Raw genomic sequence first — 113,504 nt, forward strand, 5'->3', positions numbered from 1 at the left:
ACAGGGGCGGATGGACGGGTAGTTTCAGGCGCCACTGGCAGCTTGTGTTCGCCAATGTGGATTCACGGTGGATCCAGATGTGCGATCACGGTAGCCGGCCCCACCACCAGAACGGCCCTCGGGCGTAGCGCACCTCTTCGTCAGCAGGAGGAACCATGTCCCGTCCCCGAACCCAAGCCGAGTACCTGGCCAGACTCGTCCCGCCCTCCCTCGCCGGCGTCAACCGCCGGACCCTGCTCGCCGGCGCGGCCTCCGCCGGCGCCCTGCTCGGCACGGGGCTGCTCACCGGCTGCGGCGACTCCGACTCCGGCGGCTCCGGAGCCAAGACGGTGTCGCTGGGCTCCAACCAGTCCGACCCGAAGCCGAAGGACGTCCTCGCCAAGGTGATCGACGGCTTCACGACCTCCTCCGGCGTCACGGTCGCGATCAACACCGTCGACCACAACACGTTCCAGGAGAACATCAACAACTACCTGCAGGGCAAGCCGGACGACGTGTTCACCTGGTTCGCCGGCTACCGGATGCGCTTCTTCGCCGCCCGCGGGCTGGCCGGCGACCTCAGCGACGTCTGGGGCAAGCTCTCCGGCTACTCGGAGGCGTTCAAGAAGGCGTCGACCGGCGACGACGGCAAGCAGTACTTCGTACCGGCCTCGTACTACCCGTGGGCCATGTTCTACCGCAAGTCGGTCTGGCAGCAGCACGGCTACCAGGTGCCGACCACCCTCGACCAGCTCAACCAGCTGACCGCGCAGATGAAGCGGGACGGCCTCATCCCGATCGCCTTCGCCGACAAGGACGGCTGGCCGGCGATGGGCACCTTCGACATCCTCAACCTGCGGATCAACGGCTACCAGTTCCACATCGACCTGATGGCCGGCAAGGAGGCCTGGACCTCCGACAAGGTCAAGAAGGTCTTCGACACCTGGGCCGGTCTGCTGCCGGCGCACCAACCGGACAGCCTTGGCCGGACCTGGCAGGAGGCCGCGCAGTCGCTGCAGCAGAAGAAGAGCGGGATGTACCTGCTCGGTCTCTTCGTGGGGCAGCAGTTCAACAACGACGAGCAGGACGACCTGGACTTCTTCACCTTCCCGGAGATCGACCCGGCGATCGGCGCCAAGGCCCTGGACGCCCCGATCGACGGCTACATGATGGCCCGCAAGCCGAAGGCCGAGGACAACTCCCGCAAACTCCTGGAGTATCTCGGCTCGAAGACCGCCGGCGACATCACGGTCAAGAACGACCCGAACACCCTCGTCGCCAACACCCAGGCCGACGTCAGCGGCTACACGGCCCTGCAGAAGAAGGCCGCCGAACTGGTCGGCTCGGCCACCGAGATCGCCCAGTTCCTCGACCGGGACACCCGCCCCGACTTCGCCTCGACCGTGATCATCCCGGCGCTGCAGCAGTTCATCAAGGACCCGAAGGACATCGACGGGCTCACGAACAGCATCGAGAACCAGAAGAAGTCGATCTTCACCAGCTGACGGCGAGAGGGGGAGGACACCGTGTCCGACCTGCCCCTGATCCAAGCGGATCGCGCCGTACCGCCACCGGCCGCGACCACCACCCCGGGTGGTCGCGGCCGTCGGCTACGGCACCTGTCCCGCACCGACCGCGTGGTGATCACGCTGATGGTGCTCGTACCGCTGCTACTCGTGACCGCCCTGGTGTGGCTGCCGGCGCTCGCCACGGTGCTGCTCTCCACCACCGACTGGGACGGCATCGGGCCGCTGTCCGACATCGACTTCGTCGGCGACCGCAACTACCACGACGTGGTGACCATCTACCCGCCGTTCGTCCCCGCCGTGCAGCACAACCTGCTGTGGCTGGCCGTGCTGTTCCTGGTGGCCACGCCGTTCGGCATGTTCCTCGCCGTGCTGCTCGACAAGGAGCTGCGCGGCAGCCGCTTCTACCAGACCGCCCTCTATCTGCCGGTGGTGCTGTCGCTGGCGCTGATCGGCTTCGTCTGGCAGCTCATCTACTCCCGTGACCAGGGCCTGCTCAACGCGGTGCTCGGCGGGAACACCGACTGGTACGGCGACCCGAGCGTCAACATCTGGGCGGTCATGGTCGCCGCCGGCTGGCGACACGTCGGCTACATCATGCTGCTCTACCTGGCGGGGCTGAAGGGCGTCGACCCGTCGTTGCGGGAGGCCGCCGCCGTCGACGGCGCCTCCGAGGCGAAGAGCTTCTTCCGGGTGGTCCTCCCCGTCATGCGACCGATCAACATCATCGTGCTGGTCGTGACGGTGATCGAGTCGCTGCGCGCGTTCGACCTGGTCTGGGTGGTCAACAAGGGCCGCAACGGCCTGGAGCTGCTCTCCGCGCTGGTCACCCAGAACGTGGTCGGCGAGGCCAGCCGGATCGGCTTCGGCTCCGCGTTGGCGACCATCATGCTCGTCGTCTCGCTGGTCTTCATCACCATCTACCTGGCGACCGTCATGCGGGAGGACCGATGAGCAGCGCGACGCTGACGCGCCCCGCCGCGACCGAGGAGGTGCCACCGCGCCGACATCGGCTCACCCCGCAGCGCGTGGTGCTGCACGTCTTCCTCGCCGCCGTCGCCGTGGGCTGGCTCTTCCCGATCCTCTGGGCCGTGCTCACGTCACTGCGGTCGTACGAGTACACCGCCACCCACGGCTACGTCTCGTTCGGCGGCTGGACCATCGACAACTACGTCACGGCCTGGCGGACCGCCGAGTTCGGCCAGCACTTCCTCAACTCCGTCTACATCACGGTCCCGGCGGTGCTGCTGACGCTCTTCCTCGCCTCCTGCGTGGCGTTCGTCATCGCCCGGTTCAGCTGGAAGCTCAACCTGGTGCTGCTCGGCCTCTTCACCGCGGCCAACCTGCTGCCCCAGCAGGCCCTGCTCATTCCCCTGTTCCGGCTCTTCACCGAGGTGCCGCTGCCGGAGTTCATGAGCGACTCGGAGCTGCTGTACGACAGCTACTGGGGCCTGATCCTGGTCAACGTCGCCTTCCAGTGCGGGTTCTGCGTCTTCGTGCTGAGCAACTACATGAAGGCTCTGCCCCGCGACCTGTACGAGGCGGCGATGGTGGACGGGGCGAGCATCTGGCGGCAGTACTGGCAGGTCACCATGCCGCTGTGCAGGCCCGCCCTGGCCGCGCTGGCCACCCTCGAGGTCACCTGGATCTACAACGAGTTCTTCTGGGCCACCGTGCTCATGCGCACCGGCGACAAGTTCCCGGTCACCAGCTCGCTCAACAACCTGCGCGGCGAGTTCTTCACCGACAACAACCTGGTCTCGGCCGGCAGCGTGCTGGTCGCGATCCCGACCTTGGTGATCTTCTTCCTGCTCCAACGGCACTTCGTTCGGGGCCTGACCCTGGGAGCCAGCAAGGGATGACCGTTCTCCACCTGCGCCGCGCGCGGACCAGCCTGGTGCTCGACGCGCGCGGCCCCAGGCTGCCCCGGGTGGTCCACTGGGGCGGCGACGTCGGCGACCTCGACGACGACGCCCTGCGTCAGCTCGCCGAGGCCACCGTCGCGCCGGTGGTGCCGAGCAGCTTCGACGCCCCCACCACCCTCACCCTGCTACCCGAGGCCGCCGCCGGCTGGAGCGGTCGACCGGCGCTCGCCGGGCACCGCGGGCGCGCCGACTGGGCGACCGCGTTCCGGCTCGACGACCTCGACGTCGAGGACACCCCCGGCGCGGCGGCGCGGGTCACCGTCCGGGCCACCGACGCGGGGGCGGGCCTGTCGCTGGCCGTCGAGCTCACCCTCGATCCGACCGGCCTGCTGCTGCTGCGGCACCGGCTCCGCAACGCCGGAGGCACCCCGTACGAGCTGCGCGAACTCACGCCGGTGCTGCCGGTGCCCGCGGTCGCCACCGAACTGCTCGACCTCACCGGCCGCTGGTGTCGGGAACGGTCCCCGCAGCGGCACCCGTGGCCGATGGGCACCTGGGTCCGCGAGGGCCGGCACGGGCGCACCGGGCACGACGCGACGCTGCTGCTGGTGGCCGGCACGGCCGGCTTCGGCTTCCGGCACGGCGAGGTCTGGGCCGTGCACACCGCCTGGAGCGGCGACCACGTGACCTTCGCGGAGCGGCGACCGAGTGGCGAGGCCGTCTTCGGCGGCGGTGAGCTGCTCGCCCCGGGCGAGATCGTGCTCCACCCCGGCGAGTCGTACGCCACTCCCCTGCTCTACGCGGTCTGGTCCGACACCGGGCTGGACGGGCTCAGCGAGGTCCTGCACACGCACCTGCGGGCCCGGCCGTCGCACCCGCGCCGCGCCCGGCCGGTCACGCTGAACGTGTGGGAGGCCGTCTACTTCGACCACGACCTGGACCGGCTGCGGGTGCTCGCCGACCACGCGGCCGAGGTGGGCGTGGAGCGCTTCGTCCTCGACGACGGCTGGTTCCGGGGTCGCCGCCACGACCGCGCCGGCCTCGGCGACTGGTGGGTCGACGAGGACGTGTGGCCGGACGGGCTGCAACCGCTCATCGACCACGTCCGCGGGCACGGGATGGAGTTCGGGCTGTGGGTCGAGCCGGAGATGGTCAACCCCGACTCCGACCTGTTCCGGGCCCACCCGGAGTGGGTGCTGCAGGTGCCCGGCCGACTGCCGCCGGGGTGGCGGCAACAGCAGGTGCTCGACCTCGCCGAGCCCGACGCGTACGCCTATCTGCTCGCCCGGCTCGACGCGCTGCTCGGTGGGCACGACGGCATCAGCTACCTGAAGTGGGATCACAACCGGGACCTCACCGAGGCCGGTCACCGCGGCCGGCCCGGCGTCCACGCGCAGACCGGGGCCGTCTACCTGCTCCTGGACGAGCTGCGCCGCCGCCATCCCGATGTCGAGATCGAGAGCTGCGCCTCCGGCGGCGCTCGGGTGGACCTGGAGATCCTCGCCCGCACCGACCGGGTGTGGGCCAGCGACTGCAACGACGCCCTGGAGCGGCTGGCCATCCAGCGCTGGACCGGGCTGCTGCTCCCGCCGGAGCTGGTCGGCACGCACACCGGCCCGGAGCGCTCGCACACCACGCACCGCGTGCACGACCTGGGCTTCCGGGCCACCACCGCGCTCTTCGGCCACCACGGCATCGAGTGGGACATCGCCTCGATCAGCGACCGGGAGCGGGCCGAGCTGACCGCGTGGGTGGCGCTGCACAAGCGGCTCCGGCCGCTGCTGCACTCCGGTCGTACGGTCCGCGTCGACCATCCCGACCCGGCCGTCTGGGCACACGGTGTGGTCGGGTACGACGGCACGGCCGCCGTCTACGCGGTGAGCCGGCTGGCCACCTCGGTGGCCCAGGTGCCGGGGCCGGTGCGGCTGCCCGGCCTGGATCCGGGGCGGCGGTACGCCGTCCGGCCGCCCGCCGGGGTGCCCGGGCCGGCGACGCTGGACCGCGCCGCGCCGCCGTGGCTGGCGCACGGGGTGACGCTGACCGGAGCCGCGCTGGCCACCGTCGGTCTGCACCTGCCGGCGCTGCACCCGGAGCAGACCCTGCTGCTGGAGGTCACCGCCGTCGGCTGACCACGCTTCTCCCCAGCGAAGTCTCGCGGACGCGCCAAAGAATCTTCCACGGGCATGTCGAGGACGGCGCACTCGGCTTCTACCTCAGGGTGAGAGCACCGAGAATGAGGTGCCCAGGCCTGAGGAGCAGACCGTGAAGTACATGTTGCTGATGCAGTTCAGCGCCGCCGGGACCGACTTCCCGCCGATCGACACGTGGACGCCGGAGGAGATCCGGGCCCACATCGGGTTCATGGGGGAGGTCAACGCCAAGCTCACCGCCGACGGCGAGTGGGTGCAGGGCGAGGGGCTCGGCGGGCCGCAGCAGGCGCGGATCGTCCGGGCCGGGGAGGGCGGCGTGCCGGTGGTCACCGAGGGGCCGTTCGCGGAGACCAAGGAGTTCCTCGCCGGCTGGTGGATCGTGGACTGCGAGACGCCGCAGCGGGCGGTGGAGATCGCGGCCCACATCTCCACCGCCCCCGGCCCCGGGGGGCGACCGCTGAACATGCCGATCGAGGTGCACCCGGTGATGTCCGCGCCGCCGCAGGAGCTGTGAGGCCGCCTGACCACCACCGACCGACGCACCGAGGACCTGCTGCGCGAGCTGGCGCCGCAGGTCCTCGGCGTGCTCGCCCGCCGCTTCGGTGACTTCGCGACCGCCGAGGACGCCGTGCAGGAGGCGCTGCTGGCCGCCGTGACACAGTGGCCCGCCGAGGGGCCACCGGCGAACCCGCGCGGCTGGCTGATCCAGGTCGCGTACCGTCGGATGATCGAGCTGGTCCGCGGCGAGACCGCGCGGCGGCGGCGCGAGGACCTCGCGACGCGGCGCGAGCCCGACGGGCGGCGGAGCGCGCCCGGCGCGGACGAGGAGCTGGCCGCCGACCGGGACGACAGCCTGATCCTGCTCTTCCTCAGCTGCCACCCGGCCCTGTCCCCCGCGTCGGCCGTCGCGCTGACGCTGCGCGCGGTCGGTGGCCTGACCACGGCCGAGATCGCGCACGCCTTCCTGGTGCCGGAGACGACCATGGCGCAGCGGATCAGCCGGGCCAAGCAGGGCATCCGCTCCTCCGCGCTGCCGTTCCGGATGCCCGAGCGGGCCGAGCTGGGCGGGCGGCTCGCCGCCGTCCGGCACGTGCTCTACCTGATCTTCACCGAGGGGCACACCAGCAGCGCCGGCCCCGACCTGCACCGGGTGGACCTGTCGGCCGAGGCGATCCGGCTGACGCGCGCCCTGCACGCGCGGCTGCCCGACGACAGCGAGACCGCCGGCCTGCTCGCAATGATGCTGCTCACCGAGGCACGGCGTCCCGCCCGCACCGGTCCCTCCGGCGAGCTGATCACCCTCGCCGACCAGGACCGGGGGCGCTGGGACGCGGCGGCGATCGCCGAGGGCGTCGCCCTGGTCACCCACGCGCTACCGCGCGGACCGGTCGGGCCGTACCAGGTCCAGGCCGCCATCGCCGCACTGCACGACGAGGCGCTGTCGGCCGAGCAGACCGATTGGCCGCAGATCCTCGCCCTCTACGAGGTCCTGGAGGGACAGTCCGGCAACCCGGTGGTGGCCCTCAACCGGGCGGTCGCCACCGCCATGGTGCACGGCCCGGCAGCAGGGCTCGCCGCCCTCGCCGAGCTGGCCGCGCACCCCCGCCTCGCCGGGCACCACCGGCTGTTCGCCGCCCGCGCGCACCTGCACGAGATGGCCGGCGACCGGGACCGCGCGGCCGCCGACTACCGGGCCGCCGCCGGCCGGACGAACAGCCTGCCGGAGCAGCGCTACCTGACCATGCGGGCCGCGCGGCTGGCCGCCGGCAGCGCAGCGACCGAGACTGACGAGGGGTGACATGGCGTACGTGCTGCTGGGCATCGCGATCGCGGCGGAGGTGACGGCCACCAGCCTGCTCAAGGCCACGGCCGGGTTCACCCGGCTCTGGCCCACGGTCGCCTGCCTCGGCGGCTACCTGGTGGCCTTCGTGATGCTCTCGCAGGCGGTCAAGGAGATCCCGGTCGGCGTCGCGTACGCACTCTGGTCCGGGCTGGGCACGGCGACGATCGTGGCCATCGGCGCGGTGTTCCTCGGGGAGCCGCTCGGCGCGGTCAAGCTCATCGGCATCGCGTTGATCATCACCGGTGTGGTGATGGTGAACCTGACGGGCGGTTGACCCACGCCGCACCGGGTATCCGGGGAGGATCCGCCGGTGGGAGAGGAGAACCACGATGGTCAACGTCGGCTACACCCTGATGTGCGAGCAGACCGGCCCGAAGCAGCTGGTCGACCACGCGGTGCGCGCGGAGGCGGCCGGCTTCGACCACCTCGTCATGTCCGACCACTACTACCCGTGGCTGGACTCGCAGGGCCACTCCCCGTACGCCTGGTCGGTGCTCGGCGCGGTCGCGCACGCCACCAGCCGCGCCCAGCTCATGTCGTTCGTGACCTGCCCGATCCGGCGCTACCACCCGGCGGTCGTGGCGCAGAAGGCCAGCACGATCGGGGTGCTCTCGGACGGCCGGTTCACCCTGGGCCTGGGTGCCGGTGAGAACCTCAACGAGCACGTCGTCGGCGGCTGGCCGCACGTGCAGCAGCGGCACGAGATGTTCGAGGAGGCACTTCAGATCATCCGCCCGCTGCTCAACGGCGAGACCCTGACCTTCTCCGGCAACCACTTCGACGTCCCCGACGCGTACGTCTGGGACCGCCCGGAGCGGCCGGTGCCGATGGCCGTCGCCGCGTCGGGCCCGCAGTCGGCCACCCTCGCCGCCGAGTACGGCAACGGCATGATCTCCACCGAGCCGGATCCGCGGATCATCCAGCTCTACGACGACGCGGGCGGCGCCGGCCGACCCCGCTACGGCCAGGTCGCCATCTGCTACGGACCGGACGAGGCGGAGTGCCGCAAGATCGTCCATGACCAGTTCCGCTGGTTCGGGCTCGGTTGGAAGGTCAACGCCGACCTGCCCGGGCCGGAGGCGTTCACCGCCGCCACCCAGTTCGTCCGCGAGGAGGACGTCGCCGAGGGGGTCTCCTGCGGCCCCGACGTCGACCGGCACGTCGAGGCGTTCCGCAAGTTCGTCGACGCCGGTTTCACGCACGTGGCGATCATCCAGGTCGGCGGCGACAGCCAGCCGATGTTCCTGGACTGGGCGCAGGAAGAGCTGATCCCCCGGCTGCGGGACCTGTGAGCGGGAGAGGGTGACGCCATGCGCATCGGCAACGTGGAGGTCCGGCCGCTCGGCGGCGGCGTCGGCTGCCTCCTGATGATCCTCTTCTCGATCCTGGCCTCGGTGGTGCTCACCGTCCTGATCAACCTGGTGCTGTGAGCGCCGGCTCGCCGTCGGGTGGCCGGCGCGGAGCCAGGCAGCCCACACGGAGCCTGTCGAGCTGCCCCAGATCTGGGGCAGCTCGACAGGCTCCGCGGGACAGGCGGCTCCGCGGGACAGGCGGCACCGCGGGACAGGCGGCACCGCGGGACAGGCGGCACCGCGGGACAGGCGGCACCGCGGGACAGGCGGCACCGCGGGACAGGCGGCACAGCCCGGCCGCCGGCGTCAGCGACGCAGACCGGCGTCAGCGGCGTAGGCCCAGCGCGGTGAGCACCTCGCGGGACGCGAGGCGGGCGGGTTCGAGTACGGCCGTGCGGGTCCAGCGGGCCGCGGGCCGCACCGTGGCCCGCCAGGCGGCCCGGACGCCCCGCGCCACCGGCAGCACGGTCACCCGCCAGAGCGCCCGCACCCCGCGCGCCAGCGGCACGACGGTGTGCCGCCACAGCCAGCGCAGCCCCAGGCCGATCGGCCGCAGCAGCAGCCGGTAGCCGAACCGGAGCACCCGTCCCGCCGCCCACCAGGCCCACCTCAGGGCGCCGACGACAACGCGGCCGAACGCGACGAGCCCCCGGCCGAGACCGCGGGCGGCCCCGACCAGCACCGCCAGCAACCCGCGGGCCAGCGCCGCGACCGCGCGCCCCAGCCAGCGGACGGCCGGCGCGAGCACGCCGAGCAGCCAGGCCACCGGTCGTCGCACCAGATGCTCGGCGAGCCAGCGCAGGGCCCGCCCGAGGAGGATCAGCGGCGGCCGGACCAGCGTCCGGGCCACCCAGACCAGCGGCAACCACACCAACGTGCGGGCCACCCAGACCAACGGCAACCACACCAACGTGCGGGCCACCCAGGCCAACCCGACCGCCAACCAGACCAACGGACGCCACACCAACGTCCGGGCCACCCACACCAACGGCAACCACACCAACGTCCGGGCCACCCAGACCAACCCGACCGCCAACCAGACCAACGGACGCCACACCAACGTCCGGGCCACCCAGGCCAGCGGGCGCAGCAGCCATCGGCGCAGGAACCGGCCCGTCGGGCTGAGCAGGTGACGGTCGAGCAACCGGCCGCTGGCCGCGAGCAGCTCCCAGAGCAGGCGTACGGGCAGGACCACGGCCAGTGCGATCCCGCGGGCGAGCACCGCGACCAGCGGTACCGGGGGCGCCGCCGTCGGGGCGGGGGACGGGGTGGGGCGGGCGTCGACCGGCGGGGCGAGCGGGTCGAACCCGGCCGGACGGACCGTGGGGGTGTCGGTCACGCCGCCACGGTAGTCGTACCGGGCCAGCGAATCAGCCCGGTCCCAGGTCCACTTCGGCCACCAGTGGATAGTGGTCGGACGCGACCTCCGCCGTACCGCCCCGCACCACCCGGCAGCCGCGCAGCCGTTCGGCCAGCGCCGGGGTGCCGAGCAGGTAGTCCAGTCGCATGCCGCTGAACTCGGCCCCGCCGTGGCGGGTGGGCACGGTGAGGCCCTCGGCCGGGCCGTTGGCCACCCGGTGGAGGTCGACCAGCCCGGCGTCGAGCAGCACCGCGACGGCGCGGGTGTCGACGGTGCGGCCGTCCCGGCGCTGATGCCGGCGGCGGTACGCCGGGGGCAGCCCGTCGAGGCGCGCGGTGTGGTCGGTCCCGGGGTCGAGCGAGTTCAGGTCGCCGCCGAGCAGGGTCAGCGGGCCCGGTGCCTGGCGCACGGCCCGGGCCAGCCAGTCCACCTCGACCCGCCGCCACCCGCCGGAGTACGGGTTGAGGTGGGTGCCGAGCACGGTCAGCGGCCCGGCGTCGGTGGCCAGCACCACCCCTGCGGCGGCGTGGTGGAACGGGCGGCGCAGCGGGCCCGCCCGCAGGGTGCGCAGGGGTGGCCGTACGAGCACCGCGACCGGCTGCCCGAGACAGCTGCGGGCCAGGTGGGGGCGCAGGCCGAGGGGCGCCGCGAAGTCGGCCAGCATCCGCTCGTCGAAGTCGCGCAGCTCCTGGAGGGCCAGCACGTCCGGCCGTTGGGCCGCCATGACCTCGGCGATGGCGTTCCGCCGGTCGACGCCGCCCCGGCCCCGACCGCCGGTGCGGATGTTCCAGGTCATCACCCGTAGCACGGGCTGGTCATTCCCGGCCGGCGCGGGTCAACTCGTCGTCGAGGGTGTGCACGTCCTCCGACTCGATGCTCGGCCGGTTGCCCTCGTACACGTCGGCGTTGGGGCGGATCACCCAGTAGAGCAGCCCGATCCACAGCGCGCTGAGCAGGATCGCGCCCATGAAGTCCGTCGGGTGGTGCATGCCCCGGTACATGCGGGAGACGGCCACGCCGACCGGCATGATCACCGCGAGGGCGACGAAGATCCAGCGCCACCAGCGGTCGGTGCGGGGCAGCACGATGATGGCGATCGCCAGCCAGATGCAGATGGTCGCGGCGATGTGCCCGGACGGGAAGGACGACGTGGGCATCGGCCCGTCGAGGTTCTCCACCGGCGGGCGCGGCCGGTCGACGGCGCGGGCCGAGGCGAGGAAGAGGGTCAGCTCCCCGAGCATCGCCAGGGCCACGAAGAGCACCGGCCGCCAGCGCCGCCACACCGCCACCACCAGCGGGCAGAACACCAGTGAGATCAGCAGGATCGCGTGGGTGTCGCCGAACTTGCTCCACCACCAGCTCAGCTCGGTCAGCGCCGCGGTGTGCCGCTCGGCGAACCAACGCGGCACCTCGGTGTCGAGGGTGGCGAAGAAGGTGCCCTTGGCGTGGTAGCTCACGTACGTGCCGAAGCCGTAGAGCGCGCCGAAGACCAGGACCCAGCCGACCAGCAGCTCCGCCACCGCCGAGCGCGGGTGCTCCAGCACATGTTCCTCGGCCGGTGCCGGGGCGATGTCGTGCCCCGCCTCCGGCTCCAGCCCCTCGGTCAGCGGCGGCACCGGACGGCCGCGCTCGCGCCGCCACAGCCGGAAGGCGTACGCGGTGACGCCGAGCCAGGCCGCGCCGAGCAGCCAGCCGCCGAACACGTCGGACACGTAGTGCACGCCCAGCGCGATCCGGGTCAGCCCGATCATCGCCACCAGCACGGCGCCCAGGGCGATCGCGGGCTTGCGCCACCGGGGTGCCAGGGCCGGCAGGAACACCAGCAGCAGGGCCCCGTACGCGACGAACGAGCCGAGCGCGTGCCCGCTGGGGAAGCTGTTGCCCGGCGCGCTGGCCACCGGCACGTCGACCACCGGCCGGAGCCGGCCCACGAGGGTCTTCAGCGACGGGTCGAGGATGAGACCGCCGACGCCCGTGATGATCAGGTAGACGGCCAGCCGCGGCTGCCGGCGGATCAGCAGCCCGACCACGGCGATGGTGACCAGCCAGATGAGGATCGGTCGTCCACCCAGGTCGGTGACCGCCTGGAGCACGGTGACCAGGGGACCGTGCGGGGCGACCAGGTCATTGAACCATTCGGCGACCGCGTGGTCGGCGTCCTGCAACGGGCTCCACCGGAAGCGGACCAGCATCAGCAGCAGACCGAAGGCCACCCCGGCACCGGTGACGGCCACCAGACCGGCGACGCTCCGCTCGGTGAAATGCCCGAGTGGACGCCGCAGCACCTCTTTGACCGCGGTCACCCCGCACCTCCCTGATCGTCCCTGGCGAGGCGCTTTACCCGATCCCCGTCCCGCGTACACCGCTGGTGGTCGGCCCCGGGGTCAGAGGGAGGTCATCTCCCCGGTGTCGACGACCTCCGCGCGGGTGGTCTCGGGCTGCCACAGGTCGGGCTGGGCGGGCTCCTGCACGCCGATGCGGACCGCCTCCAGCTGGGCCGCGAACGCCAGCCCGCCGAAGAGGGCCATGCCGGTGAGGTTGGCCCAGAGCAGCAGGGCCATCATGCCGGTCAACGCGCCGTAGGTCTGCCCGAACGCGCCGCTGAGACTGACGTACGCGGCGAGCAGCAGGCTGGTCAGCCACCAGAGCGCGGTGGCGATGCCGGCGCCGAAGAACAGCCAGGACAGGCCGGGTTGCCGACGCCGGGGCGCGTACCGGAAGATCACCGCCACGGCGAGCACGGTCAGGACCAGGCTCAGCGGCCACCGGACGACGTCCCACACGTCGTTGGCGACCTCGCCCCACTCGTAGTGCCGCCGCACCGAGGCGCCCATCGGCCCACCGCCGACCAGGATCAGGAACCCGGTCAGCGCCGGCACGCCCGCGGTGACGGCGAGCACCGCGGCGCGCAGGTACTTCCGCAGCGCCGGCCGGTCCCGCTCGACCCCGTAAATGCGGTTGGCGCCCCGCTCGATCTGGGCCATGGTGGTGGTGAGCGCGACCAGGCCGGTGATCAGGCCGAGGGTGAGCGCCAACTCCCCGGCATCCTCGACCCGCTCGCCCTCGCCGAGCAGCTCGGCCACCACCTGCTCGCTCGCGCCGGGGGTGAGCGCCAGCACCGTGTCGGCGACGACCTGCCCGCCCTCCTGCACACCCAGCTCGCTGATCAGCCCGGTGAGCGCGATGAGGAACGGCACGACGGCGAGGCAGAGTTGCAGCGCGAACGCGCGGGAGTGGCTGAACCCGTCGCCGTAGCGGAACCGGATGAACGCGTCGCGCAGCAGGTGCCAGCCACCCTCACGGCGCAGCGTGTGCCACGCGTCGTCGGCGGAGAGCTCCTCGTCCGCCATCAGGCGCGTCTCCGGCACGATCCGGGTGCTACTCACGGCGTGCCTCCTGCACCGACCGCTCACCCCGCTCGGCGGCGCTGTCGGCGTCGACGGCGAGATCCGGCGCCTGCTCGGGCTGCGGCACGCACAGCCAGAAGGCCCGGGGGCGGATGACGGCGCGCAGCCGGCGGCCCGGCTCGATCAGGTCGCCGTCGAGTTCGCGGGGCTGGGTGCGGGAGGCGGTGACGATGACGCGTCGACCGCGCAGGACCTCCATCCGGGGCACCCGGCCCCGGCGGCGGATCACCGCCCAGCCCAGGGCCGCCCAGTGCCGCAGCGTACGGGGGGTGAGCACCGCGACGTCCAGCCTGCCGTCGTCGGGCTCGGCCTCGGTGAGCAGGCGTACCCCGCCCTGGAGGCGGCCCACGTTGGCGATCAGCACCGAGCGGGCGCGGCGGCGGACCGGCGGGCGGTCGTCGACGCGGATGGACACCCGCATCGGGCGGTCGCGCAGGTGCCGCGCCGCGCCCATCACGTAGGCGGGCCACCCGATCCGCGCCTTGGTCGTCTCGGAGGTGGCGGCGAGCATCTGGGCGTCGAACCCCATGCCGGCCATCACGGTGAAGTGCTGCCCGTCGACCTCCCCGACGTCGAGCAGCCGGCGACCCCGCTCGATCGCCACCTGGAGTCCGGCGGCCAGGTCGTTGGAGAGGCCGAGGTTGGCGGCGAGCAGGTTGCCGGTGCCCTGAGGCAGCACGGCGAGCGCGACGTCGGTGCCCACCAGCGCGCTGACGCAGGACATGACGGTCCCGTCGCCACCGCAGGCGAAGACCAGGTCGACGCCGGCGCGGAGCGCCTCCTCGGTCTGGCCGCGGCCCGGGTCCTCGACGGTGGTGGAGAACCACCGCGGCGCGGGCCAGCCGGCGGCGGTGAGGGTGTCGTCGACCGTGCGCCGCAGTTCGTCGAGGTCGGCGACCTTCGTCGGGTTGACCACGACGGCGGAGCGCAGCCCGCCGTCCCCGCCGGCGGGTCGCCTCTCCTGTCCTGCATCCACGGCGCCAGTGTGCAGCACACCGGACGGTTCAGCGACCCGCGACGATGCCGGCGTCGGAAGTGCCACAGAAAGGTTTCGGACGGCCGTCGCCGGGTCACGGGGCGCAGCGGCGACGCGGCCCCGCAGGGGCGCCGGGCCGGAGCGCCGTTCGCGGCCCGCCGGCCGGGACCGCCGACGGCACCGGACGGCGCGCCCGGCGGATCTCGGTCAGGCGGCCGTCCGGAGCGCGACCTCCACCCGGCGACGGACGTCGTCGAGGTCGACGCCGGCCTCGGTGAGCACGACCGCGGCCAGGCCGCCGCCCTCGCGGAGCAGGCCGAGCAGGATGTGCTCGGTGCCGATGTGGCGGTGCCGCAGTCGGATCGCCTCACGCAGGGACAGCTCCAGGACCTTCTTGGAGCGGGGGGAGAACGGACCGCCCGCGTAGCGACGGCGCCGGCCCCAGCGCCGGCGTGGCTCGGGCACCGCCTCGCGCAGCGCGTCCGGCCCGAAGGACTCCTCGATCCGGGCCACGATGGCGGCCAGGTCGATGCCGATCTCCCGCAGCGCCGCCGCGTCGGCGTCGCCGAGGCCGGCGCCCCCGTCGGCGGTGTGCCGCCGGATCCGTTCCCGCAGGTCGGCGGCTCTGACGCCGCCCTCGGTCAGCACCCGGCTGGCCAGGCTCGCCTCGTCGGCGAGCAGCGCCAGCAGCAGGTGCTCGGTGCCCACCGGCCGCTTGCCCTCGGCCCGGGCCTCGTCGCGGGCCCGGCGGACGATCTCGCGGGCCCGGTCGGTGAACCGTTCGAACATCACGCCTCCCAGGAGGTGGGGACCGCCGGTCTTCCGGCGTGCTTCTTGTGGACCGCCTGCCGGCTGACCTCGAGCGCGTCGGCGATCTCCTGCCAGGACCAGCCCTGTCGACGGGCGTTGTCGACCTGGACGACCTCCAGCCGCTCGAGCAGCCGGCGCAGCGCGCGGACGGCGCGCAGCCCGACGCGGGGGTCGGTGCTGCCGGCTGCCGCCGCGAGTTCCGTCGCCTGACTCATGCTGTCAACATACGTTGACAGCACCATTCCGTCAACCCTTGTTGACACAGGTGCGATCCCGCCCGCCGCCGCTGTCACGCGACTACCCTCGGTCGAGGGAGCTGGTCGTGCCGGGCCGCGACGCCCGGGAGGTGATGTCGGATGGCCGCATCCGCCGGCCCACGGGTGCTGGTGGGCCTCGGCTCGGAGCGCGACCTCCCGGTGGTCCAGCTGGCCGCGCAGGAGGCGATCGCGCACGGCCGAGCCCTGCACCTCGTGCACGCCTTCGACTGGAACATGGCCTTCCAGGCGGAGTCCGTGGCCTCGTCGCGGGACCACGCCGAGGACCTGATCGCCCGGGCCAACGACCTGGCCCGCGACCTCGAGTCGGAGCTGACCGTCACCGGCGAGATCGCCGAGGGCGGCACCGTGCCCATCCTGCTGCGCCGCTCCGAACAGGCCTTCCTGCTCGCCGTCGGAGACGGCGGGATGGCCGAGTGCGGCGAGTGCGTACCCGCCGAGGCGCCGCCGGTGCAGCTCGCCGCCCGGGCCAGCTGCCCGGTGCTGGTCGCCCGCCGGGAGCCACCGCCCCAGGGCCCGGTGCTGGTCGGCGTCGACTGCACCCCCAGCTCGTACACCGCACTGGCCTGGGCCTTCGACTGCGCCGCCCGGCGGGGTGCCCGGCTGATCGCCGTCCGGGCGGTCAACCCCGGTGAGCCGATGGAGGAGGCGCGCGACGTGCTCACCTCCGCCGTCGCCGAGTACGCCGAGCGGCACCCCGACGTGTCCGCCGAGTGCCACGCCATCCGCGGCGACCCCAGCGACATCCTGGTCGAACAGTCCCGATCGGCGCAGGTGGCGATGGTCGCCGCCCGCGGTGACGAACCGTCGCGGGGCATGCTCGGCGAGGTGGCGCAGTCCCTGCTCTACCACGCGCCGACCCCGGTGATCGTCGTCCGTGGGGTGGTCGGGACCGCCGGCGACGGGCCGCACCGCCCACCGGGGCGGGACCAACGGCCCTGAACCCACCCGCCCCGATCGGCCAGGCTGGACCGGCCGGAACGAGATCGCGCATCCGGATGCCGCATTCCCCCGACCGCGAGAGGCTCAGTCACCATGGACACCGCTCTCGACCTTCACGGCCCCCTGACCGGAGACGAGCTGCGTCGGCTGGACGCCTACTGGCGGGCCGCCAACTACCTGACCGTCGGGCAGATCTACCTGCTCGACAACCCGCTGCTGCGCAGGCCGCTGACCACCGAGGACATCAAACCCCGGCTGCTCGGCCACTGGGGCACGAGCCCCGGTCTGAACCTGCTCTACGCCCACCTCAACCGGGTCATCAGGGCGCGCGACCTCGACGCCATGTTCATCACCGGACCCGGCCACGGCGGCCCCGCCATCGTGGCCAACAGCTGGCTGGAGGGCACCTGGAGCGAGCGCTACCACGGGATCGACCGCGACGAGGCGGGCATGGCCCGGCTGTTCCGCCAGTTCTCCTTCCCCGGCGGCATTCCCAGCCACGTCGCGGCGGAGGTGCCGGGCTCGATCCACGAGGGCGGTGAGCTGGGGTACGCGCTCAGCCACGCGTACGGCGCCGCGTTCGACCACCCCGACCTGCTGGTGGCCTGCGTGATCGGCGACGGCGAGGCGGAGACCGGCCCGCTGGCGGGCAGCTGGCTGTCCAACGTCTTCCTCAACCCGGCCCGGGACGGGGCGGTCCTGCCCATCCTGCACCTCAACGGCTACAAGATCGCCAACCCGACCGTGCTGTCGCGCATCCCCGAACAGGACCTGCTCGACCTGATGCAGGGCTACGGCTACCAGCCGTACGTGGTCGCCGGCGACGACCCGGCCCGGGTGCACCAGCTGCTCGCCGCCACCCTGGACCGGGCCCTGGACGAGATCGCGGCCATCCAGCGGCGAGCCCGCTCCGGCGGCCCCGTGGAGCGCCCACGCTGGCCGATGATCATCATGCGGACGCCGAAGGGCTGGACCGGGCCCCACGACGTCGACGGCACCCACGTCGAGGGCACCTTCCGCGCCCACCAGGTCCCCCTGTCCGAGGTACGCGGCAACCCCGCGCACCTGGCCGCGCTGGAGGACTGGCTGCGCAGCTACCGACCGGAGGAGCTGTTCGACGCCACCGGCGGACCGGTCGCCGCACTGCTCGACCAGCAACCCACCGGCGACCGTCGGATGAGCGCCAACCCGGTGACCAACGGCGGGGTGGTGATGCGCGACCTGACCCTGCCCGACTTCCGGGAGTACGCCGTCGACGTGCCCCGACCCGGTGAGCCGGTGGCCGGTGCCACCGGGGTGCTCGGCAACTGGATCCGGGACGTCATCGCCGCCAACCCCGAGACGTTCCGGCTGTTCGGCCCGGACGAGGTGGCCTCCAACCGGCTCGGCGCCGCCTTCGAGGTCACCGACCGCACCTGGGTGGCGCAGCGGGTCCCCGGCGACGACCACCTCTCCCCCGACGGGCGGGTCATGGAGGTGCTCTCCGAGCACCTGTGCCAGGGCTGGCTGGAGGGCTACCTGCTGACCGGGCGGCACGGTGTCTTCACCAGCTACGAGGCGTTCATCCACATCGTCGACTCGATGGTCAACCAGCACGCGAAGTGGCTGAAGGTCACCCGGGCCATCCCGTGGCGGCAGCCGCTCCCCTCGCTGAACTACCTGCTCTCCAGCCACGTCTGGCGGCAGGACCACAACGGCTTCTCCCACCAGGACCCCGGCTTCATCGACCACGTCGTCAACAAGAAGGCCGAGGTGGTTCGCGTCTACCTGCCGGCGGACGCCAACACCCTGCTGTCCACCATGGACCACTGCCTGCGCAGCCGGCACTACATCAACGTGGTCGTCGCCGGCAAGCAGCCCGCCCCGAACTGGCTCACCATGGCCGAGGCGATCCAGCACACCCGGCGCGGCCTGGGCATCTGGGAGTGGGCCAGCACCGACGCGGGCGCCGAACCGGACGTGGTGCTCGCCTGCTGCGGCGACGTGCCGACGCTGGAGGCGCTGGCCGCCGCGGACCTGCTCCGCACCCACCTGCCCGACCTGAAGGTGCGGCTGGTCAACGTCGTCGACCTGATGCGGCTCCAACCGCCCACCGAGCACCCGCACGGGCTGCCCGACAAGGAGTTCGACACGATCTTCACCGCCGACCGGCCGGTCATCTTCGCCTACCACGGCTACCCGTGGCTGATCCACCGCCTCACCTACCGCCGCACCAACCACGGCAACCTGCACGTGCGCGGCTACAAGGAGGAGGGCACCACCACCACGCCGTTCGACATGGTGATGCTCAACGACCTGGACCGCTTCCACCTGGTCATCGACGTCATCGACCGGGTGCCGGGGCTGGCCGCCCGCGCCGCCCACCTGCGCCAGGAGATGGTCGACCTGCGGCAGGAGTGCCGGGACTACACCCGCGAGCACGGCGAGGACGACCCGCGGGTGTCGGAGTGGCGGTGGATCCGCGAGTCCGACCCGAGCCTGCGGAGCGGGCAGTGAGCGGCGGTCCGATCCTGGTCGGCTACGACGGCTCCCCCGACGCCGGGCAGGCCCTGGCCTGGGCGCTGGACGAGGCGGGCCGCAGCGGGCGGCCGGTCCGGCTGGCGTACGTCTTCGAATGGGTCACCGTGGTCGGCTGGCTCGGCCCGGGCGTGGCCCCCGGCGTCTGGCCCGACGAGACCGCCCGCCGCGAGATCGAGCAACTCGTTCACCGTGCCGCCGCCGACGCCACCGCCGCCCACCCCGACCTCGACGTCGCCGGTGACCTGCTCGACGGGCCGCCCGCGCTGGTCCTGCAGGAACGGTCCGCGCAGGCCGACCTGCTGGTGCTCGGCGGCCGCGGTCACGGCGGGTTCGGCGGGCTGCTCGTCGGCTCCACCGCGGTGGCCGTCACCGCGCACGCCCACTGCCCGGTGATCGTCGTCCGCAGCCCGTCCGGGACCGCCCCGGCCGCGCCCGCCGACGGGCCGGTGGTGGTCGGGTTCGACGGCTCCGACCCGTCGCTCGTCGCGCTCGACTTCGCGGTCGAGCGGGCGGAGCAGCGTGGGGTGCCGCTGCGGGTCGTCCGGGCCTGGTCACCCTCGGGCCCGCCCTGGCGGGGCGGGACCGCGCCGACCGACCAGGAGGCCGCCCTGGCCGCGGAGCGCGAGGCGGTGGAGGAGGCCCTCGCACCGGTGCGGAGCTCCTACCCCGACCTGACCGTCACCGTCGACGTGGCGGCCGGGAGCGCCGCGTCGCTGCTGGTCGAGGCGAGCGGCTCCGCCCAACTCGTCGCGGTGGGCAGCCGGGGGCGTGGTGGGCTGCGCGGCATGCTGCTCGGCTCGGTGAGTCAGCAACTCATCCAGCACGCGCGCAGCCCGGTCGCCGTGGTCCGGGAACGCTGAGACGGGCCCAACGGCCCGGGTGCGGCGGGACCTGCGTACCGTGCGGCGGCCCGCGGGATGTCGCACGATGAAGCGGCAACCCGCCCCGCACGGCCCGCGGGACGAGGCACGATGGGCGCATAACGAAAGGTCGTGACGATGAGCCAGGAGAGCCCGGCGAGTGACCGCCCGCTGACCACCGCGCTCGTGGAGGCCGCCGCGACCGCCGGCCACGCTCCCTCGGTGCACAACACCCAGCCGTGGCAGTGGCGGGTGTTGCCCGAGGCGTTGGAGCTGCGGATGGTCCGCGCCCGGCAGTTGTCCGCCGCCGACCCGCAGGCCCGGCTGCTCGTGCTCAGCTGCGGCACGGCCCTGCACCACGCCCGGGTGGCGCTCGCCGCCGAGGGGTGGACGCCGGTGGTCGAGCGGCTGCCCGACCCGGCCGAGCCGGAGCTGCTGGCCCGGCTGACCGGCCTGCGCCACACCGGGCCGGACGCCGAGGCGATGCGGTTGGTGCAGTGCATGCAGGTCCGGCAGACGGACCGCCGGCCGGTCAGCGACGAGCCGGTGCCGGACGGCGCCGTCGAGGAGATCGCCGGTGTGGTCTCCGCCGAGGGTTGCCGGCTGGAGATCCTCGACGCCGATCAGGTGCTGGAGCTGGCCGCGGCGGCCTCCCGCGCCGGAGTGGTCGAGGCGGAGGACCCGGAGACCCGCGAGGAGCTGGACTACTGGACCAACCGGGCCGACACCGGCACCGGCCTCCCGGCGGAGGTGCTTCCCGAGCAGGCACCGCAGACCACCGTGCCGGGCCGCGACTTCGGCCGCCCCGGCAGCCTGCCGGTCGGCCCCGGGCACGACCGCGCCGCGGTCTACGCGGTGCTGCACAGCGACGAGGACGAGCCGGAGAACTGGCTGCGCGCCGGGGAGGCGCTCTCCGCCGCCTGGCTGACCGCGACCCGGCTCGGCGTCTCCATGGTGCCGCTCAGCGGCGTCGTCGAGGTGGCGGCGACCCGGCAGACGCTGCGCCAGCTGCTGGCCGGGCTCGGTTTCCCCTACCTGGCGCTGCGGCTGGGGATCGCCGACCCGAACCAGGCCGGCCCGCCGCACACGCCGCGGCTGGCGACCGAGCAGGTGGTGGACACCTCCGCCGTACGCGGACAACACGACTGACCGATCGAGCAACGCGGCCGGCACCGTTAGCATCGCCTCGTGCCCAGCAGAACACCGCACCCTCGACCGGAGGCCCGAACGACGCCGTCGCTCGGTCTGACGCCGCTGTCGCGGGTCCGTCTCGACGAGCTGCTCCACGAGATGCTGGACCGGGTCGGCGAGGTGGTGACCAGCCGGGAACGGCTCCGGGCCCTGCTCGACGCCGTGGTGGGCATCGGCACCGACCTCGACCTGCGCAGCACCCTGAAACGCATCGTGCAGGCGGCCTGCGAACTGGTCGGCGCCCGCTACGGCGCGCTCGGGGTGGTCGGGCCGGACCGGCTGCTGCACGACTTCATCGTCCACGGCATTCCCCCCGAGCTGCACGCGAAGATCGGCGACCTGCCGCACGGGCGCGGGGTCCTCGGCCTGCTGATCGACGAACCGCGTCCGCTGCGGATGCCGGACATCACCCAGCACCCCGACTCCTACGGCTTCCCGCCGAACCACCCGCCGATGCACAGCTTCCTCGGTGTGCCGGTGCGCATCCGCGACCACGTCTTCGGCAACCTCTACCTGGCCGAGAAGCAGGGCAGCGCGGAGTTCACCGAGGACGACGAGGAGATCGTCGTGGCGCTCGCGGCGGCGGCCGGCGTCGCCATCGAGAACGCGCGGCTCTACGCCCTCGCGCACCGGCGGGAACGCTGGCTGGCCGCCACCGCCGAGATCACCTCACTGCTGCTCGGTGAGGTGCGCCGCACCGACGCGCTGACGCTGGTGGCCCGCCGGGCGCGGGAGGTGGCCGAGGCGGAGCTGGCCCTCGTCCTGCTGCACGACCCGGAGGCCGACGTGTTCACCGTCGAGGTCGTCGACGGTGGCGACGAGTCGGCCGCGACGCTGGTCGGCACCGTGCTGCCCGCCGCCGAGACCAGTTTCGGCCGCGCCGCCGCCGAGGGCCGCCACGACCAGGTGGACGACCTCGCTCACGCGGCGCCCTGGCCGGCCCTGCTGCGCACCGGCCCGGCGGTGATCGCCCCGCTCGCCACCGCCGACACCCTCCACGGCGTCCTGGTGATCGCCCATCCGCAGGAGCGCGGCGGCGGCGCGACCGACGACGACGTGACCCTGCTGGGCAGCTTCGCCGGTCAGGCCGCCCTGGCCATGGAACGCGCCCGGGGCCAGGAGGAACGGGAGCTGCTGGTGGTCCTGGAGGACCGCGAGCGGATCGCCCGCGACCTGCACGACGTGGTGATTCAGCGGCTCTTCGCCACCGGCCTGCACCTGCAGAGCACGGCGCCGATGAGCGCCCGGCCCGAGCTGACCAAGCGGATCAACGCGGCCGTCGACGACCTGGACGCCACCATCAAGGACATTCGGCGGACCATCTTCGAGCTGCGCACCCCGATGAGCGCCGCGCTGCGCACCGAGATCCGCGAGGCGATCGAGGTGGCCGCCGAGTCGCTGGGCTACCGCCCGAGCCTGGAACTGGTGGGGCCGATCGACAGTGCCGTCCCGGACGCGCTGCGACCCGACCTCACCGCCGTGCTGCGCGAGGCCCTCTCCAACGCCGTACGCCACGCGCAGGCCCACCGCGTCGCCGTCACCGTGCGCGTCGACGGCGGGCGGGTGTCGGTGACGGTCACCGACGACGGGGTGGGCTGCGACCCGGCCGCCGCCCGCGGGGGCCTGGTCAACCTGCGCGAACGCGCCGAGCGCCACGGCGGCGCCTTCGAGGTACGCCCCGCGCACCCCCAAGGCACCGAACTGCGCTGGTCCGCCCCCCTGACCCCCTGACCCACACTCTCCCCGCCCCCGTTCTTCCCGCGATCTTGCAGTTTCGGCCCCGGGATGAGGGAGGAGCAGGGCGTCGGGCGGGCACCAGGTGCAAGATCGGCGCGGCGCGGGCCGGGGTGGGGTGGGGTGGGGTGGCGCCGGGAGTGGAGTGGCCGAGGTCAGTGGCGTTGGCCCAGGAGGCGGGTGGCCAGGACGGCGGCCTGGGTGCGGCGCTCCAGGCCGAGCTTGGCCAGCACGCTGGAGACGTAGTTCTTCACCGTCTTCTCCGCCAGGAACATCTTGCCGGCGATCTCCCGGTTGGTGAGCCCCTCGGCCACGTACTCCAGGATGCGTCGCTCCTGGTCGGTCAACGCCTTCAGCTCCGACGGCTGCTCCACGCCGCTGCGGATGCGGTCCAGCACCCGGGTGGTGATCGCCGGGTCGAGCAGCGACTGCCCGGCCGCCACCCGGCGCACCGCGTCGACCAGGTCGGTGCCGCGGATCTGCTTCAGCACGTAACCGGCGGCGCCGGCCATGATGGCCGCGAACAGCGCCTCGTCGTCCTCGTACGACGTGAGGATCAGGCCCTTGATGCTGGAGTCCACGGCCCGGACGTCCCGGCACACGTCGATGCCGTTGCCGTCGGGCAGCCGCGCGTCGAGGATCGCCACGTCGGGCCGCAGCGCGGGGATCCGGCGGGCCGCCTCCGCCGCGGAGCCGGACTCGCCGACCACCTCGATGTCGCCGCTGCTGGTCAGCAGGTCGGCAAGGCCACGACGGACGACCTCGTGGTCGTCGAGCAGGAACACCCGGATCATCCCTCGTTTCTACCCGCTGGCGTTCCCGGCCGCACGGGCCGAAGGTCCCGACCCCGGCGACCCGCGGCGGGGCTTCCGGTCCCGGCTGCTCGGGACGTCCGGCCCTGCCCGCCGCCACCCGTGCGGAGGCACGGTTGACCTGCACACCCCGGTCGGCGCACCACCCGCCGACCCGGGTCGACCAGCTCGCCGAGTTGGAGAAGGAGCACCGCCATGGAGACCGGCTACACGGCCGCGCAACTGCGGGCAGCCGCCACGGACGCCGTCCGCGCGCCGTCCCTGCACAACACCCAGCCGTGGCGGTTCCGGCTGCGCGACGGCGGGATCGAGGTGCGCAGCGATCCGGCCCGCCGGCTGCCGGCCACCGACCCGACCGGCTGGGGCGTACGCGTCGCCTGCGGAGCGGCCCTGTTCAACCTGCGTCTCGCCCTCGCGATGGCCGGCACGCCCGCCACGGTGCGACTGCGCCCCCACCCGGCCGAGCCGGACGTGCTGGCGCTGCTGCGTCCGGCCGCCCCGCGCCGGCCCAGCCCCGGCGAGCAGGCCCTGTACGCCGCGATCCCCCGCCGGTTCAGCAACCGCGCGCCGTTCTGGCCGGACCCGGTGCCGGCCGACGCCCGGTGGCGACTCGGCGAGGCGGCCCGGGCCGAGCAGTGCTGGCTGGAGCTGCTGATCGGGGTGAGCGCGGTGGCCGCGTTCGCCGAGATCGCCCGCGGTGCGCACCGCGTGCTCGAACGCGACCCGACCTACCGGGCGGAGCGCGACGAGTGGGTACGCACCGAGCCCTCCCCCGACGGGATACCCGCCGCGGCCGGCGGCCCTCAGGGCGAGCCGCAGGACCTGCTGCCCACCCGGGGCTTCGGTGGCCTGGACCGGGCGCCGGGACGCGACTTCGAACCGGAGCCCCTGGTGGCGGTGCTCGGCTCGCCCGGCAACACCGCCGTCGACCAGGTCGTCGCCGGGCAGGCGTTGCAGCGGGTGCTGCTCGCCGCCACGGATTCGGGGCTGGCGGTGTCGATGCTGTCCCAGCCGATCGAGGTGCCGTCGGCGCGCGAGCAGCTGCGACAGTCGCTGGGCCGGTTCGGTACGCCGCAGATGGTGATGCGGATCGGCTACGGCCAGCCGGGTCGCCCGACCCCCCGCCGCCCGGTCGACGAGGTGCTCGACCTGCCGGTACCGCACCCCTGACCGAGGGCGCCCTCCGACGCGCGGGCCGGTCGGATCAGGCCGTGGCCGCGGCGAGCAGGGCCGCCTCGCGTGCCGGGTCCAGGCCGACCGGGGCGCGGGCCGGCCGACCGGCCCGCGCCGGCACCGTGCCCACCTCCCCCAGCCACCGCCAGGTGTCGGCGACCGTCTCGGCCACCGGACGGCAGGTGAGCCCCGCCGCGTACGCGCGCGTGACGTCGCGCTCCTGCAACCAGCGGTACGGGTGGCCGAGCGGCACCCAGATCGGCAGGTCGTTCCAGGGCACCACGTCGGCGGCCAGAATGGGCTCGGGCGGGGTCCAGCGCAGCCGGGCGTCCGCACCGGTCACCGTCACGCACGCGTCGAGCAGCTCACCCATGGTGGCGTGCCCGGGCCGGCTCACCACGTTGAACGCCCCGCCGAGCCCCGCCACTGCCGCGTCCAGCAGCCAGGACGCCAGGTCCCGCACGTCGACGTACTGCAGGGGCAGGTCGACCGGGCCGGGCGCCAGCACGTCGCCGCCGCGCGCGATCCGCGTCAACCACCACGGCAGGCGGCCGATGTCCTCACCGGGGCCGAGGATCAGCCCGGCCCGGGCGAGCAGCGCCCGCTCACCGAACACCGCCCGCACCGCGCGTTCCGCGCCGGCCTTGTTCCGCGGATAGTCGCCGTCGTCGTCGTCCGCCGCCGCGTCGACCACCGGGGCGTCCTCGTCCGAGCCCGGCTCGACCGGTTCGGCGTAGACGGACCCGCTGGACACGTACACGTAGCGACCGACGGACGCGACCAGCCGGCGGGCGGCGTCGAACGCCGCCCGTGGCGCGCCGTCCCAGGTGTCCACCACCACGTCCCACTCGCCGCCGGCCAACGCGGCCAGGCCGCCGGGGGTCGTGCGGTCACCGCGCAGCCACCGTACGCCGTCGGGGCGCACGCCGTGCAGGCCGCGGTTGAACACCGTCACCGACCAGCCCCGGCGCGCCCCCTCGGCGACAGTCGCGCCACCCACGAACCCGGTTCCACCCAGCATCAGCAGTCTCATGGGCCCACTGTGCCGGGAGCGGACGCCGACCGGGGTCGATGTTCACGGTCAGCGGATCTGCCGACAGCAGACAGCGGCAGCAAAAAACGCCCCGGTCCGCGTTCTCCGCGGGCAGGGGCGCTCCGAACTGGTGGGCGATACTGGGTTTGAACCAGTGACCTCTTCCGTGTCAAGGAAGCGCGCTCCCACTGCGCCAATCGCCCGTGGTGACCACCGCCCGAGCCCAGAAAGCCGGGCAGCCGATCAGGGCGGTTCGCGAGCGGACGACGGGATTCGAACCCGCGACCCTCACCTTGGCAAGGTGATGCGCTACCAGCTGCGCTACGTCCGCGTGTCGCCGGCGCTCGCTGGCGACAGGTGAACTCTACCCGACGCCAAGATCGCCCCGACGGGGGCCCCACGGTCGGAGGGTTGCGCCGCGCGGCGTCCGGGTACAGAGGCCTCCGACAGCGCACCACATCCCCCAGGACAAGGAGGCTGTCGTGGGTATCGGAACCAGCATCTTCCTGATCGCGCTCGGCGCGATCCTCACCTTCGCGCTCGACGCGAGCCTCGGCGGCATCGACCTCGACGTCGTGGGCTGGATCCTGATGGCGGCCGGCGTGCTCGGCCTCATCATGACCACCCTGATCTGGGGCCGCCGCCGCCAGGTGGTCACCACCAGCGAGCCCGCCGTCCACACCCGGGTGGAGGAGCCGGTGGAGTACCGCCGGGTCGAGGAACGCCGGGACGTCGCCCCGCCGCTGTGACCGCTCGACGATGATCGTCCCCGCTCCGGGGACGGACGCACGCCCGGACCGCCCGTCGGGTCGGCCGCCTCGGTCGAGGCGGCCGACCTGACATGGTCGCGGCTCAGCGCATCAACGCGTTGAGCGTGCCGTAGTCGAGGGCATCGGCCAGCGCCCCGTACGTGCCGGAACCGAACGCCTCGTCGGCCGCCCGCCGCGCCACCCCGTACGCGGCCTCCGCCACCGCTGAGCCGAGACTCACCCGGGCCACCCCGATCCGGGCCAACTCGGGCACCGTCGGAGCACCCGGCCCCACCAGCACGTTCAACGGCGCCGGCACCGCCTCCACGAGCGTGCGGACCGTGGCCGGGTCCACCACACCCGGAACGAAGATGCCGTCCGCGCCCGCCGCCAGGTACGCGCCCGCCCGCGCCACGGTCTCCTCGACGCCCGCCACGCCCCGCAGGAACGTGTCGACCCGGGCGTTGACGAACAGCGGCACGCCGACCTCGTCCGCCGCCGCCCGGGCCGCCGCGATCCGCTCGCACTGGTCCGCCACGTCGCGCAGCGGCGCGCCCTCGTCGTGGCGGGCGTCCTCGATGTTCACGCCGACCGCCCCGGCGGCCAGCACCTCCCGCACGGTGACGCCGACCTCCGCCGGCGTCGCCCCGAATCCCGACTCGATGTCCGCGGTGACCGGCAGCGGGACCGCGGCGGCGACCCGGCGCACCAAGCCGACGGCCGCGTCACGCCCCAGGGCGTCACCGTCCGGCACGCCGAGGCTCCAGGCGACGCCGGCGCTGGTGGTGGCCACCGCGCGGGCGCCGGCCGACGCCACGATCCGGGCGCTGGCGACGTCCCAGGCGTTGACGAGCACCAGTGGTGACCCGGGGGTGTGCAGGGATCGAAAGAGCTCAGCTCGGGTGAGGATGTCAGTCACCCGGCAAGTCTCGGACGTCCCCGCCCGGAGCAGTATTGTTTCAGTCCCAGCTGAATCCACCGGGGGTGCCGTGGTCGCGATCGGACTGTCGGCGGGTGGCGTCGCCCGCATCCGGTTCGCGGTCTCCTGCCTCTGGGAGGTGGTCGCGAGCCTCCGCGTGCTGCGTGACCCCGGCGACCACGCGGTCCACCTGCGCTGGGTGCGCCGGGTCCGCCCACGGCTGACCGAGGCGCGGCTCGTCGGCCCCGACGCCGGGCTGCTCTGGCAGCTCGTGCCCGCCCCGCCCGGCTACCTCGCCGACTTCCTCACCCCGCCTCCCGCCGGCCTCCACGCCGACCTGGACACCGAGCTGGCCGCGCTGCGGGACACCCCGGCCGGCACGGTCCGCGCGCACCTCGACCTCTATCCGGGTACGCGCACCCCGGCACTCGCCGCCCTGCACGCCGACCCGGTGGCCGGGCTGCGGCGGCTGGCCGAGGAGATCCGGGCGTACTGGCGGATCGCCCTGGCCCCCGACTGGCCCCGGCTGCGACTGCTGCTCGACGCGGACGTGTCCGCCCGCGCCCGCCGACTGGCCGAGGACGGCGCCGGCGCGCTCCTCAACGACCTGCACCAGCAGGTCCGGTGGGAGGACGACACCCTGCTCATCGCGCAGCGGCACTGCCTCGCCCCGGACGTGCCGGAACGCCCCGGACTGGTGCTCGTCCCGTCCGTCTTCGTGTGGCCGTCGGTGCTCAGCGTCTCCGCCGGTGACCCGCCGCAACTCGCGTACCCGGCGCGCGGCCTCGCCACGCTCTGGGAACGCCCGCCCGGCGTGCCGGACGCCCTCGCGGCGGTCGTCGGCCGTGGACGGGCCCGGCTCCTCGCCGAGCTGGCCGCGCCGACGAGCACCAGCGAGCTGGCCCGGCGCACCGGCATGTCACCCGGCGGCGTGTCCCAGCACCTCACCGCCCTACGGGCGGCCGGCCTGGTGGTGACCCACCGGCGGGGCCGGATGCTGCTGAGCGCACGCACCGACCTGGCGGACGCGCTGCTCTCCGCCGCGGCCTGAGCAGCGGCGCGGCGGAGAACAGCGCGGCGACTTGAGCAGCGCCGCGCTCGACCGGTCAGAACTCCAGCACCAGCCGGCCCCGGACCCCGCCCGCCTCCAGCAGCCGGTGTGCCCGGGCCGCCTGCTCGGCGGGAAGCCGGTCGGCGACGCGTGGCGTCAGGTCGCCCTCCTCCACGAGGCCGCGGAGCAGGTCGAGCTTGTCGCGGCGTCCGTCGTAGGCGTGCACGAACACCGGCACCAGCGTCACGCCGCGGCGGGCCGCGCCCGCCAGGTCCGCCGGACCGGCTCCGCGCAGCACCGCCACGGCACCGCCGTCACGGACCGCCGCCAGCAGCTCGGCACCGACCAGCGCCGCGTCGACGGCGACGTCGGCGCCGTCGGGCGCGAGCGCGCGGAAGCGGTCGGCGACCCCCGGACCGCGCTCCACCACCGCGTCCGCGCCGAGCGCGGTGACCAGCTCGCGGTCTCGCGGCGCGGCGTCGGCCAGCACCCGGTGTCCGGCGGCCACGGCCAGCTGGACGGCGTACCCGCCGACCGCACCGGCAGCGCCCGTGACGACGACCGTGGCACCCGGCGGCAGTGGCCCCAACTGGTCCAGGGCGTGCAGGGCGGTGAGGCCGTTCATGGGCAGGGTGGCCGCCTCGGCGTGGGACACACCGACCGGCGCCGGCACCACCCACGACGCGGGGAGGACGACCCACTCTGCGTACCCGCCGCCGTCGGGTCGGGTGGGGTTGACCATGGCCATCACGGAGTCACCGATCGCGAGACCGGCACCGCCACCGGGCCCGATCTCGTCGACGACGCCGGCGACGTCCAGGCCGGGGATGAGGGGCCGGTCGCCGTGCCGCCGCACCGCCGAGGCCCCGGTGCGGATCAGAGTGTCCGCCGGGTTGACCGCCGCCGCGTGGACGCGGACGCGCACCTCGCCCGGTCCCGCGTGCGGCGTCGGCACGTCGACGATCCGAAGGACCTCGGGGCCGCCGTACCGGAGCAGTCCGACCGCTCTCACTCGTATCTCCCTCCGGTGTGGGGTGGCCGGTGACCGGCCACCCCGGTGGCGGTGCCGTTCAGGCCGGCGTCTGGGTCGTGCCGGTGGCGGACGCCCGCTCGACCGCGGCGATGAGCCGGTGCCGGCGCAGCGCGTGCGCGAAGTCGGGCGCGTTGCGGGTGCCGTCGGCCAGATCGCGCGCGAACTCACCGTAGAGCCGTGCGACGCCCGCGGCCGGGGTCCCGACCAACTCGGTCGGCACATCCGCCCGGTAGGACTCGGGGACCTCGATGGGCTCGACCGTTCGGTCCGAGCCCCGGCCACCCGCCAGGGTCAGGTGACTGACCTGCATGTTGCCGGACTCGGCGCGTACCACGAGGTCGCCCTCGGTGCCGTTGATCTCCCAACGGAAGTTGCCGGCGCGGGACGCGCCGCCCCGGTAGAAGACCGAGGCGGCGGCGCCTCCGACCAGGGTCCCGATCAGCGCGACCTGGTCCGCCACGGTCACCGGGACGGTGCTGCCGTCCTCCGTGACCGTCGCCCGCTTCCGCCCGTTGACCAGGTTCGCCGTCACCGACTCGAACTCGCCGAGGACGGCGTGCAACGGGTCCACGGCGTGCAGGGTCGGGGAGGTGAGCGGCGTGGCGCCGTTCGCCTCGTCCAGCCAGTACGCCTGGCCGTGGTGGGCCACCTCGCCGCCCCAGACCATGCCGGAGCCCACCATGGTGGTGCCCAGCACCCGGCCGACGTACCCGTCCCGGACGAGATCACGGGCCAGTCGCACCTCGGGCGCGTACCGGCCCTGAAGTCCGACGACCGTGCGGACGCCGGCCTTCGCGGCGTGGTCGGCGAGCCGCTGCGCCTCGGCCAGCCCGTTGCCCAGCGGCCACTCGCTGTAGACCATCTTGCCCGCGTCCAGCGCCGCGGTGATCAGGGCGAGGTGCTCGCTGACCTTGACCGACACGACGACGAGGTCGACGCCGGGGTGCGCGATGAGGTCCCGGTGATCGTGGAAGCCGGGCACCCCGTAGCGGGCGGCGGCGGCCTGGGCCGAGCTGGGCCGGGAGGTGCTGACCGCGCGCAGTTCGAACGCGGGCGAGGCGGCGAGCGCCGGGATGTGGCCGACGGAGGCCCATCCCGAGGTACTGCCGCCGATGATGCCGACTCCGATGGGTTCCATGACGAGCTCCTCTGGGACATATCTGGAGCGTTTGCTCCACTATTCGGGCAGGGGTTGAGGGCGGACACGGTCCGCAGCGTTCAGTCCGGGCAGCTCAGCGCGACGTTCAGTCCAGGCAGGTCAGCGCGACCTCGGCGGACCGCATCAGCGCGGCCCGGTCCGGGTTGATCGCACCCATCACCCGCAGACCCTGGAGGCTGGTGACCAGGAATCCGGCCAGGTCGCCCGGGCTGCGGTCGCCCGGGATCTCACCGCGCAGCTGACCCTCGGCGAGCACGTCGAACAGCGCGTGCTCCAGTGACCGGGTGGTCGCCCGGAGGCGGTCGGCGACGCGCTGGTCGTGGTGGGCCCGCTCCATCGACGCCCCCACGATGAGGCAGGCGAAGCGCCGGCCGTCCTGGACGATGTCGTCCACGGCACCGACGAACACCTCACGGATCAGGTCACGGGCGTTGTTGCCGGAGCGCAGGACCTCGACCAGGGGCGCGGCGTAGCGCTGCCGGTAGAGGTCGAGCGCCGCGAGGTAGAGGCCGTCCTTGCTCCCGAAGGCCGCGTAGAGGGAACCACTGCCCAGGCCGGTGGCCTGCGCCAGGTCGCGCATCGAGGCGCCCTCGTAGCCCTTGCGCCGGAACACCTCCAGCGCCGCCGCCACGGCGGCGTCGGTGTCGAACTCGCGGGTTCGTGCCATGCGCCCACGCTAGCCCGGTTATGGAACGAGTGACAAAGTATCGCCCGTCACCCCCCGGCAGACCGGTCAGACCTGGCGGATCGCCTCGCCGGCGATCTCGATCCGCACGTTCTTGCCGACCAACACGCCACCGCCCTCCAGGGCGACGTTCCAGAGCAGGCCGTAGTCCTCGCGCTCGATCTCCGCGCTGGCGGTGAACCCGAAGATGTCCTGGCCGTACGGGTCGCGTCGGGCGCCGCCGAACTCCACCTGGAGATCGACCGACCGGGTGATGTCCTTGACCGTCAGCTCGCCGTGCACCACGAACCGGCCCGAGGAGCGCAACGCCGCCGACGGCAGGTCGCCGCCGCCCCGGCGGCCCAGCCGGTTGCCGCTGCGCAGCCGCGCCCAGTAGAAGATCGAGTCGGTGTCGCTGTGCATGGTGATGCCCGTGCTGCGGTATTCCAGCGTCGGGTAGCGCTCCACGTCGAGGAAGTCCGCGCTCTTGAGATGCACGTCCCGGTCGTCGTGCCCGGTGACCAGGCTCGCGGTCCCGATCGTGGCCGTCACGGAGGAGCGCAACGGATCCTCCGCCACGATGACCTTGGCCTCGGCCTCGGTGAACTCACCACGGACCGGACTCACCATCATGTGCCGACCCAGGAAACCGATCCGTTTGTGTGCCTGGTCGAGCACATACGTACCGGCGACCGGAATGGTCATGCCTTCCCACGTACGCGTGGCGGGCCCCGTCATGGTCGTGCGCCTTTCCCTCCGTGAAAAGGGCGCGCCGTTTTCGCCGCCATTGCCGCAATCACCGCGGACACCCCCTCCGCTCAGGATAGGACCTCGGCTGATCATGTCCGAAAGGCGCCGAAACGCCGCCGGCCGGTCGTCGTGGACCGCCGACCACCACGCCCCGGACCGGCCCGAACGGGGCCGGCCCGGGCGATGTCCGTGTCAGCAAAGGGATTCCGGCGTTGCCACGGGAGGACCGAGGTCGGCCGCCTTCGATGCCGCTCGTACGTCCAACCACTGGGATGCCGAGTGGCGTGTGAACAATCTCACCGGCTGCCTGCGCCGTCGAATTGATGAGCTCCGACCCATTCCATCGCGTACGACGTTCACCGCGCCGAAGAATTGCGGTGCCAGCACCGTGGTCGCCCCCTAGCACAGCGGAGGAATGGCGACGCAAACCGGAAGAATTGCGCGGCGAATGGTGGCCGGCGGGTCAGACGTCGCGCCTCCCGTCCGGGTCGCGCACCCGGACGGCGACCGCTCGGGCGTCGACGGTCCGCGCGGGCGATGGCCTGGTCAGGGCGGAGTACGAGGCGGACGCCGTCACATCCCACCCGGCTACGTCGACCTACCAGCGAGCATCCGACCTTCCCCCACCAGAGGAGGATTCATGTTCGCCGCCTATGTCACCGTCACCATCGTCGCCGCGGTCTTCACCGGCAGCGCCGCCGTCACCTACCTGATCGGTCATGCCTACCCCAAGGCCCAGTTGGACATGAAGCGCCTGCCGCAGTCATGGGGACCGGTGTTGGGCACGGTGTTGGCGGCGGGCTCGGTGGGACTGCTGATCGGGATCGACGTGCCGCTGTTGGGCATCCTCGCCGCCGCCGGCCTCGTGCTGTACTTCGTCGGCGCGATCGGCGCTCACCTGCGGGTGGGCTCCCGTCAACTGGTCGGACCGACCGTTTTCCTCGCCGTCTCCGTGGCCGCCCTGGTCCTGGCGCTGCAACGGCAGTAGGGCGAGGTCGAGCAGGAACGGTCCGCCACGCTCTGACCAGTTCGGAAAGGAGGGAACAAGCTCAGCCGGCGGGCGCCCCGTTGCTCGGCCGCCGATGGCAGGGGGTGGCCGCGAGGGTCACTCCCCGGAGGCGGCCTGTTCCCGCTTGCGAGCGCGGTAGGCGCGCAGGTTCACGGCGTTGCCGCAGAACCGTACGTCGTGCCAGACGCCGCTGTTGTTGCGTGAACGGTCGTAGAAAGCACACGGGCAGCGCTCGTTGCGGCATACCTTCAGTCGCCGCCGCTGGTCGGTCTGCTGGGCCTGGAGGCATTCGATCAGCGCAAGCGATGCGACCCTCCGCCATCCGGTACCCGAAGGTTCTGCGACGACGGTGCCACGCTCGTCGACCTGCATCGAGACCGACAGTGTGGGAAGAGCGGCCAGTACCTGCGCGGACACGGCCTCGGCGCCGTCGCTCTGATCGGAGAAGAGCCTGCGGAGAGCCCATCTCAGATCCCGCAGCGCCTCGCAGTCACGATCAGTGAGGTCCACAGCAGGAGCGGGCCGACCGGAAGTGGCGCTCCACTGGGCGAACGCCTCGCTCAGCCACGTCTGCGCGGTGGTGGGGTCGTCGAGCCAGTCAGCCTGGCGCGGCCTGCCAGCGGGCGAGGTGTTGAGCAGGTCCTGAACGAACGCGAGACCGCCGGGAGCAGGCTCCAAGGCGTAGCGCTCCGTGGCCGACCACGTCATGGCGTTGTCCTTTCTCCGGAAACACGACATTCCCTGGCGTCACGCAGCACTGACACGGTGTGTCCGCGGATCCTAACGGGCATGTCCGCACGGCAGACGTGCCCGTCAGGACCCCTCGGCGCGGTGGCATACGCCCCATGTCACCCTGTTGCGGCGCTTGGTCACAGAGCGAGCAGGATGCGGCCGAAGGGGCCGCCCTCGGCCAGGAGGCGCTGCGCCTCGGAAGCCTTCTCCAGCGGGAGCACCTGCGCCACCTTCGGGTGGAGCTCGCCCTGCGAGACCAGGTCGAGCAGGGTCGCGTTGGCGGCGTTGACCTGCTCGGGAGTGAACAAGGCGAACCTGAATCCGTGGATGTGGCCGTTCTTCCATATCAGGTCGGTCACGTTGATCTCGGCACGCACCCCAGCCGCGTAACCGATGCTGACGAGGGTGCCGTCTACGGCCAACGAGCCGAGTGCCTCCCCGGTGACCGAACCTCCGACGCCGTCCAGCACGACGTCCACGCCCTTACCGTCGGTCAGCCGTGCCACCCCTTCACGCAGCGACTCGTGCGTGAGGTCGATGACCTCATACCCTGCGGACCGACCCAGTTCCGCCTTCTCGGTGGTGGTGGCCGTGGTGATGGCCTGCGAGGCGCCCAGGACACGGGCGACCTCCACGCCGCCCTGACCGACCGCACCGCCGACGCCCGGCGCCAGTACGCTCCGGCCGCCGCGGAAGCCCGCCAACTCTTTCAGCGCCAGGTAAGCGGTCAGGTAACCGGCGCCGGTGGTCAGCGCGGCGGCGGTCTCGTCGTCGACGCCGTCCGGGATCGGCACCAGATGGGCCGCGTCGACCGCGATGTAGTCGGCCCACGAACCGTCGGTGCTCACCCCGTATCGTCCTCCGCTCAGCGCGACACGGTCACCTGCGGCCAGTCCCGAGGTGCCGGGCTCCTCGACCAACCCCACACCGAAGCCACCCGGCCGGATCGGCAGCGGCTTGTGCAGGGTGGGTGCGAGTTTTCCCGAACGCACCGTCTCGTCCAGTGGGTTGACCCCGGCCACCGTCATCCTGACGAGAACCTGCCCCTCGGTGGGCACCGGCAGGCGCCTTTCCCGCAACTCCAGGACGTCATAGCTGCCGAACCGGTCGTATTCGATCGCCCGCATGGCTCGCTCCTCGCCTCGGCTCCGCCGATCGGTCGGACGACCGATGGCTCACGGCACGAAAGAAGCTTAACCAGTTTGGGTATGTCCGTCGAGTGGCTGCGTCGGGCTCCGCCCTCAAGTCAACTTCGCCATACGTCCAGGTAGCCGACCGAAGTATTCCCGCAGGGCTTGCCCGACCCACCGGAGCCAACATAGGTGATATTTCTACGGCTATGTCACAGTGAGTGTTGGCCGCGACCCGGGATGCCGGTAGATGCCAATACCTGTCGCACGCGCCGTGAGCTGCGCCCTGGCGCTGCGCCACGAGGTCGCGGCGCTCCGCCGCCACGTCCACAGCCGACCACGGCTGTCCTGGCCAGACCGGGCAATCCTTGTCCGCACCCGCCCGGCTCCTACCCCGTCCGGTCCGCACCCACCAGATCGCGATCCCCGGCGACCCTGCCGGCTGGCCTACCTAAGCCGTGGTGGCCGCCCGCCCGTCAGCTCTCGAGACCCGGGAGTTGATCTACCGGATGGCCGCCGAGAACCTGCGGTAGGGCCACGAACGCATCCGACCCCCGGCTCCAACCCCAGCTGCCCGCATGAAGCCGAACGATCATGCGCGCCCACATTGCTCCCGACGCAAGAAGCAATAGCAAAACGGCTCGTTGCCGGTTGACCGGTAACGAGCCGTTGACATGCTCAAACTACTGGTGGGCGATACTGGGTTTGAACCAGTGACCTCTTCCGTGTCAAGGAAGCGCGCTCCCACTGCGCCAATCGCCCGAGTCTGTGGTTGTGCTTGAGGTGGGGACGGGATTTGAACCCGCGTACACGGCTTTGCAGGCCGTTGCCTCGCCTCTCGGCCACCCCACCGAGGTTGCCCCCGTCATGCGTGGCGGCAGCTCCGAGCGGACGACGGGATTCGAACCCGCGACCCTCACCTTGGCAAGGTGATGCGCTACCAGCTGCGCTACGTCCGCGTGTCACCGGCGTTCCCCGGTGACGGATGGAAACTCTAGCCGAGCGGTCGAACGGTTGCCAACTCGGGGTGACCCTCGGCGCGTCCGGTGTTCCGTTCGGCCGTTTTCCCAGGCGGGTGGGTCACCACTCCCCGTAGGGCTTCCTAGGAGGATGGCCTGGGTCGTCGCCCGCTCGTCGCCAACGTGAAAGACGCTGGCGGGGGGCCGACCGGCAACTGTCCGGCTTCCGACTGTCGTCCGGGCCGACCTGAGCGCTGCGGTAACTGCCCGTGTTCGTCCCGATGGGTTACGGTAACCGTCGTGACAAGACGTGCGGCCGAGATCCGCCTGGATGCCCTGCTGCGCACCGCCTGCGACGTGATCGCCGAGCGCGGGCTCGCCAACACCCGGACAGCCGACGTCGCGCAGGCGGCCGGGGTGAGCCAGGCCCTGGTGTTCTACCACTTCGCCACCAAGGAGCGCCTGCTCGCCCAGGCCTTCGCCTACGCGGTCGAGCAGGATCTGGCCAGGCTCGACGCGGTGGTCCGCTCCGGCGCCCCACCGCTGACCAAGCTTCGGAAGATCATCAAGCTCTACCTCCCCGCCGGACGCGCGACCTCCTGGTCGATGTGGATCGACGGCTGGTCGGAGTCGCTGCGCACCCCGGAGATGGAACGGGTCTCGCGACGGCTGGACCTGCGCTGGCGCGAGGACCTCGCCGAGGTGATCGAGGACGGCGTACGCGAGGGCACCTTCCAGTGCGCCGACCCGGACGGCGCCGCGTGGCGGATCAGCGCGGTGGTCGACGGCCTGGCGGTGCAGCTGGCGGTGCATGACCGGGTGATCTCCCGACGGCAGTTCACCGAGTGGGTGCGTCTCGTCATCGCGCGGGAGCTGGGGCTCGACCCGGCCGTACTCGACTGACCCATCCGGGCGAAGCCCGCGAAACGGCTCATACCGCACCAGCGGCCGGGAACAATCGGCGGCATGGACCTGCTGGAGGCGTACCGCCGGAGCCTGGCCGATTTCGTCGACCGGGTGGACCAGGTCGGGCCCGGGCAGTGGTCCGACCCGACCCCCTGCCCCGGCTGGGACGTGCGAACGCTCGTCAACCACGTGGTGAGCGAGGGCCGGTGGAGCGTTCCGCTGCTCGCCGGCCGCACCGTCGACGAGGTCGGCGACCGCCTCGACGGCGACCAGCTCGGCGACGACCCGAGCGCGGCGGCCCGCGAAACCGCCGCGCAGGCCGAGATCGCCGCGAGCCGTCCCGACGTGCTGGACGCCAGCGTCCACCTCTCCGGCGGGGACACCCCCGCGGCCGAGTACCTGCACCAGCTCCTCGCCGAGCACCTCGTCCACGGCTGGGACCTGGCCGTGGCGATCGGCGCCGACCCGCGCTTCGACCCGGACGCCGTCCGCGAGTGCGCGCGGTGGTTCGCCGGGCGGGCCGAGGACTACCGGCGTGACCAGCTGACCCAGCCGGGCGTCGACCTGCCCACGGACACCGACGAGCAGGACCGCCTCATCGCCGCCTTCGGCCGCGACCCGAACTGGGCACCCACCGACTGACGGCAGGGCCTACGCACCCTGAAACGGACTTTAACAGCCATACCTCTCGCCTGCCTGATGCGTTTTACACGCGGACAGCGGTGTCGATCCGCGCAACGCTGGCCAGTGAAGACAGCGGAGTGGGTGGGTGAGGATGAGACGGAAATCGACCGACGGGCGGTCCGACTTCCGAGGTGACATCGAAGGCATGCGGGCGGTGGCGGTGCTGCTCGTCCTCGTCGGTCACGCCGGACTGGCGGGCCTGCCCGGCGGATTCGTCGGCGTAGACGTCTTCTTCGTCATCTCCGGCTTCCTCATCACAGGACTACTCGTCAAGGAACTGGCCGAAACGGGGCGCCTTTCAATCGCCGGCTTCTACGCCCGCCGCGTCCGCCGGCTTCTGCCGGCCGCAGCCGTGGTCCTGTTGGCCAGCTTGCTACTGGCGTACCTCTTCCTTCCCCGGCTGCGCTGGGCCAGCACCGGTTGGGACGTGGTGGCGAGCGGACTGTATGTCATGAACTGGCGCCTCGCCGGGCAGGCCGTCGACTACCTACAGGCGGACGAGGCACCGAGCATCCTCCAACACTTTTGGTCTCTCGCCGTGGAGGAGCAGTTCTACCTGCTCTGGCCGATGCTGTTGATCGCGGTCACCTGGGGACTGTTCCGCAGAAGGGGCCGGAAGGCGGTGGACCGACGCCGCTTCGAACGGCGCCTGCTCATCGGGCTCGCGCTGGTCGGAATCCCCTCCCTGGCCTGGTCGACGTACCTGTCCGAAGCAAACCCCTCTCAGGCGTACTTCCACAGCACCACTCGGATGTGGGAGCTCGCATTGGGAGGTGGCCTGGCGATCCTCGGCCGCCACCTGACCCGGCTGCCCAGCTGGCTGGCGGTGGGGCTCGGGTGGGCGGGTCTCGCGGCGGTCGTGCTCGCCGGGCTGCTGATCACCCCAGACATGGCATTCCCTGGTTATGCGGCGCTGCTGCCCACGCTCGGAACAGCGGCGGTGATCGCGGCCGGGCCCGCCGCCGGTCGGGCTGGACCCACTGCCGTGCTGGGTCTGGGTCCGATGCGGTTCGTCGGCGCTCTGTCGTATTCGCTCTATCTCTGGCACTGGCCGCTACTCGTGGCGGCCGAGGCACAACTCGGTGAGCTGTCACCGGCGACGGGCTCCGCCGTGGTCCTGCTGTCCATCATCCCAGCGGCACTCACTTACTGGTTCGTAGAGAATCCGATCCGGTTCGGCCTGTCCCTGCCACATCAGGCCGGTCGGCTCGCCGCGCTGGCCACCACTGCCCCGATCATCGCGGCCCTCCTGTTCCAACTGACCGTCTGGCCGCCGTCGAGCCCCCCCTCGGACCTTGCGCTGCCTCCGCTGAGCGTGTCGGCGAGCAGTTCCAGCGAGGCGAGACAGGCAGAGTTCGGTGCCGGCGTACTCGGGGACCAGCCTCGCCGCAGCGCGGCCGGTCAGCCTGTTGACCGGGTAGAGACGATGACCCCCGACCCCCTCGCGGCTCGGCAGGACCTGCCCGCTACCTATCGAGAGCGGTGCCTGCTTCAGGAGACTGAGGCCGCGCTGAAGCCATGTGTCTACGGCGACGAGGACTCCGACTTCACTGTCGTTCTGGCCGGTGATTCGCACGCCGCGCACTGGCTACCGGCCCTTGAGGCAGTCGCCGAGGCGAACAGGTGGCGGCTGGTGACCCACATCAAGGGCAGTTGCCCAGTGTTGAACAAACCGGTGCTGTACAACAACCGCCCCTTCGACAGTTGCACGGAGTGGAACGGCAAGCTGCACGCGGCGTTGACCGGCCCTGATCGGCCGCAACTGCTCATCCTCTCCAGCCTGACGTACCATCCCGCACCGAATGGCGTGGCTCTCACTGGCGCCGCCTCATGGCAGGCCCGGATCGATGCGATGCGCGACACCTGGACGCGGTATGCGGATACCGGTCTCCGGACGTTGGTGATCCGGGACGTTCCTTATCCCGGGATCGACATACCAGAATGCGTTTCGAAGAATCCCAGGAAGCTCACGCGCTGCGCCGTGCCGCGGGAGGAGGCGTTGCAGTTGAGCGGCGCCCAGGTAGAGGCCGCCAAGGGTGTGAAGGGAATCCGCCTCCTGGATTTCACCGACGCCATCTGTCCAGCACAGCGATGCGCTCCGGTGATCGGCGGTGTCCTGATCTACCGCGATCAAGGGCATCTAACGGCCACGTACGCACGAAGCATGGCACCACGGGTACGGGACGCCCTGCGCAGCGAGCTCAAGTGATCTGAGGAACGGGTGGTGACGTGGCCTTGCCGTCGTCAGCCGGCGACTGATATCCACAGATGGGCATGCGTCACCGCGCTGCGCGGCCGGCGAGACGCCGGTCATCCCGCTCCCACGAGGAGGTCCTGTGCCACACCCGGAGTGGTCACCCTGGATGAGCCGGCGTCGACGCCGGCTCATCCCCGTCCTGGCGGCGACCGCGGTGGTCGCCGCGCTGCTGCCGACCGGCGCCGGCGTCGCGGCACCACCCGCCGGCCCGTCGACCGAGCGGCGGTCCGGCCCGTTCGCCGAGGGCCACCAGCATGCCGACGTCGACAACCGGGCCGGCTCGGCGGCGCCGAGCGACCGCCAGCGCGGCCTCGCCCGCCAGGCCGACCCGTCCGTCCGGTGGAACAAGCTGGGCACCCCGCACGCGCTCGGCCCCGGCGCGGCCCCGCTCGCCACCGGGCTGCCCGCCGAGCCGGAGGCCGCCGCCCGCGCCTACCTCACCGCCAACCGCGACCTCTTCGGGCTGGACGCGACCACGGTGGCAGCCATGGAACGGGTGCTGGTCCGCCCGATCGGCGAGGGCGCCGTGGTCACCCTCCGGCAGCGCTTCGGCGACCTGCCGGCCGGGCACGACGGCCTGGTCACCCTCGCCGTCACCGGCGGCACCGTCATCTCCGTCAGCTCCTCGCTCTCGCGGGACTCCGCGACGCCCGCGCCGGCCACCCTCAGCCCGGAGCAGGCCTACGCGGCGGCGCTCGCCGACGCCGGGCTGGACGCCTCCGGCGTGGCCAGCCACAGTGTCCGGACCGTGGCCGTGCCGACGCCGTTGCAGGGGCCGCGCAGCGCGTACGAGGTGACCCTGATCGGCTCGGACACCGACCACCCGGCGGCGTTCACCACCTACGTCGACGGGATCTCCGGGGAGGTGCTGATCCGGGAGGACCTGGTCGACTTCGACTCGGAGAACCCGAGCTGGGCGGTCTTCCCGGCCACCCCGCCGCGTGACCTCGGGCCGGGGCAGGACCCGCGGGTCCGCTGGTGCGCCGACCCCGCACCGGGTTGCGTGGCCGCGTTCCGCGACCCGGCCGGCGGCAACGCGTGGGACGTCGACGTCGCCACCGGCGCGCCGACCTTCACCTCGCGGGGCAACTCCGCCAACACCGTGGTCTCCTGGGGTGCCGGCACGCCGGTCGTGCCGGCCACGACCAGCCCGGAGCGCCGCTACGAGTACCCGTTCACCGACCAGTGGCACCAGGCGAGGTGCAACCCCGAGGTGTTCACCTCGGCGCAGCGCAACGACGCCGACGCCGCCATCGCCAACCTGTTCGCCATGCACAACCGGATGCACGACTGGGCCTACCACCTGGGCTTCACCGAGTCGGCCTGGAACCTGCAGGCGGTCAACCTGACCCCGAACGGGCTCGGCAACGACGCCGAGCAGGGCCGGGCCCAGCAGGGCGCGCTGAGCGGCAACCGGAACAACGCCAACCAGGGCACGCCGCGCGACGGCCTGCCGCCGACCACCAACATGTACCTGTGGCAGCCGCAGGCCGGCGGCCCGTACCCGCCGTGCGTGGACGGCGACTACGACATGACGGTGATCGGCCACGAGTACACCCACGCGATCAGCAACCGGATGATCGCCGGCCCGGACAGCGGCATCGGCGGTCACCAGGGCGGGTCGATGGGTGAGTCGTGGAGCGACCTGCTCGCCGCCGAGTACCTGTACCAGCACGGCCTGCGCCCGCCGGGCGAGACGCCGTTCATCACCGGCGGCTACGTCACCGGCAACCTGGTCAGCGGCATCCGCAACCACGACTTCAGCCGCAGCCCGCTGAACTACTCCGACGTCGGCTACAACACCGGCGGGCCGGCGGTGCACGCCGACGGCGAGATCTGGAGCGCCACCAACTTCCGGGTGCGCTCCGCGCTGGTCAAGCGCTACGGCCTCGGCACGCCGCAGCGGCAGTTGGACTGCGCGCAGGGCAAGGTGGCGGCCGACAAGTGCCCGGGCAACCGGCGCTGGTCCCAGCTCGTCTTCGACTCGTTCCTGCTGCAGGCGGCGAGCCAGGTGAGCATGCTCGACATGCGCGACAACATGCTCACCGCCGACCTGCTGCGCTTCGGGGGCGCGAACCAGGACCTGATCTGGGCCGAGTTCGCCCGCTCCGGGATGGGCCGTGACGCCGCCACCAACGGCGCCGGCGACACCGACCCGACGCCGAGCTTCGCGTCACCGCAGGGCGGCAACGCGACGTTCACGCTCCGGCCCCGCGGGGACAGCGAGGACGCGCCGATCCAACTCTACGTCGGGGCGTACGAGGCGCGGGCGACCCCGATCGCGGACACCGACCCGGCGACCCCGCTGCCGGACACGGTGGAGCTGGTGGCCGGCACGTACGACCTGCTGGCCGTGGCGCCCGGCTTCGGACACCAGCGGCTCAGCGTCGTCGCCAAGGCCGGCCACAAGGGCTACGTCGACCTGCGGATGAGCCGCAACCTGGCGTCCACGGCGTCCGGTGCCACGATCAGCGGCGACGGTGTCAACCTGGACCGGATCGCCGACGACACCGAGGCCACGAACTGGGCCTCGCTGGACGGGGTGGCCGGCAAGCAGGTCACCGTGGCGCTGGCCGGCGACGCGCCGCAGGTGGTGAAGCGGGTGAACGTGAGCGGCATGCTGCGCCCGGCGATCACCGGCGACGCCGACGCGGGCAGCCAGAACGCGCTCAGCGCGCTGCGGTCGTTCGCGGTGCTGGCCTGCAACGCGAAGACCACCGACTGCGCCAACCCGGCGCACTGGCAGCGCATCTACACCAGCGCGGACGACGCCTTCCCGGGCGGCGCCTACCGGGCCTACACCCGGGACATCAACCTCCGGGAGTTCCGGGTGCCGACCACCCTCGCCACCCACCTGCGGCTGGAGGTGCTGGACAGCCAGTGCACCGGCGGTCCGGCGTACGCCGGTGAGCAGGACGACGACCCGGCGACCACGACCGACTGCGCCACCGCCAGCCCGGCGCGTAGCCAGGTCCGAATCGCGGAGTTCCAGGCGTTCTCGAAGTGAACGCGGTCGGGGCCGGCGCCACCCCGCGCCGGCCCCGACCCTTCCTCACCTCCGACGCCCCCGGCCGGGCCGCCGGGGGCGTCGGTCACCAGCGGGCGGAGCGCCGCCGGTCGCGCCGGGCCGGCGTCTCCCAGCCCGACCCGACCGGCGGCACCTCACCGCCCGTGGCCGGATCGGTGGCGCGGGTCAGGTGTCGCATCCGCAGCAGCAGGCCCACGCCGAGGAAGACGAGCAACCCGCCCATCAGGAACCCGGCCTGCACCACCCCGAAGCCACCCGCGGTGGACACCGGCCGGCCCGCGTCGACCACCGGCACCCCGGCGGCCGGCTCGTCGACGGTCGTGTCCGGTCCCGGCGGGGTGACCTCCTCGACCCTCGTCGGCTCGGTGGGCGCGAGCCGGGTCGGTGTCGGCCGGGAGGTCGGTCCGGTCGCGGGAGCCTCCGCGCCGACCACGGCCCGGGTCGCCGTCTGGCGGGCGAGCAGCCGCAGCCCCGCGTCGTACGCCTCGGCGGCGAGGGTGACCCGGCCGGTGCCGACGTCCTCCGCGAACGCCAGCCGGTAGCGGGCCGTCACGGTGCGGTTCGGGCAGAGCGCACCGGGGTCGAGCTGCCGGTCGGTCAGCCGGGCGACGTCACCGGAGGCGCGGATGTCCAGCGGGAACGAGCCGGTCTCCTCCACCCGGTCCAGCCGCACCTGGTCCAGCCGGATGCCCTCCACCGTGACCACGAGCGACCAGCGGACCTTCACGCAGCCACCCCGATCGGTGCGGGAGACCACGGCCGAGACCGTCCGGACCTGGTCGCCGCCGGTGAACCGCTCGGGAAGGCCGCTCAGCCGGGTGGCGAAGGCCGCCTGTGCCGGCCCCGCCAGGGCGAGTTCCACGCCGGTCAGGCAGACCACCACCACCGCCAGCCGCAGCGCGTACCGCCACACGATCACCACCACCTCGCCTCTGCGCGTCCGTTCCGAACGCTAGGAGCGGGCACGGGGCCGGACCAGACGGGTGTGTTCGCACCGAGCGCCAAGCGCGGGGGTGCATTTCACGTACGGTGGTGAACCGGTGACCGGGGCGGCACACCGCCCGCTCGGCGGGTCGGCGACCGTCCCGCGGGTGGGCCGCGGCGGTCAGGGAGAATCGCCGGGTGTCCGAACTCTCCACCGCCTTCGTCCGGCTGCACGCCCGCCTCGCCCCGGTCGCGTTCGTTCCCGAGGTGCGGCTGCACCAGGCGGACGAGCCGATCGGGCTGTGGGAGCTGACCGAGGGCGAGTTCCGCAGCGACCGGCCGCCGCCGTTCTGGGCCTTCGCCTGGGCGGGCGGCCAGGGGCTCGCCCGGTACGTGACCGACCATCCCGAGCTGGTCACCGGTCGCCGGGTGCTCGACCTCGCGTCCGGCTCCGGCCTGGTCGCCATCGCCGCCGCCCGGGCCGGCGCGGCCACCGTCCGCGCCGTCGAGGTCGACGAGCTGGCGGTCGCGGCCGTGGCCCTCAACGCCGAGGCCAACGCCGTGCGCGTCGCCGCCGAGTACGGCGACATCCTCGACGGCGACGCCGGGGACGCGGAGGTGGTGCTGGCCGGCGACGTGTTCTACAGCGAGGCGATGGCGAAGCGGATGCTGCGGTTCCTGCTGCGCGCTGCCCGGGCGGGCGCGCGGGTGCTGGTGGGCGACCCCGGTCGGGCGTTCCTGCCCCGGGACCGCTTCGACGAGCTGGCCGTCTACGAGGTGCCGGTGCCCCCGGCGCTGGAGAGCGTACGGGTGAAGCGCACCACGGTCTGGCAGCTGCGGGCCGGGCTGCCCAAGGGCGCCGACTAGCGTGTCGCCGTGCTGTTCCGCAGCTGGGCGCAGGTCGCCGACGACAGGTGGCCGGACGTGGCCCGGGTGGCGGACCACGTCGGCGTGGAGCACCTCGTGGTCACCCGGCACGCGCTGGTGCGGCAGGTGCTCACCGACGCGGTCACCTTCCGGCCGGACAACGCGCTCGACGCGGTGACGCCGATGCCGGTGACGGCGCTGCGGATGCTCGCCGGGCACCGCTTCCGGCTGCCGCCGACGCTGGCGAACAACTCCGGCGCGAGTCATCCGCAGATCCGGGCGATCGTCGCGGACGCGCTGCACCCCGCCAAGGTGGCCGCGCAGCGCCCCTGGCTCACCGCCCTCGTCCGCGACCGGGTCACCCGGCTGGCCGCCGCCCTCGACGCCGGTGAGCCCGTCGACCTGTACGCGGAGCTCGCCGCCGACCTGCCGCTGCTGGTGCTGGCCCGACTGGTCGACCTGCCGGACGCCCCGGTCGGCGCGGTGAAGGAGTTCGCGCGGGCGGCGTTGGAGCTGTTCTGGGCGCCGCTGGACGCCGACCGGCAGCTCGCGCTCGCCGCCGAGGTGGGGCGGTTCCACGGCGTGCTGCGCGACTTCGCGGCCACCGGCGACGGGCTCGCCGCCCGGCTGCGCGCGGCCGGGCAGTCGCCGGACGTGGTGGTCGGCGCACTGTTCTTCCTGCTGGTGGCGGGGCAGGAGACCACCTCGCAGTTCCTCACCCTGCTGCTGCACCGGCTCGCCGGCGAGCACGCGGTGCGGGCGGGGCTGCGCGCGGGTGAGATCACGGCGGCCGACGTCGTGGAGGAGGGGCTGCGGCTGGAGCCGCCGATCGTCACGTGGCGCCGCGTCGCGGCCGTCGACACCACGCTGGGCGGGACGGCGGTGCCGGCGGGCACCAGCATCGTGCTGTGGCTGGCGCGCGCCGGCCGCGACCCGGCGACCGTTGACGCCCCCGACGACTTCCGCCCGGGCCAACGCGGCTCGCGCCGACACCTGGCCTTCGGGGCGGGCGCGCACCGCTGCGTCGGCGACGTGCTGGCCCGCATGGAGGCCGCGGTCGTCGTCGACGTGGCCGCGCCGCTGCTGGACGGGGTGAGCGTGGTCCGGGAGCCGTGGTGCCCGGACAACCTCACCTTCCGCATGCCCGACGCCTTCGTCGTCCGCCGCGCCGACCGGCCGGACCCGGCCGCATCCGGGTTCACCACGGCCCGCGTGCCGCGCTGATCCCCGCGCTGGGCCCGGCCGGCGATCGCCGCCGCACCCGCCCGCCGGGCCGGGTCAGGCAGCGGGCGCGACACAGGCTGACAGGAATCTCACATTCGCCCGATAGGTTTCCCGGCGTGCCATCAACCCCTCGCCGCACCCTGGCCGCGTTGCCGCTGCTGGCCCTCCTGGCGCTCACCGCGTGCGCGGCCACCCACAGCGCCCGGGTCACCGCCCACGCCGCCCAGCAGCCCAGCCCGTCCGCGCCGCCGTCGGCCTCCGCGAACGCGACGCCCTCCGGCACGCCGTCCCGCTCGGGGGCGCCCGTGCCGAAGAGCCTCGACTGGTACCTGGCCCAGGTGCCGACCTTCCCCGAGGCGCCGCCGCCGCAGCCGATGCCGCCCGGTCCGGCCGGCAGCGCGCCGTTCCGGTTCCGGGTGCCCACCGGGCAGAAGGTCGCCTTCATCACCATCGACGACGGCGGGCTCGCGCGGCCGTCCGCGGTGATCGACTTCATCCGGGAGGCACACATCCCGGTCACGCTCTTCCTGAACTCCCCCGCCGCGACCGCGCACACCGACTACTTCCGCCAGATCGAGGCGGCCGGCGGCGTGATCGAGAACCACACGATCAGCCACACGTCGCTGTCGGGCCGGTCGTACGCGTTCCAGAAGCACGAGATCTGCGGCTCGGCCGACAAGCTGGAGCAGCTGTACGGCAAGCGACCGACGCTGTTCCGCCCGCCGTTCGGCAACCGGGACGCGACCACCCTGCGGGCCGCGTACGACTGCGGCATGAAGGCGGTCTTCCACTGGAGCGAAACCGTCAACGAGGGGATCGTGCGCTACCAGACGCCGGAGAAGGTGGTGAAGCCCGGCGATGTGCTGCTCATGCACTTCCGGCCGGCGCTCATGGACGACCTCCTGGCGGCGCTGAAGGCGATCCACCGGGCCGGGCTCACACCGGCGCTGCTGGAGGATTACGTGTCGTGATCGAACGGTCGCCGAACTGACCAAAGTCAGGTGCCGGTGATGCCGTTCGGGCACGGTGGACGACCGGGCCGCGCGCCTAGCGTCAACGCATGATCACACTACGTGGGTTGACGAAACGGTTCGGCGCGACGACCGCCGTCGACGCCCTGACCGTCGACATCGCGCCCGGCCGGGTCACTGGGTTCCTCGGTCCCAACGGCGCCGGCAAATCCACCACCATGCGCATGGTCCTGGGCCTGGACCGTCCGACCGCCGGGCGGGTGCTCGTCGGCGGGCGCGCCTACCGCGACCTGCGGCACCCGCTGCACGAGGTCGGCGCGCTGCTCGACGCGAAGGCCATCCACCCCGCCCGGTCCGGACGGGCCCACCTGCTGGCCATGGCCCGCAGCAACGGCATCCCGGCCCGCCGGGTCGACGAGGTGCTCGCCACCGTCGGCCTGGACGACCGGGCCGCCGCGAAGCCGGGACGTACGCTCTCGCTCGGCATGGGCCAGCGGCTCGGCATCGCGGGCGCCCTGCTCGGCGATCCGGCGGTGCTGATGTTCGACGAGCCGGTCAACGGGCTCGACCCGGACGGGGTGCGGTGGGTGCGGCACCTGATGCGGTCGCTCGCCGACGAGGGTCGGACCGTCTTCGTCTCCAGCCACCTGATGACCGAGATGCAGCTCACCGCAGACCAGTTGGTGGTCATCGGCCGGGGTCGGTTGCTCGTCGACGCGCCCGTCGACGAGGTGATCGCGGGCAGTGCCGTCGCCGTCCGGGTCCGCAGTCCGCACCCGGACGGTCTGGTGGCTCTCGCCGAACGGCTCACCGCGACCGGGGCCGTCATCTCCTCGGCCGCGCCCGACGAGCTGACGGTCACCGGGGCCACCGTCGACCGGGTGGGCGACGTCGCGTACGAGCTGGGGGTGCGGTTGCACGAACTCAGCGCGCACGGCGCGTCGCTGGAACAGGCCTTCATGGAGCTGACCGCCGACAGCGTCGAGTACGCGGGCGCGCCGGCCGGAGGTGAGACCCGATGAGCGTCCTCTCCCCCACCCGGGCGGCCAGCCGACCCGCCACCCGCTCCGGCAGCTTCGCCGGCACCGTCGCCGCCGAGTGGACGAAGCTCTGGTCGGTGCGCAGCACCTGGTGGACGCTGCTCGCCGCGCTGCTACTGACCGCGGCCACCGCTGGTCAGCTCGCCATCTACGCGGCCAACGCCAACACCAACGACGACCCGGCCGACGACGTCGGTGTGGTCACGGTCGGCAGCATCCTGGCCGGCGCGGTGGAGCTGACCCAGTACGCGGTGCTCGCGCTCGGGCTGCTCGCGATCACCAGCGAGTTCACCAGCGGCACCATCCGTACGACGTTGCAGTGCACGCCGTCGCGGGGCCGCGTCCTGCTGGCGAAGGCCGTGGTGGCGGGGGCGGTGACCTTCGGGGTCGGGCTGGTGCTCGGCGGCGTCGGTGTGCTGGTGGCCGGGCCGGTGCTCGGCCGGTGGGGCACGACCCCGGCGGGCGGCACGGCGCGGGACGTGCTGGCCATGGCCGCCTACCTGGCGCTGGTCGGGGTGCTGGCGCTGGGCCTCGGCGCCGCCCTGCGTAGCGCGGTGCTGACCCTCACCGTGCTGGTGGCCACCCTGATGGTCGTGCCGCTGTCGCTCCAGGAGCCGGACATCACGGTGCTGACCCGGATCGCGGACGGCTTTCCCGGGGTGGCCGGCGGGCACTTCCTGGCGGGGGACACCGACCCCTACCCGCCGGTCGTGGGGCTGCTGCTGCTCGCCGGCTGGGCGGTCGCCGCGCTCGCGCTGGGTCGGGCGGCCCTGCGCCGCCGCGACGCCTGACGCGGGATCAGCGCTCGACCAGCCCCGCCTCGTACGCGAGGATCGCCGCCTGCACCCGGTTGCGCACCTCCAGACGGGTGAAGATGCTGGTCAGGTAGGTCTTCACGGTCCCCTCGACCAGGTGCAGCCGACGCGCGATCTCCGCGTTGGACAGCCCCGCACCGACCAGCGCGAGCACCTCGCGTTCCCGGTCGGTCAGCCCGGCCGTGCGATCCCGCGCGGCCGGGCGCCGGGCCCACCGCCCCCCGCCCAACTCGATGACCCGGCGGGCCACCCGCGGCGACAGGTACGCCCCGCCGTCGGCGACCGCGTGCACCCCGGCGATCAGCTCCCGCGGGTCGCCGGACTTCAGCAGGAACCCACTCGCCCCGTTCCCGAGGGCCCGCACGACGAAGTCGTCCTCGCCGAACGTGGTGAGCATGACCGTCGCGGTGCCCGGCACGAGCCGGCGGATCTCCTCGGCCGCGCTCAGCCCGTCCCACCGCGGCATCCGGATGTCCAGCAGCACGACCCGGGGCCGGTGCGCCCGCACCGCCTCCACGGCCGCCCGGCCGTCGCCCGCCTCGGCGACCACCTCGATGCCCGGGTCGGTGGCCAGGATGGCCCGGACACCGGCCCGGATCATCGCCTCGTCGTCGGCGAGGACGACCCGGACCGGAACCTCCGCCATGGTGCCCGTGCTCACTGGTTGATCCGCTCCTTGCTCGTCAGCCGGCCCGCGACGAAGCAGAGCCGCCACGTGGGCTGGGCCAGCGGGAAGTTCCCGTCGGTGTAGTACTCGCAGCCGGCCCGGTCCACGCCGGCCGGCCGGTCGAGCTGCCGGCGGGGCAGCCCGGCCAGCTCCGCGCGGGCGGCACCCACCCGCAGCCCCTCGAACGTCTCCCGGTCGAGCACGGTGCCCGCGGTGGCCATCGGGTAGTAGACGAGGGACAGCACCAGCCCGAGCCCGGCCGGCGCGCCGAGCGCCACCAGCAGGCTGCGCCGGACTCGCCGGCGGGCGGCGCGCAGCCGCCGTTCGGCGTCGGCGGGCCGCTCCGGCACCGCCGCCGGATCCCGGACCGGCGCCGGCTGTTCCGGCTCGTCGACGGGTCGCCCCCCGTCGGGCGTCGCGGTGAGCGGCAGCCGGGCCCGCACCGCGAAACCACCGCCGTCCCGCGGACCCGCGTCGAGGGTTCCGCCGGCGAGGCGTACCCGCTCGGCGAGCGCCAGCAGCCCGCTGCCGTGCGACGGTGGGCCGGGCAGCGGCGCGGCGGTCGGCGGCGCGTTGACGACGGCCACCTCGACCCGGTCGCCGCTGCGGGCGAGGCGCACGTCGACCGGCGCGCCGGGCGCGTACCGGGCCGCGTTGGTCAGCGCCTCCCGGACCACGCGGTGCGCGGCGCGCCCGGCCAGCGTCGGCAACTCGGCCGCGCAGGGCGTCACCTGAAGCCGTACGGTCATGCCGGCCTCCCGGGCGCCCTCGACGAGGCCGTCGATGCCCTCGTCGCACGGCCGGGTGGGGTTCGGCCCGCTCGCCTCGCGGAGCAGGCCGATGATCTCGTGCAGCCGTTCGGTGGCGGCGCCGACGCTGGCCCGCAGCTCCCCCGCCGCGGCCCGGTGCGGTGGGTCCAGGTCGGTGGCGACCTCCAGAGCGGCGGCGCGCAACGCGATCAGACTCAGGTCGTGGCCGAGCGAGTCGTGCATCTCCTGGGCGATCCGGGCCCGCTCCCGCAGCCGGATCCGCTCGGCGACGCCGCGCTCCTCCCGGACCAGCGCGGCGGCGTGCCGCCGCCCGGCCTCCGCCAGCTCCTGCTGCTGCCGTCGGTGCCGGCCGACGAGCCACGGGAACACCCCGGCGAACAGCAGCACCGAGGCGAGCAGGAACCAGGTCGCGGTGCCGATGCCCAGCAACCCCAGGTTGAGCGCGGTGCCACCGGCCGCGATGAGCGCGAACGCCACGGCGGCCGGCCCGGCGGTGGCGCTGCGCCGCCCGGTCAGGTAACTGAACACGGGGATCGCGAAGACGAAGTTGCCGTCGGCGAGGGAGCCGAGCACCACCAGCACCAGGGCGGCGAGCGGGCGGCGCCGGCTCACCGCCACCGCCACGGCGACCACCAGCAGCACGGCGGCGAGCAGCGCCAGCGAGCGCCACGAGTGGGGCGGGGTGATCCGGGGGTACGCGAGCGGCGCGGCGACCACCGCCCAGAGCAGCACGTCACGCGCGACGGCCGGCCGGTCGGCGATCGCCCGCCGGACCCGGCGCGGCACCTTCCACCTGGTCACGGCCGCCACGCTACCCACGACCGACCGGTCCGGGCACTGACGAAAGTCAGGTGTTCAGCCGATCTCCTCGGCCCACGCGCGCCAGTCGTCGAGCACCCCGTGCAGCGCCGGGGTGAGCCAGCCCGGCGCGGACCGCCGGAACACGCCGGGGTCCATCGCGCCGGCCCCGGCGGGCAGCGCGCCGAGGAGGTTCGGCAGCAGGTCACCCAGGTTGGTCCAGTGCACCAGCTCCGGCGCGGACGGCCACGCGCCGATGACCACGCCGGCGGGCACGGCACGGCGGTCCAACGCCTCCAGGGTCAACGCGGTGTGATTGAGCGTGCCCAGCCCGGCCCGGGCCACCACCACCGCCGGTGCGCCCAGCGAGACGGCCAGGTCGGCGATCGTCCAGGGCTCCCCGGACGGGCGCAGCCCCATCGGGACGAGCAGACCGCCGGCCCCCTCGACCAGCACCAGGTCGTGCTTGTCCGCCTCCTCGCGGACGGCGTCGACGGCGGTGTAGAGCTCCAAGGGCTCCAGCTCGGCCACCCGGGCCGCGGTGAGCGGGGCGAGGGGGTCGGGATAGCTGGCCAGCGTCCGGGCGGTGACCGGGGCGGCCAGCCGCTGCACGGCGTCGGCGTCGCCGGGCTCGCCGGTGGCCGTGCCGGTCTGGCCGGGTTTGATCACGGCGACCCGCAGCCCGGCGGTGTGCGCGGCGGCGGTGATCGCCGCGGTCACCACCGTCTTGCCCACCTCGGTGTCGGTGCCGGTGACCAGCACGATCCCGTGCCACGGCGCGCTCATGGTGCGACCTCCACGATGACCTCCAGCGCCCGCTCGAAGTCCGTCCGGGGCACGCCCGCGTTGATCGTCAGCCGCAGCCGGGAGCGGGTGTCCGGGGTGGACGGCGGGCGGAAGCAACCGACCGCCACTCCCCGGTCGCGGCAGTCCGCGGCCCACGCGGTCGCCGCCTCCGGGCCGGGGGCGGTCACCGAGATCACGCCCGCGTCCGGGGCGGAGACGGTCAGGCCGGCGGCGGCCAGCCGCGCCACCGCGAGGGCGGCCCGCTCGGCCAGCTCGGCACGCAGATGCTCGCCCGCGCGGGCCAGGCCGACGGCGGTGTGCACCCCGGCGGCGACCGCGGGCGGCAGCGCGGTGTCGAAGATGAACGTCCGGCCGGTCTCCACCAGGTGCCGGACGAACTCGGCCGGGCCGGCGACCAGCCCACCGGCGCCGCCCAGCGCCTTGGAGAGGGTGGCGGTCACCACCACGTCCGGCTCGCCGGCCAGCCCGGCGGCGGCGACGCCGCCGGCACCGGCCGGTCCGGTCACGCCGAGCGCGTGCGCGTCGTCGACCAGGAGCAGCGCGCCGTGCCGGCGGGCGACCGCGTGCAGACGGGCGAGCGGGGCGAGGTCCCCGTCGACGGAGAAGACCGACTCGGTGACGACGACCGCGGGCCGGCCGGGGGCCGCCGCGAGGGCGTCGGCGACGGCGGTCACGTCGGCGTGCGGGGTGACGACCGTCTCCGCGCCGGAGATCCGGCAGCCGTCGATCAGCGAGGCGTGGTTGTGCGCGTCGGAGACGAGCAGCGTACGGGGCTGGACGAGGGCGCGCAGCGCGCCGAGGTTGGCCAGGTAGCCGGAGGAGAACACCAGCGCGCGGTCGGTGCCGATCCAGTCGGCGAGCGCGTCCTCCAGCGCGTGGTGGGCGTCGGTGGAGCCGCGCACCAGCCGCGACCCGGTGGCACCCAGCCCGTACGCCGACAGGGCCCGCGCGGCCGCGGCGGTGACCTCCGGGTGGGTGGCCAGGCCCAGGTAGTCGTTGCCGGCCAGGTCGGTGACCGTCTCGTCGGCGGCGCGCGGGTGCAACCGCCGGGTCAGCCCCGCCTTGGCCCGCAGGTCGGCGCGGCGGTCGAGCGCCGCCAGCCAGTCCGCCACCGTCACCCCTTACGCCGATCCGTCCGCCGGGCGAAGGTACCACTCGCCCGGAACGCCCCGGTGCATCCACTCGGCCGGACTCGGCCTCCCCCGCTCCGCCGGTGGCCGAGGTCATTTCTCGCGGTCAGGGGGCCTTGTAGGGTACGAGCCATGCCAGAGATCCTCGACCAGGCCCGCACCCAGGTCCTGGGTGACGGCGTCGGCCTCGACCAGGCCGGCGTCCTCGCCGTGCTCAACCTGCCCGACGAGCACCTGCCCGCCGCCCTTCAGCTCGCCCACGAGGTGCGGATGCGCTGGTGCGGCCCGGAGGTCGAGGTCGAGGGCATCGTCTCGCTGAAGACCGGCGGCTGCCCGGAGGACTGCCACTTCTGCTCGCAGTCCGGCCTGTTCACCTCGCCGGTGCGCTCCGTCTGGCTGGACATCCCCTCCCTGGTGGAGGCGGCCAAGCAGACCGCGGCGACCGGGGCGACCGAGTTCTGCATCGTGGCGGCCGTCCGTGGTCCGGACGCCCGGCTGATGAAGCAGATGCGGGAGGGCGTCGCCGCCATCAAGGCGGAGGTCGACATCCAGGTCGCCGCCTCGCTCGGCATGCTCACCCAGGAGCAGGTCGACGAGCTGGTCGACATGGGTGTGCACCGCTACAACCACAACCTGGAGACCTGCCGCTCCCACTTCCCCAACGTGGTCACCACCCACAGCTGGGAGGAGCGCTGGGAGACGCTGCGGATGGTCCGCGACTCCGGCATGGAGGTCTGCTGCGGCGGCATCCTGGGCCTCGGCGAGACCGTCGAGCAGCGCGCCGAGTTCGCCGCGCAGCTCGCCGAGCTGGACCCGCACGAGGTGCCGCTCAACTTCCTCAACCCGCGTCCGGGCACCCCGCTGGGGGACCAGCCGGTGGTGGAGGGCAAGGACGCGCTGCGGGCGATCGCCGCGTTCCGGCTGGCCATGCCGCGCACCATCCTGCGCTACGCGGGTGGCCGCGAGATCACCCTCGGTGACCTGGGCACCCGCGAGGGTCTGCTGGGCGGCGTCAACGCGGTGATCGTCGGCAACTATCTGACCACCCTGGGTCGGCCGGCCACCGAGGACCTGGCCCTGCTGGAGGACCTGAAGATGCCGGTCAAGGCGCTGTCCGCGACGTTGTGAGGGGCTGACGGTGAGCGACACCGCGAGGTTGGCGGTGCCGAACGGCACCGCACCGGCGCCGGCCTGGTGTGACCGCTGCGGCGAGGCGCTGGCGGCCGGCGGGCACGACGCGTGCGCCCGGGCCCGGCTGTTGGAGCCGCCACGGTTCTGCGCGCACTGCCGTCGTCGGATGAAGGTGCAGGTGCTCCCCGTCGGCTGGGCGGCGGCCTGCGTGGCGCACGGCGAGATCCGGGGCTGAGCACGGTGTCGGGGCTGCGGGGGCGGGCGGTGACCCTGCGGCCCGCCACCGTGGCCGACGTCGCGACCCTCGCAGCCATCCGCTCCACCCCGGCGGTCCGTCGCTGGTGGCGGGGCGGCGACGACCTCGCCGCCGCGGTGAGCGCCGACCTCGCCGACGAGGACCTGACGGTGTACGCCGTCGAGCACGAGGGCCGCGTCGTCGGCGCGGTCCAGTGGTACGCCGAGGAGGACCCGGACTACCGGCACGCCAGCCTGGACATCTTCCTCGACCCGGAGGTGCACGGCCGGGGCCTCGGCCAGGACGCGATCCGCACGCTGGTCCGGCACCTGGTGCAGGCGTACGGGCACCACCGGTTCACGATCGACCCGGCGGCGGCGAACACGCCGGCCATCCGCAGCTACGCGAAGGTGGGCTTCCGGCCGGTCGGGGTGCTGCGCCGCTACGAGCGTGGCGCGGACGGGCAGTGGCACGACGGCCTGCTCATGGACCTGCTCGCCGACGAACTGGTGGACTGAGCCGGAGCCGGTCCGCTCGTCCGGGCGCCGCACCTCGCCCGCGCGCCCGGAAATGCGCGCGGGAATTGGTGCGGGCGCAGCGTCTCAACGGGCGTGCGCGTTACACCGACACGCCATTTCCGCGCGAGAAATACGTTGCCGAGCAACGACGTACGCCCAGCTCAGGCCAATCGACCGGTGTCGCGTAATGGTTTCACGCATGCGATCATGTGCCGTCCCCTCTCCTTTTTCCGTGGAGGAAAATTCCATGCCACAGCGTCGGCACGTGGTGGGCGCGGTTCTGACCGCCGCCGCCACGGCCTGCCTCGCCGTCGCCGCCCCCGCCTGGGCCAGCGCGGCGCCCCTCGCGCAGGCGCCCGGCGGTCACAACCCGCCTGGCGAGAACGGCACGGTGAAGATCGATGGCGCTCCGTTCAGCGACCGGGTCGACAACGAGCCGCACGTGACCTGCGACTTCGAGCTGGAGTTCTTCAACTTCGACACCAACCAGGCGGCCGACATCACCCTGACCACCAAGCCACCGTCCGGTAAGGACGTCGTGGTCTGGTCGGTGCGCAACCGGATCATCAGCACCGACCCGGCCGGCGGCGCGGAGAACGACCACGACGAGACGATCCGGCTCTCCGCCGCCGACCTGGCGCTCGGCGGGCTGACCCCGCACCCGAAGCAGGGCTACCACCTGAAGCTCGACGTGGACCTGGTGGACGGGAAGTCGTCCGACGCCAAGCACAAGGTGTTCTGGCTCCAGCCGTGCGCGGCCACCAGCACCCCGACGCCGGGCACGCCCGGGTCGCCCGACTCGCCGGATTCGCCGCCGTCGACCACCCCGGGTGGCGGTAACGGAGGCGGCGGCAACGGCGGCGGGGAGGGTGGCGGCAGCCTGCCGATCACCGGCGTCGCCGGCACCGGCATCGCGCTCACCGGGCTCGCCCTGATCGGCGGCGGCGTGGCGCTGACCGTGCTGCGCCGGCGACGCGACCGGATCACCTTCACCAGCTGAGCGACGTGAACGCCGCACCGGCCGCCGGGCCCCGTCCGGCGGCCGGTGGCGTTCCGGGGATACCTCACATCATCGATGTTCGTCGATAGGATGAGGAAGGGTGCCCAGCTCAGGCCCGCTCCACATCGAAGGTGTCCACCGCCGCGACGGGACGGGCCGTCCTGGGATACGAGCGTACGGTTGCTGGCCGGCCTCGCGGCGCGCGACAGTACGACCCCAGCGGTGCCATCGACGCCGCCGCTCCCCCGGTCAATCCTGAGGAGGACGCGATGGCCCTACGACTCGCCGACGGCACCGCCTGGTCCGACACCCTCGCCCGCGCGGTCGCCGCCACCCCGGAGGCGTTCGGTGCCCCGGTCGACGGAGTCACCACGCTGCACAACCTGGTCGAGGGCGAGTGGCGGGCGGTCGGCGCACCGACGCCGACCCGCACCCCGGTGGACAACACCGTCCTGATCAACCTCGCCCGGCTCGACGCGGACACCGCCCGCGCGGCCGTCGCGTACGCCGCCGGGGCCCACCGCGACTGGGCCGACACCCCGCTGGCCGAGCGCCAGGCCCGCGTGTCCGCGGCGGTGGACGCGCTCACCGCGCACCGCGACCTGCTCGCGCTGCTGCTCGTCTGGGAGATCGGCAAGCCGTGGCGGCTGGCCTGCGCCGACGTGGACCGCGCGCTGGACGGCGTCCGGTGGTACGTCGGCGAGATCGACCGGATGCTCGACGGCGGGCGGGAACCGCTGCCCGGGCCGGTCAGCAACATCGCCTCCTGGAACTACCCGATGAGCGTCCTCGTGCACGCCGAGCTGGTGCAGCTGCTCGCCGGCAACGCCGTCATCGCCAAGACCCCGTCGCAGGGCGGCGCCGTCTGCCTCACCGTCGCGCACGCGCTGATGCGCCGGGCCGGGCTGCCCGCGACCCTGGTCTCCGGCGGCGGCGAGGAGCTGTCCGAGGTGCTGGTGCGGGCCCCCGAGATCGGCGCGGTCGCGTTCGTCGGCGGGCGGTCCAACGGCGGCAAGGTCGCCGCCGCGCTGCTCGACTCCGACAAGCGCCACTTCATCGAGCAGGAGGGGCTGAACGCCTGGGGGATCTGGAACTTCTCCCAGTGGGACCTGCTCGCCGCCCACCTGAAGAAGGGCTTCGAGTACGGCAAGCAGCGCTGCACCGCGTACCCCCGGTTCGTCGTGCAGCGCGACCTCGTCGACGAGTTCCTCGACATGTACCTGCCGGTCGTCCGCTCGGTCCGGTTCGGCCACCCGCTCGCGGTCGGCGACGACTGGACGGCCGGCGACCCGCTGCCCGAGCTGGACTTCGGGCCGCTGATCAGCGCCGCCAAGGCCGACGAGCTGCGCCGCAAGGTGGACGAGGCGGTCCGCGGCGGCGCGGTCCCGCTGCACCGGGGCAAGCTGACCGGGGCGCCGTTCCTCGACGGGCAGGACACCTCGGCGTACGTGGCGCCGTCGGTGCTGCTCGCCCCGCCCGGCCGGTCCCGGCTCATGCACGCCGAACCGTTCGGCCCGGTCGACACGATCGTCGTGGTGGACACCACCGACGAGCTGCTGGCCGCGATGAACGCCTCCAACGGCGCGCTGGTCGCGTCGCTCGCCTGCGACGACGAGGACGAGGCGGCGAAGCTGGCCGTGGACCTCCAGGCGTTCAAGGTGGGCATCAACAAGCCGCGTTCGCGGGGTGACCGCGACGAGCCGTTCGGCGGCCGGGGCGCCTCCTGGAAGGGCGCCTTCGTCGGCGGCGACCTGCTGGTGCAGGCGGTCACCCAGGGCGGCGACGAGCGCCTCTACGGCAACTTCCCCGACTACAACCGCTACCCCAACACCTGATCCCCTCCCGTCCCCCGCCGTCCGCGATCTTGCAGTTTCGGCCCCCGTGGCGCGGCATGTGTCCGTGTCGCGGGGGCGCCAACCGCAAGATCGCCGAACGGGGAGGGCGGGGGTCAGTGGTGAGCGGCCGCGGGGGTCGGTAGCGGGACGGTGAGGGTGAGCAGGGGGCCGTCGCGGTCCGTGGTGGTGGGGCGGTCCAGCCGGCGTACGGTCCGCAGCATCGGAGCGTTCTCGGCCTGGACGTGCAGCACCAGGGCCGCGTAGCCGGCCTGGTCGGCGTGCCGGGCCAGCCGGCGCAGCAGGGCCGACCCGAGACCGCGCCGCTGCCAGTCGTCGCGCACCAGCAACGCCACCTCTGCCTCGTCACCCTCGCCGAGCAGGTTCCCCATCGCGACCAGCGACTCGGTCGCCCCGTCCGGGCCGGTGGCGGCGGCGACGAGGGTGTGACCGCGGGCCGGTTCCAGCAGTTGCCGCAGCCGGGCCGGCGTCGGGGTGGACCCGCCCAGGTAACGGCGGTGCCGGCTGCGCGCCGAGCAGGCTTCGTGCAGGTCGAGGAGGCCGGGCAGGTCGTCGGCGACGGCGGGCCGTACGGTCAGCTCGGCGCCGTCGGGCAGCACGAGCGTGACCTGCTCGGCGGCCCGGCGCACCACGGTCGTCGCCAGCTCCAGCAGCGCCTGCGCCCGGGCGTACTCGGCGGGCGTGAAGCCGGGCGCCGCGCGGCGGAGGGTGTAGGAGCCGCCGCCCGGGTCGGCCAGTCGCATCGTGGTGTCGCTGATCCCGGCGTCCGCGACGGTGTCCGGCCGCCAGGTCACCGCGTCCGCGCCGAGGAGGGTGCCCAGCACCTCACCGGTCGCGTCCGGGTCCCGGACCAGCCGGGTGGCCAGCCCGAGCACGCGGGTCGGCTGGTCGGCCAGGCCACGCGCCTCGCTGCGCGCCACCCAGCAGTCCCGGCCCCGGCCCCGCTCGACGGCCGCCACCAGGTCGGCCTCGCCGATCGTGTCGGGCGCGTCGACGAGGAAGTCGTCGACCGCGCCCCGCTCGGTCGTGTGCACCTGCACGGTGAGGATGTTGACCCCGCGCAACGCGAGGCTCGCCGTGAGGACCGACAGGTAACCCGGCCGGTCGTCCACGGTGGCTCGGATCCGCCACAGCGTCATGATTGACTCCCTTCCCCGGTACCACCCTCGCCGCCGCCTGTTGCCGGCCGATTGCTCCGGGGTGACGGCTCGCGACCGTGGTCGGGATCACGCCGCGCGGGGAGTCAGCCGGCGGCCACCGGGGGCGCCCCGACCAGGTCGAGCCGGTCGCCGAGGATGACGGCGCTGGCCCGGACGAGCAGGGCGAGGCGGTCGACCTCGGTCGAGTGGAACGCGGCGGCGGTGAGCGGGTCGGAGTGCTCGCGTGCCACCACCAGCACGAGACCGGCGCGGCCGAAGGGCGCGATGGCGTAGTGGGTGCCCTCGGGCGTGGTCATCGACCGGGCGCGCAGCGGGGTCACCTCCGGCAGCGGCGGGGGTACGGGGGCCCGCCAGCTCGCGTGCCCCACGGTCGCCGAGCCGCCACCGCTGCGGGACGCCCAGTCGACCGGCACGACCGCGGCGACCGCCCAGTCGGCGGCGAGCAGCCCCGGCACGGCGTCGACCAGGGTCGCCAGCCCGTCGGCCGGGTTGCCGGCGACCTGGGCCAACAGCTCGGCGTCCTGGCCGGTGGTGGTGGGCGCGCCGATCGCCCGCCACACCCCGTCCACGCGTACGCCGGGAATGGCCGCGAGGCCGGCGAGCAGCCGCTCGACGCGGGCCGCGCCCGGCCACACCACGGTGAAGTCGTCGACCGCCCGCCCGCCGAGCCGCTCCAGGACCACGACCTGGACGATGTCCGCACCGGACACGCCCAGCGTGCGGGCCACCTGACCGAGGGTTCCGGGACGGTCCGGCAGGGTGACCCGAACTCGCAGCAACATGAGGTTGTCCCTCCGCTCGGCGGGGCCGGCGGTGGCGGCCGGCAGGCTGGTCACCAGCCTGGTCCCTGCCCATTTCGTCCCTGTTGCAGAGGCATGTCCCGGGGGCAAAATCCGACCTTGACAACATGGCCGACCTGCCATCAACTAATCGGATGACCGATCGGGCCGTCGACGCGGGCAGGCCGGACGCTCCACCGTCCGGAGCCACGCCGGCCGGCGTGGATCTCGACCGGCTCGCCGCGTACCTCGCCGCCCACCGTCCCGACCTGGCCGGCGGGCCGCTGCGGGCCCGGCTGATCGCCGGCGGCAAGTCCAACCTGACCTACCTGCTCGACCTCGGTGACCGCGAGGTGGTGCTGCGCCGGCCGCCGCTCGGGCACGTGCTGGCCACCGCGCACGACATGGGCCGCGAGTTCCGGGTCATCTCGGCGCTGGCACCGACCGGGGTGCCGGTGCCGGCGGCGCTGCTGCACTGCCCCGACCCGGAGGTCATCGGCGCCCCGTTCTACCTGATGGAACGCGTGACCGGCGAGGTGTTCCGCACCCGGGCGCAGACCGATCCGCTCGGCGACGAGCGCCGCCGGGCCCTGGCGATGGCGATGATGGACACCCTCGCCGCGCTGCACCGGATCGAGCCGGCGGCCGTCGGGCTGGCCGACTTCGGGCGGCCGGAGGGCTACCTGGAGCGGCAGGTGCGTCGCTGGGGCGGCCAGTTGGACCGGTCCCGCAGCCGACCGCTGCCCGGCATCGACGAGCTGCGCGACCGGCTGGCCGCGTCGGTGCCGGACGGCGTCAACGCGGGCCGCATCGTGCACGGCGACTACCGGCTGGACAACCTGCTCGCGTCGACCGACCCGGTGGCGGTGCGGGGGGTGCTCGACTGGGAGATGGCCACCGTCGGTGACCCGCTCGCCGACCTGGGCCTGCTGCTGACCTACTGGGACGTGCTCGGCGGTGACGAGGCCGCCACCGGCAACCCGGTCGCCGACGGGCTCGGCCCCCGGGCCGGCTTCGCGACGGGCGCCGAGCTGATCGAGCGCTACGCGGGCCGCAGCGACGTCGACGTCGGCCCGCTGCACTGGCACGTCGCGCTGGGCTGTTTCAAGCTCGCGGTGATCTGCGAGGGGATCCACTACCGGCACACGCTCGGGCAGACGCTCGGCGAAGGGTTCGACCGGATCGGCGACATGGTGGCACCGCTGGTCGCGCACGGTCTCAGCGCCGCCGGGGAGCGCTGATGGACTTCGCGTACGACAGCCGCACCGAGCAGTTGCGGGCCGAGCTGACCACCTTCCTCGACGAGCACGTCTACCCGGCGGAGCCGGTGCACGCCGAGCAGGTCGCCGTGGCCGGCGACCCGTGGGCGCGTACGCCGGTGCTGGCCGAGCTGAAGGTGGAGGCCCGCAAACGGGGGCTGTGGAACCTGTTCCTGCCCGACCGCCGCTACGGTGCCGGGTTGACCAACCTGCAGTACGCGCCGCTGGCCGAGCTGACCGGGCGCAGCCCGCACCTGGCACCCGAGGCGGTCAACTGCGCCGCACCGGACACCGGCAACATGGAGTTGCTCGCCGAGTTCGGCTCGGACCAGCAGCGGCAGCGCTGGCTGCGTCCGCTGCTGGAGGGCGAGATCCGCTCGGCGTTCTGCATGACCGAGCCGGACGTCGCGTCCTCCGACGCCACGAACATCGCCACCCGGATCACCCGCGACGGCGACCACTACGTGATCAACGGTCGCAAGTGGTGGTCGTCGGGCGCGATGGATCCCCGCTGCGAGATCTTCATCGTGATGGGCAAGACCGACCCGGACGCCGACCGGCACCGCCAGCAGAGCATGGTGCTCGTGCCCCGGGACACCCCGGGCGTCACCGTCCGGCGGGGCATGACGGTCTTCGGCTACACCGACGGCTCCCACGGCGGTCACGCCGAGATCGACTTCACCGACGTACGCGTACCGGCGGAGAACCTGGTCGGCGTCGAGGGCGGCGGCTTCGCGATCGCCCAGGCCCGGCTCGGTCCGGGCCGCATCCACCACTGCATGCGGCTGGTCGGGATGGCCGAGCGGGCCCTCGAACTGCTCTGCCGGCGGGCCTCCGAGCGCGTCGCGTTCGGCCGGCCCCTCGCCGAGCAGGGCGTCGTCCGGGAGTGGATCGCCGAGTCGCGGGTGCGCATCGAGCAGGCGCGGCTGCTGGTGCTCAAGACCGCGTGGCTGATGGACACGGTCGGCAACAAGGGCGCGCACACCGAGATCCAGGCCATCAAGATCGCCACGCCGGCGATGGCGGAGTGGGTGATCGACAAGGCCATCCAGGGGTACGGCGCGGCCGGCGTCAGCCAGGACACCCCGCTCGCGGCCCTGTGGTCGCAGGCCCGCACCCTGCGCCTCGCCGACGGCCCCGACGAGGTCCACCGCGCGTCCCTGGCCCGCCGCGAACTCCGCCGCTGGACCCCCACCCCCACCTGACCTCGTCCCACCCCACGCCGCGGCCGGGGAGCTCCCGGTCAAGGGGCGCGAACGCGTTTCCAGCCCGTCAGTCCGGCGTGATCCACTCCTGTTTCTTGATGTCGGGCTGTTCGGCACGTCCGGACACCCCCGACATCAAGGAGGCCGAGTGGATCACGCCCGGGGCCGGCGGGGTCAGGCGCTGGCGCGTTCTACCAGGCTGGTGTCGAGGAGGATGTGCGGGGCGGCCAGTTCGTCGCCGCGGATGCGGGCGACCAGCAGGCGCGCCATCTGCCGGCCCATCTCCTCCACCGGCTGGAACACGGTGGTCAGCGGCGGGTCGGCCTGCCGGGCGATCGGGGCGTCGTCGAAGCCGACCACGGCCACGTCGTCGGGCACCCGACGGCCGGCCTCGCGCAGCGTCCGCAGCGCGCCGAACGCCATCAGGTCGGACGCGACGAAGACCGCGTCCAGGTCGGGGCACACCTCGAGCAGCCGGCGCATGCAGGCCGCGCCGCTCTCCTCGCTGAAGTCGCCGTACGCGATGAGGTTCTTGTCGACCCCGCCCCCGGCGGCGGTGACCGCCTCGGTGTAGCCGGTGAGGCGGGCCAGGCCGGCGCCCATGTCCTGCGGGCCGGCGATGGTGGCGATGCGCCGCCGCCCCCGGCCGGTCAGGTACTCCACCGCGTTGCGGGCGCCGCCGACGTTGTCCACGTCGACGAACCAGCCGGGCTGGGCGCCCGGTTGCAGCATCCGGGCCGGCCGTCCGCCGAGCACCGCGGGCAGGCCGCGCTCCTCCAGCAGGGTCGGCAGCGGGTCGGAGTCGTGCAGGGACAGCAGCAGCACGCCGTCGACGTGCTGGTTGGTGAGGTGGTGCTCGACCCGCTCCCGCTCCACCGGCGACTGGGCCATCGCCAGCCAGAGCTGCATCGGCGTCTCCAGCAGCGCGGAGCTGATGCCCCGGACGATCGCCGCGAAGAACGGCTCGGTGAAGACGCGTTCGCCGGACTCGGAGACGACCAGCGCCACCGAGTCGGTCCGCTGGGTGACCAGGGCCCGGGCGGCGCGGTTCGGGACGTACCCCAGCTCGGCGATGGCCTGCTGCACGGCGGCCCGGGCCTCGGGGCTGACCTGCGGGGAGCCGTTGACCACGCGGGAGACCGTCCCGCGGCCGACGCCGGCGCGGGCGGCCACCGCGTCCAGGGTCGGGCGCCCGAGCGACCGGGTGCGCTGCGTTGTCATCGTCTGCTCCTCCGACGTCGGGCGATCCGGCGCCGCCACCGAACCGGTGGCGCCGGACCGCCCGGATAGCTGGGCCGAGCCTAGTGTGCGGCCAGACCGTTGCGTCGGATCACCTCGGCGTACCACCTGGCACTGGACTTCGGGATGCGGGTCTGGCTGTCGTAGTCGACGTAGATCATGCCGAACCGCTTGGTGTAACCCCAGGCCCATTCGAAATTATCCATCAACGACCAGGCGAAGTAGCCGGCCAGCGGCACCCCCGCGCCGATCGCCTCGTGCGCGGCACGCAGGTGGGCGTCGAAGTACGCCAGCCGGTCGACGTCGTCGACCCGTCCGTCCACGACCCGGTCGACGAAGGCCGAGCCGTTCTCGGTGACGTACAACGGCAGGTCGGTGTATTCCTCGTGCACCCGACGCAGCGTCTCGACGAGCCCCGGCGCGTCGATCTCCCAGTTCATGTCGGTGACCGGGACGCCCCGGGTGACGAACCGGACGTCCTCGCTCCCCGGCCAGCAGGACGGCGCCCGGTGCGGCTCCGGCTCCCCGCCGGCGACCGGCGCGGCCACGACGTGCCGGCTGTAGTAGTTGACGCCGACCAGGTCGAGCGGGCTGGCGATCGTGGCCAGGTCACCGTCGCGCACGTGACCGAAGTCGGTCACGTCGCGCAGGTCGGCCATCAGGTCGGCCGGGTACGCCCCGCGCAGCAGCGGGTCGAGGAAGAACCGGTTGGCCAGCCCGTCGATGCGCCGGGCCGCGTCCACGTCGGCGGGGGCGTCGCTGGCCGGGGTGACCGGGTACAGGTTGACGGTCACGCCCACCTGGGCCTGCGGGCGGGCGGCCCGCAGCGCCTGCACGGCGAGGCCGTGGCCGAGCATCAGGTGGTGCCCGGCCCGCACCGCGTCGGCGCCGTCGGAGCGGCCCGGGGCGTGGACGCCGGAGCCGTAGCCGAGGAACGCCGAGCACCACGGCTCGTTGAGGGTCGTCCAGTAGCGGACCCGGTCGCCGAGGGCGTCCGCGACCAGCGCCGTGTAGTCGGCGAACCGCGCGGCGGTGTCCCGGGCCGGCCAACCGCCGGCGTCCTCCAGGGGCTGCGGCAGGTCCCAGTGGTAGAGGGTCAGCCACGGCTCGATGCCGTGCGACAGCAGCTCGTCGACCAGCCGGCGGTAGAAGTCGAGCCCTTCCGCGTTGGCGGGGCCGCTGCCGCCGGGCTGCACCCGGGACCAGGAGACCGAGAAGCGGTACGACTTCAGCCCCAGCTCGGCCATCAGCGCGACGTCCTCGCCGAGCCGGTGGTAGTGGTCGCAGGCCACGTCGCCGGTGTGCCCGTGGAGCACCCGTCCCTCGGTGTGGCTGAAGGTGTCCCAGATCGACGGCGTACGGCCACCCTCGGCGGCCGCCCCCTCGATCTGGTACGCCGCGGTCGCCGCGCCCCAGAGGAAGCCGGGCGGGAAGATCAGCTCCGGCCCCTGGTCGAGGAGACCGACGGCGGGTGGGCTGGCGGGATTGCTCACGACTTGACGGCACCTTCCATGATCCCGCCGATGATCTGGCGGCCGAACAGGACGAACACGATCAGCAGCGGCAGGGTCGCGAGGGCCGTGCCGGCGAAGAGCGCGGTGTAGTCGGTCTGGTAGAGACCGGACGAGAGGATCTTGAGGGAGTACTGCACCGTCGGGGTGTCCGGGGTCAGCACGATGAACGGCCAGAGGAACTCGTTCCAGGTCTGCATGAAGGTCAGCAGTCCGAGGATCGCCGCGGCCGGACGCAGCGCGGGCAGCACGACGTTCCAGTAGATCCGCCAGGTCGAACAGCCGTCCAGGCGGGCCGCCTCGATGAGCTCGTCGCTGATCGCGGACATCGCGTACTGGCGCATCATGAACACGCCGAAGCCCTGGACCAGGAACGGCACGATGACCGCCTGCAGGGTGCCGGTCCACTCCAGCTCCACCATCATCAGGTAGAGCGGGATGATGCCGAGCTGGGTCGGCACCATCATGGTCAGCACGATCACCAGGAGCAGACCGTTGCGGCCGCGGAACCGGAGCTTGGCGAACGCGAAGCCGGCCAGGCTGGAGAAGAAGATCACCGAGATGGTGACGATGCTCGACACCACGGCCGAGTTGACCAGGCCGTAGAGGAACGCGGCGTCCTCGTTGGCGAGCATCCGCTCGATGTTCTCGAAGAGCATCCCGCCCGGGGTGGGCGGCATCTCGTAGACGGCGCTGTTGTCCCGCGAGGCGATGATGAACGACCAGACGATCGGGAAGATCGACAGTACGCAGCCGATGATCAGCGCGAAGTAGGTCAGCGGGCTGGCCTGCCAGAGCCGGCCGCCCGGCGTGCCGCGCCGTCGACGGCGCTTCGCCTCCGGTGCCGGCGCGACGGATCGAGGGAGGGCCTGGGTGGTGCTCACTTCTTCTCCCCCTTCACCGAGCGCCGGACCAGCGCAAAGTTGATCAGCGCGAAGATGACGATCATCAGGAAGAGCAGCCAGGACATCGCCGCGCCGTAGCCGTACTCGGCGTTGCCGGTGAAGGTCTGCTCGTAGATGTACATGGCCAACGTCTGGAACTCGTGCTCGGCGCCGCCGCGGATCATCCCGTGGCCGTACATCAGCGGCTCGGTGAAGATCTGGAAGCCACCGATGGTGGAGATGATGACCGTGAAGACGATGGTCGGGCGGATCAGCGGCACGGTGATCTGCCAGAACTGCCGCCACGCCGAGGCGCCGTCCAGCGAGGCCGACTCGTAGAGGTCCTTCGGGATGGCCTGCATGGCGCCGAGGTAGATCAGGGCGTTGTAGCCGGTCCAGCGCCAGTCGACCATGAACGCGATCGCCAGCCAGGAGGCGTAGCGGTTGTCGCGCCAGGCGACGGGGTCGACGCCGACGCTGCCGAGCAGCCAGTTCACCAGGCCGTACCGGTCGGCGAAGATCAGCGCGAAGATGATGCCGACCGCCGCGACCGAGGTGATGTTCGGGACGACGATGCCCATGCGCAGCAGCGTGCGGCCGCGCATCTGGCGGTTCATCAGGTTGGCGAGCAGAAGCGCCACGATGAGCTGCGGCACCGTGCTCAACAGGAAGATGCCGACCGTGTTGTACGCGGCGTTCCAGAACTGGGCGTCCACCAGCAGCTCGCGGTAGTTCTCCAGCCCGGCGTACTCGCGGGTGCCGCTGAGCAGCTCGTAGTCGAAGAGCGAGACGTAGACCGTGTAGAGCAGCGGGAAGAGGCCGAAGATCCCGAACAGGACGAAGAACGGCGCGACGTAGAGGTACGGCGAGTACTTGAGGTCCCAGCGGCCGAGCCGGTACGAGGAGCGGCGGGGCTCCGGTCGGTGGCGGGGTGGCGTGGCGGTCCGCCGTGGCGGCGCCTCGCCGACAGTGGAGCTCATGGCAGGTCCTTCCGGGGAAAAGGGGAGCGGCCTCGGCGGCGCCCACACCCTGCCGGGACCGAGCGCCGCCGCCGGCTCACGGCACGTGGTGTCCGTGAGCCGGCGGGTCACCGGCGGATCAGGCGACGGCCTTCTTGGCCTCGTTCATCGCCTTGGTCCACGCGGCGTCCGAGCTGGTCTGGCCGCGCTCGGCCGCCTGCATCTGCGGCTCGACGATGGTCTCCCAGACCTGCTGGTGCTTGGCGCCGAGGAAGACCGGCTTCATGTTCTTGACGCTGTCACCGAAGATCTGACCGATCGGGGCGCCGCTGAAGTACTCGCTCGTCTTGTCCTTGAAGGCGGGGTCCTCGATGCCCGGGATGCTGGAGGGCATCGCGCCGGCCTCGTTGAACGCCGCCAGGTGGCCCTCCTTGCTGGTCAGGTACTTGGCCAGCAGGTACGCCTCCTTCGGGTGCTTGGTCTGCGCCGGGATGGCGAGGTAGGAGCCGCCCCAGTTGCCGCCGCCGCCCGGGATCTTGGCGATGTCCCACTTGCCGGCGTTGGTCGGGCCGGAACGCTGGGCGATGATGCCCTCGGTCATCCAGGCCGGGCAGGGGATGGTGGCGAACGCGTTGTTCTTGAACGCGGCGTCCCAGTCGGCGCTCCAGCGCTGCGCCTTCGCGGTCAGGCCGTCGGCGGCCATCTGCAGACCCATGTCCCACGCCTTGCGGACGACCGGGTTGGTGTCACCGATGAACTTGTTCTCCTTGTCGAAGAAGAACGTCTCGGAGTTCTGCATGACGTACGGCTGCATCAGGCTGGTGGCGCTGTCCAGCCACGCCGCCTTGACCTTGCCGCTGTTCTTGAACTGACGGCCCAGCGCGATGTAGTCGTCCCAGGTGCTGATCTTCTGGGAGACCGCGTCCCGCTCGGTGGGCAGGCCGGCCTGCTGGAACAGGTCCTTGCGGTAGCACATGGCCAGGCCGCCGACGTCGGTGCCGAGCCCGATCAGCTTCTTGCCGTCCGGCGTCATCGCGTTGTTCCACTTCCACTCCGGGAAGTTGGACTTCACCTCGCCGGCGCCGAGGTCGAGCAGGTTGGCGAACTTGTCGTGGTTCTGCACGTACTGCAGCAGCACGCCCTCTTCCAGACCGACCACGTCACCGGCACCGCTGCCCGCCGCGAGCCACTGCACCAGCTTCGGCTGGAAGTCCCGCAGCTCGCCCATCTTCTGGTGCTCGACCTTGATGTTCGGGTTGGCCGCCTCGAAGTCCTGGATGGCCTTGTCGTACCCGAAGTTGGAGAAGGTCTGGAGGACGAGCTTGACCTGCCCGTTCTCGCCACCCGCCTCGTCGTCGTTCTTCTTGCTGCACGCGGTGCTGCCGAGGGCCACGCCCACGGCGATCGCGGCGACCGCGGCAGTGCGGAGCCGGCGCCTGGTGACGCTCATCCCTGACCCCTCTCAGGTGGGTGATTCGTGTGGTGGTTCCGGTGCCTGGCGATGCGGGCTCTGCGGTCGCTGAACCCTCGTGGCGGCTTACTGCCCGCCCCCGAGTCGCGCACCGGGCAGTGCTGACGCCCACGCGACGGGAGCGCTCCCATGAGATTGCGGCCACATGTCGGGGGTGTCAATAGAGCCTCTTGGGAGCGTTCCCAATTTGTTACCGGCTCCGGGCGGCGCGACGCGCGGTGGGCGGGAGCACGCGCAACGGCCGCCGCCGGGGCGGCCGTGCTCAGCGGATCAGCAGAAGCGGCGCAGCAGGGTGCCGGCGCGGCCGGCGTCGAACGCGGCCGGGTCGAAGCGGTCACCCGCCCAGTCGCGCATCGCCCAGTGCTCCGGGTGCTCCGGGTCAGCCAGCGCGACCAGCAACGCCTGGTAGCCGGACGGGCCGCCGACGTCCTCCGGCGGGCAGGCACGCTCGCCGTCGAGGCAGGCCGGGTAACGCTCCTCCGGGTCGGCGGTGACCGCGTCCTCGACCACGAGGTCGTGCTCCCACCAGTCGCCGAAGTCGTACGTGTACTGGAACCGGCTGCCCTTGCCGAGCACCGCGTCCAGCCGGACGTCCAGCTCGTCGTGTAGCGCCAGCTCGCCGTCCGGATCGGGCTCGCCGTACTGGAGGCCGTCGATCTCGAACGAGTGCAGGTGGCAGTCGCGCCAGCCCATCGCGTGCTGGACGACGCGGTGCAGCCGGTCGAGGGTGTAGCCGGCCGGAACCAGCACCCGCCGCCAGACCGTCGGACGGACGCCCGACAGCGAGATCCGCAACTGGAAGATCTGACGCGGCATGCTGTCCCATCCTCCCTCGGCTTAGGCTGCGAGAATGATCTGCCGAGCGTGCCGGGCGAGGCGACACGACGACTGTCCGGGCCGGAACTGGTGCGACTGTCAGCACCGTACCCCCCGACCCACCCCTCCGGTCACCGGTCCGGCCAGCGAATGAGCGTCGGAATTCCGATCAACCGGGTCTGGCCGGGCGGCGCGGCGGAGCCCCTCGACGACGCCGCGCTCACCGTCCTCTACGGCCGCCCCGACCGGCCACACGTTCGGGTGAACTTCGTGTCGAGCCTGGACGGCGCGGTCAGCGTCGACGGCTACTCGGCCGGGCTCTCCGGCGAGCCCGACAAGCGCGTCTTCGGCCTGCTGCGGATGCTCTGCGACGCGCTGCTGGTGGCCGCCGGCACGCTGCGCCAGGAGGGTTACCGGGCGCTGCGCCTCGACGAACGCCGACGGGCCTGGCGGGTCGAGCGGGGCCTGGCCGAGTACCCGACGCTGGTGGTCGTGTCCGGGTCGCTCGACCTCGACCCGTCCCAGGCCGCCTTCGCCGACGCGCCGGTGCGGCCGGTGGTGCTCACCCGCGCCGAGGCCGTACCGCCACCCGGGCTCACCGACGTCGCGGACCTGGTGCGCTGCGGCACCGACCGCGTCGACCTGCCCGCCGGCCTCGCCGAGCTGCGGCGACGCGGCCACGACCAGGTGCTCTGCGAGGGCGGGCCGCGACTGCTCGGCGCGCTCACCGCCGCCGACCTGGTCGACGAGCTCTGCCTCACCGTCGCCCCGCTGCTCGCCGGCCCCGGAGCGGGGCGGATCACCGCGGGCGACGACGCCACGCCGCCGCGCCCGCTGCCGCTGCGGCACGTTCTCGCCGCCGCCGACGGGGTGCTCCTGCTGCGCCACGCCCGCGACTGACCGGTCCCCGGCCCCGCCGCCCGCTCGCCACGCGCGCCCCCCGACCACGCAACCCGTGCGATAGACGGCAGGCAGGCCACGCGACGCACCGTGCCGTCGCCGTGACGCTCCGAACGGCCGAGTTACGACCCGGCGTGGCGTCCGCCGCGTCGCGTGGCAACCTGTCGTACTCCTCGGGCAGGATGCAGGACGTGTGTCCCACCCACCACGACCGACCGGAGCTGCCCGATGAGCGATGAGGGGTTCGACGGCCCGGTCGAGGGGGTCGGGCGCGTGCTCGGCACCGCCGACGCCACCCCGCTGCAGTTCTGGACGGCCGTCTCCCCCGGCAGCTACCTGCAGCTCGACGACGTCGTGGTGACCCGCCGCGAGCTGCCCGACCGCGAGCCGGTGACCATCGCCGGCGTGGTCACCCAGGTGCGCGCCCGGCACGAGGGCGCCCAGTTCGACTCCGACGTCTTCGCCATCGCCGACGGCACGCTGCCCGCGCAGGTGCAGGAGGCGGCCGAGGTCACCACCACCCGGGTCGACCCGGAGTTCTACGTGCCGCCGACGCCGGGCGCGGTGGTGCACCGCGCCGAGGGTGACGCCCGGGCCCGGGCGCTGCACTTCGACCGCATGGAGCGACGCATCCCGATGGGGATGGGCCGCGACGGGGTGCCGGTCTACCTCAACGCCGACTTCCTCGACGGCACCCGGGGCGCCCACGTCTCGATCTCCGGCATCTCCGGTGTGGCGACCAAGACGAGCTTCGCCACCTTCCTGCTCTACTCGGTGTTCCGTTCCGGCGTGCTCGGCGGCGACGCCGTCAACGCCAAGGCGCTCATCTTCAACGTCAAGGGCGAGGATCTGCTCTTCCTCGACCACCCCAACACCCGGCTCGACGACGCCACCCGCGCCGGCTACGCCAAGCTCGGGCTCGACGCCGGCGCCTTCCCCGACGTCCGCGTCTACGCGCCGCCACGGGTCGGCGACTCCTCCGGCACCCCCGACGTGAGCAGCCGGCTCACCGGGGTGGACAGCTTCTACTGGACGTTGACCGAGTTCTGCGCCGACCGGCTGCTGCCCTACGTCTTCGCCGACGCCGACGACGAGCGCCAGCAATACACGATGGTGGTCCACTCGGTCGCCGCCCACCTGGCCCGCTACGCGCAGCCCGCCGACGGCGGGGTGAGCATCGACGGGGTGCGCCTCGGCACCTACGCCGACCTGGTCGACCACATCGTCGAGCAGCTCAACGACGACGAGACCCGCTCCGAGTGGGCCGGCAACGCGGTCGGGCTCGGCACGGTCAACGCGTTCGCCCGGCGGCTCATCGGCAGCAAGAAGGACCTCGGCCGGCTGATCCGCGGTGACCTGGCCACCCGCCGCCCGCACAGCATCAACACCGCCGAATCCGCCCAGGTCACCGTGGTCGACCTGCACAATCTGCCCGACCGGGCCCAGCGGTTCGTGGTCGGCGTGACGCTCAAGAGCGAGTTCGAGCGCAAGGAGAAGGCGGGCACCGCCAAGCCGCTGCTGTTCGTCGTCCTCGACGAGCTGAACAAGTACGCGCCGCGCGAGGGCTCCTCCCCCATCAAGGAGGTGCTGCTCGACATCGCCGAGCGGGGCCGCTCGCTGGGTGTGATCCTGGTCGGCGCGCAGCAGACGGCGAGCGAGGTCGAACGGCGCATCGTCACCAACTCGGCGATCCGGGTCGTCGGCCGGCTCGACCCGGCCGAGGCGTCCCGCCCGGAATACGGCTTCCTGCCCCCGGCTCAGCGGCAACGGGCGCTGCTGGCCAAGCCGGGCACCATGTTCGTCAACCAGCCGGACATCCCGGTGCCGCTCTGCCTGGAGTTCCCCTTCCCGGCCTGGGCGACCCGGGTCAGCGAGGCGGGTCGCGCCCCGTCGCAGACACTGCGCTCGATCACCCAGACGGCGGATCCGTTCGCGGTGGTCGGCACCGCCGGCGGCGCCGACGACGACATCCCTTTCTAGGGGGCGGGCCACCATGAAGATCCTGCACACCTCCGACTGGCACGTCGGCAAGGTCCTCAAGGGGCAGTCCCGGGCCGAGGAGCACAAGGCAGTCCTGGCCGGCGTCATCGAGATCGCCCGCGCCGAGCAGCCCGACCTGGTCATCGTCGCCGGTGACCTCTACGACACCGCGGCGCCGACCCCGGAGGCGACCCGGCTGGTGACCCGGGCGCTGACCGCGCTGCGCCGCACCGGCGCCGACGTGGTCGCCATCGGCGGCAACCACGACAACGGGCCGGCCCTCGACGCGCTGCGCCCGTGGGCCGAGGCCGCCGGCATCACGCTGCGCGGCAGCGTCCGGGAGAACCCGGACGAGCACGTCATCGACGGCACCACGGCCGGCGGGGAGCGGTGGCGGCTGGCCGCGCTGCCGTTCCTGTCCCAGCGCTACGCCGTCCGCGCGGTGGAGATGTACGAGCTGACCGCCGCCGAGACCAACCAGACGTACGCCGACCACCTGGGCCGGGTGATCGGCCGGCTCACCGAGGGCTTCACCGAGTCGGGCCGGGTGCACCTGGTCACCGCGCACCTGACCGTGACCGGCGCGGCCGCCGGCGGCGGCGGCGAACGCGACGCGCACACCGTGCTCGGCTACGCGGTGCCGGCGACCGTCTTCCCCGGCACCGCCCACTACGTGGCGTTGGGTCACCTGCACCGCGCCCAGCGGGTCGACGGCCCCTGCCCGGTGCGCTACAGCGGCAGCCCGCTCGCGGTCGACTTCGGTGAGCAGGAGAACGTGCCCTCGGTGACCGTCGTCGAGGTCACCGCCGACACGGCCGCCCGGATCCGGGAGGTGCCGGTGACCGCGGCGGCGACCCTGCGCACCGTCCGGGGCACGCTCGCCCAGCTCGCCGAGGTGGCGCAGCCCGACGCGTGGCTGCGGGTGTTCGTCCGCGAGCAGCCCCGGGCCGGCCTGCGCGAGGAGGTGCAGGAGCTGCTGCCCCGGGCGCTGGAGATCCGGATCGACCCGGAGCTGGTGCCCGCGCCGGGCAGCGGCACCCGCGTCGCCCAACGCTCCGGGCGCTCGCCGCGCGAGCTCTTCGCCGACTACCTGGACAGCCGGGGTCACGCCGACGACGGCGTACGGGAGCTCTTCGACGAGCTCTTCGAGGAGGTCGACCGCTGATGCGACCGATGCGGCTGGACATGGCGGGCTTCACCGTCTTCCGGGACGAGACGACCGTCGACTTCACCGACGCCGACTTCTTCGCCCTGGTCGGCCCCACCGGCTCAGGGAAGTCGACGGTGCTGGACGCGATCTGCTTCGCGCTCTACGGCACCGTCCCGCGCTGGGGCGGCGCCCGCGGCCTGGCCAACGCGCTGGCCCCCTCGGCGGCCGAGGCCCGCGTCCGGCTGGTCTTCGAGTCGGGCGGTGCCCGCTACGTCGCGACCCGGGTCGTCCGACGGGACAGCCGGGGCAACGTGAAGACCGCCAACGCCGGGCTGCAGCTGATGCCGCCCGGCTTCGACGTCACGAAGCTGGACACCGGGCTGAGCCCGGACGACCTCGGCGAGGTCGTGGCCGGCACCCCCGCCGAGATGGACGACGCGGTGCTGGAGGCGGTCGGGCTGCCCTACGAGCAATTCACCAGCTGTGTCGTGCTGCCCCAGGGCCAGTTCGCCGACTTCCTGCACGCGAAGCCGGCCACCCGGCAGCAGATCCTGGTCAATCTGCTCGGCCTCGGCGTCTACGAGGAGGTGCAGAAGCGGGCCACGGCCCGGGCCGCCCAGGCCGAGGCCAAGCTGGAGGCCGTCGACCAGCTGCTGGCCGGGCTCGCCGACGTCGACGATGACGCGCTCGACCGGGCCACCGGCGAGGTCGAGCGGATGCGTGCGCTGGCGGCGGCGGTGGAGGCCGCCGTCCCGGAGCTGGACGCCGCAAGGGTGACGGTGCGGGAGGCGACCGGGGCGTTGACCGCGCTCGACGCCGAGCTGGACGTGCTGGGCGCCGTCCGGGCGCCGTCCGGGGTCGCCGAGGTGGCCCGGGCGGTGGTCGACGCGCGGGCCGAGGCGGACGCCGCGGCGCACGCGGTGTCGCTGGCCGAGGAGCGGGAGGAGAAGCTCCGCGGTGAGTTGGCCGCCGCCGGTGACGAGAGCCCGCTGCGGCTGCTGCTGCGGGCGTACGCCGACCGCGAGAAGCTGACCGCGGAGGCGGACGTGGTGCGGGCGGCCCTGGAGTCGGCGGCCACCGAGCACGACGCGGCGGTCCGGGCGCTTGCCGAGGCGCAGGCGGCGGCCGAGCGGGCCGAGGAGGAGCTGGCGGCGGCGTTCCGCGCCCACGAGGAGGCGAAGGCCACCGACCAGGCGGTGGCGCTGCGGGCGCACCTGGTCGAGGGGGCGCCCTGCCCGGTGTGCGAGCAGGTGATCCCCCGGGTGCCGGCGGTCCCCGCCGAGTCGGCGGTGGCCCGCGCGGTCGAGGCCGGCAAGGCCGCCCGCTCGGCCAGTGAGGCGGCCAAGCGGGTCGTGCAGGAGCGGGACGCGGCCGCCCGCGACCTGGACCGGGTGCTGGTGCAGGCCCGCACCCGCCAGGAGCACCTCGACGCCCGGCGCGGCGAGTTGGACGGCCAGCTCGCCGGCGCGGCCACCCCCGAGGCGCTGCGGGACCAGCTGGCCGAGCTGGCGCGGCTGCGCAAGGCCCTGGACGAGGCGACCGCCGCCGTCCGGGCCGGTCGGGACGCCGCCCGCCGGGCCCGGGGCGCGGTCGACACCGCCGAGGAGCGGCTGCGGGCGGCGTGGCGGCGCTTCGACGCCACCCGCGACGGGTTGGCACGGTTCGGCCCACCGGCGGCCGACCGCGACGACGTGGCCGCCGCGTGGGCGACCCTCGCCGGCTGGGCCGACGCCGAGGCGGGCCGACGCCGCGCCGAGCGGGCCGGACGGGCCGCGGCGGTCGTCGAGGCCGAGGCGGTGGCCACCGGCGTGGCGCAGCGGATCGCCGGGATCTTCGCCGACGCCGGGCTGCCCGCCGACGATGAGCCGGTCCGCGCCGCCGCGGTGGCGGTGGAGCGCGCCGAGGCCGAGGTGCGCCGCCTGGTCGAGCGCCGTGAACAGGCCGCCGACCTGCGGGAACAGCGGGCCGGGCACGAGAGCCGGGCGCAGGTCGCCCGCGCACTCGCCGGTCACCTGCGCGCCAACAACTTCGAGCGGTGGCTGCTCGCCGAGGCGCTGGACCTCCTCGTGGACGGCGCGTCGCGGATCCTGCGGGAGCTCTCCAGCGGCCAGTACGACCTGGTTCACGACAAGGGTGAGTTCTTCGTCGTCGACCACCATGACGCCGGGCTGCGCCGGGGCGTCCGCACCCTCTCCGGCGGCGAGACGTTCCAGGCGTCGCTGGCGTTGGCGCTGGCGCTCTCCGAGCAGCTCGCCGGCATGTCCACCACCGCGGCGAGCCTGGAGTCGATCGTCCTGGACGAGGGCTTCGGCACCCTGGACGCGGCCACCCTCGACACGGTCGCCGCCACCCTGGAGAACCTGGCCGCCCGGGGGGACCGGATGGTCGGGGTGGTCACCCACGTGCCGGCCCTGGCCGAACGCATCCCGGTGCGCTTCGAGGTCCGCAAGGACGCCCGCTCCGCCCGCGTCGAGCGGACCGGCCGGTGACCGCTCCCGGTGGGCGGTTCTTCGTCGACGCCTGGGACCCGTCGTACGGTGCCTCGTTCGAGGCGTCCGGCACCGGCCCGGCCGCGCCGAGCAGCGCCCAGGTGGAGACCGACGCCGAGCTGCCCGCAGTGGACTGGCGGGCGATCGACGTACGCCCGGACGTGCGCGCGCCCGACGTGGTCCTGCTGGTCGACGGGGTCCGCCGCATCGACGCGAGCCTGTGGATGGCCGAGTCCGACGGCGGCTCCTTCCCCGGCCTGGCCGCCTCCTTCGCGGCCGGAGTGGTCCGCTGCGACCTGGGACGCGGCTCGGCGCAGCTGGCCGGCACCCGGGTGGGCCGGGGTCTGTTCACCGCCAGCCCCTCGGCGGAGGACGTGGTCGCGGGCGCGGTCCGCTACCCGGTCCACCGGGTGGGCGGCACGGGCGAGCTGACGAAACTCCCCGCCGCGGTGCAGGGTCCGCTGACCGCGCTGGAGGTGGCGGTCTCGGACGCCGCCCGCACCGACGGGGACCTGCTCGTGGTCGACGGCCCGCTGCGCAGCCGCCGGCACCTGCCCCGCACCCTCGGCTACATCAAGACCCAGCACAGCCAGTACCTCGACGCCCGGCTCACCGCCGTGGTGACCGGTCTGGCGGCCGGGCAGCGCTCACCGGTCTTCCGGGTGGGCACCGCCTGGGGCGGCTGGTCCTGGTATCTGCGGCTGCCGGTGGCGGCCGGCGCCCCCTGGGCGGGCATCGTGCGGGTGGAGTGCTCCCCCGAGCTGGACATCGCCGAGGCGGTCGAGCTGGCCGACCTGTCGCTGGTCACGCTGCCCCGGTTCGCGTCCACGCCGTACAAGGACCCGCGCGCCCCGCAGAACCTGATCCCCATCGCCGGCCTGGAGCGTCGACTCCGGGCGCTGCTCGGCGACTCTCGGCTGCTGCACCGGGCCCTGACCGCCGCCGCCCGCCGCTGACGGTTCCCGTCACCCGCGCGGTGTCACCCGATGATCGCGCAGGAACCCGGAAGTAGTGGCCTCGGGCCGGGTTCGAGGCCACTGGTTCGGTGACGTCGCACGATCATGTGGCGGCGCCCGGCGAGGGGGCGGTGGGCAGGCGGGCGGCCGGCAGGGGGCGAGCGCCGGGCGGCCGGGATACTGGGTCGGTGGGACGGAAGCGGGACGGCGACCGGGTGGTCGAGCAGGTGGAGACCGGCCAGGCCGAGCTGGTCCCGGACCGGGACCGCGCGGGCTCCTGGACGCTGCTGCTGGACGGCGCGCCGCAGTCGCACGTCGACCTGACCGACCCCACCTACCTGGAGTTCGAGTACGTGCGGCGGCTCGCCGCCGCCGTCGACCTGATCGCCCCCGCCGGGGCCCCGCTGCGGGTGCTGCACCTGGGCGGCGGCGCGCTGACCCTGCCCCGGTACGTCTCGGCGACCCGGCCCGGCTCCACCCAGCGCGTGGCCGAGGTGGACGGCGCACTGGTGGAGCTGGTCCGTCGGGCGCTGCCCTGGCCGGCCGACCCCCGGCTGCGGGTACGCGTGGCCGACGCCCGTGAGGTGCTCGCCGCCACCCGCGACGGCAGCTACGACGTGGTGGTCGCCGACGTCTTCGCCGGCGCCCGCACCCCGGCCCACCTGACGTCCGTCGAGTACGCCGCCGAGGTGGCCCGGGTGCTCGCCCCGGGCGGCTGGTACCTCGCGAATCTCGCGGACGGCCCACCGCTGCGCCACGCTCGTGGGCAGGTCGCGACGGTCCGGACGGTGCTGCCGCACGCCACGCTGATCGGTGACGCGGCCGTGCTGCGTGGTCGTCGCTACGGCAACCTGGTGCTGGTCGCCGGCCGCACCGAGCCGCCGGTGCCGGAGCTGACCCGGCGGGCGGCCGGTGACTGGTTCCCCGGCCGGGTGGTGGCCGGCGCCGACCTGGACCGGTTCGCCGGAGGCGCGACCGTGGTCCGGGACGCGGACGCCACCGGCTCCACCCCGCCGCCGCCGGGCCTCTTCGCCACCGGACGCTGACCACCGGGCACGGGGGTCGAAAATTCTTCGTTCGTCGTTGATCCGCTCGCGCCACCCACCCGTACCACCGGGCGGCCCGCCTGGTGGGCCCTTGGTCACCTGGACGACCCGGAGGTTCTGGATGCACGCGGTGGCGGCCGGTTGGCACGGCGATGTGGTGCGGCCGGACTGGATGTCCGCCCGATCCCAGTCGCGGCCGACCTCGCGGGGGGTCGACGGCCGCCCGACGCCTCGCCAGAATGGGCCGGTGACGCCCCGATCGGCGCCCGGACGTCACCAGGCGGTGACCAGTGAGGCCAGCCACTCCGACCAGCTCGTCCGGCAGCTCTACGCCGAACACGCCGGCCCGCTGCTGGCGTTCGTCATGCGGCTCACCGGCGGGGACCGGCAACGCGCGGAGGACATCGTCCAGGAGACGCTGCTGCGGGCCTGGCGTAACGCGCACCGGCTGGGGGTGCAGGGGCAGGGGTCGCTCCGGCCCTGGCTGGTGACCGTGGCCCGCCGGATCGCCATCGACGAGCACCGCAGTGAGCAGGCCCGACCGGCCGAGACGTACGACCGGGACCTGACCGCGTTCGCCGAGGCGGACAGCACGGACCGGGTCCTGCGGACGATGACCGTGGCGGACGCGCTGCGTACGCTCAGCCAGTCGCACCGGGAGATCCTGGTGGCGACGTACTTCCGGGGGCGGACCGTGCCGGAGGCCGCCGAGGAGCTGGGTCTGCCCCTCGGCACCGCCAAGTCGCGGGTCTACTACGCGCTGCGCGCGCTGCGCACGGCTCTGCAGGAACGGGGGGTGACGGAATGAGCCGGCCGGAACACATGGACGTCGCGGCGTACGCGCTCGGCGTGCTGGACGCGCAGGACACCGAGCGGTTCGAGGAGCACCTCGCCACCTGCTGGGCGTGCGCCGCCGAGCTGGAGACCATGGTGCCGGTGGTCGGCCTGCTCAGCGACATCGACGGCGAGACGATGAGCGCGCTGGAGCACACGCGGACCGATCCGGCCCTGCTGGACCGTACGCTGGTCGCGGTGCGCGCCCACCGGCGGCGCTCGCGGGTGCGTCAGTTGCTGGCCACCGCGGCGGCGGTCGTGGTGCTGGGTGGGCTCACCGGGATCGGTTTCAACAGCGTCATCGACGACGCCAACCCGCCGAACGTCGTCGCCGAGCCGACCCTCCCCGCGCCGGTCGACCGACCGGCCACGGATCCGTCGGACGGCGGTCCGAGCGGCCCGGGTGTCGGCGGCAACGAGGCGGAGGGCGACCAGTACGACGCCACCGACCCGAGCACCGGCGTGCAGACCACGATGTTCCTGGCGAAGAAGGAATTCGGCACGAAAATCAGCTTCAGTCTGCGGAAGCTGCCCGGGCCGCGTACATGCCGACTCGTGGTCATCCGCAAGAACGCCACCACCGAGGTGATCTCGACGTGGTCCGTCCCCGAGGCGGGGTACGGCACGAACACCCAGCCGCAGGGCCTGGAGTTGAGTGCCGCGACCGCCGCGAAGATGAGCGACATCAAGCAGATCCAGGTGCAGTCGGTGGACGGCAACGGAGTGGCGAGCCCGCTGGTCACGTTGGCGCTCTAGCGACGTCCAGGGACATCGGCACCGGTCAGAGACAATGACCGGTGCCGATTCGTCATGTCTAGAAGAATGACCCGCGAGGGTCGCACGCACGGATCGACGAAACGGTTCAACAGGCCCCTGTGAAATTGACCACGGTAGTTGGTTAATCGTTGACAGCCCGCCCCGCGTACTCATCGGTGAACTGCCGAGAAATCGAGGAGGGCACGTGGCACAGATGAAGCGGACCGTCATCGTCGCGGGCGCGATGGTCGTCGCCCTGACGGCCTGCGCTCCCGCGGGCTACGACGGAGCGAACCAGAGCGCGACGGAGCCGGTCGCCGTCGCCGCGGCCGAACCCAGCGCGTCGGCCGAGCCCGAGGCCTCGGCGGAGACCTCCGCGGCCGACGCCCCGGCGGCCGACGTGGAGCTGACCGCGAAGCTGATCGGCAAGAAGGTGGCCAAAATGGGCCAGGTGGTCACCGACGAGGACGGCTGGGTCCTGTACCGCTTCGACAAGGACACCGCCGACCCGCCGTCGTCGAACTGCGTGGACAAGTGCGCCGAGGTGTGGCCGCCGTCGCTGACCGACGGCAACCCGCAGCTCACCGGCGTCTCCGACGACAAGGTCGGCTCGGTCACGCGGCAGGACGGCACCCGGCAGCTGACCATCGGCGGGTGGCCGGTCTACCGGTACATCGGCGACAAGAAGCCCGGCCAGTGGAAGGGCCAGGGCGTCGGGGGCACCTGGTTCGTGGTCCAGCCGGACGGCAAGAAGAACCTGAGCTGCCTGCCCAAGGGCACCCCGAAGGCGGTCGCCCCGCCGTCGGACAGCGAAGGCGCCGCGAACTCCGGGGGCGACGCCTACTCGTACTGATACCCACGGACACGGTGGCCGGTCGCAGCCGGGGAGGGCGCGGCCGGCCACCGTCATGTGTTCTCCGCGTTCTGGCACAGTTGCGGGATGACCGGGACCGAGCCCAGCGCGCGACGGGTGCTGCACCCACCCGCCGGCTACCGCCTCGCGCCGTCGGTCCGCGCCCTGACCTTCAGCCCGTACGACCCGTGCGCCCGCATCGTCGCGGGCGCCCTGTGGTGGGCGACCCGGACCCCGGCGGGCCCCGCCACCCTCGCCCTGCGGCCCACCGACGGCGAACTGGTTGCCGAGGGGTGGGGCCCGGGCGCCGAGTGGGTGGTGGAGCGGGCCGACGCGGTCGCCGGGCTGCGGGACGACCTGACCGGCTTCGCCGAGCTCGCCTCGGCGCACCCGGTGGTCGCCCGGCTGGCCCGCGACTATCACGGCCTGCGGATGCCGGCGACCGGACTGGTCTTCCCCCGGGTGCTGCGGGCCGTCTTCGAGCAGAAGGTCACCGGCAAGGAGGCCTACCGGGCGTACGCCGCGACGGTCCGGCACTTCGCCGAGCCCGCACCCGGGCCGGTGCGGCTGCTGCTGCCGCCGGAGCCGGCGGCCGTCGCGGCCACGCCCTACTGGGTCTTCCACCCGTTCGGGGTGGAGCAGCGCCGCGCGGACACCCTGCGCCGGGCGGCGGCCGTCGCCGACCGGCTGGAGCGCTGCGCCGACGCCGCCGAGGCGACCCGACGGCTGACCGCGGTGGCCGGCATCGGCCCGTGGACCGCCGCCGAGGTGGTGCGAGTGGCGTACGGCGACCCGGACGCGGTCAGCGTCGGCGACTACCACGTCCCGAACACGGTGGCCTGGGCGCTCGCGGGCGAACCCCGCGCGGACGACGCCCGGATGCTGGCCCTGCTGGAGCCGTTCCGGGGCCACCGCGGCCGGGTCTGCGTGCTGTTGGAGGCCGCCGGCATCCAGGCGCCGAAGTACGGGCCCCGCGCCCCGATCCGCTCGTTCGCCCGCTACTGAGCAGCTCCGCGCGGCGGCGTCCGGTCGGTCACCGCCGGGTGCAGAGCCGGCGCAGGGTGCGGCCGAGCCACCAGGCGTACGCGCCCTGGAAGACCCGACCGGCCGGCCCGGCCGCCCGCATCTGCCAGCCGGCCGGGCGACTGAACGCGACAACCTCGAACCAGACGTGCCCGGCGTCGTCCCGGCTCACCACGAACGCCTCCTCGCCGCGCGCCGGATGCCCGGGCAGCGTGCCGTAGCCGAACCCGATCCGGTTCCCGTCGTCGGCGACCCAGACCACCTCGCACGGCGCGCGCAGCCGGAACGGGCCCACCCCCAGCCCGGAGACCACCCGCACACCGGGTGCCGCGCGGGGCGCGTCCGTCGCCATCCGGATCCCGGCGGCGCGGTGCAGCCGCCAGCCGAGCACGGCCGCGCCCGCCTCGTCGTGGCAGCCGTCGGGCAGGCGGACCCGGTGGTGGACGTGCCGCCAACCCGCCGGTAGGTCGCCGGTGCGGGTGGCGCCCACGTCCGGATAGGTCAGCCCCGCCATGCCCGGCACCTCCGCGTCTCGTCCACCGCCAGCGTACGGGCGGCGGGGCGCCCGGGCGCCGTGGTCCGCGCCCCCGCGGCGGTACGGGTCAGGCGGCTTCCCGCAGATCGGCGAGGGTCAGCGGGGTGTGGCGACGCAGCAGCTCCTCCAGCTCGGGGACCGAGCCCACCTCACCGAGGACGTTCTTGCCGCCGCCGAACCGGGGCGGGTACCGGTGCACGACGCGGTAGCGGTAGCGACCCCGGATCAGCTCCACGCTGACCCGGTAGCGCCCGCAGCAGGCACAGCTCCACTCCGCCACCCGCCGAAACTAGCTCTGACCTGCGCAGATCCGATTCGCCCCCGGGGTGGGAAGCGGGACGGGAGCGGACACGAGGCCCGCCGCCGCACCGTGATCTGACTCACCGCTGTCGGTGTCGTCTGGTTGACTGGTCGCCGTGGAGCTGCCGATCAATCCGCCGGTCGAGCCGATGCTGGCCAAGAGCGTCCCGCGCATCCCCACCGCGCCGGGGATGACCTACGAGCCCAAGTGGGACGGCTTCCGGTGCATCATCTTCCGCGACGGCGACGAGGTCGAGCTGGCCAGCCGGGGCGGCAAGTCGATGACCCGCTACTTCCCCGAGGTCGTCGAGCAGGCCCTACGGCAGCTGCCGGAGCGCTGCGCCGTCGACGGCGAGCTGATCGTGATCCGCCGCGACGGGCCGGGCGGGCAGGCCCGGCTCGACTTCGAGCTGCTGGGGCAGCGCATCCACCCGGCGGCGTCCCGCGTGAAGCTGCTGGCCGAGACCACCCCGGCCGACTTCGTCGCCTTCGACCTGCTGGCGATCGACGACGAGGCCCTGCTCGACCAGCCCTATCCGCAGCGCCGAGCCCGGCTGGAGGCGGCCCTGGCCGGGGTGCGTCCGCCGGTGCACGTCACCCAGGTGACGACCGACCCGGAGACCGCGCAGCGGTGGTTCGACGTCTTCGAGGGCGCCGGGCTGGACGGCCTGATCGTCAAACCGGCCGACCTGCCCTACGAGCCGGGCAAGCGGCTGATGTTCAAGGTCAAGCACGCCCGCACCGCCGACGTGGTGGTGGCCGGCTTCCGCTGGCACAAGTCCGGCCCGGTGGTCGGTTCGCTGCTGCTCGGCCTCTACGACGACGGCGTGCTGCACCACGTCGGCGTGAGCGCGTCGTTCAGCATGGCCCGCCGGGCCGAGCTGCTCGACGAGCTGGCCCCCTACCGGGACACCGGCGGCGAGCACCCGTGGGTGCACGGCGACCACGAGCGGGGGCAGCGCATCCCCGGCGGGGTCAGCCGGTGGACCGGCACCAAGAACCTCGAATGGGAGCCGGTGCGTCCGGAGCTGGTGCTGGAGGTCGGCTACGACGCGATGGAGGGTGACCGGTTCCGGCACACCGCCCAGTTCGTCCGCTGGCGCCCCGACCGCGATCCCCGCTCCTGCGGCTACGACCAGCTCGACCGGCCGGTCCGCTTCGACGTGGACCAGGTCCTGCGCGGCGACCCGACGGTGACCGTGGAGCCGGCCGCCACCGGCCGCGTAGCCTGACGGCGAGACGATCACGGAGGCCACTCGTGTCCCGCACCGCCGACCGGATCCGCCGGGTCCGCCGCACCCTCACCGCGTTCGCCGTCGCGGCGCTGCTCACCGCCGGCTGCACCCTGCCCGCGTTCGCGCCGCGCACCGAGACCGACGGTGCGGCCGCCGCACCGGGCGCCGCCCCGACCTGGCGGGCCTGCCCGGAGGTCGCCGACGAGCTGGTCGGCCGGGGCGCGCGGGACATGCGCTACGAGTGCGCCCGCATCGCGGTGCCCCGCAACTGGGGCAACGGCGGCGGGGCCAGCACCGGTCCGGGTGCCGGCGAGACCTTCGAGATCGCCCTGCTGCGGGCCCGCTCGACCAAGCAGCACGACCGCATCGGCTCGCTGGTCATCAACCCGGGCGGTCCTGGCGGGTCCGGGGTGGACACCGCCGTCTACCTCTCCTTCGGGCCGGCGTTCGGCGGGCTGCCCTCGGCGGTGACCGAGCGCTTCGACATCGTCGGCTTCGACCCACGCGGGGTGTCCCGGTCCAGCCCGGTGAAGTGCATCCCCGACGCCGACCTCGACGCCAGCTTCGGCTACGACCCCGACCCGCGCAGCCAGGAGTCGTTCGACGGGTTCGTGGCGCTCAACCAGCGGATCGGCCGGGGCTGCGGCGACAGGTACGGCGACCAGCTGCCGCTCTACGCCACCGAGCAGGCGGCCCGTGACATGGACGCGGTCCGCGCGGCGGTCGGCGACGACAAGCTGACCTACCTCGGCTACTCCTACGGCACGCTGCTCGGCGCCACCTACGCCCAGCTCTACCCGCAGCGGGTCCGGGCGCTCGTGCTCGACGGCGCGGTCGACCCCAGGCAGGGCCTGGTGGCCGGGTCGGAGAGCCAGGCCAAGGGGTTCGAGCGGGCGTTCGGCAACTTCACCCGCTGGTGCGCGGCGAACGCCGGCCGCTGCCCCATCGCCCCCGACGCCCGGGCCGCCGTGACCAGCGCCATCGACAAGGCGCGGGTCTCCCCCGTCCGGGGCGCCGACGGGCGGGAGGCGACCGCCGGCTGGGTCTTCTACGCCGTCATCTCCTCGCTCTACACCGAGACCGGGTGGCAGGAGCTGGCCCGGGCGATCGACCGGCTCGACGGCGGCGACCCGGCGGAGGTGTTCCGGCTGGCGGACTCCTACGCGGGCCGGGAGAACGACGGCCGCTACTCCAACCTGTTCGACGCCAACCTGGCCGTCAACTGCGCCGACGAGGACGAGAAGCCGACCGTCACCCAGGTGCGGCAGCTGCAGTCCCAGTGGCGGGAGAAATACCCGCTGTTCGGGCCGGCACTCGCGGTCGGCATGCTCGCCTGCGTCGAGTGGCCCGGTGGGCGCGACCCCTACCCGACGGGCGCGGCGGCCGGCTCGCCACCGATCGTGGTGGTCGGCACCACCGGCGACCCGGCAACCCCCTACGAGCAGACCGGCGCGCTCGCCTCGATGCTCGGCGTCGGCCGGGTGCTGACCTGGGAGGGCGAGGGCCACACCGCCTACCCGCAGACCACGTGCATCACCAACGCCGTCGACGCCTACCTGCTGGACCTGACCGTTCCGCGCGAGGGGCAGCGCTGCCCGGCCCGTTAGCCCTCCGCGCGCTCAAAGATCCTCCGCCGGCCATCGGACCCGGTCGGCGGGCCCGGCCGCCAGCGTGTCGGCCACCAAGGGGACCACCTCCGGTCCGCCGCGGTGCGGATCCGTCGCCTCCTCGGTGGGCTGGAAGTAGCGCGCGACCCGGACCTGGACGACCCGGGACCGGTCGCGCAGCATCGACACGGCGAAGGCCGCCCTGGTATCCGCACCGGCCCAGATCCCGTGGGCCAGGCTCAGCCTCAGCACCGCCTCGGCGAGACACGCTCGGGTCCGGTCCTCGCTCTCCTCGGCAAGAACCATCCGCAGAAGGTCCAGGTCCGACCCGGGTTGTGACGAGATCCGGGCCAGCAGGAGCGCGGCGAGCGCCCGCACCTCAGGCAGATCATGCACCAGGTGCTCCCGGACGGGCGCGTCGAGGCCCGCCAGTTCGTCACCGACCGCTGTCTCCCCGCCGACCTGCGGGTCGTACACCGTCCGGCCGTGTCCCGAGACCTGCTCGCGTGCCCGCCGCCAGACGCCCAGCGCGTTCACGATCTCGATGAGAACACCGAAGGCATCGGCCGGCCACGGCGTCTCACCGGTCTCGACCAGTCGCCGGACCTCCCGTGTCACCTGCGGTGCCGCGGGCCCGACCGCGACCGCGTCCTCGACCGCGAGTTCGAGCAGGCCGAAAGCGGCCGACCGCGCGACCTCACGCTCCTGGGCAGCAGCGAGAGCAGCCGACAGTCGGTCCAGTTCCGGGTCGTGTCGCGGGAGAGCGGCCCGACGGTGACGAGGTTTCATGACGGCACTGATCGCCCTCCCGAATTCCGCGGAGACGTCGTCACCGTCGGAGTCGACGGTCCGGCGGCCAGGCCACCTGAAGCAGAGCCACAACTTACAGAGAGATCATCGCCGGCGCCATGGGTCACAGCGATCGATACGCGGCCCGGCGAACGGCTACGCGCGGAGCCGACCCGTCGTCGCCGCGGGGCCACCGGCCGTTCCCTCCCAGGCGATGTCACATCAATCAGTGCCGCTGTGCGACTCTCACGGCATGAGTGACGTGATCTTCCGGGAGGCCGTCCGGGCCGACCTGCCCGCTGTCATCGCCCTGCTCGCCGACGACGTGCTCGGCAAGGCACGGGACTTCACCGAGGTCGACGCCGCGTACGAGAAGGCGTTCGCGGACATCACCGCGGACGCGCGTAACCAGCTGATCGTGGCCGAGCGGGACGGCGAGCTGGTCGGCTGCCTGCAGATCACCTACATCCCCGGGCTCGGTCGGCACGGCGCCGAGCGGTCGCTGATCGAGTCGGTGCGGGTGCGCTCCGACCAGCGCGGCCAGGGGCTCGGCCGGCAGATGATGGTCTGGGCGATCGACCAGGCGAGGCAGCGCGGCTGCGCCCTGATGCAGCTGACGACGGACAAGTCCCGTCACGACGCGCACCGCTTCTATCTCAACCTGGGCTTCGTCGCCAGCCACGAAGGCATGAAGCTCCCGCTCTGACCCCTGCCGATCATGCAGTTGTGGTGCCTCACGAAGGCCGCGAAGCGGTCGCTACCGGGCACCACAACTGCATGATCGACGAGAGAGGGGGCGGCGCGGGGGTCAGGACTCGGTGAGGCGGCCATCGCGGAGGGTGAGGGTGCGGTCGGCCAGCTCGATGAGGGCCGGGTCGTGGGTGGCGACCAGGACCGTGGTGCCGCGTCCCCGCGCCACCGCGCGGAGCAGGTCCATGATGGACCGGCCGGTCTCCGAGTCGAGCTGACCGGTCGGCTCGTCGGCGATCAGCAGGCTCGGCTCGTTGGCCAGCGCCCGGGCCACCGCGACCCGCTGCTGCTGCCCACCGGAGAGCTCGTACGGCCGCTGCGCGGCGTGCCCGCCGAGCCCGACCAGTTCGAGCAGCATCGCCACCCGCTCCTCCCGCTGGGCGGCCGGGACGCGGGCCAGCCGCAGCGGCACCCCGACGTTCTCCGCGGCGGACAGGATCGGCACCAGGCCGAAGGTCTGGAAGATGAAGCCGATCGTGCCGCGCCGCAGCGCGAGCAGCTCCGACTCGCTCGCGGCGGTCACGTCGTGCCCGGCCACCGTCACCCGGCCGCTGTTCGGCCGGTCCAGCCCGCCGATCAGGTTGAGCAGGGTGGTCTTGCCCGCACCGGAGCGGCCCCGGACGGCGATCAGCTCACCCCGCCCGCCGCGGAACGACACGTCCCGCACCGCGTGCACGGCGCGTTCCCCGCGCCCGTACGTGCGGCTCAACCCCTCGACCCGGACGACCTCGTCGCCGACCGCGGCGGTCGCCCTGGCGCTCTGCCCGGTGACCGTGACCCCCGGTCCGTTCATGCCCGTACCTCCCGTCGCCTGTCCGGCCGCTTCACCCGGTACGCCGTACGGGGCCGGTCGTCCGCCGTTCGCCGGGTACGAGTGTGCGTTCTCGGCGCGGTGCCGAGCCGGTTGCCCCGGTGGCGTCACCGGGAACCGTCCGACCGCACCGCCGGTCGCCCCGGCCGCCCCCTGGTCCCACGTGCTCATGCCCCCGCCTCCCGTTCGGCGCGGCGCTGGTCGCCCGGCCGCACCTCCACGTGGTCCGGCTCCAGGTTGAGCCGCACCCGGTCCCGCAACGACAGCGCCTCGACGAACGCCGGCGGCAGCTGCATCCGGCCGGTCCGGTCGAGCACCGCGTACTCCTCGCTCACCAGCTCGGTGCGGCCGTCCTCGTGGATCCGCGCGGTGCGGCGTACCTCGGAGGCGGTCCGGCCGTCCCGGATGGCGACGGTACGGCGCACCTGGTTGGCCACGGCGTGGTCGTGGGTGACCACGACGATGGTCACGCCGAGCTCGGCGTTGATGGTCTGCAGCGCCCCGAACACCTCGGCGCCGGTGGCCTCGTCCAGCTCGCCGGTCGGCTCGTCGGCGAAGAGCACCTCCGGGTCGTTGGCCACCGCGACGGCCACCGCGCAGCGCTGCTGTTCACCACCGCTGAGCTGCCCCGGCCGCCGGTCCGCGCAGTAGCCCACACCGACCATGTCGAGCAGCTCGCGCGCCCGTTCCCGCCGGGCCCGCCGGCGACGCCCGCCGGCCAGCTCCATCGGCAGCTCGACGTTCTCCTGGGCGGTCAGGTACGGCAGGAGGTTGCGCCCGGTCTGCTGCCAGACGAAGCCGACCTTCTTCCGCCGGTAGCTCAGTCGCCGCTTCGTGGAGAGGTTGAGCAGGTCGTAGTCCGCCACCCGGGCGATGCCGGCGGTGGGGGTGTCCAGGCCGGACAGGATGTTCAGCAGGGTGGACTTGCCGGAGCCGGAGGCGCCGACGATGGCCACCAACTCGCCACGGTCGATGACCATGTCGAGCCCCTGCAGGGCGACGACCTCCACCCCCTCCGTCTTGAAGATGCGGACCAGTCCGTCGCACACGATGTGCCCACGCAGCCGATCCTGGCCGCCGGCCCGCTCGGCCGCGCGCTGCGCGGCCCGCTGCTGGAGCGCGGCCAGGTCCGGCACGACCGGTGTCTGGGTAGCGGTCATCTCAACTCTCCTCTCCGAGCCGGAGCACCTCACCGAGGCGCAGCCGGCGGTTGTTCAGGGCCTCGACGGCGACGGCCAGGCCGAGGGCGACGGCCCCGAGCACGACCACCCCGGCCACCAGGCCGGGCTCGAACGCCACCCGGACCGGGTCACCGCTGGTGAACGCGGCCAGGCCGAGCACCGGGTTGAGCAGCAGCGGCAACGCCGCGCCCACCACGGCGCCGGTGAGCACCGAAACGCCGACCAGCGGCGCCAACTCCACCAGCAGCAGGCCCCGCCACTGCCGGCTGGACAGGCCGAGCGTGCGCAGCCGGGACAGCACCTGCCCCCGGGCGCGGGCGCCGGCCAGCACGGTGAACGCGATGGCGAACAGGCCGAGCGCGGCGCCGCCCGCCGCCCCGGCGACGAAGCCGAACGCCAGCAGCCCGTTCGCGCCGTCGGCGCCCACCTGCTGGCGCGCCTGCGTCCAGGTGAGCACCTCCACCTCGCGGGGTCGCTGGCCGCCGGTGACGGTGCCGGCGCTCTGGTACTGGGACTGCCCGTCGTTGCCGACCCGCCGCAGCGCCTCCACGTCCAGGCCGTGGCCGGCGAGCAGGAAGGTGGTGGGCACCGGCGTGTTCGTCAGCTCGGGCAGCGCCTGCCAGGGCAGCAGCACGAAGCGGCCGTCCTCGGCCCCGGCCAGCGGGAAAGTCTCCACCGTGTCGGCGACCCGGAACTCGTACCGCAACGACTGGGTGGTGACGACGGCGGACTTGTCCAGGTCGGCGGCGGCGAGGTCGGCGGCGACCGCCGGGGAGACCACCGCGGGCACCGGGCCGTCCCCGCGTCGCGCGGTCAGCAACGTGTCGGGCACCGCCAGGTCGACGCCGCTCTCCCGCACGATGCGGGCCAGCGCCGGGCCGTCGACGAGCAGGACGTCGGTGGCGCCGAGTCGCGCGTCGGTGCCGTGCGTGTCGGCGAGGATCCGCTGGGCCGACGCGTACGCCACGCCGACCGCGTCGGTGACCCCGGGCAGCCGCTGCAACTCGGCCGCCGTGTCCGGGGCCATGCGGTCGCCGCGGATCACCGCGTCGGCGGGAACCGACCGGGTGGCGGCCCGGTCCCGGCTCGCCTCGACGCCGGCCGCGACAACCGTGCAGAACGCCGCGATCGCGAAGGCCAGTACGACGACGACCAGCGGGGTGGCCGCGACGGACCGGCCGGCCCGGGCCGTGCCCAGGAACGCGACGCTCCCCCGGGTCCGGGCGGCGATCCGGCTGGCCAGGCGCAGCGGCCACGGGTAGGCGCGCAGCGCCAACACCGCCGCCGACACCGCCAGCAGCACCGGCACCGACACCAGCAGCGGGTCGAGCTCGCCGAGAGTGAGCCCCCGGCGGCGGATCAGGACGACCGCGAGCGCGGCGAGCAGGAGCAGGAACACCTCGACGGTGGCCCGCCGGGCGGAGGGGCGCAGGCGGACCAGGTCACGGCGCCCGGTGTTACCGGTCGGCACGAACAGCGTGGCGACCGGTAGAGCCAGGGTGAGCAGCACGGTCGCGACGATCCCCAGCGGCACGGCGTCGCCGGCCGGTCCCGGGACCAGCGCACCCAGGAACCAACCGAGCGCGGCGGCGGGCGGAATGACGAGCAGGGACTCGACGAGGCTGCGCCGGGCGCCGGAGGTGGCCGCCCCGCCACGGGCGCGCAGCAACACGAACTCCTGGCGTCGGCGGCGCATCGCCAGCGCGGCGGCCAGCAGCACCAGCCCGCCCAGGGTGGCCAGGACGCCGGCTCCGATCACCGCGAGGAGCGTCTGCGCGGCGGCCAACGAGGCGGCGAACTTCCCGAGCGGGATGTCGACGGCCTGGACGAGGCTCCGGGAATCGGGTGCCGACCGGACCATCTGCCGGACGCCGTCGATCAACTGGTCCACCCGTCGGACGTCGATGCCGTTCACGCCGAGCCGGTAGCGCCAGCTGAACGCGACCGGCCAGCCGGTGGCGGCCTGCCGGTCCAGCGCCGCCGCGTCGACGACACCGACCGCGACGAACGGCTCGCCGTCGCCCAGCGGCTCCTCGACCTGGAGGGTCTGCGGCAGCCCGTCCCAGATGCCGTTCTTACGGTCGCGGGGCTGGAAGATCCCCGCCACCGTCACCGCGGCCGGCCGACCCGAGCCGCGGGCGAGGGCGGCCAGGTTCAGGCGGCTGCCGACCCGCAGGTTCAGCTTGCGCGCGACGTCCTCGGCGAGCGCCACCTGGACCGGCTGGCCGGGCTCACCGGCCTTCGGCCACTGCCCATCGACCAGCGTCCCGGCGGTGTCGATCCCGGGCGCCGTCCGCATGATGAGGTTGACCAGGAGGTTCTTCGCCTTCAGATCCGGGCCGGTCAGCCGGCCCGGCACGGCGTCGGCGGCGTACCACCGCTGGTCGACGAGGTCCCGCACCTGCGGCGGCATCTCCGCCTGCAACCGGTCGAGGTCCCGCTGTTGGTTCGAGACGAGGGAGGTGTTGCTGGCGGCCGCGGTCAGCGGCTTCATGGTGTAGATCAGGTCCCGCTGCGCGGCCGGGGAGGACGCCAACTGCTCGTGGAGCCCGTCCTCGGCGAGCCGGTTGACCACCCGGGGCACCCCGTTGATCAGCAGCGTGACGAGCATCGTCAACACCGCCAGGAGCACGAACTGCCCCCCGTACGCCCGGACCCGGCGGGCGCCTGCGCCGATGCTCATCGGACCACCTCCGCGCGTCCGGTCCGTCCGCTGAACCCGGTCACCGTTCTCCCCCGATCCGAAGCTGCGCCGAAGCCACCCGCTGCCGGATGCCGACGGCGATGAACGCGCTGAAGGCGAGCGCCGCCAGCAGCAGGCCGAGCGCGGTCAACCCGATCGGCAGCCAGGGCAGCGTGAAGGCCGCCTCGGGTACCGGCCGGCCGGCGGCCGGCGTGAGGATGACCAGTGGCGCCATCGTCGCGCCGACGCCCGCGCCCAGCAGTAGGCCGACCCCGACCCCGATCCCGGCCAGGAAGGTCTGCTCGGCGAGCAGCGCCCGGGCCAGCAGCCGTGGTGTCGCCCCGAGCGTGTTGAGGACGGCGAACTCGGTCAACCGGTGCCGGGCGGTGGCCCAGACGTCCACCATCAACCCGACCAGCGCCAGCAGGACTGATCCGAGCGCCGCGGCGAGCAGCGCCGTCCGGGCGCCCCGCCAGTACGGGTCGTGGGCGGCGGCCTCGGCCACCTCGCGCCGGTCGACGACGGTCAGCTGGGTCAGGCCGTCGGCGGCCCGCCGCGCCTCGGTGTGGCCGCCCTCGTCGGTGCTCACCCACCATTCGGGCACCGGTCGTACGCTGCCCTGGTTGCGGACCAGCCAGTCGACGGCGGCGGGCAGGTCCAGCAGGACCCCGTTCCCGGCGGTGGCGGGCACGGCGTCGATGTCGCCCACCAGCTTCACCGGCAGCGTCACCCCGGACAGGGGGAGGTTGACCATGTCGCCGGTCTTCAGGCTCAGCGCCTCGCGTACGGCCGGGGTCATCAGCGCCGGCACCGGCGTGCTTCGCCCGGTCGGGACGACGGCGAACCGGGAGGACGCCTGGTAGGCCCACCGGCCGCCGGGCAGCAACTGGATCGGGTGGTCGGCCCGCAGGCCGGTGGCGCCGGCGGTCACCTGCGGGGGCCGGAAGTTGCTGTCGCCGCTGACGCCCATCCACTCCTTGCCGAGGTCGAGGGGCCGGGCCGCGCCGTCCGTACCGGCCGTCCGCACCCCGGTCACGTTCAGCTGGTACGAGGTGCCGGCCGCTTCACCGGCGTCCGCCACGAACCCGGCGAGGCGGAAATCACCGCTGCCCTCGGGGATCTGGACGCGGAAGGGGACGGACCGGCCGCTGCTGTCGGCGGTGGCCGCCGGCAGCCGCAGGGCGAGCCCGTCGGCGCGGGTCAACAGCACCGTGACGGCGACCTGCTGCGGGCGCATGGACTCGCCGACGGGGGTGCTGACGGTGCCGGTCAGCGTCCGCGTTCCGGGGGGCAGGGCGAGCCCGGCCGGGGCGCTCCGTTCCCGCGCCAGCCGCTCGAACACCGCCGGGGCGGGCGCGTCGGCGAGCCGGTCGCTGAGCCGCACCACCCCGTTCGCGCTCGCCGTGTCGATGCTCACCACCGTCGCCGGCAGGCTGGCTCGACCGAGCCGCACCTCGTCGCGCCAGGCGGGAAGCACCCGCTGCACGCCGGGGAGCGCGGCGAGTTCGGCGGCCCGTCCGGCGGGGCCCGACCCGACGCGTTCGGTCAGCCGCAGGTCCGCGCCGACCGTGTGGTCGGCCTGCTCCACCTGGGACCGCTCGCCGGTGCTGACCAGCGACCAGGCGAGGGTGCTGCCGCCGACGGCGAGGGCGAGCAGGAGCACCGGCCCGGCGTGCGGGCGCCGGCCGGCCTGCCACATGCCGAGCACCGTGGCGGTCCACAGCCGCCGGTGGACGAACCGCTCGGCGAAGCGGGTGGCCGGTGGGAGCAGCCGCAGCGCCACCGCAGCGCCGGCCAGCACGCCGAGGGTCGGCGCGGCGACCAGGAGCGGGTCGAGCCCGAGGCTCTCCCCGGCGCCGGCCAGCGGTGAGTCGTACTGGCGAAGCTGCGTCCAGGCGAGCACGGCGAGCGCCACGAGCAGCACGTCCAGGCTGGCCCGCTGGACGGACGCCGCCCGGTTGGGGCGGGAGCGGGCCTCCATGTCGGCCACGTACGTGCCGGCGCCGCGCAGGGTCGGGGCGACCATCGCGACGAGGCAGCCGAGGGCGGTCGCCAGCGCCGCGGCCCAGAGCAGGGTGGCGTCACCGCCGATCAGCGTCGTACCGGCCGACCGGCCGGTCTCGGTGTGCCGCAGTGCCTCGGCGGCGAGCAGCGGCCCGAGCAGGGCGGCGGGCAGGACGACCAGGGTCGCCTCCCGGGCGGCCAGCCCGGCCAGTTGCCGCCGCGCGGCGCCCCGGGCCCGCAGCAGCGCGGTCTGGCCGCGCCGGTCCTCGTTCAGCAGCGCGGCGACCAGCACCAGGGCGTACCCGCCGAGCACCACGATCAGCAGCAGCGGGGTCGCGAGCGACGAGCGGCCCACCAGGTCGGCTCGGGAGATCCGGTCGAGCAGCCCCTTCATCGCGGTGACCGTCTGGGCGGACGACCCGAGGTCGGCGGCCTTGGGCACCTCGGTGAGGGCGCTGTTGACCGCCGGCCAGAGGCGGGGCAGCTGCTCCGCGTCCACGGCGGTGAGGTCGGGTTCGATGACCCAGGACGCCGACACCGACCCACGGAACGTCGCGGTGAAGTCGGCCTGGTCCAGCACGAACGGCCCGTACGACGTGCTCGACTCCGCCGCGCTGCCCGCGCCCACGCCGGGCACCAGCCGCCAGTACGCGTCGGTCGCGTCCCGCGGGCGCCAGGTCCCGGCGAGCACGAGCTGGCTGGGCCGGTCCGTGCTGCGGTCGAGCATCGGCACCCGGGCGCCGGCGGTCAGGCCGAGCGCGGCGGCGACCTTCTCGGGCAGCGTCACCTGCAGCGGCCGGGCGCCCGGGGTCGGCCACGCCCCGCTGGCCAGCTCGGCGTGCGCGGGCAGGTCGTCCAGCGTGGCGAGGTTGGCGAAGACGGGGTCGGTGCCCTTGCGGGTGGTCGGCCCGAGGTCGCCGGTGAGCTCCCGGCCGCTGCCGAACCGGGCGCTGCTCGTGGTGGTCGGCGCGGCGCCGAAGGCGGCGGCGAAGCCGTCCCGGACGATCTGGTCGCGCCGGGCGAACTCGGCGACGTCCTTGCCGGCGGCGCCGGTCAGCAGGAGGCTGCGCTCCTCGACCGGCGCACCGGACAGCAGTGCCTTCTGGCCGGCGGCCACCGATCCCCGGCTGTAGTCGGAGAGCCCGGTGACCAACGCGACCGCGACAAGCGCGGCCACCACCGCCGCCGCCAGCAGTCCCCGTGCCGCACGGGCCCGCCTCCACACCAGCTTCATCCGACGTCCTCCCCTGGCCCCGGTCGGGCCGACGATCAGGGAGAGTGGTGACGCGGTCGGAAAGGTTCGCGCCCGTTACATGATCGTTATCGCTGGTTCCCGATCCGTCGCGCGCGTCGGGGTGGCGTCAGCGTGGGCGGTCGCGATCGCGGGACGGTTGGACCCGCTTGGGCTCGCCGGGCATCTTGGGGTGGTCGGGTGGGTAGGGCAGATCGCCCTGGCCGGCCGCCGCGTCGCGCTCGGCCCACTCCAGCAGGGGCGTGATGTCCCACGGGGTGTCGTCGATGCCGGCGTGCGGGTCGCCGCGCTCGGCCAGCCGCCCGGGCACGCTCGCCAGGTCGAAGTCGTCGGGGTCGACGTGGGGCAGCTCGTCCCAGGTGACGGGGGTGGAGACGGTGGCCCGGGCGTTGGCCCGCAGCGAGTAGGCGCACGCGATCGTGCGGTCGCGGGCCATCTGGTTGTAGTCGACGAAGACGCGGGTGCCGCGCTCCTCCTTCCACCAGGCCGTGGTGACCAGGTCGGGGCGGCGGCGCTCCACCTCGCGGGCCAGCGCGATGGTGGCCCGCCGCACCTCGATGAACGTCCAGCGGGGATGGATGCGCAGGTAGACGTGGACGCCGCGGCCGCCGGAGGTCTTCGCCCAGCCGGTCGCGCCCAGCTCGTCGAGCACGGCGCGCACCTCACCGGCGGCCTCCGCGGCGTCGGTGAAGTCGGTGCCCGGCTGCGGGTCGAGGTCGACGCGCAGCTCGTCAGGGCGATCGACGTCGCCGGCGCGGACCGGCCACGGGTGGAACACCACCGTGCCCATCTGCGCGGCCCAGGCCACGTGCGCCAGGTCGGCCGGGCACAGCTCGGCGGCCGTCCGGCCGCTGGGGAAGCTGATCTCCGCGGTGCGCACCCACGGCGGCACGCCCCGGGCCGGCACCCGCTTCTGGAAGAACATCTCCCCCTCGATGCCCTCGGGGAAGCGCTGCAACGTGGTGGGCCGGTCGCCCAGGGCCCGCATGATCCCGTCGCCCACGGCCAGGTAGTAGTGGAAGACGTCGGCCTTGGTGAAGCCCCGCTGGGGGAAGATCACCCGGTCCGGACTGCTCAGGCGGACGGTGTGCCCGGCCACCTCGATCTCGGTGACGCTTGCCTTCGTGGTGCCACCCATCCCGCGACCATATGCGACGGGTACGACGTCCGGCGTACGGTTGGCCCGTGAGTCTTGACGACAGCGAGCTGCCCCGCACCGAGGACGAATGGCGCGTCCGCCTGAGCCCGGAGGAGTTCCGGGTGCTGCGCCAGGCCGGCACGGAGGCCCCGTGGACCGGTGAGTACGTGGACACGAAGACGCCCGGCGTCTACCACTGCCGCGCCTGCGGGTTGGAGCTCTTCTCCAGCGACACCAAGTTCGATTCGCACTGCGGCTGGCCGAGCTTCGACGACGCCATCCCGGGCCGGGTGAAGGAGATCGAGGACCGCAGCCTGGGCATGGTCCGCACGGAGATCCGCTGCGCCCGGTGCGACAGCCACCTGGGGCACGTCTTCCACGGCGAGGGCTTCACGCCCAAGGACACCCGGCACTGCGTCAACTCGGTGTCCATCCGGCTCGAACCGCGCTGACCTCGACGTGGCGGCTCACCCGGTGGCCGTGCTCATGAGTCGCACCTCGGCGCTGCGGGACTGCTCGACGCGCCGGGCCAGGTCGAGCACCCGCGGGTCGGTGCCTGCGGCCAGGTGAGCCCGGGCCAGGTCGGCCGCCGACCGTTGGTGAGCGCCGAGCACCTCGCGCAGCACCCGGTCGACGTCGTTGCCGGTGGCGGTGCGCAGCCGGTCCAGCTCCGCCGGAGTGACCCCGTGCCCGTCGTGGGCGTGGCGTCCCGGCCCGGCGGACGGGCCGGCCTCGCGCAGCCAGGCCCGCATGGTGGTCAGCTCGTCGGTCTCGGTGGCGTCGATCGCGGCGACCAGCGTCCGCAGGTCGGCGTCGGTCAGCCGGTCCCGGGCCAGCCGGACGATCTCCAGGGTCTGCTCGGTGTGGGCCACCATCATGGTCAGGAACAGCAGGTCGATGCCGCTGGGCGCGGGCGTGGCGGAGGCCCCGGGCACGGTGGCCCCGGCCGCCGGCCGGGGCGCGTCGGGCGACGGCGACACCGGTCCGGCGGCGCACCCGGCGGTCGCGGCCAGCAGCAGGACGACCAGCGGGGTCGCCGCGGACAGTCGGATCATGCCGTCCTCCGGGTTCCGGCCGGGCCGAGGAGCACGCCCCGGGCTCCGGCCGGGGCGGGGGGCACGCGGGTTCCGACCGGAGCGCGGAGCGCGCGGCGGGAGGCGCGGCCCGCTCCGGGAACGGGCCGCGCCCGTACGCTCAGATCCGGCTCCAGAGCGCCGGCACGTTCGGCGGCTCCCAGCCGAGGATGGCGGTGTGGGCCTGCCGGCAGCGGTAGGTGAGGCCGCCGTAGGTGACCTGGTCGTTGACCTGGTAGGCCCGGCCCGCCGTCCACGTGCCGCCGGCCGGCGGGTTGGTCGGGGTCGGGGTCGGCGTGGGCGTGGGCGTCGGGGTGGGGGTCGGGGTGGGCGTGGGACCCGGACCGCCGCCGCCACCGATCTGCACGTCGATGCAGGAGTAGAACGCGTTGGCGGTGTCGGCGATGTTCCAGACGGCGAGGATCTTCTGCCGTCCGGAGAAGCCGCCGAGGTTGACGGTGTGTGTGACGGTGGCCCCGGGCTGCTGGTTGTTGCCGTTGACCAGGCCGACCCGGGTGTTGCCGATCCAGTACTCCCAGTTGCTGGTGGCGTGCCGGGCGGTGTTGATCCAGGTGAAGGTCACGGTGCTGCCGACCGAGGTGGCCGGCCAGCCCCGGCTGTCGTCGTTGAGCACGGCGAACTGGGCGATGTTGGCGTGGCAGTTGCGCAGGCCCTTCGGCCCCTCGACGCTCTGCGGCTCGTACTTGATCTGACCGCAGTCGGGGACCCGGTTCTGCGCGCAGAGCGCCTGGCGGCTGGGCGGGGACGACACGTAGCCGTGCGCCTGGGCCGGGGCCGCGAGGGCCAGCGACGCCACGACGGCACCGGACGCCACGATCGGGAGGGTGATTCTTCGACGCATGGTGACACCTCCTCTACCAGGGAAAGATGACACCAAAATAAATTAAACTTTATTAACAGTAAAGACCCCCATCGATAGAAATATCGGTGGAGATTGATGCGATCAGAGCACCAGGGTGCTGCCCCGCTCATCGACGGCGTCCGCCGTGTCGTCGTCGAGCCAGACCCCGCCGGTGGCCAGGTAGCGGAACCGGTACTCCCCGGGCCCGAGCCGCACCGTCACCGTACGGGTGCCGTCCCGGCGGGCGACCAGCTCGTGCCGGCCCGGCTCCCAACCGTTGAAGCAGCCCACCACGCTCACCGCTCCGGGCGGCGTGTCACGCGGCAGGCAGAAGGTGACCCGGGTCTGGTTGCCGAAGAGCTTGTTGCGCTTGATCACGAGTCCTCCACGGGCTGCGGGACGGTCACCAGGCCTAACTGCCGACACGCCGGAGCCGACACGCCGCCGGGTCGGGCCGGCCTGCGGCAATTCGCCCGACGACGCCCCGACGTGCCGCACGCTGAGGGCACATGTCCTGATTCGGGGGGTTCTCGTGGCAACGTGCGAGGTCTGCGGCAACGACTACTGGATGGCGTTCGAGGTGCACACCGTCAGCGGTGACACGCACACGTTCGACAGCTTCGAGTGCGCGATCCACAAGATGGCACCCATCTGCGAACACTGCCAGATCAAGATCGTCGGCCACGGGGTCGAGGTCTCCGGACGCTTCTTCTGCTCCGGGCACTGCGCCCGCGCCGTCGAGGGCGCCCAGGGCGCCGAGATCCGGGACACGGTCGGCGCGCGTCCCGCCTGAGTCCACCGCCGGGGTACGGTCAGCGCATGCAGCCGTTCCCGGGCGTCCTGCCCCCGCCGCGCTCCTGACCGGAGCGCCGCGCCTGCCACCGACCGGGTGACCCGGTCGGCCCTCTCGTCGTGTGCGCTCCGCCGACGTCGTCCTCGTCAGCGGCCCACCCTCTCGGAGCGCACCCATGTCCTCTCGTCGCACGCCGTCCGCACACCGGACGGCGATCGATCCCGTCCGCGCCGGCCTGATCCAGATCACCCTCACCGGGGTGCTCTGGGGCACCACCGGGATCGTCGTCCACCTCGTCCACGACACCACCGGCCTCGGACCGGTGGCCATCGGCTTCCACCGTCTGGCGATCGCCGCCCTCGTCCTCACGGCGCTCGCCGCCACCCGGCTGCGCCCCATGCTGGCCGCGCTGCGCGCCGCCCCGCTGCCGTTGCTGTTCACCGGCGTCGGGCTCGCCCTCTACCAGGCGCTCTACTTCGCGGCCGTCGCGCTGTCCGGCGTCGGGGTGGCCACCGTGGTCAGCCTGGGGCTCGCCCCGGTGCTCACCGCGGCGTGGGAGTCGGTCCGCGCTCGCCGCGTACCCGGCCCGGGGCGGCTCGGCACGCTCGGGGCGGCGGTGGCCGGTCTCGCCCTGATCAGCGGGGCGGCGACGCAGCCCACCGAGTCGGCGCCGCGGCCGCTGCTCGGGCTGCTCGCGGCCGCCGGCTCCGGCCTCGGGTACGCCGCCACCACGATCGTCAGTCGGGAGGTCTCCCGGCGCACGGCGCCGATGACACTGACCACGATCTCCATGGTGATCGGCGCACTGGCCCTCGCGCCGTTAGCCCTGGCCGACGGCGTCACGGTGCCGGTCCGCCCGGACGTGGTGGCCCTGCTGCTCTACCTCGGGGTGGTCACCACCGCGGTCGCGTACGCCCTCTTCTACGCCGGGCTGCGCACCACCGAGGGGAGCGTGGCCGCCGTGCTGACCCTGGTGGAGCCGCTCACCGCGGCGGCGCTCGCCGTCGCGCTCCTCGGCGAGCCGCTGCCGGCCCCGGTGCTCGTCGGCGGGGTGCTGCTGCTGGCCGCGGTCGCGGCGACGTACCTGACACCGGAGCGGCCGCCGACGCCGGCCACGCCGGTCACGACGCCCCGGGAACCGGCCGGGACGTAGCCGCGGGCCGACGACCTACCATCGCAGGATGCCGCCGCAGACGACCGAGGTCCGCACCGCCACCTTCGCCGACCTGGACACCCGCACCTTCCACGACCTGCTGAAACTGCGGGTCGACGTGTTCGTGGTCGAGCAGAACTGCCCCTACCCGGAACTCGACGGGCGCGACGTCGAGCCGGGCACCCGGCACCTCTGGCTCACCGACGGCGACGCGCCGCTGGCGTACCTGCGGATCCTGGCCGATCCGGGTGGCGTGGCCCGGATCGGCCGGGTGGTGGTCGCGCCGCACGCACGCGGCGGAGGACACGCCAGCCGGCTGATGACCGAGGCGGTGGCCGTGGTGGGTGACGCCCCGTGCGTGCTGGAGGCCCAGTCGTACCTGGTCGACTTCTACGCCCGGCACGGCTTCACCGTCTCCGGCGCCGAGTACGTCGAGGACGGCATCCCGCACACCCCCATGCGCCGCGAACCGAGGAATTGACCGATGACGATAGATATGGGAGTCTGCCCAGCGGAGCCAACGCGGTAACCGCGCGAGTGCGGGCACGGGAGAGGCAACTCCCGGTCGTCCGGGCGCTGTCGTCGTCCGACCTCTCCCCCCGGGGGCCCCCGTGTCCACTCCACTCCGATCACACCGTGCCCGCTGGTTGCTCGCCCTCGCGGCGACCGCCACCCTGCTGCTGACCGCCGCCATCGCCAGCCCTGTCTCCGCGCACGGGTCGGTGGTCGATCCCGCCTCACGCAACTACGGCTGCTGGCAGCGCTGGGGCGGCGACTTCCAGAATCCCCGGATGGCCACCGAGGATCCGATGTGCTGGCAGGCCTGGCAGGCCGACCCGAACGCCATGTGGAACTGGAACGGCCTGTTCCGCGAGGGCGTCGCCGGCAACCACCAGGCCGCGATCCCGAACGGCCAGCTGTGCAGCGGCGGGCGTACCCAGAGCGGTCGTTACAACGCGATGGACACCGTCGGCGCCTGGAAGACCACGTCGGTGTCCAACACCTTCCGGGTCCGCTTCTTCGACCAGGCCAGCCACGGCGCCGACTACATCCGGGTGTACGTGACCCGCCAGGGCTTCGACCCGCTCACCGAGCCGCTGGGCTGGGACGACCTCGAACTTGCCGGCCAGATCGGCAACACCCCCGCCTCGCAGTGGAAGCCGGAGACGGGCGGCGTCTCGATCGAGATCCCGGCCGACGCGCCCGGCCGCACCGGGCGGCACATCGTCTACACGATCTGGCAGGCCAGCCACCTCGACCAGTCGTACTACCTGTGCAGCGACGTCGACTTCTCCGGCGGCCCGTCCACGCCACCGCCGACCACGCCGCCGCCCACGACCCCGCCGCCGGCCGGCGCGTGCACCGCCACCTACCGGGTGACCGGTCAGTGGGCCGGTGGCTTCCAGGCCGAGGTGCAGGTGACCGCCGGGGGCTCGGCCACGCGCGGCTGGTCGGTCAGCTGGACGTACGCCAACGGACAGCAGGTCAGCTCCGCGTGGAACGCCACCGTGTCGACCAGCGGCTCCCTGGTCACCGCGCGCAACGTCGGCTACAACGGCGTGCTGGCCCCGGGGGCGAGCACGACCTTCGGCTTCCTCGGCTCGTGGAGCGGCAGCAACCCGGCGCCGGCCGTGCTGTCCTGCACCACCGCCGGCTGATTCACCCCGAACCCCGTCCGGGGTCGCGTCCCCTCTGCCTCCGGCACGCGGCCCCGGGCGGTCCCCCGTCGCCCCGACGGTCACGGCGGGGACGTGGCGGCGGACGGGCTCTACCGACGCCACGGCTTCGCGACGACGGAAGAACTGGGCGACCGGATGCCCAACGGCCTCTGCGAACGGGTGATGGCGCGGCACCTCGACCCGTCCTGAGCGGACGCGGTGGGGGGGGGGCCCCCCGGGGGGGGGGGGGCCGCCGCGCCCCCCCCCCCCCCCCCCCCCCCGCCCCGGGGGGCCCCCCCCCCCCCGGGGGGGGCGCCCCCCCCCCCCCCCCCCCCCGCCCCCCGCCCCGCCCCCCCCACCCCCGGGGTGTTCTTCATGTGGCCCCCCCCCCCCGGGGGGGGGGGGGGGGGGCCACAACTTCATGATCAACCGGGCGGGCGGGAGGCGGCGGGGGTGGGGGGAGTAACGGCAAGAGCCCGTCTCGCGGGGCGAGACGGGCTCTTGGTGTGGTAGCCCCGACCGGATTCGAACCGGCGCTACCGCCTTGAGAGGGCGGCGTCCTGGGCCGCTAGACGACGGGGCCAGGCACTTTTCCTACTTCACCGCCCGGACGAGCGGTGCGGCAGTAGTCTAGCGGCACCACGTCCAGCCCTCGACGAGGGGGGTCGGGCCGCGGAAACCGCCGCAGCACACGAGACAGCCCGCCCCACGAGGTGGGACGGGCTGTCTACGCTACGTAGCCCCGACCGGATTCGAACCGGCGCTACCGCCTTGAGAGGGCGGCGTCCTGGGCCGCTAGACGACGGGGCCAGAACTTCATGCTTCCACGCCCTCGCGGGCGGGGAAGCTGCGACTCTATCAGAGATCATGAGCTGCCGCCCCTCTCGCGAGGAGCGGAGCGGAACTCCGCCAGAATCCAGCGGCCGGGATTCTCACGAATCCCCGGCTGCGCTGGGGTACCAGGACTCGAACCTAGACTAACTGAACCAGAATCAGTCGGGCTGCCAATTACCCCATACCCCATTGGCCCCTTGCGGCGCCGGGAATGAACTTTACCCTCCCGCCGCCGACAGGCCAAATCCAACCCCCGATGTCCCGTCTGAGCTGCGGTTTCGGGTTGTCGGACGCCGGATCAGGCGACCGGAACCACCGGGTTGGTGAGTTCGCCGATCCCCTCGATCCGCACGGTGACCGTATCCCCGTCGGTGAGCGGACTAACCCCCGCCGGCGTGCCGGTCAACACCACGTCGCCGGGCAGCAGCGTCATCACGTGCGAGATGTACGACACCAGCGCCGGCACGTCGAAGACCATGTCCCGGGTACGGCCGATCTGCCGGACCTCCAGGGCCTCCGGGTCCGGGCCCACCTCGCACCGGATCTCCAGGTCGCTGACGTCCAGGCCGGTGGTGATCCAGGGGCCGATCGGGCAGAACGAGTCGAAGCCCTTGGCCCGGGTCCACTGGCCGTCGGAGCGCTGCAGGTCCCGAGCGGTCACGTCGTTGGCGCAGGTGTAGCCGAAGATGGCCTTCTCGGCGGCCGCACGGTCGGCCCGGCGCGCCCCCGGCGCCCCGATCACCACCGCGAGCTCCGCCTCGTGCTCGACCTGCTTGGAGAAGATCGGCAGCCGGATGGCGTCCCGGGGACCGATCACCGAGGTGGACGGCTTGAGGAAGAGCAGCGGCTCCTTCGGCACCTCGTTGCCGTGCTCCGCGGCGTGCTCGGCGTAGTTGCGGCCGACACAGACGACCTTGCTGGGCAGGATCGGCGAGAGCAGGCGGACATCGGAGAGCGCCCACCGGGCGCCACTGAACGTGAGTTGGCCGAACGGGTGGCCCTCGATCTCGGCGATGGTCAGGCCCTGCGGCCCGGCCTCCGGCTCGCCCTCGACGACCCCGAACGACATTCCCTTGGCATGAGCGAAACGAGCGATACGCACCAGGCCAATCTAACCCCGCGAACGGTCGTCCCAGGTCGGGCCGCCCCAGCCGGGCCCCGCCGCGGCGGGTCAGCCTACGCGACCGGCGGGTGACCGGGGCTCGTTTCCCGACTTCGTACCCGCACGACGTGACCGCGCCCCTAGCGTCGGCTCCGGAGGTTCGTTCGTATGCCTGCATCGACACGACACCACAAGGCCCTCGCGGTGTTCGTACACTGCCTCGGCATCCTCGCCGCCGTGCCGGCGCTGCCCGCGGTGGTGCCCGACCCGGCAGCCGCACAGCCGCGACCGGCGGTGGCCGCGCCCGACCCGACACCGTCGGAGTCGGCGAACTCGGCCAAGCCCGGCATGCCGGCGGCGCCACCGGCGGTGCCCACACCGACCCAGGCCCTGCCGCCACCGCCGAAGCCGCCGGTCACCGTGGCCGTCGCGCCGGCGCCCACGCCGGCCCCGGCCTACCGGATCCACGTCCGCAACAGCGGAAACTCCCCGGTGGAGACCACGATCCGGCAGGAGCTTCCGGCGGGCGCGAAAGCGTCGGTCATCACCGCCGGCGGTCACGCCGGCCCGGTCGCCGGCCAGTCCGCGAGTGAGGTGACGTGGCGGTTGAAGCTCCCGGCGCGGAGCGTCACCACCCTGAACACGTCGCTCGCCGGCGCCCCGACGGGTCAGGCGGTGACCGCGCCGGCCTGCGCCTTCACCAGTGACGGCAACCGGCCGTACGACTGCGCGACCGCCACCTGGAACGCGGCGGGCGGCCCGGTGCGTCGGGCCGACGGCACGCCGCCCTGGCAACAGGCCCCGGTGCTGGCGGGCGTGGGTGCCGGGGTGCTGCTGCTCGCCGGCCTCGGCTGGTGGGTGTGGCGGCGTCGGCGCCGCCGCCCGGTGGCCGCCGCTCTCGCCGCCGGCACCCCGCCGCCGCCGAACGACCCCCGCCAGGGGCGGGGCACCATCTACCCGCGCCCGTCGGCGCCGCAGGCGGTGACCCGGCGGCGCAAGCCACCGGTGTGGCTGCTGGTGAGTGCCTCCGTGCTGGTGCTCGCCGCGGTGGTGGGCGTGGCCGGCTTCACCGCGACCCGCCAGGTCGCCGCCGTCGACCCGGACAGCCAGCCGACCAGCGGTGGGTGGCGGGGCAAGGGCGCAGCCGGTCCGGTCGGCATGCCGCTGCGGGAGACGGCGTTCGAGTTCACCGTCTACCGGGTGGCCTGCGCGGCCGGCGCCGCCACCGGGCGGCAGTGCCAGGCGACCGTCGGTGTGCGCAACCTCACGCCGGAGCACCAGGCCTGGCACGGCCAGTTGCAGCGGGCGTACCTGCCGGGCGGCCGGTGGGTGGGCGTCGACGAGGAGGCCACCCGGCGGGCCAACCTGGGGCGGGACGTCTTCGCCCAGCCGGTGGCCGCGGGCAGCCGGGTCGTGCTGCCGCTCGTCTTCACCGTCGACGGGCAGGACCCGCCGCAACAGCTGGAGCTGCGCAGCGGGGTGTTCTCCGCCGGGGTCCGGGTGAACATGCCCTGACGTCGGGCGCGGGACGGCGGTCGTACCCTGGGGTCCGTGACCGCCGCCCTCGCCTCCCCCACCGCGCTCGACGCGGCGGACTGGCGGGCCCGCCGGCGGGCGCACGAGGAGCGGGTCGACGCCTGGCTCACCCCGCACCTGGCCCGCCGCAGGCGGGGCGAGAAGCATCCGGTGGAGGACTTCCTCTTCACCTACTACTCGCACCGCCCGGCGCAGCTGCGCCGCTGGCATCCGGGCGCCGGGGTGGCGCTGCGCGACGCCGACCCGGCCGAGTTCGGCCGCGACTACCGCGCCGGGCCCGCCGGGGTCACCGTCGACACCGAGGCGGTACGCGCGCGGCGCGCCGAGTCGATCCGCTGGATCCGGTCCCTGCTCGCCGCGACGGCGGACCGCCCGCCGCACATCGGGTGCTTCGGGATGCACGAGTGGGCGATGGTCTACCGGCAGACCCAGGCGGAGGTACGCCACAACGCCTGGCCGCTGCGGCTCAGCCCGGAGGAGACCGCGCGGACGGTGGAGGCGAACCGGATCCGGTGCAGCCACTTCGACGCGTACCGGTTCTTCACCGCGCCGGCCCGCCCGCTGAACCTGCTCACCCCGACGCGGGAGACCCAGCACGCCCACGAACAGCCGGGCTGTCTGCACGCCAACATGGACCTCTACAAGTGGGCCTACAAGCTCTCCCCGCTGGTGCCGAGCGAGCTGGTCGCGGACGCCTTCGCGCTGGCCCGGGAGATCCGCACGCTGGACATGCGGGCCAGCCCGTACGACCTCGCCGACCTGGGCTACCCGCCGGTGCGGGTGGAGACCGCCGAGGGCCGGCACGAGTACGCGCGGGCGCAGCGGTCGTTCGCCGAGCGGGCCGCCCCGCTGCGGGCCCGGCTCATCGCGGAGTGCGAGAAGCTCCTGGCCGGGTCGGACGCCTGACCGGCGCGCCACCTCGCACGGGCCGGTCTCGGCGGCGTGTTCGGCTGCGGCCGGACCGGGTGGTCAGTCGCCGTCGACGCGGCGGTCCCGTTTGCGCTGCGACTGGCGTTTCTTCTCGGCCAGCCGGCGTTCCTTGGCGCCCCGGGACGGGCGGGTCGGTCGACGTGGTGGGGGTGGCGGCGCCACGGCCTCGCGCAGCAGGGCGGCGAGCCGCTCGCGGGCGGCCTCGCGGTTGGCCAGTTGCGCCCGGTGCTCGCTCGCGGCGATGGTGAGCACACCGTCGACGAGCCGCCCGGCGAGCCGGCTCAGAGCGCGGGCCCGCAGCGTCTCTGGCACGCTGGGCGAGCCCGCGAGGTCGAAGCTCAGCTCGACCCGCGAGTCGGCGGTGTTGACTCCCTGTCCGCCGGGGCCGGACGACCGGGAGAAGCGTTCCCGTAGCTCGGTGGGCGGAACGACCCACCGTTCGGTCACCCGCAGTCCGCCATCCACCCCCTGAGGCTAGCGCCCGGCCCGCTCACTTTCCGTCGAGGCCGGACCGGTGACGCTCGGGCTGGGCGCCGGGCCCGCCGTCTCGTCGTCGGAGCCGACCGCGGCGTACGCGACGGCGCCGATCAGCAGCAGGGCGATCACGCCGATCTTCGTGGTGACCGCGCGGATCAGCAGCCAGGCCGTCTTCCGCGCGCCCGGCACACCCTTTTTCGCCGTCTGGTAGTCGGCCCAGCCGCGCCGCGCGCGGGTGTAGGCCGACCCCACACCTGATCCGATGAGCAGGCCCACCAGGAGGAGGACCGCGATGAGAGGACCTTCCACCCACGCCAGTATCCACACTCAGCGTAATATTTCCATGGCCCGATGCTCCCTGGCCGGATATCCGACAGTAATCGGGTTCCCACGCCGCGCAAACGAGCCGTACCCGCAGCTCAGCCGCCCTTGCCGATGATCGTGTCGGCGGTCTGCTGCACCTGCTCGATCGGAATGGCGAACCCGATGCCGATGGAGCCGTTGCCGTCGATGGTCGCGATCGCGGTGTTCACCCCGACCACCTCGCCGCGCGCGTTCACCAGCGGCCCACCCGAGTTGCCCGGGTTGATGGACGCGTCGGTCTGCACCGCCGTGTGCCGGTTGGCGCCGAGCCGCACCTGACGGTTCAACGCGCTGACGATCCCGGCCGTGACGGTGCCGGCGAGGCCGAGCGGCGACCCGACGGCCAGCACCGGCTCGCCCACCCGGGTCGACCCCGGCTTGGCCAGCGGCAACGGCGCCAGCCCGGCGTTCGGCGGCACCTTGAGCACGGCCAGGTCGCTGCTCGACTCGCGGCCGACCACCTCCGCGGTGTACCGGCGGCCGTCGGGCAGTTCGACCGTGACCGATCCGCCGCCGCCCTTGGCCAGGATGTGGTCGTTCGTGATGATGTGCTGCTCGTTGTCCACGGCGAAGCCGGAGCCGGTGGCGGTCGCCGCACCGGAGCCGCCACCGCCCACCATCACCGACACCACCCCCGGCACGGTCCGCTCGGCCGCGGTGACCAGCTCCGCCGGCACGGGAGCCGCCGAGGCCGCGGCCGGTCCCGGTTCCCCGTCGCGGCTCGCCACCCAGCCGCCGGCCGCGGCGCCCGAGGCCGCGGAGAGGGCCACGACGGCCAGCCCCGCCAGCAGCCGACGCCGCCAGCGTCGGGCGGCGGCCTCGCGTGCCGACCCGGTTGCGTCCCCGTACCGGCCGTCCGGGTCCAGCTCCGGAGAGACGAACCACGGACCGCGCGGCTCACCCAGTCCGGTCTGTACAGCCATGCGTACTCCTCACGTCGGGCGGGTCTGAGCGGGTGACCTGGCCGGGTACGGCACCGGTCGCCGGGTGTCAGGGCAGGCGGGAGAACCAGCGCATCGAGCCGGCCGCCGCCCCCATCGCGAGCACCAGCCCGAGACCGATGAACCGGGCGGAGACGTCCTGCCGTTCGGTGCGGTAGCCGACCGACGTGCCGATGTCGTCGTAGACCGCGCGCAGCTCCTCCGTCGTGCTCGCCTGGTGGAACATGCCGCCGGTCTCGTCGGCGACCGCCTGCAGGGTCTGCCCGTCCACCGGCACCTGGATCGGTCGCCCGCCCCGGTCGACGGAGCCGCTCGGGGTTCCGAACGAGATGGTGTGCACCGGCACCTTGGCGGCCACCGCCGCCGCGGCGGCTTCCATCGGGTCGAGCCCGGACGTGTTGGCGCCGTCGGAGAGCAGCACGACCCGGGCCGGTGGTGGTTCCTTGGCCGCCTGACTGTCCAGGCCCTTCACCGCGCCGAGCGAGGTGTTGATCGCCTCGCCGATCGCGGTGCCCTGCACGCCGGTGATCCCCTCGGCGAGCCGGTCGATGCCCTCGTGCAGGCGCTCCCGGTCGGTGCCGGGCGGCACCAGCACCGCGGCGCTGCCGGCGAACGCCACGAGCCCCACGTTGAACTCCTCCGGCAGGCCGTCGACGAAGCGGCTCGCCGCCTGTTTGGCAGCGGCCAACCGGTCCGGGTCGACGTCGGTGGCGAGCATCGAGGTCGAGACGTCGACCGCCACCATCACGGTGGCCCGCTCGCGTGGCACGCGTACCTCCGCCGTGGGTCGGGCGAAACCGACCACCAGCAGCGCCAGCATGGCGAGGAAGAGTCCGGCGGGTACGTGTCGGCGCCAGGCCGGTCGCTCCGGCGCGATCCGGTCGAGCAGCCGCAGGTTGGTGAAGCGGACGGCGTACCGGCTGCGTCGTCGCTGCATCAGCAGGTACGCCGCCGCCAGGGCGAGCACCCCGAGCAACAGCCAGAGCCGAGCCGGCGACAGCCAGGTCACGAGAGACCTCCCCGGCCCGCGCCCGGGGCGGCGGCCGCCGCCAGACGCCGGTGCGACTGCACGTGGCGGACGATGTCGGCGCACCAGTCCCGGTCGGTACGCAACGCCAGGTGACCCGCCCCGCTGCGGCGCAACACCTGGCGTACCTGGTCGCGCTGGGCCGCGGCGGCCGCCGCGTACCGGTCCCGCAGCCGACGGTCCGAGGTGGACACCTCGCGGCGGTGCCCGGTCTCCGGGTCGACCAGGGTGACCAGCCCGACGTCGGGCAGCTCCAGCTCGCGCGGGTCGGTCACCTCCACGGCGAGCACCTGGTGGCGGACGGCGAGCCGGCGCAGGAGCCGTTCCCAGGGCGGTGGTTCGTCGGGATCGTCGGGCAGGCCGTCGAGGAAGTCGGAGACGACGACGACCAGGCCGCGCCGGTTCGCCACCCGGTGCACCGCGGCGAGCGCGTCGGCCAGGTCCGGCGACGCGGGCACGCCGGGCCCGTCGCGCAGACCGCTGCGCGGTGCGTTCAGCAGGGTTCGCAGCAGGCTCAACAGGTGCGTACGCCCGCCGCGCGCCGGAAACCCGCGCAGCCCCGACGACGTGACCACCTGCGCCCCGAGCCGGTTCCCCACCCCGGCCGTGAGGAAGCCGATCGCGGCCACCGCCGCGACGGACAACTCCCGCTTGTCCAGCTCGGCCGTGCCGAACTCCATGCTCGGGCTGCCGTCCACCAGCAGCCATGTGGTCAGTTCCCGGTCCGCGTCGACCTCGCGGACGTGCGGCACCGCGGTCCGGGCGGTCACCGCCCAGTCCATCCGGCGCACCTCGTCCTCGCCGGGTCGGTACTCGCGGCTGCCGGCCGGCTCGCTGCCGGGCCCCGGCAGCAGTCCGCGGTACTGGCCGTGGAGCAGGCCGTCCAGCCGCCGCCGGACGGTCAGTTCCAGCCGGCGCAGACGCTCGTCGGGGGCGAGTTCGGCGAGGCCCGGATCCACCGGCACGGGCGGCGCCGCGGTGACCCCGCGCCTCATGCCGCCGCCAGGTCCGACGACGCCTGCTCGGGCTGCGCGGCGAGCCGGGGCGGGGGCACGGCCTCCACCAGCCGGCGCACCACCGACTCGGCGGTCACGCCGTCGGCGATCGCGTCGAACGAGAGCACGAGGCGGTGGGCGAGCACGTCGGGGGCGAGCTCCCGGATGTCCTCCGGCAGGACGTACTCGCGGCCGCGCAGCAGCGCCTGGGCGCGTGCGGCAGCGACCAGGCCCAGGGTGGCCCGTGGGCTCGCCCCGTACGCGAGCAGCGGCTCGACGTCCTGGAGACCGAACCGCCCGGGGTCGCGGGTGGCCAGGATGAGCCGGACCACGTACTCGGCCAGCGCGTGGTGGACGAAGACCCGTTCGGCGCGCTCCTGGAGCTGACGCAGCCGGTCGGGGTCGAGCACCCGGTGCGGCGTGGGCCGGTCGGTGCTCATGCGGTAGAGGATCGCCAGCTCGTCGGCGTCGCTCGGATAGTCGACGACAACCTTCATGAGGAACCGGTCCCGCTGCGCCTCGGGCAGCTGGTAGACGCCCTCCGACTCGATCGGGTTCTGCGTGGCGAGCACCAGGAACGGCGAGGGGACGGGGAAGGTGCGCCCGCCGATGGAGACCTGCCGCTCGGCCATCGCCTCCAGCAGCGCCGACTGCACCTTGGCCGGGGCCCGGTTGATCTCGTCGGCGAGCACGAGGTTGGCCATCACCGGGCCCAGCTCGATGTCGAAGGTCTCCTGCGACGCCCGGTAGATCCTGGTGCCGACGATGTCGGAGGGGACGAGGTCGGGGGTGAACTGGATCCGGGAGAAGGTGCCGCCCACGACGGTGGCGAGGGTCTGCGCGGCGAGCGTCTTGGCCACGCCGGGCACCCCCTCCAGGAGGCAGTGCCCATCGGCGAGAAGGGCGGTGAGTAGGCGCTCGACGAGCCGATCCTGCCCGACGATCACGCGTCTGACCTCGATGAGGGTCTGTTCCAGGTCGGCCGGTGCCGGTTCGGCTTCGACCGCGCTGGGCAGGCTGGCCAGGGTGTCCGAGATGTCCGTCACGGTGCTTGCTTCCCGGGCCGATGGTCGGACAAACGTCGGATTATCAGCGCCGGAGCGGCCGTTTCAACCCCGGAACGGGACAACCCGCCCGAGCGAGGGACGGACGGGTCGGGCCGGCAGGAGCCACGCGTCCGGGCAGCGGCAGCCGTCGGCGGTGGGGCTCTTCCCCCACCGGGGCGCGTCACACCCGCCGCTGGGGGCGGACACGGCGCGGCCCCCGCGCGGGATCGCGCGGGGGCCGACGTCGGTGCGGGTCAGGACAGGTGAACGACCAGGTGGAACGGCAGGTCCGCCGCCGCGCCCGCCGAGTTGCGGGTCTGCACGAAGACCCCGTTGGGGGTCTGGAGCCGCGGCGCCACGGAGACCTCACCGGACGGCGGCACGCAGCAGGAGTCGGGCCGCCCGATGGTGGCCACGTACACCCCACCCGTGACGACGTAGCCGAACTGGACCTCGTACTGACCGACGCCGTACTTGATGACGGTGCCGGTACCCCGGGCCTTGGTGCCGTTGGCGTTCACGATCGTGAGCGTGGTGGTGGCGGCGAGGGTCGTCGCCTTGGCGGTGAGCGCCCGCGAGACGCGGGCCGACTCCGCCGACACCGGCGGCTGCGAGCCGTTGGCCCGGGCCGCGGGCTGGACGGCCTCGGGCGCCTTCGCAGCCGGTTGGGCGATGGCGATCCCGCCCCCGGCCAGGGTGAGCCCGAGGACGGCGAACGTGACCGCAGCCGCCTTACGTCGGAAGGAAATGGTCATGGTGGTCCCCCTTGTGTGACCGTGCGAATTCGGCCGACCCGCGGGGCGGGACGGATGGTGCCCTTTTCCCATTGCCGGAGGGTCCCGTTGGTCAACCGCCGAGGAAATTGGATCTACCGCACCGTAAAATATCGCTCCTCACGCGACCTGCACCCATGCTGAGCAGGTATTACTACTCAGCGTTTCGGGGCTCCAGCCACGTGGAACGTAGCACCGCAAAATGTGGGGCGTCAATAGCGGAGCGCACCTTTCCGGGTGCCCTGAAAGCGTTCCCGGAATTGCGAAAAGTGAATGGTCGACCATTCATGAAATGGTGTGGCGGGACGACGGGCACCGCCCGCGTCGGGGTAGGTTGCTCGGATGATCGTCGACGGTGGGAAGCCGGCTGCCGACACCCGGCCCGGTCGGGTGGCGACCACCCTCTGCTGGCTCGCCGTGGCCCCCGCCGCGCTCTGGGCCGCGCTCCGCCTGGCCGGCCTCGACCGGGGGCCGGCCGTGCAGGCGCTCGCCTTCACCCCGTACGTCGCCGCCTGGAGTCCACTGCCCGTGGTGCTCGCGTTCGCCCTGCGACGTCGGTGGGCGGCGGCGGTCGCGGCGGTCACGGCCGTCGCGCTGCTCGCCGTGGTGGCGCCCCGGGCCGTGGCCGCCGAGCCGCCCCCGGCCACCGGGCCGACCGTACGGCTGCTCACCGCCAACCTCCTCGCCGGCGCCGCCGATCCGGCGGTGCTGGTCGACCTGGTCCGGCGGCACCACGTGGACGTGCTCGTGGTGCAGGAGTTCACCCCCGCCGCGCAGGCCGACCTCGACCGGCTCGGGCTCGACCGGCTGCTGCCCCACCGGCAGCTCAACCCGCTGGTCGGCACCCCGGGATCGGGCCTCTACGCACGCTTTCCGGTCAGCGAGCCGGGGGTCCGGAGGCACCGCGGCGGCTGGGGTTTCACGCAGGCGTACGCCACGGTCGCGGTCCCCGGCGCGCCACCGGTGCACGTCGAGTCGGCGCACCCCGCCGCCCCGTACGCATTGGACCAGCTCGGTTTCTGGCACGAGGACCTGGCCGCACAGCCCCCGGCCACCCCGGACGGGCCACTGCGGATCCTCGCCGGCGACTTCAACGCCACCCTGGACCACGCACCGCTGCGCGCGCTGCTGAGCACCGGCTACGTCGACGCCGCCGACGCCACGGGCCAGGGGCTCGTCGGCACCTGGGGCCCGTACGACGGCGACCTGATCCCGCCGGTCACCATCGACCACGTCCTTGTCGACCGCCGCGTCGCCGTCCAGCGGGTCGAGGTGCTGGACCTTCCCGGCACCGACCACCGCCCGGTCCTGGCCACCCTCCGCCTCCCCTGACACCCGGGCCGACTCGCGGCGATCATGCAGTTGTGGTGGTGGACGACCGGGGCGGATCGGGGCGCTCCTGGCACCACAACTGCATGATCAACGAAGCGAGGGGGTCAGACCTTGGCGTGGGAGAGGCCGTAGGTGAGGGCGTCGACGAGGGCGTGCCAGCTCGCCTCGACCACGTTGGGGTGCACACCCACGGTGGTCCAGTCACGGCCGCCTCCGGCGGTCTCCACCAGGACACGGGTGACCGCACCGGTGCCGTGGCTGCCCTCCAGGATCCGCACCTTGTAGTCGGCCAGCTCGAAGCCGAGCAGCTCCGGATAGTGCCGGGCCAGCCCCACCCGCAGCGCCTCGTCCAGCGCGTTGACCGGGCCGTTCCCCTCGGCGGTGGCGATCACGCGCTCGCCCCGTACGCGGATCTTGACGGTCGCCTCGGAGACCACCGCACCGTCCTCCCGGTGCTCGACCAGGACCCGGTACGACTCCAGCGCGAACGGTCGCGCCGGCGCCCCCTCCGGCAGCTCGGAGCGGACGAGCAGCTCGAACGAGGCGTCGGCGGCCTCGAACGACCAGCCGCCCGCCTCCAGCTCCTTCACCCGCCGGGTGACCCGGGACAGCGTGTCCGGATGGCCGGCCAGGTCCAGCCCGAGCTCGCGGCTCTTGAGCTCGACACTGGCCCGGCCGGCCATCTCGGTCACCAGGATCCGCATGTCGTTGCCCACCACCGACGGGTCCACGTGGTTGTAGAGCAACGGGTCGACCTTGATCGCGCTCGCGTGCAGCCCCGCCTTGTGGGCGAAGGCGGCGGCCCCGACGTACGCCTGGTGGGTGTCGGGGGCGATGTTGGCGATCTCGGCGATGGCGTGCGAGACCCGCACCATCTGCTCCAGGCAGCCGTCGGGTAGGACGGGCAGCCCGAGCTTGAGCTGGAGGTTGGCGACGACCGCGAAGATGTCCGCGTTGCCCGGCCGCTCGCCGTAGCCGTTGGCGGTGCCCTGGACGTGGCGGACCCCCGCCTCGACGGCGGCGATCGTGTTGGCGACCGCGCAGGCCGTGTCGTTCTGGCAGTGGATGCCGAGCCGCTCGGGCGCGACACCGAGCCGCTCGGTCAGGTCGTTGATGGCCGCGGTGACCTGGGACGGAAGCATGCCGCCGTTGGTGTCGCAGAGCACCATGACCTCGGCGCCGGCGGCCAGCGCGGTCTCCACCACGGCCGCGCCGTACGCCGGGTCGTGCCGGTAGCCGTCGAAGAAGTGCTCACCGTCGACGAAGACCCGGCGCCCCTCGGCGACCAGGTGCGCCACCGTGTCGCGGATCATCGCGAGGTTCTCCGCAGCGGTGGTGCGCAACGCCCGCTCGACGTGCCGCAGGTCGGCCTTCGCGACCAACGCCACCGCCGGGGTCTCCGCGTCGAGGAGCGCCCGCACCTGGGGGTCCTCGGTGACCGCGAGGCCGGCGCGGCGGGTCGCGCC

Annotated in this window: 103 protein-coding genes and 8 tRNA genes (1 of these 111 running past the window's edge); 54 read left to right on the forward strand and 57 right to left on the reverse strand. The window is 73.5% G+C overall.

Annotation, left to right across the window (positions count from 1 at the left end):
• Positions 1 to 155: 155 nt before the first annotated feature.
• From ACIBTV_RS20325 to ACIBTV_RS20360, 8 genes are all read left to right on the forward strand, one after another.
• Entirely contained in the window at positions 156 to 1,484 is a 1,329-nt protein-coding gene (locus tag ACIBTV_RS20325) for an ABC transporter substrate-binding protein (protein WP_396706989.1), read from the forward strand.
• 21 nt (positions 1,485 to 1,505) lie between these two features.
• The gene (locus ACIBTV_RS20330; protein ID WP_396706991.1) at positions 1,506 to 2,459 is read left to right on the forward strand and encodes a carbohydrate ABC transporter permease; all 954 of its coding nucleotides are present in this window, start codon (positions 1,506 to 1,508) and stop codon (positions 2,457 to 2,459) included.
• Positions 2,456 to 3,367, forward strand: a complete 912-nt coding sequence (locus ACIBTV_RS20335) for a carbohydrate ABC transporter permease (protein WP_396706993.1) — start codon at positions 2,456 to 2,458, stop codon at positions 3,365 to 3,367. The genes ACIBTV_RS20330 and ACIBTV_RS20335 overlap by 4 nt, the downstream gene beginning before the upstream one ends.
• The gene (locus ACIBTV_RS20340; RefSeq protein WP_396706995.1) at positions 3,364 to 5,499 is read left to right on the forward strand and encodes an alpha-galactosidase; all 2,136 of its coding nucleotides are present in this window, start codon (positions 3,364 to 3,366) and stop codon (positions 5,497 to 5,499) included. The genes ACIBTV_RS20335 and ACIBTV_RS20340 overlap by 4 nt, the downstream gene beginning before the upstream one ends.
• Before the next feature lie 142 nt (positions 5,500 to 5,641).
• Positions 5,642 to 6,034: a YciI family protein gene (locus tag ACIBTV_RS20345; RefSeq protein WP_396707229.1), complete on the forward strand. Its 393-nt coding sequence runs from the start codon at positions 5,642 to 5,644 to the stop codon at positions 6,032 to 6,034.
• A gap of 6 nt (positions 6,035 to 6,040) precedes the next feature.
• A complete protein-coding gene (locus tag ACIBTV_RS20350) occupies positions 6,041 to 7,318 on the forward strand; it encodes an RNA polymerase sigma factor (protein ID WP_396707231.1) in 1,278 nt (425 codons plus the stop codon).
• 1 nt (position 7,319) lies between these two features.
• Positions 7,320 to 7,637: a DMT family transporter gene (locus tag ACIBTV_RS20355; protein ID WP_396706997.1), complete on the forward strand. Its 318-nt coding sequence runs from the start codon at positions 7,320 to 7,322 to the stop codon at positions 7,635 to 7,637.
• Positions 7,638 to 7,692: 55 nt separating this feature from the next.
• On the forward strand, positions 7,693 to 8,655 hold the full coding sequence (locus ACIBTV_RS20360) for a TIGR03557 family F420-dependent LLM class oxidoreductase (protein WP_396706999.1): 963 nt from the start codon (positions 7,693 to 7,695) through the stop codon (positions 8,653 to 8,655).
• A gap of 385 nt (positions 8,656 to 9,040) precedes the next feature.
• Here the strand turns inward: ACIBTV_RS20360 and ACIBTV_RS20365 are convergent, their stop codons facing one another.
• The 7 genes from ACIBTV_RS20365 to ACIBTV_RS20395 all read right to left on the reverse strand — a co-directional run bounded on the left by ACIBTV_RS20365 (position 9,041) and on the right by ACIBTV_RS20395 (position 15,483).
• A complete protein-coding gene (locus ACIBTV_RS20365; RefSeq protein WP_396707001.1) occupies positions 9,041 to 10,054 on the reverse strand; it encodes a hypothetical protein in 1,014 nt (337 codons plus the stop codon).
• A gap of 31 nt (positions 10,055 to 10,085) precedes the next feature.
• Entirely contained in the window at positions 10,086 to 10,883 is a 798-nt protein-coding gene (locus ACIBTV_RS20370; protein WP_396707003.1) for an endonuclease/exonuclease/phosphatase family protein, read from the reverse strand.
• A gap of 7 nt (positions 10,884 to 10,890) precedes the next feature.
• Positions 10,891 to 12,378: a phosphatase PAP2 family protein gene (locus ACIBTV_RS20375; RefSeq protein WP_396707005.1), complete on the reverse strand. Its 1,488-nt coding sequence runs from the start codon at positions 12,376 to 12,378 to the stop codon at positions 10,891 to 10,893.
• A gap of 81 nt (positions 12,379 to 12,459) precedes the next feature.
• Positions 12,460 to 13,461: a YihY/virulence factor BrkB family protein gene (locus tag ACIBTV_RS20380; protein ID WP_396707007.1), complete on the reverse strand. Its 1,002-nt coding sequence runs from the start codon at positions 13,459 to 13,461 to the stop codon at positions 12,460 to 12,462.
• Complete coding sequence (locus tag ACIBTV_RS20385) at positions 13,454 to 14,458, reverse strand: diacylglycerol/lipid kinase family protein (protein WP_396707009.1); 1,005 nt, start codon at positions 14,456 to 14,458, stop codon at positions 13,454 to 13,456. The genes ACIBTV_RS20380 and ACIBTV_RS20385 overlap by 8 nt, the downstream gene beginning before the upstream one ends.
• A gap of 207 nt (positions 14,459 to 14,665) precedes the next feature.
• A complete protein-coding gene (locus ACIBTV_RS20390) occupies positions 14,666 to 15,247 on the reverse strand; it encodes a Clp protease N-terminal domain-containing protein (protein WP_396707012.1) in 582 nt (193 codons plus the stop codon).
• Positions 15,247 to 15,483, reverse strand: a complete 237-nt coding sequence (locus ACIBTV_RS20395; protein WP_091590425.1) for an HTH domain-containing protein — start codon at positions 15,481 to 15,483, stop codon at positions 15,247 to 15,249. Before ACIBTV_RS20395 ends, ACIBTV_RS20390 begins: the two co-directional genes overlap by 1 nt.
• Before the next feature lie 141 nt (positions 15,484 to 15,624).
• Here ACIBTV_RS20395 and ACIBTV_RS20400 point away from each other — a divergent pair, with 141 nt between their 5' ends.
• The 5 genes from ACIBTV_RS20400 to ACIBTV_RS20420 all read left to right on the forward strand — a co-directional run bounded on the left by ACIBTV_RS20400 (position 15,625) and on the right by ACIBTV_RS20420 (position 22,787).
• A complete protein-coding gene (locus tag ACIBTV_RS20400; RefSeq protein ID WP_396707014.1) occupies positions 15,625 to 16,485 on the forward strand; it encodes a universal stress protein in 861 nt (286 codons plus the stop codon).
• A 93-nt stretch (positions 16,486 to 16,578) separates the two neighbouring features.
• Positions 16,579 to 18,981, forward strand: coding sequence for a phosphoketolase (locus ACIBTV_RS20405; protein WP_396707016.1), 2,403 nt, complete (start codon positions 16,579 to 16,581; stop codon positions 18,979 to 18,981).
• The gene (locus ACIBTV_RS20410; RefSeq protein WP_396707017.1) at positions 18,978 to 19,865 is read left to right on the forward strand and encodes a universal stress protein; all 888 of its coding nucleotides are present in this window, start codon (positions 18,978 to 18,980) and stop codon (positions 19,863 to 19,865) included. Before ACIBTV_RS20405 ends, ACIBTV_RS20410 begins: the two co-directional genes overlap by 4 nt.
• A 138-nt stretch (positions 19,866 to 20,003) precedes the next feature.
• Complete coding sequence (locus ACIBTV_RS20415; protein WP_396707019.1) at positions 20,004 to 21,014, forward strand: Acg family FMN-binding oxidoreductase; 1,011 nt, start codon at positions 20,004 to 20,006, stop codon at positions 21,012 to 21,014.
• A 96-nt stretch (positions 21,015 to 21,110) separates the two neighbouring features.
• Entirely contained in the window at positions 21,111 to 22,787 is a 1,677-nt protein-coding gene (locus ACIBTV_RS20420) for a GAF domain-containing protein (RefSeq protein WP_396707233.1), read from the forward strand.
• Positions 22,788 to 22,945: 158 nt separating this feature from the next.
• On the opposite strand, the gene ACIBTV_RS20425 is transcribed toward ACIBTV_RS20420, so the two are convergent.
• Positions 22,946 to 23,584 carry a response regulator gene (locus ACIBTV_RS20425; RefSeq protein WP_396707021.1) on the reverse strand — a complete coding sequence of 213 codons (639 nt, stop codon included), beginning with the start codon at positions 23,582 to 23,584 and terminating at the stop codon, positions 22,946 to 22,948.
• A gap of 213 nt (positions 23,585 to 23,797) precedes the next feature.
• On the opposite strand from ACIBTV_RS20425, the gene ACIBTV_RS20430 reads away from it, so the two are divergent.
• Positions 23,798 to 24,772, forward strand: a complete 975-nt coding sequence (locus ACIBTV_RS20430) for an Acg family FMN-binding oxidoreductase (protein WP_396707023.1) — start codon at positions 23,798 to 23,800, stop codon at positions 24,770 to 24,772.
• A gap of 34 nt (positions 24,773 to 24,806) precedes the next feature.
• Here ACIBTV_RS20430 and ACIBTV_RS20435 read toward each other — a convergent pair whose 3' ends face one another.
• The 3 genes from ACIBTV_RS20435 to ACIBTV_RS20445 all read right to left on the reverse strand — a co-directional run bounded on the left by ACIBTV_RS20435 (position 24,807) and on the right by ACIBTV_RS20445 (position 26,139).
• Entirely contained in the window at positions 24,807 to 25,808 is a 1,002-nt protein-coding gene (locus tag ACIBTV_RS20435) for an NAD-dependent epimerase/dehydratase family protein (RefSeq protein ID WP_396707025.1), read from the reverse strand.
• 128 nt (positions 25,809 to 25,936) lie between these two features.
• A tRNA-Val gene (locus ACIBTV_RS20440) sits at positions 25,937 to 26,011 on the reverse strand.
• A 55-nt stretch (positions 26,012 to 26,066) separates the two neighbouring features.
• Positions 26,067 to 26,139 (reverse strand) — tRNA-Gly (locus tag ACIBTV_RS20445).
• Positions 26,140 to 26,290: 151 nt separating this feature from the next.
• On the opposite strand from ACIBTV_RS20445, the gene ACIBTV_RS20450 reads away from it, so the two are divergent.
• A complete protein-coding gene (locus ACIBTV_RS20450; protein ID WP_396707027.1) occupies positions 26,291 to 26,557 on the forward strand; it encodes a DUF6458 family protein in 267 nt (88 codons plus the stop codon).
• 103 nt (positions 26,558 to 26,660) lie between these two features.
• Here ACIBTV_RS20450 and ACIBTV_RS20455 read toward each other — a convergent pair whose 3' ends face one another.
• Complete coding sequence (locus ACIBTV_RS20455; protein WP_396707029.1) at positions 26,661 to 27,476, reverse strand: isocitrate lyase/phosphoenolpyruvate mutase family protein; 816 nt, start codon at positions 27,474 to 27,476, stop codon at positions 26,661 to 26,663.
• Positions 27,477 to 27,546: 70 nt separating this feature from the next.
• On the opposite strand from ACIBTV_RS20455, the gene ACIBTV_RS20460 reads away from it, so the two are divergent.
• Positions 27,547 to 28,527, forward strand: coding sequence for a helix-turn-helix domain-containing protein (locus tag ACIBTV_RS20460; protein ID WP_396707031.1), 981 nt, complete (start codon positions 27,547 to 27,549; stop codon positions 28,525 to 28,527).
• A 55-nt stretch (positions 28,528 to 28,582) separates the two neighbouring features.
• On the opposite strand, the gene ACIBTV_RS20465 is transcribed toward ACIBTV_RS20460, so the two are convergent.
• From ACIBTV_RS20465 to ACIBTV_RS20480, 4 genes are all read right to left on the reverse strand, one after another.
• A complete protein-coding gene (locus ACIBTV_RS20465; protein WP_396707033.1) occupies positions 28,583 to 29,539 on the reverse strand; it encodes an NADP-dependent oxidoreductase in 957 nt (318 codons plus the stop codon).
• Between the two features lie 58 nt (positions 29,540 to 29,597).
• On the reverse strand, positions 29,598 to 30,698 hold the full coding sequence (locus ACIBTV_RS20470) for a Gfo/Idh/MocA family protein (protein WP_396707035.1): 1,101 nt from the start codon (positions 30,696 to 30,698) through the stop codon (positions 29,598 to 29,600).
• Positions 30,699 to 30,804: 106 nt separating this feature from the next.
• Entirely contained in the window at positions 30,805 to 31,386 is a 582-nt protein-coding gene (locus tag ACIBTV_RS20475; RefSeq protein ID WP_396707037.1) for a TetR/AcrR family transcriptional regulator, read from the reverse strand.
• Between the two features lie 66 nt (positions 31,387 to 31,452).
• Positions 31,453 to 32,088 (reverse strand): YceI family protein, encoded by a 636-nt coding sequence (locus ACIBTV_RS20480; protein ID WP_396707039.1) that lies wholly within the window; start codon positions 32,086 to 32,088, stop codon positions 31,453 to 31,455.
• 685 nt (positions 32,089 to 32,773) lie between these two features.
• Between ACIBTV_RS20480 and ACIBTV_RS20485 the strand changes: the two genes are divergently transcribed.
• Complete coding sequence (locus ACIBTV_RS20485; RefSeq protein ID WP_396707041.1) at positions 32,774 to 33,121, forward strand: DoxX family protein; 348 nt, start codon at positions 32,774 to 32,776, stop codon at positions 33,119 to 33,121.
• 117 nt (positions 33,122 to 33,238) lie between these two features.
• Here the strand turns inward: ACIBTV_RS20485 and ACIBTV_RS20490 are convergent, their stop codons facing one another.
• The 5 genes from ACIBTV_RS20490 to ACIBTV_RS20510 all read right to left on the reverse strand — a co-directional run bounded on the left by ACIBTV_RS20490 (position 33,239) and on the right by ACIBTV_RS20510 (position 35,963).
• On the reverse strand, positions 33,239 to 33,850 hold the full coding sequence (locus ACIBTV_RS20490; protein WP_396707043.1) for a CGNR zinc finger domain-containing protein: 612 nt from the start codon (positions 33,848 to 33,850) through the stop codon (positions 33,239 to 33,241).
• Positions 33,851 to 34,011: 161 nt separating this feature from the next.
• Positions 34,012 to 35,001 carry a zinc-binding alcohol dehydrogenase family protein gene (locus tag ACIBTV_RS20495; RefSeq protein WP_396707045.1) on the reverse strand — a complete coding sequence of 330 codons (990 nt, stop codon included), beginning with the start codon at positions 34,999 to 35,001 and terminating at the stop codon, positions 34,012 to 34,014.
• Between the two features lie 690 nt (positions 35,002 to 35,691).
• A tRNA-Val gene (locus ACIBTV_RS20500) sits at positions 35,692 to 35,766 on the reverse strand.
• Positions 35,767 to 35,785: 19 nt separating this feature from the next.
• Positions 35,786 to 35,856, reverse strand: a tRNA-Cys gene (locus ACIBTV_RS20505).
• Positions 35,857 to 35,890: 34 nt separating this feature from the next.
• Positions 35,891 to 35,963: transfer RNA gene (locus ACIBTV_RS20510), tRNA-Gly, on the reverse strand.
• A 300-nt stretch (positions 35,964 to 36,263) separates the two neighbouring features.
• On the opposite strand from ACIBTV_RS20510, the gene ACIBTV_RS20515 reads away from it, so the two are divergent.
• From ACIBTV_RS20515 to ACIBTV_RS20530, 4 genes are all read left to right on the forward strand, one after another.
• On the forward strand, positions 36,264 to 36,866 hold the full coding sequence (locus ACIBTV_RS20515) for a TetR/AcrR family transcriptional regulator (RefSeq protein ID WP_396707047.1): 603 nt from the start codon (positions 36,264 to 36,266) through the stop codon (positions 36,864 to 36,866).
• A 63-nt stretch (positions 36,867 to 36,929) separates the two neighbouring features.
• Positions 36,930 to 37,511: a TIGR03086 family metal-binding protein gene (locus tag ACIBTV_RS20520; RefSeq protein WP_396707048.1), complete on the forward strand. Its 582-nt coding sequence runs from the start codon at positions 36,930 to 36,932 to the stop codon at positions 37,509 to 37,511.
• Positions 37,512 to 37,644: 133 nt separating this feature from the next.
• On the forward strand, positions 37,645 to 39,762 hold the full coding sequence (locus ACIBTV_RS20525) for an acyltransferase family protein (RefSeq protein ID WP_396707050.1): 2,118 nt from the start codon (positions 37,645 to 37,647) through the stop codon (positions 39,760 to 39,762).
• Between the two features lie 127 nt (positions 39,763 to 39,889).
• Complete coding sequence (locus ACIBTV_RS20530; RefSeq protein ID WP_396707051.1) at positions 39,890 to 42,817, forward strand: M36 family metallopeptidase; 2,928 nt, start codon at positions 39,890 to 39,892, stop codon at positions 42,815 to 42,817.
• Positions 42,818 to 42,902: 85 nt separating this feature from the next.
• Here ACIBTV_RS20530 and ACIBTV_RS20535 read toward each other — a convergent pair whose 3' ends face one another.
• Positions 42,903 to 43,760, reverse strand: coding sequence for a hypothetical protein (locus ACIBTV_RS20535; RefSeq protein ID WP_396707053.1), 858 nt, complete (start codon positions 43,758 to 43,760; stop codon positions 42,903 to 42,905).
• Between the two features lie 200 nt (positions 43,761 to 43,960).
• Between ACIBTV_RS20535 and ACIBTV_RS20540 the strand changes: the two genes are divergently transcribed.
• From ACIBTV_RS20540 to ACIBTV_RS20560, 5 genes are all read left to right on the forward strand, one after another.
• Positions 43,961 to 44,629, forward strand: a complete 669-nt coding sequence (locus ACIBTV_RS20540) for a class I SAM-dependent methyltransferase (RefSeq protein ID WP_396707055.1) — start codon at positions 43,961 to 43,963, stop codon at positions 44,627 to 44,629.
• A gap of 9 nt (positions 44,630 to 44,638) precedes the next feature.
• Positions 44,639 to 45,853, forward strand: coding sequence for a cytochrome P450 (locus tag ACIBTV_RS20545; RefSeq protein ID WP_396707056.1), 1,215 nt, complete (start codon positions 44,639 to 44,641; stop codon positions 45,851 to 45,853).
• Between the two features lie 116 nt (positions 45,854 to 45,969).
• Positions 45,970 to 46,824, forward strand: a complete 855-nt coding sequence (locus tag ACIBTV_RS20550; protein WP_396707057.1) for a polysaccharide deacetylase family protein — start codon at positions 45,970 to 45,972, stop codon at positions 46,822 to 46,824.
• A gap of 89 nt (positions 46,825 to 46,913) precedes the next feature.
• Positions 46,914 to 47,846 carry an ABC transporter ATP-binding protein gene (locus ACIBTV_RS20555; protein WP_396707059.1) on the forward strand — a complete coding sequence of 311 codons (933 nt, stop codon included), beginning with the start codon at positions 46,914 to 46,916 and terminating at the stop codon, positions 47,844 to 47,846.
• Positions 47,843 to 48,655 (forward strand): ABC transporter permease subunit, encoded by an 813-nt coding sequence (locus ACIBTV_RS20560; RefSeq protein WP_396707060.1) that lies wholly within the window; start codon positions 47,843 to 47,845, stop codon positions 48,653 to 48,655. Before ACIBTV_RS20555 ends, ACIBTV_RS20560 begins: the two co-directional genes overlap by 4 nt.
• A 7-nt stretch (positions 48,656 to 48,662) precedes the next feature.
• On the opposite strand, the gene ACIBTV_RS20565 is transcribed toward ACIBTV_RS20560, so the two are convergent.
• From ACIBTV_RS20565 to ACIBTV_RS20580, 4 genes are read right to left on the reverse strand one after another with little or no spacing between them, the layout of a single operon-like run.
• Positions 48,663 to 49,325, reverse strand: coding sequence for a response regulator (locus ACIBTV_RS20565; protein WP_396707235.1), 663 nt, complete (start codon positions 49,323 to 49,325; stop codon positions 48,663 to 48,665).
• Between the two features lie 11 nt (positions 49,326 to 49,336).
• Complete coding sequence (locus tag ACIBTV_RS20570) at positions 49,337 to 50,917, reverse strand: sensor histidine kinase (protein WP_396707062.1); 1,581 nt, start codon at positions 50,915 to 50,917, stop codon at positions 49,337 to 49,339.
• Positions 50,918 to 50,971: 54 nt separating this feature from the next.
• The gene (gene bioD / locus ACIBTV_RS20575) at positions 50,972 to 51,700 is read right to left on the reverse strand and encodes a dethiobiotin synthase (protein ID WP_396707064.1); all 729 of its coding nucleotides are present in this window, start codon (positions 51,698 to 51,700) and stop codon (positions 50,972 to 50,974) included.
• Positions 51,697 to 52,833 carry an 8-amino-7-oxononanoate synthase gene (locus ACIBTV_RS20580; RefSeq protein ID WP_396707065.1) on the reverse strand — a complete coding sequence of 379 codons (1,137 nt, stop codon included), beginning with the start codon at positions 52,831 to 52,833 and terminating at the stop codon, positions 51,697 to 51,699. The genes bioD and ACIBTV_RS20580 overlap by 4 nt, the downstream gene beginning before the upstream one ends.
• Positions 52,834 to 52,983: 150 nt before the next feature.
• Between ACIBTV_RS20580 and bioB the strand changes: the two genes are divergently transcribed.
• From bioB to ACIBTV_RS20605, 5 genes are all read left to right on the forward strand, one after another.
• Complete coding sequence (gene bioB / locus ACIBTV_RS20585) at positions 52,984 to 53,979, forward strand: biotin synthase BioB (protein ID WP_396707067.1); 996 nt, start codon at positions 52,984 to 52,986, stop codon at positions 53,977 to 53,979.
• A 10-nt stretch (positions 53,980 to 53,989) separates the two neighbouring features.
• On the forward strand, positions 53,990 to 54,217 hold the full coding sequence (locus ACIBTV_RS20590; protein ID WP_396707069.1) for a hypothetical protein: 228 nt from the start codon (positions 53,990 to 53,992) through the stop codon (positions 54,215 to 54,217).
• A 14-nt stretch (positions 54,218 to 54,231) separates the two neighbouring features.
• Complete coding sequence (locus ACIBTV_RS20595) at positions 54,232 to 54,735, forward strand: GNAT family N-acetyltransferase (protein WP_396707237.1); 504 nt, start codon at positions 54,232 to 54,234, stop codon at positions 54,733 to 54,735.
• A gap of 247 nt (positions 54,736 to 54,982) precedes the next feature.
• Positions 54,983 to 55,735, forward strand: coding sequence for a hypothetical protein (locus ACIBTV_RS20600; protein ID WP_396707071.1), 753 nt, complete (start codon positions 54,983 to 54,985; stop codon positions 55,733 to 55,735).
• A 269-nt stretch (positions 55,736 to 56,004) separates the two neighbouring features.
• Positions 56,005 to 57,570 (forward strand): aldehyde dehydrogenase family protein, encoded by a 1,566-nt coding sequence (locus ACIBTV_RS20605; RefSeq protein ID WP_396707073.1) that lies wholly within the window; start codon positions 56,005 to 56,007, stop codon positions 57,568 to 57,570.
• A 113-nt stretch (positions 57,571 to 57,683) separates the two neighbouring features.
• Here the strand turns inward: ACIBTV_RS20605 and ACIBTV_RS20610 are convergent, their stop codons facing one another.
• Positions 57,684 to 58,727 (reverse strand): GNAT family N-acetyltransferase, encoded by a 1,044-nt coding sequence (locus ACIBTV_RS20610; protein WP_396707075.1) that lies wholly within the window; start codon positions 58,725 to 58,727, stop codon positions 57,684 to 57,686.
• Between the two features lie 104 nt (positions 58,728 to 58,831).
• Positions 58,832 to 59,530, reverse strand: coding sequence for an amino acid-binding protein (locus ACIBTV_RS20615; RefSeq protein ID WP_396707239.1), 699 nt, complete (start codon positions 59,528 to 59,530; stop codon positions 58,832 to 58,834).
• A 152-nt stretch (positions 59,531 to 59,682) separates the two neighbouring features.
• Here ACIBTV_RS20615 and ACIBTV_RS20620 point away from each other — a divergent pair, with 152 nt between their 5' ends.
• Both ACIBTV_RS20620 and ACIBTV_RS20625 read left to right on the forward strand, forming a co-directional pair.
• Positions 59,683 to 60,768, forward strand: coding sequence for a phosphotransferase family protein (locus tag ACIBTV_RS20620; RefSeq protein WP_396707077.1), 1,086 nt, complete (start codon positions 59,683 to 59,685; stop codon positions 60,766 to 60,768).
• Positions 60,768 to 61,991: an acyl-CoA dehydrogenase family protein gene (locus tag ACIBTV_RS20625; protein ID WP_396707079.1), complete on the forward strand. Its 1,224-nt coding sequence runs from the start codon at positions 60,768 to 60,770 to the stop codon at positions 61,989 to 61,991. Before ACIBTV_RS20620 ends, ACIBTV_RS20625 begins: the two co-directional genes overlap by 1 nt.
• Before the next feature lie 174 nt (positions 61,992 to 62,165).
• Here ACIBTV_RS20625 and ACIBTV_RS20630 read toward each other — a convergent pair whose 3' ends face one another.
• The 6 genes from ACIBTV_RS20630 to ACIBTV_RS20655 form a co-directional block, all read right to left on the reverse strand.
• Positions 62,166 to 63,212, reverse strand: a complete 1,047-nt coding sequence (locus ACIBTV_RS20630; protein WP_396707080.1) for a LacI family DNA-binding transcriptional regulator — start codon at positions 63,210 to 63,212, stop codon at positions 62,166 to 62,168.
• Between the two features lie 80 nt (positions 63,213 to 63,292).
• Positions 63,293 to 64,723 (reverse strand): GH1 family beta-glucosidase, encoded by a 1,431-nt coding sequence (locus ACIBTV_RS20635; RefSeq protein WP_396707082.1) that lies wholly within the window; start codon positions 64,721 to 64,723, stop codon positions 63,293 to 63,295.
• A complete protein-coding gene (locus ACIBTV_RS20640) occupies positions 64,720 to 65,520 on the reverse strand; it encodes a carbohydrate ABC transporter permease (RefSeq protein ID WP_350875453.1) in 801 nt (266 codons plus the stop codon). The genes ACIBTV_RS20635 and ACIBTV_RS20640 overlap by 4 nt, the downstream gene beginning before the upstream one ends.
• Before the next feature lie 101 nt (positions 65,521 to 65,621).
• The gene (locus ACIBTV_RS20645; RefSeq protein ID WP_396707084.1) at positions 65,622 to 66,605 is read right to left on the reverse strand and encodes a carbohydrate ABC transporter permease; all 984 of its coding nucleotides are present in this window, start codon (positions 66,603 to 66,605) and stop codon (positions 65,622 to 65,624) included.
• 118 nt (positions 66,606 to 66,723) lie between these two features.
• A complete protein-coding gene (locus tag ACIBTV_RS20650) occupies positions 66,724 to 68,034 on the reverse strand; it encodes an extracellular solute-binding protein (protein ID WP_396707086.1) in 1,311 nt (436 codons plus the stop codon).
• 291 nt (positions 68,035 to 68,325) lie between these two features.
• A complete protein-coding gene (locus ACIBTV_RS20655) occupies positions 68,326 to 68,871 on the reverse strand; it encodes a plasmid pRiA4b ORF-3 family protein (RefSeq protein ID WP_396707087.1) in 546 nt (181 codons plus the stop codon).
• A gap of 150 nt (positions 68,872 to 69,021) precedes the next feature.
• Between ACIBTV_RS20655 and ACIBTV_RS20660 the strand changes: the two genes are divergently transcribed.
• The 10 genes from ACIBTV_RS20660 to ACIBTV_RS20705 all read left to right on the forward strand — a co-directional run bounded on the left by ACIBTV_RS20660 (position 69,022) and on the right by ACIBTV_RS20705 (position 80,840).
• Entirely contained in the window at positions 69,022 to 69,771 is a 750-nt protein-coding gene (locus ACIBTV_RS20660; protein ID WP_396707089.1) for a pyrimidine reductase family protein, read from the forward strand.
• A 228-nt stretch (positions 69,772 to 69,999) separates the two neighbouring features.
• Complete coding sequence (locus ACIBTV_RS20665) at positions 70,000 to 71,751, forward strand: ATP-binding protein (RefSeq protein WP_396707091.1); 1,752 nt, start codon at positions 70,000 to 70,002, stop codon at positions 71,749 to 71,751.
• 13 nt (positions 71,752 to 71,764) lie between these two features.
• A complete protein-coding gene (locus ACIBTV_RS20670) occupies positions 71,765 to 72,916 on the forward strand; it encodes an exonuclease SbcCD subunit D (protein ID WP_396707093.1) in 1,152 nt (383 codons plus the stop codon).
• Positions 72,916 to 75,390, forward strand: a complete 2,475-nt coding sequence (locus tag ACIBTV_RS20675) for an AAA family ATPase (RefSeq protein ID WP_396707095.1) — start codon at positions 72,916 to 72,918, stop codon at positions 75,388 to 75,390. Before ACIBTV_RS20670 ends, ACIBTV_RS20675 begins: the two co-directional genes overlap by 1 nt.
• Entirely contained in the window at positions 75,387 to 76,346 is a 960-nt protein-coding gene (locus ACIBTV_RS20680; RefSeq protein ID WP_396707097.1) for a hypothetical protein, read from the forward strand. Before ACIBTV_RS20675 ends, ACIBTV_RS20680 begins: the two co-directional genes overlap by 4 nt.
• 188 nt (positions 76,347 to 76,534) lie before the next feature.
• Positions 76,535 to 77,392 (forward strand): spermidine synthase, encoded by an 858-nt coding sequence (locus tag ACIBTV_RS20685; protein ID WP_396707099.1) that lies wholly within the window; start codon positions 76,535 to 76,537, stop codon positions 77,390 to 77,392.
• 121 nt (positions 77,393 to 77,513) lie between these two features.
• Positions 77,514 to 78,200 carry a sigma-70 family RNA polymerase sigma factor gene (locus tag ACIBTV_RS20690; RefSeq protein WP_396707100.1) on the forward strand — a complete coding sequence of 229 codons (687 nt, stop codon included), beginning with the start codon at positions 77,514 to 77,516 and terminating at the stop codon, positions 78,198 to 78,200.
• Positions 78,197 to 78,982 (forward strand): anti-sigma factor family protein, encoded by a 786-nt coding sequence (locus ACIBTV_RS20695; RefSeq protein WP_396707102.1) that lies wholly within the window; start codon positions 78,197 to 78,199, stop codon positions 78,980 to 78,982. The genes ACIBTV_RS20690 and ACIBTV_RS20695 overlap by 4 nt, the downstream gene beginning before the upstream one ends.
• A gap of 205 nt (positions 78,983 to 79,187) precedes the next feature.
• Complete coding sequence (locus ACIBTV_RS20700; RefSeq protein ID WP_396707104.1) at positions 79,188 to 79,835, forward strand: hypothetical protein; 648 nt, start codon at positions 79,188 to 79,190, stop codon at positions 79,833 to 79,835.
• Positions 79,836 to 79,922: 87 nt separating this feature from the next.
• Positions 79,923 to 80,840 (forward strand): DNA-3-methyladenine glycosylase family protein, encoded by a 918-nt coding sequence (locus ACIBTV_RS20705; RefSeq protein ID WP_396707106.1) that lies wholly within the window; start codon positions 79,923 to 79,925, stop codon positions 80,838 to 80,840.
• Between the two features lie 28 nt (positions 80,841 to 80,868).
• Here ACIBTV_RS20705 and ACIBTV_RS20710 read toward each other — a convergent pair whose 3' ends face one another.
• Positions 80,869 to 81,372 carry a DUF1990 family protein gene (locus tag ACIBTV_RS20710; RefSeq protein WP_396707108.1) on the reverse strand — a complete coding sequence of 168 codons (504 nt, stop codon included), beginning with the start codon at positions 81,370 to 81,372 and terminating at the stop codon, positions 80,869 to 80,871.
• Positions 81,373 to 81,460: 88 nt separating this feature from the next.
• The gene (locus ACIBTV_RS20715; protein WP_396707110.1) at positions 81,461 to 81,673 is read right to left on the reverse strand and encodes a hypothetical protein; all 213 of its coding nucleotides are present in this window, start codon (positions 81,671 to 81,673) and stop codon (positions 81,461 to 81,463) included.
• 136 nt (positions 81,674 to 81,809) lie between these two features.
• On the opposite strand from ACIBTV_RS20715, the gene ACIBTV_RS20720 reads away from it, so the two are divergent.
• Together ACIBTV_RS20720 and ACIBTV_RS20725 are read left to right on the forward strand one after the other, a co-directional pair.
• Positions 81,810 to 82,925: an ATP-dependent DNA ligase gene (locus ACIBTV_RS20720; protein WP_396707112.1), complete on the forward strand. Its 1,116-nt coding sequence runs from the start codon at positions 81,810 to 81,812 to the stop codon at positions 82,923 to 82,925.
• Positions 82,926 to 82,972: 47 nt separating this feature from the next.
• A complete protein-coding gene (locus ACIBTV_RS20725; protein ID WP_396707241.1) occupies positions 82,973 to 84,535 on the forward strand; it encodes an alpha/beta hydrolase in 1,563 nt (520 codons plus the stop codon).
• 12 nt (positions 84,536 to 84,547) lie between these two features.
• Here ACIBTV_RS20725 and ACIBTV_RS20730 read toward each other — a convergent pair whose 3' ends face one another.
• Positions 84,548 to 85,324: a hypothetical protein gene (locus tag ACIBTV_RS20730; protein ID WP_396707114.1), complete on the reverse strand. Its 777-nt coding sequence runs from the start codon at positions 85,322 to 85,324 to the stop codon at positions 84,548 to 84,550.
• Positions 85,325 to 85,577: 253 nt separating this feature from the next.
• Between ACIBTV_RS20730 and ACIBTV_RS20735 the strand changes: the two genes are divergently transcribed.
• Positions 85,578 to 86,030, forward strand: coding sequence for a GNAT family N-acetyltransferase (locus ACIBTV_RS20735; protein ID WP_396707116.1), 453 nt, complete (start codon positions 85,578 to 85,580; stop codon positions 86,028 to 86,030).
• 102 nt (positions 86,031 to 86,132) lie between these two features.
• On the opposite strand, the gene ACIBTV_RS20740 is transcribed toward ACIBTV_RS20735, so the two are convergent.
• The 5 genes from ACIBTV_RS20740 to ligD form a co-directional block, all read right to left on the reverse strand.
• Complete coding sequence (locus ACIBTV_RS20740; protein WP_396707118.1) at positions 86,133 to 86,867, reverse strand: ABC transporter ATP-binding protein; 735 nt, start codon at positions 86,865 to 86,867, stop codon at positions 86,133 to 86,135.
• Positions 86,868 to 87,052: 185 nt separating this feature from the next.
• Positions 87,053 to 88,045 (reverse strand): ABC transporter ATP-binding protein, encoded by a 993-nt coding sequence (locus ACIBTV_RS20745; protein WP_396707120.1) that lies wholly within the window; start codon positions 88,043 to 88,045, stop codon positions 87,053 to 87,055.
• A 1-nt stretch (position 88,046) separates the two neighbouring features.
• Positions 88,047 to 90,749, reverse strand: a complete 2,703-nt coding sequence (locus ACIBTV_RS20750) for an FtsX-like permease family protein (protein WP_396707122.1) — start codon at positions 90,747 to 90,749, stop codon at positions 88,047 to 88,049.
• Positions 90,750 to 90,789: 40 nt separating this feature from the next.
• On the reverse strand, positions 90,790 to 93,987 hold the full coding sequence (locus ACIBTV_RS20755) for an FtsX-like permease family protein (RefSeq protein WP_396707124.1): 3,198 nt from the start codon (positions 93,985 to 93,987) through the stop codon (positions 90,790 to 90,792).
• Between the two features lie 127 nt (positions 93,988 to 94,114).
• Positions 94,115 to 95,143, reverse strand: a complete 1,029-nt coding sequence (ligD, locus tag ACIBTV_RS20760) for a non-homologous end-joining DNA ligase (protein ID WP_396707126.1) — start codon at positions 95,141 to 95,143, stop codon at positions 94,115 to 94,117.
• Positions 95,144 to 95,190: 47 nt separating this feature from the next.
• Between ligD and msrB the strand changes: the two genes are divergently transcribed.
• Positions 95,191 to 95,595 (forward strand): peptide-methionine (R)-S-oxide reductase MsrB, encoded by a 405-nt coding sequence (gene msrB / locus ACIBTV_RS20765; RefSeq protein WP_091590589.1) that lies wholly within the window; start codon positions 95,191 to 95,193, stop codon positions 95,593 to 95,595.
• 15 nt (positions 95,596 to 95,610) lie between these two features.
• Here the strand turns inward: msrB and ACIBTV_RS20770 are convergent, their stop codons facing one another.
• From ACIBTV_RS20770 to ACIBTV_RS20780, 3 genes are all read right to left on the reverse strand, one after another.
• Entirely contained in the window at positions 95,611 to 96,198 is a 588-nt protein-coding gene (locus ACIBTV_RS20770) for a DUF305 domain-containing protein (RefSeq protein WP_396707128.1), read from the reverse strand.
• Between the two features lie 139 nt (positions 96,199 to 96,337).
• Positions 96,338 to 97,078: a lytic polysaccharide monooxygenase gene (locus ACIBTV_RS20775; protein WP_396707130.1), complete on the reverse strand. Its 741-nt coding sequence runs from the start codon at positions 97,076 to 97,078 to the stop codon at positions 96,338 to 96,340.
• A gap of 102 nt (positions 97,079 to 97,180) precedes the next feature.
• Positions 97,181 to 97,456, reverse strand: a complete 276-nt coding sequence (locus tag ACIBTV_RS20780; protein ID WP_396707132.1) for an isoamylase early set domain-containing protein — start codon at positions 97,454 to 97,456, stop codon at positions 97,181 to 97,183.
• A 154-nt stretch (positions 97,457 to 97,610) separates the two neighbouring features.
• Between ACIBTV_RS20780 and ACIBTV_RS20785 the strand changes: the two genes are divergently transcribed.
• The 4 genes from ACIBTV_RS20785 to ACIBTV_RS20800 all read left to right on the forward strand — a co-directional run bounded on the left by ACIBTV_RS20785 (position 97,611) and on the right by ACIBTV_RS20800 (position 100,682).
• Positions 97,611 to 97,871: a Prokaryotic metallothionein gene (locus ACIBTV_RS20785; protein ID WP_396707134.1), complete on the forward strand. Its 261-nt coding sequence runs from the start codon at positions 97,611 to 97,613 to the stop codon at positions 97,869 to 97,871.
• A gap of 175 nt (positions 97,872 to 98,046) precedes the next feature.
• Positions 98,047 to 99,024 carry a DMT family transporter gene (locus ACIBTV_RS20790; RefSeq protein WP_396707136.1) on the forward strand — a complete coding sequence of 326 codons (978 nt, stop codon included), beginning with the start codon at positions 98,047 to 98,049 and terminating at the stop codon, positions 99,022 to 99,024.
• Between the two features lie 28 nt (positions 99,025 to 99,052).
• Positions 99,053 to 99,505 (forward strand): GNAT family N-acetyltransferase, encoded by a 453-nt coding sequence (locus ACIBTV_RS20795; RefSeq protein ID WP_396707138.1) that lies wholly within the window; start codon positions 99,053 to 99,055, stop codon positions 99,503 to 99,505.
• 130 nt (positions 99,506 to 99,635) lie between these two features.
• Positions 99,636 to 100,682 carry a lytic polysaccharide monooxygenase gene (locus ACIBTV_RS20800; protein ID WP_396707140.1) on the forward strand — a complete coding sequence of 349 codons (1,047 nt, stop codon included), beginning with the start codon at positions 99,636 to 99,638 and terminating at the stop codon, positions 100,680 to 100,682.
• Positions 100,683 to 101,189: 507 nt separating this feature from the next.
• Here ACIBTV_RS20800 and ACIBTV_RS20805 read toward each other — a convergent pair.
• The 4 genes from ACIBTV_RS20805 to ACIBTV_RS20820 form a co-directional block, all read right to left on the reverse strand.
• Positions 101,190 to 101,265, reverse strand: a tRNA-Glu gene (locus ACIBTV_RS20805).
• Between the two features lie 154 nt (positions 101,266 to 101,419).
• Positions 101,420 to 101,492: transfer RNA gene (locus ACIBTV_RS20810), tRNA-Glu, on the reverse strand.
• A gap of 141 nt (positions 101,493 to 101,633) precedes the next feature.
• Positions 101,634 to 101,705 (reverse strand) — tRNA-Gln (locus ACIBTV_RS20815).
• Positions 101,706 to 101,814: 109 nt separating this feature from the next.
• Positions 101,815 to 102,618 (reverse strand): fumarylacetoacetate hydrolase family protein, encoded by an 804-nt coding sequence (locus ACIBTV_RS20820; RefSeq protein ID WP_396707142.1) that lies wholly within the window; start codon positions 102,616 to 102,618, stop codon positions 101,815 to 101,817.
• A 168-nt stretch (positions 102,619 to 102,786) separates the two neighbouring features.
• On the opposite strand from ACIBTV_RS20820, the gene ACIBTV_RS20825 reads away from it, so the two are divergent.
• On the forward strand, positions 102,787 to 104,133 hold the full coding sequence (locus tag ACIBTV_RS20825) for an LPXTG cell wall anchor domain-containing protein (protein WP_396707144.1): 1,347 nt from the start codon (positions 102,787 to 102,789) through the stop codon (positions 104,131 to 104,133).
• A 36-nt stretch (positions 104,134 to 104,169) separates the two neighbouring features.
• Positions 104,170 to 105,060, forward strand: coding sequence for a 3-methyladenine DNA glycosylase (locus tag ACIBTV_RS20830; protein WP_396707146.1), 891 nt, complete (start codon positions 104,170 to 104,172; stop codon positions 105,058 to 105,060).
• 63 nt (positions 105,061 to 105,123) lie between these two features.
• Here ACIBTV_RS20830 and arfB read toward each other — a convergent pair whose 3' ends face one another.
• From arfB to ACIBTV_RS20865, 7 genes are all read right to left on the reverse strand, one after another.
• Positions 105,124 to 105,549: an alternative ribosome rescue aminoacyl-tRNA hydrolase ArfB gene (arfB, locus tag ACIBTV_RS20835; protein ID WP_396707148.1), complete on the reverse strand. Its 426-nt coding sequence runs from the start codon at positions 105,547 to 105,549 to the stop codon at positions 105,124 to 105,126.
• Positions 105,550 to 105,558: 9 nt separating this feature from the next.
• Complete coding sequence (locus tag ACIBTV_RS20840) at positions 105,559 to 105,870, reverse strand: hypothetical protein (protein ID WP_396707150.1); 312 nt, start codon at positions 105,868 to 105,870, stop codon at positions 105,559 to 105,561.
• 110 nt (positions 105,871 to 105,980) lie between these two features.
• On the reverse strand, positions 105,981 to 106,847 hold the full coding sequence (locus ACIBTV_RS20845) for a S1C family serine protease (RefSeq protein WP_396707152.1): 867 nt from the start codon (positions 106,845 to 106,847) through the stop codon (positions 105,981 to 105,983).
• Positions 106,848 to 106,914: 67 nt separating this feature from the next.
• The gene (locus tag ACIBTV_RS20850; RefSeq protein WP_396707154.1) at positions 106,915 to 107,874 is read right to left on the reverse strand and encodes a VWA domain-containing protein; all 960 of its coding nucleotides are present in this window, start codon (positions 107,872 to 107,874) and stop codon (positions 106,915 to 106,917) included.
• On the reverse strand, positions 107,871 to 108,857 hold the full coding sequence (locus ACIBTV_RS20855) for a DUF58 domain-containing protein (RefSeq protein WP_396707244.1): 987 nt from the start codon (positions 108,855 to 108,857) through the stop codon (positions 107,871 to 107,873). The genes ACIBTV_RS20850 and ACIBTV_RS20855 overlap by 4 nt, the downstream gene beginning before the upstream one ends.
• A 26-nt stretch (positions 108,858 to 108,883) precedes the next feature.
• A complete protein-coding gene (locus ACIBTV_RS20860) occupies positions 108,884 to 109,933 on the reverse strand; it encodes an AAA family ATPase (protein ID WP_396707156.1) in 1,050 nt (349 codons plus the stop codon).
• 254 nt (positions 109,934 to 110,187) lie between these two features.
• A complete protein-coding gene (locus ACIBTV_RS20865) occupies positions 110,188 to 110,688 on the reverse strand; it encodes a hypothetical protein (RefSeq protein ID WP_396707158.1) in 501 nt (166 codons plus the stop codon).
• A 360-nt stretch (positions 110,689 to 111,048) separates the two neighbouring features.
• Between ACIBTV_RS20865 and ACIBTV_RS20870 the strand changes: the two genes are divergently transcribed.
• Entirely contained in the window at positions 111,049 to 112,038 is a 990-nt protein-coding gene (locus tag ACIBTV_RS20870) for an endonuclease/exonuclease/phosphatase family protein (RefSeq protein ID WP_396707159.1), read from the forward strand.
• Positions 112,039 to 112,142: 104 nt separating this feature from the next.
• On the opposite strand, the gene cimA is transcribed toward ACIBTV_RS20870, so the two are convergent.
• A protein-coding gene (cimA, locus tag ACIBTV_RS20875; RefSeq protein WP_396707161.1) for a citramalate synthase crosses the window boundary here: on the reverse strand, positions 112,143 to 113,504 show its 3' portion. It continues 219 nt past the right edge of the window; 1,362 of the gene's 1,581 nt are visible here — the last part of the coding sequence; its start codon lies beyond the right edge, outside the window; it ends in the stop codon at positions 112,143 to 112,145.

This window comes from Micromonospora sp. NPDC049366 (genome assembly GCF_044466625.1).
GTDB lineage: Bacteria > Actinomycetota > Actinomycetes > Mycobacteriales > Micromonosporaceae > Micromonospora.

Coding starts and splice junctions, on each gene's coding strand:
- ACIBTV_RS20325 (WP_396706989.1), top strand. CDS start 156: ATGTCCCGTCCCCGAACCCAAGCCGAGTACCTGGCCAGACTCGTCCCG.
- ACIBTV_RS20335 (WP_396706993.1), top strand. CDS start 2,456: ATGAGCAGCGCGACGCTGACGCGCCCCGCCGCGACCGAGGAGGTGCCA.
- ACIBTV_RS20340 (WP_396706995.1), top strand. CDS start 3,364: ATGACCGTTCTCCACCTGCGCCGCGCGCGGACCAGCCTGGTGCTCGAC.
- ACIBTV_RS20345 (WP_396707229.1), top strand. CDS start 5,642: ATGTTGCTGATGCAGTTCAGCGCCGCCGGGACCGACTTCCCGCCGATC.
- ACIBTV_RS20355 (WP_396706997.1), top strand. CDS start 7,320: ATGGCGTACGTGCTGCTGGGCATCGCGATCGCGGCGGAGGTGACGGCC.
- ACIBTV_RS20360 (WP_396706999.1), top strand. CDS start 7,693: ATGGTCAACGTCGGCTACACCCTGATGTGCGAGCAGACCGGCCCGAAG.
- ACIBTV_RS20390 (WP_396707012.1), bottom strand. CDS start 15,247: ATGTTCGAACGGTTCACCGACCGGGCCCGCGAGATCGTCCGCCGGGCC.
- ACIBTV_RS20395 (WP_091590425.1), bottom strand. CDS start 15,483: ATGAGTCAGGCGACGGAACTCGCGGCGGCAGCCGGCAGCACCGACCCC.
- ACIBTV_RS20400 (WP_396707014.1), top strand. CDS start 15,625: ATGGCCGCATCCGCCGGCCCACGGGTGCTGGTGGGCCTCGGCTCGGAG.
- ACIBTV_RS20405 (WP_396707016.1), top strand. CDS start 16,579: ATGGACACCGCTCTCGACCTTCACGGCCCCCTGACCGGAGACGAGCTG.
- ACIBTV_RS20415 (WP_396707019.1), top strand. CDS start 20,004: ATGAGCCAGGAGAGCCCGGCGAGTGACCGCCCGCTGACCACCGCGCTC.
- ACIBTV_RS20425 (WP_396707021.1), bottom strand. CDS start 23,584: ATGATCCGGGTGTTCCTGCTCGACGACCACGAGGTCGTCCGTCGTGGC.
- ACIBTV_RS20430 (WP_396707023.1), top strand. CDS start 23,798: ATGGAGACCGGCTACACGGCCGCGCAACTGCGGGCAGCCGCCACGGAC.
- ACIBTV_RS20435 (WP_396707025.1), bottom strand. CDS start 25,808: ATGAGACTGCTGATGCTGGGTGGAACCGGGTTCGTGGGTGGCGCGACT.
- ACIBTV_RS20470 (WP_396707035.1), bottom strand. CDS start 30,698: ATGGAACCCATCGGAGTCGGCATCATCGGCGGCAGTACCTCGGGATGG.
- ACIBTV_RS20475 (WP_396707037.1), bottom strand. CDS start 31,386: ATGGCACGAACCCGCGAGTTCGACACCGACGCCGCCGTGGCGGCGGCG.
- ACIBTV_RS20480 (WP_396707039.1), bottom strand. CDS start 32,088: ATGACCATTCCGGTCGCCGGTACGTATGTGCTCGACCAGGCACACAAA.
- ACIBTV_RS20485 (WP_396707041.1), top strand. CDS start 32,774: ATGTTCGCCGCCTATGTCACCGTCACCATCGTCGCCGCGGTCTTCACC.
- ACIBTV_RS20490 (WP_396707043.1), bottom strand. CDS start 33,850: ATGACGTGGTCGGCCACGGAGCGCTACGCCTTGGAGCCTGCTCCCGGC.
- ACIBTV_RS20495 (WP_396707045.1), bottom strand. CDS start 35,001: ATGCGGGCGATCGAATACGACCGGTTCGGCAGCTATGACGTCCTGGAG.
- ACIBTV_RS20520 (WP_396707048.1), top strand. CDS start 36,930: ATGGACCTGCTGGAGGCGTACCGCCGGAGCCTGGCCGATTTCGTCGAC.
- ACIBTV_RS20525 (WP_396707050.1), top strand. CDS start 37,645: ATGAGACGGAAATCGACCGACGGGCGGTCCGACTTCCGAGGTGACATC.
- ACIBTV_RS20555 (WP_396707059.1), top strand. CDS start 46,914: ATGATCACACTACGTGGGTTGACGAAACGGTTCGGCGCGACGACCGCC.
- ACIBTV_RS20560 (WP_396707060.1), top strand. CDS start 47,843: ATGAGCGTCCTCTCCCCCACCCGGGCGGCCAGCCGACCCGCCACCCGC.
- ACIBTV_RS20565 (WP_396707235.1), bottom strand. CDS start 49,325: ATGGCGGAGGTTCCGGTCCGGGTCGTCCTCGCCGACGACGAGGCGATG.
- bioD (WP_396707064.1), bottom strand. CDS start 51,700: ATGAGCGCGCCGTGGCACGGGATCGTGCTGGTCACCGGCACCGACACC.
- bioB (WP_396707067.1), top strand. CDS start 52,984: ATGCCAGAGATCCTCGACCAGGCCCGCACCCAGGTCCTGGGTGACGGC.
- ACIBTV_RS20600 (WP_396707071.1), top strand. CDS start 54,983: ATGCCACAGCGTCGGCACGTGGTGGGCGCGGTTCTGACCGCCGCCGCC.
- ACIBTV_RS20605 (WP_396707073.1), top strand. CDS start 56,005: ATGGCCCTACGACTCGCCGACGGCACCGCCTGGTCCGACACCCTCGCC.
- ACIBTV_RS20610 (WP_396707075.1), bottom strand. CDS start 58,727: ATGACGCTGTGGCGGATCCGAGCCACCGTGGACGACCGGCCGGGTTAC.
- ACIBTV_RS20615 (WP_396707239.1), bottom strand. CDS start 59,530: ATGTTGCTGCGAGTTCGGGTCACCCTGCCGGACCGTCCCGGAACCCTC.
- ACIBTV_RS20620 (WP_396707077.1), top strand. CDS start 59,683: ATGACCGATCGGGCCGTCGACGCGGGCAGGCCGGACGCTCCACCGTCC.
- ACIBTV_RS20625 (WP_396707079.1), top strand. CDS start 60,768: ATGGACTTCGCGTACGACAGCCGCACCGAGCAGTTGCGGGCCGAGCTG.
- ACIBTV_RS20630 (WP_396707080.1), bottom strand. CDS start 63,212: ATGACAACGCAGCGCACCCGGTCGCTCGGGCGCCCGACCCTGGACGCG.
- ACIBTV_RS20645 (WP_396707084.1), bottom strand. CDS start 66,605: ATGAGCTCCACTGTCGGCGAGGCGCCGCCACGGCGGACCGCCACGCCA.
- ACIBTV_RS20650 (WP_396707086.1), bottom strand. CDS start 68,034: ATGAGCGTCACCAGGCGCCGGCTCCGCACTGCCGCGGTCGCCGCGATC.
- ACIBTV_RS20655 (WP_396707087.1), bottom strand. CDS start 68,871: ATGCCGCGTCAGATCTTCCAGTTGCGGATCTCGCTGTCGGGCGTCCGT.
- ACIBTV_RS20660 (WP_396707089.1), top strand. CDS start 69,022: ATGAGCGTCGGAATTCCGATCAACCGGGTCTGGCCGGGCGGCGCGGCG.
- ACIBTV_RS20665 (WP_396707091.1), top strand. CDS start 70,000: ATGAGCGATGAGGGGTTCGACGGCCCGGTCGAGGGGGTCGGGCGCGTG.
- ACIBTV_RS20670 (WP_396707093.1), top strand. CDS start 71,765: ATGAAGATCCTGCACACCTCCGACTGGCACGTCGGCAAGGTCCTCAAG.
- ACIBTV_RS20675 (WP_396707095.1), top strand. CDS start 72,916: ATGCGACCGATGCGGCTGGACATGGCGGGCTTCACCGTCTTCCGGGAC.
- ACIBTV_RS20690 (WP_396707100.1), top strand. CDS start 77,514: ATGCACGCGGTGGCGGCCGGTTGGCACGGCGATGTGGTGCGGCCGGAC.
- ACIBTV_RS20695 (WP_396707102.1), top strand. CDS start 78,197: ATGAGCCGGCCGGAACACATGGACGTCGCGGCGTACGCGCTCGGCGTG.
- ACIBTV_RS20705 (WP_396707106.1), top strand. CDS start 79,923: ATGACCGGGACCGAGCCCAGCGCGCGACGGGTGCTGCACCCACCCGCC.
- ACIBTV_RS20710 (WP_396707108.1), bottom strand. CDS start 81,372: ATGGCGGGGCTGACCTATCCGGACGTGGGCGCCACCCGCACCGGCGAC.
- ACIBTV_RS20730 (WP_396707114.1), bottom strand. CDS start 85,324: ATGAAACCTCGTCACCGTCGGGCCGCTCTCCCGCGACACGACCCGGAA.
- ACIBTV_RS20735 (WP_396707116.1), top strand. CDS start 85,578: ATGAGTGACGTGATCTTCCGGGAGGCCGTCCGGGCCGACCTGCCCGCT.
- ACIBTV_RS20740 (WP_396707118.1), bottom strand. CDS start 86,867: ATGAACGGACCGGGGGTCACGGTCACCGGGCAGAGCGCCAGGGCGACC.
- ACIBTV_RS20745 (WP_396707120.1), bottom strand. CDS start 88,045: ATGACCGCTACCCAGACACCGGTCGTGCCGGACCTGGCCGCGCTCCAG.
- ACIBTV_RS20750 (WP_396707122.1), bottom strand. CDS start 90,749: ATGAGCATCGGCGCAGGCGCCCGCCGGGTCCGGGCGTACGGGGGGCAG.
- ACIBTV_RS20755 (WP_396707124.1), bottom strand. CDS start 93,987: ATGAAGCTGGTGTGGAGGCGGGCCCGTGCGGCACGGGGACTGCTGGCG.
- ligD (WP_396707126.1), bottom strand. CDS start 95,143: ATGGGTGGCACCACGAAGGCAAGCGTCACCGAGATCGAGGTGGCCGGG.
- ACIBTV_RS20770 (WP_396707128.1), bottom strand. CDS start 96,198: ATGATCCGACTGTCCGCGGCGACCCCGCTGGTCGTCCTGCTGCTGGCC.
- ACIBTV_RS20775 (WP_396707130.1), bottom strand. CDS start 97,078: ATGCGTCGAAGAATCACCCTCCCGATCGTGGCGTCCGGTGCCGTCGTG.
- ACIBTV_RS20790 (WP_396707136.1), top strand. CDS start 98,047: ATGTCCTCTCGTCGCACGCCGTCCGCACACCGGACGGCGATCGATCCC.
- ACIBTV_RS20795 (WP_396707138.1), top strand. CDS start 99,053: ATGCCGCCGCAGACGACCGAGGTCCGCACCGCCACCTTCGCCGACCTG.
- ACIBTV_RS20825 (WP_396707144.1), top strand. CDS start 102,787: ATGCCTGCATCGACACGACACCACAAGGCCCTCGCGGTGTTCGTACAC.
- ACIBTV_RS20845 (WP_396707152.1), bottom strand. CDS start 106,847: ATGGCTGTACAGACCGGACTGGGTGAGCCGCGCGGTCCGTGGTTCGTC.
- ACIBTV_RS20865 (WP_396707158.1), bottom strand. CDS start 110,688: ATGACCATTTCCTTCCGACGTAAGGCGGCTGCGGTCACGTTCGCCGTC.
- ACIBTV_RS20870 (WP_396707159.1), top strand. CDS start 111,049: ATGATCGTCGACGGTGGGAAGCCGGCTGCCGACACCCGGCCCGGTCGG.